We start from the raw sequence: 115,343 nt of genomic DNA on the forward strand, positions 1-115,343 counted from the left end.
AGACTATTTATATAGCGAGGAAGGAACGATGTTCGCAGCCAGAGGAAAAGAAGGCGTTAACTGGAGAAAAGGTGAACCAGCGGATATTGACTTAACCGGCAAACAAGCGAAATATGCGATGATTCCAGCTGATCCAAAGGAAGAAGAGAAGGAGGAAGCAGAAAAAACGTATTACTCTTGGGGAGAAAGAGGCCCAAATATGTTAACGAGAGAATTGAGAGATTCGATTGCAGCGCCAGAAGATGAGTTCTCACCTGAAGGCTATGAAAGAAGACTTTTCAACGCAACTTTAAAATATGATGGATTTGAGCCGAAAGATACATTCATCGCTAAAGGAGCTTGGATTGATCCTACAGAGGCGGAAGAAGTCTCGCTCTTGCAGATTAATATCAATAAATATATTAATGAAAACACAGTACAATTTATTACAGGCGCAAAAGACATTGAAAAAGAATGGGAAAGTTACTTGAACGGTTTTGAAAAGCTGAATGTCAACCGTTATCTGGAAATCTATCAAAACACATATAATCAGTAATACCTTATAGAATCTATAATAGGGCTTATGGGACGTGTGTCTATTAAGCCCTATTCTTTTTGGATCATACCCCGATGCAGGAAAGTGATTTACATATTGATGAGGATCAGGTGATGTTACGATGAGGAATTGCGAATTGTTATATAGAAAACCGGCTAACACTTGGACGGAGGCTCTGCCGATAGGGAATGGAAGAATGGGTGCAATGCATTTCGGTGGCGTTGAAACCGAACAATTCCAGTTGAATGAAGACACATTGTGGTCCGGTCCGCCGCGTAAAAATAAGTCATATGATGATAGAGAATCGTTAAAAAAAGTAAGACATTTAATCGATGAAGAGAAATACGGCGAAGCTATAAGCGAAACGAAAAATATGTTTGGTCCTTATACACAAGCATATATGCCGTTCGGAAATTTGAAGCTGCAATTTCTGCATGGGAATGTAACCAGACACTATGAAAGAAAGTTAAATATCGAGCAGGCCATATCTAAGGTGAACTATGCAGTCGGTAAAGTAGATTTCACGAGAGAAGCATTTATGTCACACCCACATCAAGTATTAGTGATTAAGTTAGCAAGTTCAGTTAGAGGAATGTTAAACGTAGCTATAACCTTGGATAGTCCGTTGAAATACAATGCTGTTCATTCTACTGAGCATAATTTAATTATTCAAGGGGTTTGTCCTGAATATTGTGCTCCGAATTATTACGAAGGAGACAACTCGCTTCCCATTATTTATGGACAATTTGGCGAAACAGACGCTATTCATTTTGAAGGAAGAGTGGGCGTAGATCAGAAGGACGGACAAATCGAATCAGAGAACGGAAGACTCGTCATAACCAATGCGACTGAAACGATCATCTATTTATCGATGGCTACTTCTTACAATGGTTATGACCAATTACCGGGTAAGAACTTCGATGACCTGTCTCAAAAAAATGAAGCGATATTAACCGGTGCTATGGGTATATCTTACGAAGAGCTGAGAAGAGCGCATATACTGGATTACCAAAACCTATATCGCCGGGTTGACTTCCAATTAGATAAAGAACAATCGGAAGAAGAGGTTGATACGGATAAAAGGATACGATTATCTGGTCCGAAAGATCTTGGAATGATTGAACTTCTATTTCAGTATGGGCGATATTTGTTGATCGCATCATCTCGAGAGGGTTCACAACCTGCTAATTTGCAAGGAATATGGAATGATTTAACGCGCGCGCCTTGGTCATCCAACTATACATTAAACATAAATACGGAAATGAACTACTGGCCTGCAGAAGTGACGAATTTGGCTGAATGTCATCGTCCTCTGTTACAAGCTATCCGTGAGCTCTCTGTAACCGGCAAGGAAATGGTGAGTGAAAGGTATGGATTGAAGGGGTGGACGGCCCATCATAATACAGATATTTGGAGGCATGCTCATCCTGTCGGCGGTGATAGACATGGTGATCCGAGTTGGGCTTTTTGGCCAATGTCAGGGCCTTGGTTAACTCGTCATTTATGGGAGCATTTCACCTATTCACAGGACAAGGCGTATTTGGCGGAAGTGTTCCCTATTCTAGCAGGTGCTGCGGAGTTTTGTTTAGATTGGTTAATAGAGGATGAGAACGGCTACCTCATTACATCGCCTTCCACATCGCCAGAGCATCGTTTTATTGCAGAGAATGGAGAGGTGGGCTCCGTTACAAAAGCGTCAACGATGGATTTGCAAATCATATGGGATTTGTTCTCAAACTGTGTTGCGGCTGGAGCTGTGCTCGGTATCGACAATGAGTTTATTAACCAAGTGAAAGCAGCAAAAGAACGCTTGCACCCGCTGCAAATCGGTAAGTATGGACAACTGCAAGAGTGGTTGATTGATTATGAAGATGGTGAGCCACATCACCGTCATGTATCCCATTTATATGGTCTTTATCCAGGGTGCCAGATTACAGATGGTCCAATCATAGAAGCTATTCGGCAATCACTAAATAGAAGAGGGGATGAAGGAACAGGTTGGAGCCTCGGCTGGAAAATTTGTCTTTGGTCCAGGCTAAAGGATGGCGAACGAGTACATTCGTTACTTCAACAGCTATTTAAGATTGTCGAAGAAACGGGTGAAGTTATGAAAGGCGGCGGACTGTACCCGAACCTGCTTGGCGCACATCCACCATTCCAGATTGATGGAAATTTTAGTTATACCGCTGGTGTGGTCGAGATGATTGTCCAATCGCATAAAGGATTTATCGAATTGTTACCGGCACTTCCTTCAAATTGGATCGCAGGTTCTCTTTCCGGTGTGCGTGTTCAAGGTGGGTTTGAAGTAAGTATAAAGTGGGATAGGATGCGGGTAACGGAAATGACGGTAAGCCATAAATCGAGTCAGCCCTTTGTCTATAAATCTTCAGAGCAGGTACTTCTTCGTGAAGAGGGAAAAGAGGATCGAAGAGTAGACCCAGTAGATGGATATGTTACGATTTCAATGAATTCAGACAAGCCGTATAAACTGTTGTTTTTATGATAAAGGGGTGGAGAAAATGAAACAAGTAAGAATTGGAATTTTAGGAGCAGGTGGAAGGAGCTCTATTATCCAATATTGGCATAAGCCAGGTGGCAATTCTGTTGTCGTGGCAGCTGCCGATATATCGCTGACAGCATTAGAACAATTTCAACAAAATGTGAATCAGGAAGCATTTGTGACAACTAATTACAAAGAGATGCTTGCAAGGGAAGACGTTGATGCCATCGCCATCTTCACTCCTGATTACATGCATGAAGAACACGCAATAGCAGCTTTACAAGCCGGCAAACATGTATATTGTGAAAAGCCGCTAGCTATCACAGTTGAAGCATGCGATCGCATTCTAGATGAATGGAAACGGTCAGGAAAGCATTTAATGATTGGATTTAATATGCGTTACATGGGCATGTACCAAACCATGAAGGAAATCATCAAATCAGGGGTAATTGGTGATATAAAAGCAGTCTGGGTAAGACACTTTGTTGGACTTGGCGGGTATTTCTATTATCATGATTGGCACGGTACAGCCCAAAATACAACTTCATTGCTATTACAAAAAGCTTCTCACGATTTCGATGTAATACATTGGTTGACAGATCGTTATACAACGAAAGTATCTGCTTTTGGCAGTCTTGATTATTACGGAGGCAATAAGCCAAATGACTTGCATTGTCCTGAATGCGATGTGAAAGATACTTGTCCGGATGTAAGTATGTCACGGCTGACGCAATGCGCATTTCGAGAAGAAATTGATGTGGAAGACAACAACATGGTTATTATGGAATTAGAGGGTGGAATCAAAGCATCATATATGCAGTGCCACTTTACCCCAGACTATTCCCGTAACTATACGTTTATCGGAACAAAGGGTCGAATTGAAAACGATGATGTAAATGATAAAATTCATGTGAAAACACGAAAATCCGGTTCATGGCAGGAAATGAGCGATATTACCTATGATATGAAACAGCTTCCTGGAACACATGGCGGGGCTGATCCGCGTATCTGTGAAGACTTCGTCAATCTGATTTTATATGATAAGCAACCGTTAACGACCCCATTTGCAGGACGAATGAGTGTAGCGGTCGGTTGTGCAGCAACAGAATCCATTCGTTCCGGCGGTAAGGTTGTAGCTGTTGATCAGGGAAAACATAAAGAAGCTGGTGCGAATTTATTCGATTTGAGGACAACGTAAGCGTATAAGCCTCAAACTCTTCCCATTTCATTCGGATCTCTTATCTGCCTATGAAAAAATCCTCCCTTGATTGAATACTGGGAGGATTTTTTTATGGGGATTTCGCAATTCGTATGTACGAAGAGTTTGGTAGAAAAATATCAACAATGACAAAAAAACACAATGTTTTGTTGGATTTTTGGACAATAACCTCAAATGAAAGCGATTCAACAAAAAGGACACAAGTAGAAGTCAATATAGCTTATTAATTTTAAATGCCTTTATTGTGATAATAGCATCAAGCAATAGTAACTAGCTATTCTAATCACAAACAAAGGGGAATGAAGATGAGAAAACTACTAACGAAGGGTATCATGCTAAGTGCTATCACTGTACTAGCTCTAACAGGTTGTTCTAGCAACAAGGGCGGAGAAGCTGCTCCAGGGGAAAGCTCTTCGCAGCCTGCAGGTGAGAAGCAGACCATTACATTTTATCATGGTTATTTCCAGGATGATTGGCAAGCCGCCGTTGAAATGAGAAAAATATATGATGATTTCGCTGAGCTTCACAAAGATGAGTTTACTTTCAAACCTGTTGCTTTGGATACTGGCGGAGAAGGCGTATACAACAAAGCAATTCAAGAAATAGCAAGAGGCGAGTTCCCTGATATCGTGGATGTAGGTGGTTGGAATATTATCCCTGTTGCATCTGAAGCTGGTGTAATTGTCGACTTGAAGCCTTATATTGATGCTGATCCAGTGTTCAAAGAAGGCGTAGGCATTAACTATGAGCAAAATAATATTGATGGAAAAATTTATTCCGTTCGCGAGCAATTGGAAACAATGGGCTTCTGGTATAACGAAGATTTATTTATTAAAGCTGGTGCAGTAACACCGGACAAATGGCAAACCTGGGATGATTTCAGCGCTGCGGTAGATAAGCTTGGCGCATCCAAAGATGTGAAAACGCCATTTTCTATGAATCAAGGCTGGCCGACTGACATTTTGTTCAATGCTCATTTGATCGGTACGCAAGAAGGACGTGACTTTGCTTCGCAGCTTCCAACTTCGTTCGATAATGCCGCATTCAAGAATACGACTGAATTTATTTCAAAGAATGCGCTCGGCAAGATCAAGACGCAATACTTTGGCGCGGCGGATTCAGAGTCCTATCGTGATGACTTCATGAACGGAGATTCCGCAATGTTATTCAACGGCGTATGGGAAGCAGGCAGCTTCCTAGAGTTGGAGAAAGTGAAGCCAGAGCATATTAAGCCGGCGGTGTTCCCTACTAATGAAGCTGGGAAGAAAGCGGCTCTAGTATCTGCATCGCCTGGTTATGTAATTAGTAATAAGCAAGGTGACGAGAAGATTCAAGCAAGCGTAGAGTTCGTTAAGTATATGATGAGTCCGGAAATTGCGGAGCGTATCTTCACAAAAGTGTTAGCTATGCCGGCTTATAGCGGTTTGGATTATGAAAAGTATATCAATGGCTCTGATGCTGGATTGAAAAAGCTTGCAGAAGCTAGCATGCTGGCAGCTAATGCAGATTATAAGACAAAGGCGCTTGGAGCGAACTGGAATCCGGATATCGCTGGTGCGCTAAGCGGCAAATATGCAGCAATGCATAATGGCAGCAAAGATGTCGAAGCAATTGTGAAAGAATTGAACGAAACTTTGCAATAGAGCTTAGAAGCAGTACACGACAATGAGGTTCTCTTGAAATGAACCTCATTGTTGTTTTGACAACAGGAAGGAGCGGAGAAGCTGATGCAAAGCTTAAGGAAAAAAGGATTTATAATTAGTTTTTTATTGCCGGCTATCGTGATGTTCCTGCTCATCTACGCGTATCCGCTGGCTAATATCTTTTTTACTTCTTTTAGCAAATGGGATTTTAAAAACTTGAACAGTCCTGAACTTCTAGGATGGACCCATCTGTTCGATAACTATATTAAGCTTTTTACTAATGATTATTTTTTTAACACGGCGTTGTTCAATTCACTTAAATGGGTCGCACTTGTTCTTCTTATACAGATTCCATTCTCATTGCTCGTAGCGCTTGTGCTCTCTCAAAAACCTCGAGGCTGGGTGCTGGCTCGTAATGCGTTTATTATTCCTAACATTATTTCGTCCGCTGCTATTGGATTGATATTCGTAAATTTATATGATCCTGCTCGCGGATTAGTAACCGAAGTGATTAGGAAGTTCAATCCCGATGTGAACTTGAATATTTTGGCCGATACTAGTGCTTCCTTTTGGGGTGTAACGTTTGCCTTTATTTTGTTTGGCGGCGTGAATAGTCTGCTGCTCATGACGCAGCGATTCTCTATCTCCAATGATATTTATGAAGCAGCCAAAATAGATGGAGCCAACGTTCTGCAATCAGAAATTCATATTACGCTTCCACTCCTTAGACCAATGATCGGTACGGTAGCGATATTAGCTACAAACTATAGCTTATTGTTATTCAATGAGATTGAGTTGATGACCAAAGGCGGTCCGGATAATTCGACGTACAGTTTAAGCTACTATATCTATCAAACCGCAATGGGTAGTACGAAATTGAACTTTGCCTTGGCTAATACCGCCGGTGTTATACAGTTCATTCTAGGAATTTTATTAGTCGTATTCATTTCTCGCATATTCCGAGCGAATGAAAGTTATTAACGCAGGAGGCAGACCACATGAATCAAATTCGTAAAGACAGTGTATGGCAAACAATACTTGCTGGTTTGCTTAAATATAGCTTGATCCTTATCGTCTTATTCATCTCCGTATATCCCGTACTTTGGGTGTTCATTTCCTCTTTCAAAGAAGTTCCAGGAGGGCTTGGCTTGCCGGAGGAATGGATTTTCAACGGCTATATTACGATATTTACGAAGCTAAACATAGCTTCTTACTTCTCGAACAGCATTATGGTATCGGTCTTGTCGACGATTGTGAGTGTTACCTTCGTATCCATGGCAGCCTATGTGTCCGCAAGAATTCAATTTAAGGGAAAAAACCTCATCACGCTTATGTTTGCTTCAACTTTGTTCATACCGCCCATTTCGATCAGCTTTCCTATTTATCGGTTAATTAACTTGATGGGACTGTATGACACGCGAACAGGTCTAGTGCTCATTTATTCAGGTCTTGGCATTGCGGTCACCTTTTTCGTTATTCGCAATTATTTCCTAACGATTCCTAAGGAGATGGAGGAGGTTGCCTTAATCGATGGCTGCAGCCAAGTCGTTACGTTCTTCCGGGTTATCCTGCCGCTGGCTAAGCCTGGAATTGCTACGGCTGCCGTTCTTTCACTTCTAAACAATTGGAATGAATTTTACTTCGCAGCTTTGTTGCTTGAGAGCAAGGATCACATGACGATTCCAGCATTGCTAGGTCAATTTAGAACAGCGTACGCTAGAGACTTTAACGGTATGTTCTCAGCAATTATCGTATCTGTTGTTCCAACGATATTGTTATTCAGTTTTACATCTAATCTATTTATCAAGAGCCTGACTGCCGGTGCGGTTAAAGGATAAGGAGTAAGGGATATGTCAAATTTATTCAAAAGAACAGAATGGTTTCGCCATGATCGTTTTGGAATGTTTATACACTGGGGGTTATACGCAATACCTGGACGCGGGGAATGGGTAATGAGTGAGGAACGAATCCCAGCGGATGTATATAAGGATTATTTCGAACAATTCAATCCGGTTGATTATGATCCTGTTGTTTGGGCGAAAGCGGCTAAAAAAGCAGGCATGAATTATGTCGTGTTGACTGCCAAGCATCATGACGGCTTCTGCCTATTCGACAGTGCGCTCACAGACTATAAATCGACAAACACCATTTGTAGGCGAGATCTGGTTCGTGAATTCGTGGACGCTGTGCGTGCGGAGGGCCTAAAGGTAGGCTTGTATTATTCTTTAATTGACTGGCAGCATCCGCATTATCCGAAGTATGACGATTTGATGCATCCAATGCGCGGGAATGAAGCCTATAAAGATGATGTGATCGATTTCGATCAATATTTAACGTATATGCATGGTCAAATTAAAGAGTTATGCACGAACTATGGGCAAATTGATATTCTTTGGTTCGATTATTCCTATGAGCATATGCGTGGCGAAACATGGCGCGCTAAGGAGCTTATGGAAATGGTACGTTCTCTGCAGCCGAATGTTATAGTTGATAATCGCTTGGAGGCGAGCGGTGAAGGCGGCGGCAGTATTATGACCGCTAATCCAACGGAATGGAGCGGAGACTTTGCAAGTCCGGAGCAGATTATTCCGCCAGAAGGCATCAAAAATGAGCTGGGTGTCCCGCTGCCTTGGGAATTATGCACGACTATGAATAACAACTGGGGCTATGCTCCCAACGATTTGAATTATAAGCCTTCCTCGATGTTGATTCGAAAGTTGGTCGAGTGCATAAGCAAGGGCGGCAATATGATACTTAATGTTGGGCCTGATGCTAGAGGAACGATTAATAATCAGTCGATGAAAATTTTGGAGGAAATCGGACAATGGATGAGCCTCAATTCGGAGAGTATTTACGGATGCGGCTATGCTGAGATTAATAAGCCGGAATGGGGTCGATATACACGCAACGGCAATAAAATTTATGCTCATGTGCTGGAAGCCCAGATTGGCCCACTCGCGCTCACTGGCATACCCGCGGATCAGGTGAAATCAATGTATCGACTGGCTGACGGTGTACAGGTACAGCGCGGGGAGAGCTGGATTACGAAAGCTTATGAAGGCATATTGTTTGCTTGCCTAGGTAGCATTCCCCATTTCACTTATCCTTTGCCTGATGCGGCGGATACGGTAATCGTGATTGAGCTGAAGGAGTAAGTTTGTTGATATGAAGGGAGGTGCGGAGATAACCTGTTTTCTCGTATTGAAAGTGTGACTTGCTATCCTTTTATCTTATTGTAGTTTCAGAACCAACAGAGTGGAAATTAGAAAGGTAGGGTGCATTCATGAAGAAAAGAAAAGGCATGTGGAATAAGTACTTTAGTTCTCTTCTAGCTTTATCGATGATAATAGGGCCAAATGCAGCATATGCGCAAGATCATGCTCAGGCCGATGTTTCCGTTATTACTGAAGCACAATTAACGAATGTTGCGTTGAAAGGTATTGCAAGCGTTAACAAAGGAGGGAGCACCGACCGACCAGCCAGCATGCTGAATGATGGTATCGTTGGTACAAATTCGAATGTTAACTATGCAGAAACAGGAAGGGATATGGCTCAGACCAAGGCAGATCCGTATTATGTGCAGATCGACTTGGGTAAGAGCTATGATTTGGAAAAACTGAATTTGTGGCGTTATTTTAATGATAACCGTTCGTATGAAGACACCATTATCTTCCTATCAAAGGATGCTAATTTCACAACTGAGGATATTGTGTACAATGCAGATGAAAGCGGTTTCTTCGGTTTTGGTGCAGGTACGGATAAAGCTTATGCCGAATCCTCTGCAGGTAAAGAAATCAGATTCTCTGCTCCGATTACAGGGCGATATATCCGCGTAATCAACAATGGACACGATACAGGAGGGAAAAAGGGAGGCCATTACGTTGAGTTGCAGGCTTGGGCAAATGCAGAAACAACAGAACCAACAACAAAGCTGCCATTCCCAAATGCAGAGAATCCTCTTGAATTAGGCGATATTTTCACAGCTAACGGTAAGCAAAAAGGGGAGACGCATCCCGATGTGCTTTATTTTAAAGACGGCTGGAATGGCTACAAATACTGGATGGCGACAACACCTAACCAATCTGGAAACTCACAGTTTGAGAATCCATCGTTGCTTGCTTCTAACGACAATGTGACGTGGGTAGCCCCGATAGGTGTAAGCAATCCTTTGACAGGTGTTAAGGAAGAACCGCGTCCATATCATAACTGTGATGCAGAGCTTGTCTACAATCCAGAGAACGACTCCTTATACTTCTACTATAACTGGGCAAAAGATGACCCTGGACATGGTGGCAATGGATTTGCGCCTTCAGAAATTAGATTGTTCATTATCTCCAAAGGAGATAACGGCACAAGTGTTGCAACTCCACAATACCAAACCGTAATTAAGACTACATATCGTTATGATGCTCTTTCTCCTTCGGTGGTCCGAGGTGAGAATGGCATCTGGAAGATGTGGTCCGTAAACACAGGAGATCGAGGCTATAATAATCAATCCAACCGTATCGACTACAGATTGTCCAAGGATGGTATTCATTGGAGCGAGCCTGTTTCACTGGCTGATACCTTTGATCAAGCTAATTACCAAATCTGGCATATGAACGTTCAGTACATTCCAGAGAAGAACGAATACTGGGCGATCTACCCTGCATACCCTGACGGCGGAAGTTCCGCGCAGACATACCTTTTCTTCGCTAAGTCAAACGATGGCAAGGTATGGACGACATATGATAAAAAGATTATGGACGTTGCGCAAGGCAAGTGGGACAGCAGCTTCATCTACCGATCAAGCCTGATTTATGATGCTGCAACAGATAAAGTTAGAGTATGGTATAGCGGTGGCACGAATGGTGTTCAAAATGGCTGGAGAACCGGGTATACAGAAAACACATTCGCAAACCTGAGTCTTTATCTCGGTCAAGGAAGCACACCAACTACCGCGCCTCCAAGTGATCCTATTATTCCTGACAAAGAACCAGATGCTGAGGCAACATGGCATGATGTTGACGCCCTAGGTAAAGATATTGTCTATGACGAAGGCTGGGGCAATCTGGATAGTGAAGGAATCGCAGTTTCTTCAGTAAAAGGTGCAAAAGCTACCTTAACATTCTATGGTACAGGTATTCGCTGGATCGGTCAGAAGGATGTAAACTTTGGTATCGGCGAAGTATGGATCGACGGTGTAAAGGCAGCAACTGTGGATACCTATGGACGCGGGGCCGATGCCAAATTTGGATATACACATTATGAGAATACCAATCTGAAGCCAGGCGTTCATACGATCAGTATCGTACCAACGGGAACTAAGAATCCAAGTTCATCATCCAATATTATCGACATCGATAAGCTTGTTGTAAAGTACAGCGATACAGCAGTAATTGGTATCAACGATTTCACACTAACTCCTGCTACGGCAGAAATGTACAAAGATGAGTCTATTCAAGTCATCGCAAACGTTCAGCCATATAATGCCAACAATAAATCCATTGCTTGGTCAAGTTCCAACGGCAGCGCAGTCAGTGTTTCGAGCACGGGATTAGTGAAAGCATTAACAACAGGAGAGGCTGTTATTACAGCTGCGTTAACGGGTACAGCTCTCACTCGCACCATTAAGGTGAAAGTGAAAGAATATCCTGCTGGTGTTCCGCTTCGTATGACCGTTAACGATGAGAATCCATTATTCCTGCATCATCTGTATCGTCAGGTTAACTCTAGTCTGCCTGGACCACTGCAAGGCGGAAAGAGTATTCAAGGATTCTGGGATAGCATCGAAAATGGAGATATCAACGGAAACCGAATTCGTGAGGATCTGGTTGATAATCAAGTCATCATCATTCATGCCTCCGGCAGCGTGAAAGGAACCGCAAGTACCTTGGCTTGGTACGAGGACCGATTTGCTGAAACCTTGAACAATACACCGAATGATACGAGCGATGATATTCCATTCTTTATCATGGTATCCAATTCTGGCACATCCGACGATGGAGAATATACGCCTCCTTCAATCGAGTGGACTAGAGAAATGTATGAGCAATATCCTAACATGCGAGGTGTTCTCTTCTCTGAGAATCACAACGCAACAGCAGGATGGCAAAGAACGGCGCGTTCCGAATATATGAAACTACAAGTTTTACTTGCAGCTGAACAAGGTGGCTATGTGGTTTATTCGGATATGAACGACAACAGTGATTATGTCGAAAGTGTTCTGGATCATGCAGGCTTGTTTAATACACTGAAAGAGTTTAAACAGAATTTTATCCTGCTCGCCAAAACAACAAGCGCATGGAGTAATGTAAGTTACAACTCCCATGAGAGCGTTGTTCAAGGCGCATGGATGGCAGATATTGCTGGCAACTGGGGCTCACTGATTGATTCTTGGATGTGGTTCATTGAAGGCTTCGGACCACTGCACGGCCATGATACCTTTGGTGTGATGGGCGGCGCAGAAGAGTGCAGAGGACCATTCACATTCCCAGAACTATTCGCGCCAATGCGGATGATCCAGCAGGCCAGAGTAGGAGCAACGGTATTTTCTTACGAGCATCCGGATCACATGACATCCATTGCAACGAACAATGGGGCGAACAATCAATTTACGCCAGCATTTACAGAGGCAATTGCGAAAGCGATGGAATATATGGAGGATTACGATATTCCAACGAAGGATGAAGTTATCGCGAAGACGAAGTTCGCTTACTCCGCGGAAAAGGGAACGCTCGATAGCCTTTCACGGACGGCTACAGGCAATCTCCTGAACCCACTGTATGGCGATAAGAACAATAATGGATACAACAATACGACGATGATGACGTACTTCACAGGCAGATACGGCACCATTCCATCATTACCAAAGCGTACGGGCGAAGATGTGAAATCCAAGTTCCAGTACGTTTATGATAAGGAGCAAGTTGTTAATATTCTCAAGAATCAAGCAGGTATCAAGGCCTTCTTTAATGAGCTGTACCCTGAGACCTATGAAGGAACCGCTTATGCGCATGAATTGAATAACACGTGGTTCCTATATAACCATAACTGGAATATTGACAGCAGAGTGGACGCAGAGCTTGATGCTACACAATTCGCAAAAGTAAGTTTGAGCAACAACAGTGTAACGGCGAATGTGGAATTTGCACCGTACACGTATGTCATGATTGACGACCAAAAGCAAGGTGAATTATCTTTCAATTTCAACAATTATTTGGTGGATAAGAATGATGTCTGGGATGGTTACATTCCTGGTAATGGTAGACCGGGAGATGGGTCAACTTGGCACTGGGATTCGGATAATGATCGTCAGTTCTATGATTATGTATTAGATCATTACATTCCGGATGCTGTAAGAAATGATGACAGATACAGAGCGGCGACGATTACGTTGAAGGGATTTTCTGAAGAGCCGACTTTGGAGATCAAGCAAGGTTTGACGAATAACGACGGTACGCATCAATATGAAGAGCCAGTTACCTCATGGGATGCTGAAACAGGAAGCTTCACGATTCAGATCCGTGCTAATGGCTGGGTGGATTTCGTTGTGAAGACGGACGATTCCGCTCCAGAGACTCTGGCAGGCGCATTCAACGGCGCTGATGAGGTACAGGCGGGTAAAGAATTTAGTCTTATTTATGGACTGGAAAATGTTACAGATGGTATCAATGCTAAAGATGTAACGTTTGAGTATGATCCAGCTCTTCTGGAATTGGTATCCTATCGTTCTCTGCATGAAAACTTTAAGATTGTGGAGGCAGTTGAAGCGCCTGGGAAACTACGCATCATTGCAGCCGGCTTAGGAAGTGAGGGCAGCATTTCCATAGATTGTGATGTCCTGCAACTCAATTTCAAGGCTAAATCGGTTACAGAGACAAACAGAACTTCGGTTCAAGCGAAAAATGGGGTTGTATCGAATGCTGATGGGGTAGAAACAACCATAGCGAATACCACTCTGGATATGGTCATTAAGAATACGACTCCGAATCCAGATGTAAATGGCGATGGCAAAATTTCCATTGGCGACTTGGCAATGATCGCGGCTGCATACGGAAAGGCATCGTCTGATCCAGATTGGACGAAGTATGCGATGCTCGATATCGTGAAGGATGGCAAAATCGACATTCAGGATCTATCAGCAGTAGCATCTAAGATATTGGTCGCTAATTAATGTAAGCTAATAGAAACATAGGGGGCACCTCATCCCATTGTAAAGTGATAGGGTATTTGATCACTGTCATGTTGATGAGGTGCCGCTCTATTATAATGGAGGATTTACAGATGAGGAGAAGGTCATTATTTAATCGCTTTTCATGTACATTGCTCGCTATAGTTGTCGTTGTATGCGGTACTGTTTCGAGTATAGGAACAGTTGGCGCCGAATCTGAGAGTCGGCTTATACGGTTCGAAGCAGAAGAGTCTGATAATAATGCAGAAATCCAGATGAACCGTAATGCATCGGGCGGGATAACGCTTGGGAATTTCGATCATGTGGTTGGCAGATATGTGGATTTCAATGAGCTTTATGTGCCAGCTGCAGGAAGCTATGATTTGAACATTGGATATTTTGCTCCATCGAACACCACATTCTCGCTTCAAGTTAATGGGGATGCGGCAGCGAAAAGCGCTAAAGGCAAGGGGAATTGGGATACACCAGGCACGGAAACCTATAAGGTAGAGTTGAAAGCAGGGGTAAACTCCATTAAGTTTGTGAGTGTAGCTGGAACGGTGATGGATGTCGATTATCTTGAAGCGGTTGGTGCAGCTGATGCTCCATTACAAGCAGGATGGACTGAGGCCCCGGACACCTCGAATCTTATTACCTATCAAGGACAATGGAGCACGGTAAACAAGAGCGCAAGTAGAGGGGGGGCAGCGAAACAGACAACTCAGGTTGGGGCGAGCGCTTCTTTTACATTTACAGGAACTGGTATGCAATGGATCGGTAAGAAAACTCCAAATTTCGGTTCGGCAAAGATCTATTTAGATGATCAACTAGTTGATATTCAAAATGTGAATGGCACAACCAAATTTCAACAAGATCTGTATACGCTTATCGGTCTTCCACTTGGTGAACATACCGTCAAGATTGAGAATGCAGGTGGTTCAGGCACGAGTGGAAATGGTATTGAAGTGGATTCTTTAGCATTCACAGCAGATACAACCCCAATTGAAGCAGATTCGCTTGTTGTTACACCAGTGAAGAGTAGAGTCAAGATTGGTGAGACTAAGCAATTGTCTGCGTCAGCTATGAGTGGTTCACAGCATGTTTATGGTGGAGATGTAACGTATAGTTCTAGTGATGTTCGTGTTGCAATAGTAGGTGAACACACGGGTTTGATAACTGCCGTTGCAAGCGGAACTGCGATCATTACAGCTTCTTACGGCAGTTTTACAACAACAGCGACAGTTATAGTTAGCGAGCCTCTGAGCGGTGGTAAGCGAATGGAGGTTGATAACGATCATCCTCTATTAATCATTCCTGTATACGGAAAGGAATATGATCCTGTTGAAAGCACTTTCCAATGGGAAGATACACTTCTGGGCAGATGGGATTCGATTCCGGATGATGTAAAGCCATACGCGGTTATGGAAATTCATGCAGGAAACATCGGCATGGGAAATGAAGCCGAGATGAAAGCCTTCTACACACAGCAGATGGAGATTGCGGAAGAGAATAACATTCCGGTTCTTTTGTTGACCATGACGGCTGGAAACAAGCCATACTATACAGGGGTAAGCAGTCTAACACCGGCATGGGCACAGTCGATGTACGATCAATATTCAAGTTTAGTAGGTTTAATGTCATCAGAAAACTACTGGATTTATGATGATAGTCTTGCAAGCTTGGCGGCAGATTACATTAAAGTATCCGATGATAATGGTGGTTACTTCGTATGGAGTGAACAAAATCAAGGCAATACCATTGAAAAAGCAATCAGCAATGCTAAATTTCGGAGAGCAATGGAAGATCACGGGGATAGCTTTATCTTTACCTTCAAGAACACCCCACAAAGCGGTGGGACTAGCGCTGAAACGATTAGTTATATGGCTGGATTATGGTTAACGGACCATGTCGCTCAATGGGGCGGTATCATTGATACGTGGACATGGTGGGAACGTAAAGATTGGAAGTTATTTGAGGAATCGAGATTACCGGGTCTTGGAAATGGCGGGGAAGAAGACCGTAGTGTAGCTACGTTCCCGGAAGCGTTATTATCGATTCAAATGATGAACATCTACCTGAATGGCGGGAATGTATACAACTTTGAGCATCCGGCATATACGACGGGTATTGAAGATAAGACTACGCCGGCATTCGATCATGCAATTATAGACTTTATGCGTTATGCAATTGAGCACCCGGCACCAACGAAGGAAGAGATACAGGCAAAAACCAAGATTGTGGTGCACGATAATATTAGCAACCTAGGCGGTAAAAAATTGTATGACGGATTGAATGTTGAAGATGCGGAAACCACGACATACTCAACAGGAAGATATGGAATTATTCCCGTTGTTCCTGCATTAATGTCCAGAACTTCTGTAACATCAGCATTTCCTGAAGCTGCAATATTAACAAGAACCTCACCAGAGATTTCATCACAGCAGCAGAAGATGGATTTCTTTAATAGTGTATATCCAGCAGATTATACGGGAACAGCTTTCGCACAGGCCATCGATGACACATGGTATTTGTACAACCATCTAGAGAATATTAATGTGAATCAAACGGCTAAATTTAAGCTTTCAGAAGCTGACACAACAGTTGACGCGCTGCTTGAGCCACATACCTATGTCATTCTGGATGATAATAAAGGTTCGGTTAACGTTAAGCTGAACAACTATCGGGTAGATAAAGACAACATCTGGGAGGGCTACACAGCATCCACAAAGCGCTGGAATACAGATGTGAACAACCTATTCCAGGATTGGATCAAGTCAGAGTACATGACCAATACTCGGGATAATGTGATGAGAACAACAACGCTGACATTCGATAATCTAACAGCAGCGCCAAAGATTGAAGCGCTAACGGGTCTTGCTGAGCAATATGAACAGCCAGAGGTTGCCTTTGATCAAGAGACTGGAGTTGCAACGATAACGATTTCTAGTAACGGATACATGAGCTTTAACATTGTGACTGAATCCCCAGAGCCTGGTCAAACTGGGAAATTGTCAGGTGTACTGCAGGGCGGCGAGGAAGTTCAACTCGGTGATGATCTAACCGTTGTTTACGGTTTGCAGCATGTGAAAGACCAGATCTCTGCCAAGGATGTTACGTTTACTTATGACGCAAGCAAGCTTGAGCTCGTTTCCTATGAGTCGATTAGACCGGAATTCAAAATCGTAGATACCATTGAAACTCCTGGTAAGCTTCGTATTATTGCCGTAGGCTTGGGTAGCGAATACAGCATTACTGCAGACGGTGATGTACTACGTCTTAAGTTCAAAGCGAAATCAGCTACGGATGAAGCTGGAACGAAGGTTCAGGCTGTCGATGGAGTCGCCGCGAATGGAAGCGGCATAGAGACAGAAGTCGCTGATGCTGCAATGAATATCATCATTAAGGTTTCAACTCCTGGAGATGTAAACGGAGACGGCAAAATTTCGATTGGTGACTTGGGTCTTGTCGCAGCAGCATACGGTAAGACAACATCTGATCCAGATTGGGCGAAATACGCTAAGTTTGACATCGTTAAAGATGGTAAGATTGATATTAGTGATCTTGCCACAGTAGCTTCCAAGATTGTAGCTGCTCCTTAAGGATGTAGCATGGATTGTATATTGCTATGAAAAAATCCTCCTCAGTATCCAATCTGAGGAGGATTTTTTGTATACGTCAAATTACGCACACTTTAAACTATCATTTCATTTTCATGATCTATTTCTTGTCCCAGCTGCAGTCTGTATTCACTCAAGGACATGCCAAAATGCTTTTTAAATCGCGTGTAAAAATAATTATTCCGCTCTAGTCCGACCTTTTCAATAATGGTTGTTAAAGGAAGCTGCGTATTTCGCATATATTCGTCCAGCTTTTGCATTCGCCAGTCGAAAATATACTGCGCAATAGACTGCCCATGTGCTGTTTTGAATATATGGCCGACATAGTTCGAAGATAGCCGTAGTTTTTCGGCGATAGAGCTTAGGCATAATTCTGTGTTGGAATATTCCTGATCGACAATTGCGACAATACGTTGTATCAGATGGTCATTACTATTGGAAGTATTCCTGAGAGCTTCCACCTTATTGCACAGCTTCTGTAAAAACGCATCTATCACGTTGTCCATATCTGTACTCACTTCTGCATTTTGTATCCCGCGAAAAAATCCCTGTAGAGTTAAATTCTGGCTATCCTTTACAGCAGGCATCTTGCTTAACACACTGGAGTAAATGCTGTAAATCAAATGAACAATGCAATACAAAATTTCGTCGTACGTGTATTGATATAGCATGGGTCTAATACTTTGATAGATTGCAGCAGCAGCTTCATAATTGCCCTCGAGCACTTTCTCAACGAGCTGCTCCTCTTTCTTGACGGGTATGTGGAAATTATCCGTGTTGATTTCATCCATCATGTAAGGAGTAATAATACAGCCATGTCCGTAGCGCATCTTCAACAGAATTGAGCCCTTCATATTATTATACATGCTGGGCAAATGCTCAATCCCCTGAAACATCGTGCTGTACGCCATAGATAAAGAAATACGGAGATACTTAAGTGTATTACTCTGTACCTCGCGTAAGTAACGCTCTATTTTCTCCTGCAGCACTTTATATTGGTTTACTGTGGAACAATCCATAATGACTACGAATTTATCGGGCTCACTGCTGAATATTTCGCACGCACCATAGTCCTCTGCCAGTTCTGTTGCAATATTCACAATAGCATAGCGTAGTGCCCATCGTTCCTTCTGGCTATTCACAGATACAAATTGGCTGTAATTATCGATTTTTATGAGACACATACACAGCTGACTGGTGGCGATATAATCCAGATTGATGTCATGCAGCTTCTCCTGCACTTGGTCTATCGAGTGTGTGGTACTATCGCTTAATAGTGCATTAAGAAAATCTTGTTTAACAGCATAACCTGCTTCATGGATTATTTTATCCAGCTGTTGATTTTTCTCCTTCATCGATTCGAATACAGACAAAATATATTGAAACTCTTCCATTCTCGAAACGACTACATCGTTTTTTTCATGAGCTTCGCCGTTAATAATTTTCGTAATCGTTTGAATCGGATGAGTTAATCTGCGAGCCAAGTAAAGACAAATGATTGCACAAATTATGAATACAACAACTACGATACCCAGAGACACAATTGATGCTTTAATGACATCCTTAAACGTTTCTTTTACAGGAGTAAGTCCCATAATGTACCAGTTGTTTGCGTTGCTTTTGCTGCTAGATACAAGATAGCTGATTCCCCCAATTTCTCGTATCTGATTATTGCTACTAATAAGTTCATTTGCTTGTTGGCTTAATCCGCGTACTTCACTCATATTATGCTCAAACTCCGGTGTGAGCGTCTTACTTAGAATAGAACCGTTTGAATCAACGACTAAAAAAGAGGATTTCGTTTCAGGGTCATTGCCGCTGATGGCTTGAATAGATTCTGTAAGCGCTTTTGTCCGAATGTTAACGACAATAGCGTTTTTCAAGCCTGATGAAGTCTCCCCCGGTTCAAATAAAATATAGGAGCATATACCGGCCGATTGCGTTTCTTCTTCTACAGATGTCACAATAGGTCGACCACGATACTCTGCTACAAAATTTTTATCGGTTAGCATCGCTACTATTGCCTGATCTGAAAAGGTTGAGGCTGATTGGCGTTCGCCGCTCCTTGAGGAATAAAGAAGATCTGCCCCCGCATTGTAAAGGTAAACGCTCTCAATATCTTTTAGTGTCAAAAAGTGCTTGTCTATAACCATGCTTGCCGAAATCGCCACGAGCTCATCATTTTTCTTCATATTAATAAATTGGATGATAGCTTTATCGCTGTACAGCGCATTTCCTAATTTTTTTGCAGTCTCATCGAGGTAGGTAATACTGAAATTGTAATGTTCAATCAGCTCATGATTGAAGCGGTTAATCATCGAGATACTCGTGCGTAAATAAGTAATGGTCAAGAAAACAGTAAGCAACACAGTAATGAGGATCGTAATAATCAGAAAGGAGAAGAAAGATTTGCGTAGAAAGCTCGTGCTATTTTTTTCTAATATTCTCGGTAGCTTCATAGTGACCCCCTAGTTGATGCGATTTCGACTTTTTTTGTTTATACAATTAACACAATAATAGCATAAGTATGCATGTATCATAACAACGATTAAAGACTCTTTGTAGATTTCATTATTTTTTAGAGAAAACTTCTATCGAAAAACAAAGAGAATGATGGTTTTTTTTGTTGAGGAAGCCCCCACCCTCGCTCTACACTAAAAGCACAGAAATACATTTCATGCAAGGAGAGGGGTGAACTAAATGAAACTAATTGCAAAACCAACTCATAATAGGACATTGCGCAGCGTACGTACACAATTTCCTTTCTATCTAATGATGGCACCCGGACTGCTATTTATTGCCGTCATGTGTTATATCCCAATGGGCGGTGTACTTATCGCCTTCAAAGATTACAACCCTCGTGACGGTATATTGGGAAGCCCATGGATGGATCCGCTGTTCAAAAACTTCGAATTTTTCTTTAAATCCGAAACAGCGAAAATTGTTACGTTCAATACACTTTTCTACAACATAATAGAAATGGTTACCGTTACTCTCGGTGCACTAATATTGGCTATTCTATTAAGCGAAGTGAAAAATAAAGTTATCTCAGCTACTTATAAAGGTTCGATATTGCTGCCAGTCTTCCTATCATGGATTGTAGTCCAGTATATTGTGTTCGGTATGCTCAGTGTAGACCGAGGCATTGTCAACAGTATGATTACGTCTAATGGCGGAGAAGCCGTTCAATGGTACAGTGAGGCTGCCTATTGGCGCTTTATCCTTCCCTTAGCCTATCTGTGGAAAAACATCGGCTACTATTCCATTTTGTATGTAGCAGCAATCGCAGGGATTAATACTGATTATTATGAAGCTGCCCAGTTGGATGGAGCTTCGAAGTGGCAACAAGTCAAATTCGTTACACTGCCGCTGCTGAAACCGATTATTATCGTCCTTACTCTGTTATGGGTAGGTAAGTTGTTCAATGGCGGATTAGGCGACTGGAATGGATTCTATACCCTTTCCAATGATTCAGGAGCACTATATGGTGCAACGGATGTTATCGACACCCTTGTATTCCGCTCTCTGAAAAAGCTGAACGACTACGGCATGTCGTCTGCAATTGGTCTGTATCAAGCAGTAGTTGGTTTCGTTCTTGTCCTGATTTCCAACTATATTATTAAAAAATCAGACCCCGACAGCGCCTTATTTTAATCGATCAGCGTAGAGAAAGGGAGGAAGTGCTATGGTAGTAAGAAATTTTCAAATATCAAAAGTCATAATTCATCTCATTTTCATTGTATCAGCTCTTGCCTGTATCCTTCCGCTGCTATTAGTTGTATCGATATCATTTACAAGTGAAGAGTCGCTTATGATTGACGGATATAATCTATGGCCCAAAGTGTTCGATACTGCTGCTTATCAATTTGTATTTAGCGGAGCTGGTTCGATTGCCAATGCGTACGCCGTCACTATCTTTGTAACTGTTGTCGGTACGCTGCTGCATTTGTTAGTTACTTCGATGCTGTCGTATTCGTTGACGCGCCCTGAAGTTACTTATCGCAATGCACTCACTTTATTCGTGTATATTCCAGTGCTGTTCAATGGCGGACTTGTTCCATCGTACATTTTAATTACACGATTTTTGCATCTTAAAAATACGATCTGGGTACTCATTATCGTATTCCTTGTGTCAGCAATTAACGTGCTGATTATGAAAAACTTTTTCAAATCGATTCCGAATTCCTTGTTCGAGTCTGCACGCATAGACGGATCAGGCGAAATTCGTACTTTTTTCAGTATTGCACTTCCGCTTTCTAAACCATCACTGGCGACGATCGGTCTGTTTACAGCGATTTCCTACTGGAATGACTGGATGACCGTTGCGTTGTTCATCGAATCGCCGAAGCTGCACACCTTGCAATATTTGCTGCAATCTTTAATGAACAACATCGGCTATTTACAAGCCAATGCAGCAGCCTCTAAATCTATCGAATCCGCTATTGGCATGCTTCCTAGTGAAGGAGCACGGATGGCTACGTGTGTACTTGCCATCGGTCCGATTATATTACTGTATCCTTTTCTACAAAAGTATTTTGAGAAAGGCTTAACAATAGGTGCTGTAAAAGAGTAATTTTACAGCACTCTAGTTGAGAATAAAAAAATTTTAGGGGGATATCAATGAAAAAGTTTCCTATGATGTTGATCAGTTTAACTGTGGTTCTCACGACGATCCTGTCTGGATGCTCGAAGGCTACACCAAACACGAACGGCGATCCTACGGCTGCACCAAGTGCTACTAATAATGAAGTCAAAGAAAAAGAGGAACTCGTAGAACTTAACTTCTACATGATGAATGGACCTGTCAATGAGTCTGACCGCATCATGAAAAAAGCAAACGAAATTATTGGTGAAAAAATTAATGCCAAATTGAATTTAGTTGCTGTAGATAGTAGTAGTTATGCAGATAAAATGAATCTGATGATCAATTCTGGCGACGACTGGGATCTTGCATTCACTGCATTCTGGGGTGGAATTAATTTCTTCGAAAACGCTAACAAAGGTGCATATGCAGACCTTACTGACCTTCTGCCTAAACTTGCGCCAGAAACGTATGCCCGTATCCCTCAAGGTCTATGGGATGGCGTGAAAGTAAACGATCGTATTTACGCATCTGTCAATTATCAGCAATGGGGCGTTGCCAAGCGTAACGGCTTTTACTTCCGCAAAGATATTGTGGAAGAATTAGGATTTGACTGGCAAGCTGTTAAAGGCAAGCCAACGATAGAAGCTCTCGAAATGGTAGGACCTTTCCTTGGCGAAGCGCGAGCTAAGCATCCTGATATGATCGGATTTGAAACCAGCTCTAATTTTAGCTTTTTTGCCAATGAGCCGCTTTACTGGGATATGGAGCCTGTAGGTGATTTGACAACACCAGGCTGGGTCAATCTTAATGATCCAAACAAAGTTGTCAACCAATTTGAAACTCCTGAGTTTGCCAAATACGCAGAAATTATGCGCGACTGGTACAATAAAGGCTATGTGCGTAAAGATGGTGCAACGGTTAAAGATACGACTCCTGATCGTAAAGCTGGCAAAATAATCTTTGCGGCAGGTTATGGCTGGCCTGACAGCATCGATCTTCCAGGTCAAGAGCTAGGTATGTCCATGAAAACATACCAAGATGCCCCTGCTGTAACGGTATCGACTACTCGCACATTGATTTCAGCTGGAGCTGGCTCCAATGCAGCAGTTGCTGTCAATTCAGGTTCAAAACACATTGAAAAAGCTGTACAGTTGATTGAGCTGCTAAACACTGACGATGAGCTATTCAAACTAATTACATTAGGTGAAAAAGACGTTGACTACAAATTCGACGAAGCTGGTAACTTTACTAATATTGAAGGCAAATACAATTTCAATTGGAATGACTGGCAAATTGGTCAATCGTACAGCCCAACGTTCAACCGTGCTGAATATAGCCAAAATGCAGCTGGTGAAAAGGGTAAAGAAGCTATGTCCATCGTTTATGAAAATGATAAAACAGCAGATGTTTCACCATTGTCAGGTTTTGTATTTGACCCGACTCCTGTAAAAACGCAAATCGCGAACGTTTCTTCTGTTACTACGGAGATGATTCCGGCTATCAGTTCTGGTTCGATTGACCCGACTACATCCGTGCCTAAGTTCCTTGAGCGTTTGAAAACTGCTGGCGTAGATGACATCATCAAAGAAAAACAAGCTCAATATGACGCTTGGAGAAACAAATAATCTCGAACTCTATTGTGAAATCCGGTGTATGTCTTAATAGCGTACACCGGATTTTTTACTTAATAATCAAGCCGGCGTTAATGGAAATACGAACAGAATATCTGTAAATGCTGATATAGGTCGCATCTAGCTATGACATACTTCTATGAAAAAAAATCTCAAAGGAGTTTATCGATCATGCAAACGAAACGAAGACTTTTATCCATTATTCTTACATTATGTTATTTGGTCGTAACACTAACGCCTACACCATATGCTGCTGCAGCGGAGGCAACAGGTATCCCAAAGGGAAATCTTGCCTATAACTCCAACGTAACGGGGTCCAAGTATGATTCAAGCGGCCAGAGCTCCGGTAATTGGTGGGGAGGTGCCCCATTTTCACTCAAAAACATAACAAGCGGCACATTGAATACAGATTTATGGGTTGCACCGGGCGCAAATGGTACTCCCGGAACTCCTGGTAATACGGCCTCCAGTTATCTTCTCATCGATTTAGGAACAGAAAAGACGATGAATGTTGTTAAAATTTGGAATTATTTTCGCAATCATTCTGCATCAGGATTAAGAACGTATCATAACCAGATTGTTCAGCTTTCGACAGACGGCAGCAACTGGGTCAACGTATTCAATCAGGATGTCAACAATGTCGCTCATCAGGATCCAAAGGACTCGAACAAGACATTTGCAAACGACACTCTTGTAAACGGAACCATTACCGGTGTTTCGGCCGGAAAAGACGCCGAATATCAGGAGGATACAACTGCTGGAGGTCATCAGATTGAGTTTGAACCGACAACTGCACGTTACATCAGATGGTGGGTTGGAGGTATGACCGGCGAAGTCTCCAACAATAACATTCCGCAGATGGTGCAGTTACAGGCGTACTACATGAACACCATCACCTATGATTATAATGACGGAATTAACCCTTCAACTACTGTAAAAGCGATCAACGATACTGTATTAACAAAGCCGAGCGACCCTGTTTCCCAAACATTGGGCCAAGTTTTCGACAAGTGGACAGTGAATGTTGCCGGCGGAACAGCTTGGGATTTCCAACAGCCGGTAACAGGTGACATGAAGCTTGTGGCTAATTGGAAATCCGTTCCAGTATATACCGTTAAATTTTCTTCCGGCGAGAATGCGGAACCAATAAATGTAGAGGTCACGAAAGGCGATACGGTGGCCCCTCCTGAAGGTCTGATAAGAGATGGTATGATTTTGGTAGGATGGGAGCTTAACGGCGTACCTTTTGATTTCTCCACTCCTATTACAAGTGATATCATTCTGACAGCGATATGGGTACCTGTGCCAAGTGCAGATGCTTCTGTAATTCCAGCAGGTTTGTTGAATATCGTGCTAAACAGCGCTGGTCAGATTACGAACCTTATCAACACTCTTGATGGTACCGACTATGCTACAACCAGTCCAGACGGCAAGACGTCTTATCTGATGTCCTTAATTGTAAACTATGCTCCGCATTATCCAACTGCGGTACATTATGCAAAAGGGAGCGGGAAATTAACCTTTGATTTTGCTTCTATAAAGGGCAAGGCAACCGTAAATGTTGAGGAAAAAGGCGGCTATACCACCTTTACACTGACAGATTTGAAATTACCGTCGGAATTGTCGGCGCAGGCAGTATTATGGGGTCCCATCAAGGTTGACATAAAATCAGGCGGTCAGGTTGCAGGTGTTGCTTACAACGACAATTTCGGACTCGGAATTCATAGCTTGAACAATAAGACCATCGGCGGTTGGCCGGTTGAGTATAACAATTTAAGCTACCCATCGGATCTTCCGAACGTTAACGGATACCCGCATCCTCTTAATACAAGAGGTTTTAATAATATCGCAGCTGCTTTCAACACATGGGGCAGTGCGTTGCAGGCATACACCTGGGATTATACGAAGCCAACCAAGCGTAAGATTCAGGAATGGAATGCCGCTTCACCTACGCGCACCATTCCCGCGCTTACTGGTGATTACGCGGGCGATGCGAGCATGATAGGCTCTTCTATTGCCTTGTACGGGACAAGAACTCCCAATATTTTAAACGTTTTATCCAACATAGAGGTAAATGAAGGCTTGCCGCACCCAACGATTAACGGTGAGTGGCAAAAGACCTCTCAGGAAACAGCACAGGATTTCCTAGTATTTACCGATAATATGTACAATAATATTGACAATGACTCCAAGATGGCCCTCGATTCAGGTATTAATTACATCTACGGGCAATACGGCGCGTCAGGTCCATGGATTACAGACGGTGGATACCAGTTTAACGGCAACTTCGGCGGTTCCGATGCGGCGGCAAAACAGATGGTAGACATCGCGGCAAGCTACGGCATTAAGGTGGGTGTTCATACTTTATCGAACGAGATTTCCCCTGGCGATCGGACATACATGAATCCACTTGCTAATGCCGGGCTTGCAAGTGCGGGCATTGCGAATCTGACAAGAGCGATGTCAGATACCGACACTACCGTATATATCGATAACGGTAAGGAATTCTCACCTGATTTTGTCAACGCAGCAGGCTCAAACAGTGTTCTTATCGACAATGAAATAATTGCTTTTAGCAGCTCTACTAAAGTGAGCGACAACGAATGGCAATTGGCAGGTGTTGTGCGCGGATATCGTGGAACTACGGTAAGCGCTCATGATGAAGGAACTTCTGCTAAGCTGCTTTTCTTCTATTATGACAGATATATCGCGGATCTAGAATTGAATAAGCAGATGACTGGCCGTATGGCAGATATATTTAATAACTTAGGTGTCCATGCAATGTCCTATGATGCACTTGAGGCAACCAAAATGACCACTTACGGTGCTCTTAATTTCGGCGCATTTCCTATCTCCGTTTATAATGGAATAAATGCAGCCAATAAAGACGGATTTATTACTGAAGCAAGTGATATGGGCTCAAATTTATGGAATGTAACATCAAGAATCAGCTGGGGAGAATCCGATACACCGGTTAATCTCATTAATAATTATTTGGAGTTCTACGGTCAGAATTTTTTCCCGAAAATGATTGGCTGGACATACACCCACGGAGGTCATGGAGCTTCCGACGAGCCTAACCTGCTTATGAACCTTGCTATGAAAGCGGGTTGGGATGCTGGAACCGGTTGGTATGTTACTGCAAACACATTTAAACAAAGACCTTACATGGCAAAGGAAATCAAGCTTTGGAACAATGCGATAAAACATGGGGCGTTTGTTGTAGGTGGTGAATTCACTTCTGAAGTGCAGGCTGATATGAGAAAAGCTTGGTCTAACGGGAAGGCGTGGAAGCTGACTGAGGTTGTAGCGGATCAGCAATGGACCTTGCAACAGGTTACCAAAGACAATAATTTCACACCTATCGGAAACGCAATAACCTTGAATGCAACAAACGATATTAATGTTGTGCAATCTGCAAACGGTGATATTGCTACAAGCACAAGTCTTAACTATTCAAGGGCGCACAGCGGAGACACTGTGACTATTTACCCTCAGGCATATTCAGGCTTTCAGCTTGACGAAGCTGCTTTGACGGTAATAGGAGCGGACAATATCGTATATCCGATCACGGCAAAGGGTGACGGTACTTACACATTCCAAATGCCGTCGCAAGAAGTTACGATTACGGCACAGTTTAACAAAGAAATACAGAACGGAAATCCTAAACTAACTGCTTCGGGAGCCGCCAGTGTCATTGTTGGTCAATCCTTTGATGTGACTTACGAATTGAGCGGAGTTACAGAAAGCGTGTACGCGCTGGACCAAACGATTCATTATGACCCGTCCCAACTAGAAATCCTTTCTGTGGATGCTCTGAAAAGTGGATTCTCGGTCATCGGACAAAAAGAGGATTCAGGCCAAATACGAATTCTTATGGCAAGCTCTGAGGTGGGGGGCGCGATAACGGACACGACAAATGTTTTGAAGCTGCGCTTCAAGGCTAAAGCTGTCGGACAAAATGTAACGAGCTCCGTTTTCTTGAGTGACGTAGCTGTCTCGGGTGCAAACGGGAACGAAATAACGGTCAACAATGGTGAAGCATACACGATTCAAATTATTGCCGCATCAGCAGCTGGCGACTTGAATAAAGATGGTAAATTCAGCATTGGTGATCTCGCTCTAATCGCAGCTATTTATGGAACGACTTCCACTGATTCGAACTGGAATCCGCAAGCGGATATGGATAATAATGGTAAAATAGACATTGTTGATCTTGCAGCTATTGCTAGATTGATACTAGGTTAACTCCAAATTGAGGGGAAGGTGTAATGCCTTCCTCTTTTTTTTGATCATGCTCAGTTTTGCTGGTTATATCAACATATAGGTGGAATTTAGAGAAAAGTTATTAAATAGTAGTCGATTAGTATTACTTTTTTGAGAAATGCAGTTTTTTTATTATTTTCAAAACGGAACAATCTATTTAAGCTGATATTAACTAATAATAGGTAAGGAGCAAGTAGGATATGAAAAAAATTACTGCAGCATTAATCGGAGCCGGACAAAGAGGGGCGGGGGCTTACGCACCCTATGCCCTGCAACACCCAGAGGACATTGAATTCGTTGCTGTTGCGGATGCCGATCCTGAGCGAAGGGAGCGATTCCAAACAGCTCACGGTGTAGTGGATGAGAATTGTTATTCCAGCTGGGAGGAACTGCTTGCAGGACCGAGACTAGCCGATGCGATTCTCATATGTACCCAGGATAAAATGCATTTTGAGCCTGCGCTGAAAGCATTGGAGAAAGGGTACCATGTGCTTATGGAAAAGCCTATGTCACCCGATCCGCAAGAATGTTTCATTATGGGGGAATATGCTAAGAAATATAATCGGGTGTTTTCGGTTTGTCATGTACTTAGATATACGGACTTTTTTGCGACGATCAAACAGATTATTACGGATGGAAAAATTGGCAAACTCGTTTCGATTCAACATACGGAAAACGTTGAACATCGTCACCAAGCTCATAGCTTTGTAAGAGGAAACTGGAGAGATTCAGAAGTTTCGAGTCCGATGATTTTGGCGAAGAGCTGTCATGACATGGATATATTGCAGTGGCTTGTTGATGCAGATTGTACTAAAGTTTCATCCTTCGGCTCATTAACTCATTTCCGCAAAGAAAGTGCGCCGGAAGGCGCGCCAAAGTACTGTTTGGACGGATGCCCCGTACAGGACAGCTGCCCTTATTATGCACCTAAAATGTATATTGAACGAGATGATTGGGTGGGGGAAGTGCTTCGTACTGTTGTTAGTAACGACACAAGTGACGAGGGGGTACTTCGAGAACTGAAGGAAGGACCTTATGGAAGATGCGTGTATCATTGCGATAACAACGTGGTCGATCATCAGGTAGTGAACATGGAATTCGCAAATGAAGTAACTGTTGCGTTCACCATGAGCGCCTTTACGTATGAAGGCGGGCGCTCGTTGAAGCTGATGGGCACTCATGGTCAGATCAGAGGCGATATGGAGAAGAATGTCATTGAAGTGACGAACTTCGTTACTAGGGAGACAGAGACAATCAATCTGGAAACGGATTTGGCGGGTCATGGCGGCGGCGACACAGGTATAATGAGAGATTTCGTGCGTCTTGTTCGCAGCGATGGGAAGGAAGAAGGGCTTACAGGTGCAGATGCCTCTGTAAAGAGTCATCTGATTGCTTTCGCCGCAGAAAAATCGCGTTTGGAGAGCCGAGTTATTTTGATGGCTGATTATATTAACGAATTAAAGAATAGTAAAGTTGAAGTATAGAAGAACTTAGATGCTAATAGAGATAATAACCAAACAGTGTTCAATAGACTGTTTGGTTATTATTTATTTATATGGTGTTAATCAATTTTTTATTTACTTGCTTTCCAGGCGTCGATTTGCTTCTGCATTTCAGCGACAATTTTGTCGGCGCCCGCATCTTTCATCTTGCTCAAAAACTCATTATATTTACTTTCATTGATAGCACCGAGCTCAATGCCTCTGTAGAATTCACCAAAAACGGCGGACAGCAGACTTGAGCACCGTTACGACTTTTTATCTTAGAGATTCTTTATTTTTTGTTACGCCATTTAAGTGAATTTTGGTGTTTTATTATTTTTTTGTTGTTTAGTTTTGTGAGGTTATCAGCCTATACTAAGGCAAACTGTGAGACAAGCCTAGCAAAAAGTTAGGTATGCTAGATCGACGTTTTTTTCTCGGAAAGTTTGTACTGCGTAAGCGATATACCGAAACGTTTTTTGAATAACGTATAGAAGTAGTTTGACTCTTCCAATCCGCATTGTTCTAAAATTTGCTTGGTTGTTAAGTTACTGTTATCGAGCAAATGCTTGAAATGAGTCATTCGAATATCGGTAATGTTCTCTGCTACGGATTTGCCGGTCGCTTCTTTAAACAACTTCCCCAAATAGACGCTCGACATTTGGAATTCATCCGCGATTACGCGCAAGTTCAGGTTTTTGTCGCGGTATTGATCTTCGATCAGCTTCATGATTCTTGTTTTGATCGAAGTATGTTTGTTTTGTTTATTCTGCTCAATGACTCGAATGATGTTAGAGAATAGGGATGAAAAGAAGTCATGGATTTCATCTAATGTTTCATATTGTTCGATATTTTTGAACAAGAGTTGAATTTCGTTCGATATTTGAAGATCGTGATTTTCCAAAATAACGTTAAAGTTCGTTCGCACCATAAAGATGAGCTGCATGATCGACGAAAGCAAGTGTTCATAGGTCGTTTCGAGAAGCATGCTAATAAAGTCTTCATAGGCCTCATTGCTTTTGTCGAGACTGCCCGATTTCAAGGAATCGATCAGTATCTTGGCTTTACTCTCGGGAAAGGTTACGGGCATATGGTTTTTCGACTCCCGGTACGAAGGGGTCAACAAACTTCCATGGCCTTCCAAGATGCGATACAAAGACAGCGCAAGCGTATCCGAGTACGCCTCGTTGAGCTGCAGATTCGAGTGAATAGGCAAACTCAGGGTAGCGGAGAAAGAGAGTTTTAAGTTATCTCGCACAGCGGCTTGCGACATTTCGATAAGCCGCTTGATGACGGCTTCCGTCATTTCCTCGTTTTCCGAAAGGTTGATTTCCAATAGAATCACAAGTTGGTCGTTCTCGAGATAGATTACTTCCGCTTTATATTCCTTTGAGACGATTTCATTGAGGATATTGGCAATCCCGAATTTCAACAGCCAACGGTCTTTTTCATTATATCGGTCGAGAAATTCGCGGTAATAGTCAATACGGATCAGAAGCAATCTTAGCGGTCCGACCAGATTGACGTGAATGCCGAACTCTTCTTGACTAAGCAGAAGCTCCTCTTGGCTCATATACCCATTGCCAAGCAGCATATCTTGCAGCCATTTGTTTTTTAGCGGACCGAGCTGCTCTCTTTGTTTATGTTCCCATTCATTGCTTTTGGAAATCATATCATGGAAAACGTTTTGCAAAAAATGAATTTCATTTGACGGTTGGTGCGAGGTCGAAAAATGTTCATGAACGGTTTTGACCAATTTGCCCATCGGCAAATATAGCGATCTAGACATGGCGAACGAAAAAAATAAACCGAGTCCGAGTATGCCAATGCAAATCCAGATGGTAGACGTTTTAATCTTTTCGGCCGCGCCTACGAAAGTCGAATAGGAAGTTAAACTCATGAACGTCCATTCGGGCTTGTCGGAAGACACGTAAGTCACTTGATAGTCGCGACCGTTCAAATGGGTTTTGAAGCTACCGGAGGCTTCACTTGCTGCAAACAACGTTTGGGCATACGGCTCTTGGAGGACGCTTTTAAGAAACATCGATTCCGAGGCATGGTTCATAATCGTACCGTAGGAATCTACCACGATAATTTCGTTTCCAGTGCTATCCGTTTCGTTATTTAAGGATGCAATTAAACTGCGTAGCACTCTTGCATCAATGTTGACTACAACTGCTACGCGGGCAGAATGAACCTGTTCCAGAGAATCAGGAAAAATATAGGTGTATACATTGGTGGATTCCAGACCATGGGTCGCTTGCGACATCGATATTTTTCTTGCTACAGGCATTTTGGAATCAGATATTTGGTTCACCGATTCCAGCAATGTGAAAATACCTTGATCGTAGAAGCTTTCTTTTGTATAAAAACTGCCCGTCTCCGTAGAAGTAATGCGATTCATTTCGAGATTGACCGTGTATACCGAGTGCACATAATCATTCGGAAGCGTGAGATTATCCAGGTTGTGCAGCGCTTCCCCCAGCCTAAACATATCGCTGTCCCAAGCGTGCAGAAGAACGGAGGTGCTCGGACTCATGATAACGGCGTTCATGAATTTGCTGACCGCTGTATTCAAGTAGTTCATACTGTAGCTTGTTTGCGATAAGATGGATGTGTTCATCCGATTCACATTATCAAGCGAAACGGCGAAGAAACTTTTATATAGAAGCACCGATAGCACGATGGTAAGGGAAGTAACGGTGATCGTCAAAGTCAGCAAAAGTTTAGAAAAAAAGCTTATTCTAGGAGATTTAAGGAAAAACGGCATCAAAGGGCTAACCTCCATAAATAGAATCGTAATACGTTAACCTCTTCTCTATTTCCCTTCACTTATCCTTCTTTACTATTTTAGTAAATGGGAATTTCGAATGTTTATGTAATATTTAGTTATGATTTTAATAGATTTTTTTTGTTATTATTTGTATTTTGGTTGAGGGGGTAAAGAGATCATGGGAACGGAGTTTTGGCGGCCAAAATTGACATTAACCATAATGCTCACAGTAACCTCATTGCTTTCGGGATGCGCTTATAGCAAACCTGCGGAGTTATCGGGAAATACAAATAGTGAAAACCCGAAGAAGCTTCCGTATGTGGAGCTCAATTATTACTTTCCCGCGCCTCCCCAAAAGGATTTGCAGGCAGTCAACGATGAGCTGAACAGGTTGATTAAGCCCCAAATCAATGCCACCGTGAAGTTAAATGCGATCGATCTGGGTAATTATGATAAAAAGATGAGCTCGATTATCGCTTCAAGAAAAACGTTCGATCTGGCGTTTACGTCGACATGGATTAATAACTATTTTCAAAATGCGGCCAAAGGAGCTTATATCGAGATTGACGAATTGCTTAACCGATATGGCGCCCGGACGAAGGCGGGGGTGCCGGCTAACATTTGGGACGCTGTTCAAATAGACGGCAGGCTTTACGGGGTCGTCAACTACCAAAACATGGCGACGAGCTATGGATTTGACGTGCAGAAAGTGATAGCGGACAAATATCGTTTCGATTGGAAAAACGCGAATACTCCAGATGACCTGGAGCCTCTGCTGGAAGCCGTGAAAAAAGGTGAGCCGGACAAATTTCCGCTTGAGTATTCAATGACTGCGGATATTTTTGTAGGGGCGGCGCCACTATACGGCTTCGACATTATCGGGGATCAGAAAATGCCCGGCTGGGTCCGACTGAACGATAAAAACTTAAATGTCGTGAATCAGTATGAGTCGACGGAATTCAAGGAGTTTATCGCCCGTTCTAGAAAGTGGTATGAAAGAGGGTATTTCCGTAAAGACGCTTCCACGACGAAAGAGATTGCGGCCGACAGGAAGGCAGCCAAATATGTAATCGCGATGCCGTCTTATCAGACGTTCGATTCGACGGAAGATTCTTCCGTGCTCGGAGGACTAAGATCGATTACAGGCGTCGATTGGTACAGGAAGCGTTTCACCAAGCCGATCATAACGACGGACCGCGCAGCGGCTGCGATTACGGCTATCTCGAACACATCCCCGAACCCGGAGCGGGCAATGATGTTTCTTGAGCTATTGAACAACGATCCGAAAGTTGCCAACTTATTGAATTTCGGGATCGAGGGCATTCATTATAAGAAAATAACTGATACGCGTATTGAACGTTTCAAAGATAGCGGATACAATCCGAATATTCCATGGGTGTTCGGGAACAATTTTATTTTATGGAAAACGGAAAACGATACGGACGATTCGACTGAGAAATGGGATCGATTGAATAAAACTTCTGATGTATCTCCGATCTTGGGTTTCACATTTAATCCAAAAGCCGTCAAATGGGAAATAGAGCAATGTCATATCGTGATTGATCAATATTTGTCCGCATTGACGACGGGGACGGCAGACCCGGACAAGATCTATCCCGAATTTATCAGCAATTTGAATACTGCCGGCGTCCAAAAGGTGATTTCAGAGAAACAGATACAACTGGACGAATGGCGTATCGCCAATGGAAAGTAATTCGAAAGGAAAAAAAACCTTCAATTCCACGCTTCGACAGGTGGTATCGAAGGTTTTTTTTGTCGTCGTTTTATTTATTATTCGCAAAAGTACATTTTTTGGTGAATCTGTTATTAGGAATTGGTAGTTTTATCGTTTTTTTGTAGTTTTTATTGGATGTTAGAGATCGTAAGATGGGCATGAGGCAACCATACTGCCAGATACAAAAAGTGCGATTGAAAAGGAGGAGAATGACATCGATATTGCCGACCATGCGGCGCAGTGAAACACATGGCGGGTGTGGAGTCTGTTTGTTATCAAGCTAATCGGAGGTGGGGATAAATTATGCCAATCATTTTTTTAGATTCACCTAACTTTTTGTCAGCTAGTTTGGTTCGATGCGATCGCTCAGCTGTGCACCGATTTATTCCGAATCCACACACAAGTATCTTTTTTCTTCAAGAAGGGCGCGGGGAGATCTATTACGACAACCAGAAGCTATCGATCTTGGAAGGAGATTTATTCGTCATTCATCCGCACTCGGAATATCGCTTGAAATCAACTGTGGGCAGCTGTCTTCAAGGAATTATCATCTCTATCAACAGGTTACATATTTCTGGGTTGCCGCAAGGGGTATTGCTTGAACCTCAAATGCTGCCAATATTAAGTATGGAGAGAGGGTTCGATCATTTTAATCGTTTGTTTTCGGATATTTATGAAGAAGCCAGTACTTCCGCCATTGGATCTGCGGAGATCATCGCGTCCATGCTTCGAACCTTACTCATTTTGTTCTACAGAATCACGGGGCATTGCAAGCGGACATCAACGATGTCTATCTCTCATGTTGTAAGAGATTACATCGATATGAATTATTCAAAAGATCTTTCATTAATTGAATTGGCGGGAATTGTATATGTTAGCCCCTATCATTTGGTTCACTTGTTCAAAGATGAAATCGGAACGTCCCCTATTCAATATATGATTAAGTGTAGAATCGATAAAGCAAAAAAACTTCTTATAGGGACCAATCTTACTGTAAAAGATATCTCTTTGAAGGTTGGTTATCCAAATGCCAACTACTTTAATCTTTTGTTTAAAAAAATAACGGGTGTATCGCCTGGAAGGTTTAGAAAGATGCCATCAGATCGTGAAAGACATGCCGAAATAGCAGTTTCCTCGCATAATTCGTATATCGCTCTTGATTAGTATATTCATTGAAATGAATACCACAAGAAACTATAACATTTTCCTCAATTTAGTTAATTGTTCAGACCAACTGTTTCCATTACATTAATTTTATGCGTTTTGCTTAGCCATACGTTGCACGAATTATGAAGGCGCTGTCAACGGAAAGAAACTGTTGTTTATATAGGATTCTTTTTGGAAGGGGGGATAGCGAAAAGTAGAATTGTACAATTTTGAAGTTAGGAAATGAGGTGGACGAGCAACACAACCTGTACTTAAACAAAGCATAATCGTTTTTTAACAGCTATATAGGAGGTTAATGAAAAAATGAGACAACGACGTTCGATTATATCATCATTTTTGTCTGTTGTTATATTTTTGTCAATGGTCCTGTTGCCAATTAGCTCTGTAATTGGTTCTGGAGAAGCATCCGCACACGAAGGTGAGCTTCACAAGAAGGTATTGGTGATTACGAAAACAACTGGTTTTCGACATGCGTCCATTGATCAGGGAGCTAAAGTGGCATTGCCAGAGATGGCGAAAAAATACGGTTTTGAAGTCGATTTCACGGAGAATGCCGCAGACATCAATGCCGCTAATCTAGCGAAATACGATGTTGTCTTTTTTGCAAGCACGACTGGTAATTTTAGAGATTGGGGTTTAACAGAGCAGCAAAAGCAAGATTTCATGGATTTTATTAAATCTGGAAAAGGTTATGTAGGCACACACTCCGCAACCGATACCGGATATGATTGGGCGGAATACGGCGACTTGACAGGGGCTTACTTCACTAACCATCCATGGACGCAAAAGGTAACCTTCAATGTGGAGGATGAAAACCATCCGGCGACATCCCATCTAGGTCCATCATGGGAAGCGCTTGAAGAAGTGTATTACTTTAATGAAAGTCCCCGTACCAAAGGGAAGCATGTTCTCTTAAGCTTGAATATGACTAGCAACGGTGTTACAGGCAGTCCGTTCGAGGATCATCCGAATGCTTGGTGCAGTCCTGTCAGCGAAGGAAGAATGTTCTATACAGCCTTGGGTCATCATACGGAAACTTGGTTTAATGAAGATTTCCAAAAACATCTTCTAGGTGGACTCCAGTATGCATGGGGTGAAGCAACCGATACGGATTGCGACGAACCATCACCGAGAGTGGGCTTGCAAAAGCTGTCCCTCACCAACACGATATCAAGTCCTGTTGGTTTGGATATCGCCAAAAATGGCACGGTCTTTGCTATCAGCTTGCTTGGCAAAGTCTATGAAGTATCACAGGATGGGGATACAAAAGAGATATTAAATATCCCAACCACCCTTGAAGGTGAACACGGATTAATGGGAATTGCCCTTGATCCTCAATTTGATGAGAATAATTACATGTATTTGTATTATACGGATCCTGTGAAAACAGCGAATAACAAACTGATTAACCATCTTTCACGGTTTACTTACCAAAACGGAAAGCTCGATGCAGCCTCAGAGCAGCTCTTATTGGAGGTTCCTTCGGATCCGGGTTGTTGCCATCAAGCCGGTTATGTCGCATTTGGTCCGGATGGAAAATTATATTTGACGTCTGGAGACAATGGTTTGCCAACAAGTGGCCCGCAATTAGGCGCTTTGCAGACATCCCAGAACTTAGATGATATGCGTGGGTCCATTCTGCGCATTAATAAGGACGGTTCCGCTCCGGGAGACAATCCATTCTATACGGACAACAATCAACGGGATGCTCGAGATTTCATTTATGCATACGGATTCCGAAACCCGTACCGTATTTCCTTCGAGACAAAGTCAAACGGTAAAATGATCATTTATGAAGGGGATGTTGGCCCAGATGGAACGTTTAACGGGGGAGTTAACGGAGACTTCGATGAATTCAATGCCGTAACCGCTCCTGGCCAAAATTTCGGTTGGCCATACGGAATTGGCAACATAGCTTACAGCAAAGAAACACACGGAAATAGCAACATCGACACTGCTTTATTTGCAGAAAAGTTTGCCCAAACCAAAAAGCCTATTGCATTCTATCCATATGCCAATAAAGCGCCTTGGGGAGGCGGAGGAAGATCGGCAATGGCAGGTCCGGTGTATAACTATACGGGGCCCAATGCGATTCCTGGCCTTCAAGGTAAGTTCTTGGCATACGATTTTGCCCGCCAATGGGTTAAAGCTGTTTCCACAGATGATAACGGAGAAATCACAAAAGTCGATGATTTCCTATCCGGATTGCTTCTCCCGATTGACATGAAGGTTGGCCCGGACGGTGCGCTTTATGTCGCCGAATTTGGAAGCTCTTGGAACGTTGATCCTAACGAATCCATTACAAAAATTTTCTATGGAAAAATGGAAAGAAAGCCGGTAGTCAAGGCTAAGGTAGATTCGACATCAGGACGCACGCCGCTAACTGTCCATTTCGATACAACAGGAACTGCGGATCCGGATGGCGATGTCATTACTTATGCGTGGAATTTCGGAGACGGACAAACATCAACGGAAGCAAACCCAACACATACGTATACGGCAAACGGGGTTTATAACGTCGTATTGACTGTAACAGACAGTACCGATAAATCTTCCGTTTGGAACACAAGCATTACGGTAGGCAATACCGTCCCTAAAGTGAAAATCACCTCACCTGAGAACGGACAATTCTATACTAACGGGCAAACTGTCACTTTATCCGTAGATGCATCTGACGAGGAAGATGGAGAGATCCCGTGTGGAGAAATTGAGTGGTCTGCGTTGCTGCTTCATGACAGTCATTACCATCCAATGTCTCCGAAAACCGGTTGTCAAGTTGAATTCACCTTGCTGGACGAAGGACACGGACCGGAAGCGAAAATCGGATGGGAAATCATCGCGGAAGTAACCGATAAGGGAGCGGAAGGTTCAGCGCCGTTAAGCGCGAACGATTCCATTACGTTCAGGAATAAGCGCGTTCAAGCTGAAGACTTTGATGAACAGCAAGGAATCCAGCTTGAGGCCACATCCGATGTTTATGGCGGTGATGCCGTCGCATATATCGATGCTAATGACTGGATCCTATTCAAAAATATTAACATGAAAGACATCAAAAAGATGTACTTCCGATCGGCATCCAACAATGCCCAAATGAATATCGATGTGCGCTTGGACAGCCCGACTGGCGAGAAAGTAGCGACAGCTACAGGAACAACCACCAACGGATGGCAAAAATGGACAACACTTACCGCCCATATCAACCGAACAACATCAACCACAGCCGAAAGCAGTGACTTTCATGATGTTTACCTTGTTTTCCCGACGGGTGCTTTAAACGTAAATTGGATCCAGTTTGCGTTTGCTGGAGATGCATTCCCTTCAGAAGCATGCAGCACAACCTGTGTTGAGCCGCCGAACCTTAGCGGCGCAATTAATAGATCCGGTTGGACCGCAACGGCTAGTGATTCAGCAGCGACAGAACAGACATCCAAAGCGTTTGATGGCAATATTGCGACCCGTTGGACAACTGGAAAGGTTGCAAAGCCGGATATGTGGTACCAGCTCGACATGGGTAAAGTGCAAAAAATTAATCGTATCTATGCCGATCACGGGACTAGTACCGATTTCTTCCGCGGCTATGATTTGCTTGTTTCTACGGACGGACAAACGTGGACTAAAGTAGCAAGCAAAGATACAAACTGGAGCGGCGGATCTCAAATGGACGAAAGCTTTGAGCCCGTTGATGCGCGCTATGTTAAAATCGTGAATAAGGGAGCAAGCTCTAGTTGGTATATTTCCATTCATGAATTGTATGTATTCGATGCGGCGAGCGCTAAGACGCTTAATAGCATAACAGTGCCAGCACCGATAACGGGAGTAGCCAACGGAACAGCAAAGACGGCAGCAGACCTTGGCTTGCCTTCCAGTGTAGAATTGGTTACCGATACTGGAAAAGTGAATGCCGATGTAACATGGAATGTTGGAGCTTCAAGCTATGACCCAGCTCTAAAGACTGCACAAAACTTCACTGTCAATGGAACTGTAACTTTGCCGGCAGGGGTGGCAAATCCGAACAACGTGGCATTGACAACGAGCATCAGCGTAACTGTACTTGCTGCATCGCGCCCGGCATTGTCCGTTCAGATCGAAGCAGAAAGCTTTGATTCCAAGTCAGGCAGCATTACCATCGAGAATAACACCCAGGATACAGGCGGCGGACAGCATATGGGATTTATTAAAGACGGAAATTATTTAGTATTTAAAAATCTTGATTTTGCCAGTGGTGCTTCGGAATTTAATGCAAGAGTATCTGCAGATCAATCTGCAGGCGGTACGATCGAAGTCAGGCTGGACAGCCCGACAGGTACAGTAGCGGGAACGCTTACTGTCAGTGATACGGGTGGATGGTTGAATTTTAAGACGCTAACTACCCCAATTACACCTGTTACTGGTATTCATGACGTATACCTTGTGTTTAAGACTTCAAGAAACTATGTAGCTAACTTAAATTGGTTTAAGTTCGATGTGAGCAGCAAACCTCAATCTACTTTGACAGGTTCACAGCAGGTGAGCTCTGGACAAACATTCGATATAACGATGGGGTTAAGCAACGTTACGCAAAGTGAACACCAGGTAATGTACGCTCAAGATTTGACGCTTCACTATGATCCGGCGAAATTGCAGTTCGAATCGGTTGCATCGCTGAAGGACGGATTCCAAGTTATCGATAAAAGGGAGTCTGTGCCGGGACAAATTCGGATTGTGGCTGCAAGTGTGAAAACGGATCAAGGGGTACTTGGCGTACCTACACAAGGTGATTTGCTCTCATTCAAATTTAAAGCTAAATCTGCAGCTCAGTCGGCCAATACGACAGTTTCCATAGACCAGGTCGCTATTGCCAACGGACAGGGGATAGAACTGACCGTTGATGGATCTTCTCACGAGATTAAAATCAGTATAGCGGTAGATAAATCGCAATTGAATGCGTTGATCGCAAGCGCTCAGGCTAAGCACAATGCAGCAGTGGAAGGAAATGAGGACGGCTTGTATGTGGTTGGATCTAAAGCGCAATTGCAGTCGGCAATCGATGCGGCTCATGCGACAGCAAACGATCCAAGTGCCACTCAGCAGCAGGTAGATGATGCTAAAGCTGCATTGGATGCGGCAATTCAAGTGTTCGAATCCATGATAATTACCGCAGATATTAATGGAAAAAGCGGTATCACGATCGGAGACTTGGGTATTGTTGCAGGGGCATACGGTAAACAACCAGGTGAGGCTGGCTGGAATGCGAAAGCGGATGTTAATAAAGACGGTAAGGTTGACGTAATAGACCTTGCAATCGTAGCTAGAGCGATCTTGAAATAACACTAAGCCGCACTTTAGCGATAGTTAGAGCAGATCGGTAACGAAATGGGGGGGGAGATCTATTATTCTCCCCCTTATCTTTTGGAATGAGAAATTTTCTAATTCGCTAATCATTTGGACATGAACAAAGGAATAGGTGAGGCAGCATGAAAAAAAATTATTGGCTGGTGTGCGGCAGTGTGTTGCTTATTCTCATTTTATTGGGGATAAGGAATTATTGGTACGATAGAACAACAACTGCGATTGACGAATCGCAGGTTGGTCTTAATGAGATGAAAGGAACGGTAGAAGAGGTTAGCACCCGGCTAATGGACACTATCAACTCTGATGTGCAAAGTTTTATCTACTTGTATGAACCGAATTGCAAATTATGCAAGAAGATGGAGCCGATCATAAATGCGTCGGCAGAGAGAAATGGAATTACGCTTCAGCGATTGAATCTCCATAAAAACAAGGATGTTCGAGGCCTAAAAAATGAAAAGGGAATTCCTCTAATAAACTTTTATAAGGAACTTCCTGCAGTCGCATACTATAAAAATGGTTGGCTGATTGCTTGGACTGAGGGTGACCAATCGGAAAAAATATACGATGAATACTTTGAGCATTTTCGCTTTGGTGACGAAGACGAGCACGAATAATGAACATGAATAATAGGTAACAAGAGCAGGGACAGTTCTGCAGTCATTTTCACGGCTGCGGGGCTGTTCTTTATTTTATTCATTTATTTCTAATAATCACAAGAATCTATAACTTGTCCTCAATTTAGTTAATTGTTCGAGCCAACCTATTCATTTACGATTGGACTATACCTTATTAAATCATCAGGAAGCAGGTAGAGAGATGCTGCTGGAAATGAAGGGGATAACGAAGAGCTTTTTCAAAGTGAATGCGCTTAATCAAGTGCAACTACAACTCGATAAGGGAGAGGTCATTGCAGTAGTAGGGGAGAACGGCGCCGGCAAATCTACTTTGATGAAAATACTTGCCGGCATTTATCAGCCGGATGAAGGCGAAATCTATTTGCGCGGAAAGCCGGTGACGATCACCTCGCCTAACGATTCAAAACGGCTTGGAATTTCCATTATTCATCAAGAATTGAATCTCATCCCTCAGATGAGCGTGGCGGAAAATATATTTCTTGGACGAGAGCCAAGGAAAGGCGGCGTCTTTTCCGATTTTGGATCGATGGTGCGCGAAACGAAGGTTTTATTGGAAAGGTTTGATTTGCAACTAGACCCGCATGCGCTTATAAGCAGCCTGAGCATAGGTGAACAGCAGATCGTGGAGATTGCCAAAGCGATGTCAATGAATGCGGAAATACTGATCATGGATGAACCGACCGCTGTTCTTGAGGAGAACGAAGCGCAAAAGCTGTTTGAGCTGATTCGTCAGTTTAAAAGCAAAGGGGTGGCCATCATCTATATTTCCCATCGTTTAAACGAGCTGAAACAATTTTGTGACGCGATCACCGTGCTGCGCGATGGGCAATTCGTGACCAGACTTCCAATGGAGGGGTTATCAGAGAGCGAAATCGCAAATTTAATGGTAGGCCGTGAGCTAAGTGATCTTTACCCGGACAAAAGAAATCGATTTGGCGATGAGATCTTAAGGGTCGAGCAGCTTACACGAAAACCGCATTTTGAAAATATCAGCTTCTCGGTGAGGAGAGGCGAAATTGTTGGCTTCGCTGGATTAATCGGTGCCGGTCGCACAGAGCTCGTAAGAACCATATTTGGCGATTGGCGGCCGGATGACGGCTCCGTTTATTGGAAAGGCAAGAAAGCAGCCTTTAAGAGTCCGTTAGATGCGGTGCAAGCAGGTATCGGGTTCGCTACCGAAGATCGGAAACGGACAGGACTTTTTCTGGAGCTGGGGGTGATGCAGAATGTATCGGTAACCTGCTCGGATAAAGTAAGTAGATGGAGCTTTATCCGTCGAAAACAGGAAAAGAAATTAGTAGAGCAAAAGGTAAATGAACTAAACGTCAAAGTGAATAAGCTAACAAGACCTGTCAAAAATTTAAGTGGCGGAAATCAACAAAAGGTAGTTTTGGCGAAGTGGATAGCTTCTGACAGCGAGTTGTTTATTCTGGATGAACCGACCCGGGGAATTGATGTGGGAGCCAGAAAGGAAATCTACGAGATGATTTCCAAATTGGCAGATGATGGGAAGGCTGTGATCGTCATATCATCGGAGCTGCCAGAAATTTTGGGATTATGTAACCGCATTCTTGTTGTGCACCACGGCAAAATTAAAGGAGAACTCGATCATACCGTGGCTAATGAACAAAATGTTATGGCATTAGCTACAGGACTTTAATGAAATAAAATGAGAAGGAGTATAATGCATGCCAACTGCAGCAACAGTCAAAAAAGAAGTAAAGCAAGATCAAAGCTGGATTAAATATGTATGGGATCAATACAGCGTGTTATTCGCACTTATTGTGTTAGTTGTTGTTGCTTCCATATTAAGCGAACACTTCTTGAGCGTTGCCAACATTACGAATATATTGAGACAGGTTTCCATTATCGGGATCTTATCACTAGGCATGACGTTTGTGATCATACTGGGAGGGATTGACTTATCGGTTGGTTCCATCTTAGCTTTATCCGGCACCGTCGTCATGACTGCTCAGGTGAATTTCGGTTCCTCCATTATCGTGTCGATTTTACTGGGGTTATTGTGCGGCCTATTCATCGGTCTAATTAACGGTTTGATGGTGACATACGGAAAAATAACGGCATTCATTGCTACTTTGGCCATGATGACGATCGCAAGATCTTTAGCTCTTTATTATGCAGACGCAGGCGCCATTTCGGGTATGAATTCCACTTATGCCAAGATCGGGAACAGCTATGTATTAGGCATTCCGATTCCCGTTATCATTTTTGCAGCGATGGTCATTCTAGCTTACATCGTGCTTGAGAAAACGGTGCTGGGAAGACATATTTATGCTGTTGGAGGCAATTCGCAAGCAGCGCGTCTATCCGCCATTTCGGTATTCCGAGTCACTATCATATCGTATATGATTTGTGGATTTACAGCAGCTATCGGTTCGATTATTGAAACTTCCCGTCTTAACTCCATTTCTACTTCAACCTCAGGAAATATGTATGAATTGGATGCCATTGCAGCTGTTATTATTGGCGGCGCCAGCTTGGCCGGAGGAAAAGGTCGCATTCTTGGCACCTTGTTTGGCGTTCTTATATTGGGAGTTTTAAGTAATATTATGAATTTGTTAAATATTTCGCCGTACTTGCAGGGAGTAGTTAAAGGCTTAATTATTGTTGCGGCTGTCTTACTTCAAAAGAGAGACTAACAACAAAATATTATATTAATTGGAGGGTCAATCGATGTTGAAAAAATTATGGGTAATGCCAGTGGCTTTAATGCTTGTTTGCGGAACTTTGATTTCAGGTTGTACGGTGGAGAACGCCGGCAAGCCAGCAGTTGCAAACAATACAGAGAATAAGAATGAGAATTCAACTACGGATACGGAAGCAGCAAAGGGTTCTTATACGATCGGGATATCCCTTCCTTCTGCGGATCACGGATGGATGGGCGCATTGGTCGCTAACGCCAAAGCGGAAGCGGAAAAGCACAAAAATGTGAAATACCTCATGTACACAGCGAAAGATCCGGCAAAGCAAACTTCCGATATCGAGGATTTGATCACCAAAGAAGTCGACGCTATTGTCATGCTGCCGATGGAATCGGCTGCTTTAACTCCGGCAGCTGAAAAAGTAGGCAAAGCAGGAATCCCGCTTATCGTCGTGGACCGTGCCGTCAATACGGAAAACTATCGTACTTATGTTGGTGGAGACAATTACGGCATAGGTTATGGAGATGCCAAATATTTAGTAGAGGAATTGAAGGAGAAGAATGGTAAGCCTGCGGGTAAAGTCATCGAGATTTCTGGTGTGCCGTCTACTGTTACCGATCTCAGATCAAAAGGATTCCGCGACTATATTAAAGATTATCCGGAAATTGAAATTGTGGCCACTCAGCCTGGTGATTTCACAAGAGAAAAGGCGCTGAAAGCAACAGAGAACATTTTGCAAGCGAATAAACAAGTGGATGCCGTCTATTCGCAAGATGACGACATGACAGTAGGGATTGTCCAAGCGATTCGCGATGCGAAACGTGATAAAGAAATGTTTATCGTTAGTTCCGGCGGAATGAAAGAAGTTTATCAAATGATGAAAGAGAAGCAATCCCCCGAGGTTATCGTATCTCTGACCTACTCGCCTACAATGGGAGGAACTGCCGTTAACTTGGCAGTAAAAATTATGGAGAACAAAGGTCTGGAAGGATTCTGGGAACAATCAGTGCCGCATCACATCGTACTGGAAGCAACTCCGGTTACTCCGGAAAACGTAGATCAATTCATTAAAGAGAATGCCAACTATTGATTCGTTGAAAGTAGATTTGAATTTGAATAATCTGGTTTGTTATTAGGAGGTTCATATGCGATACGCGATCAGCAGTAATGCTTATACTCGCTACTCTTTGATTGAAGCTATTGACAGCATTCATAATTGCGGGTATTCGGCATTGGAGATTCTCGCCGACTTTCCTCATATTAGTCCTCTAGATATTCCTTATCATGAGGTGAAACAGGTAACGCGCAAGTTGGAACAAAGGGGAATGTCAGTAAGCAATATAAATGCCAATACTGCGGTTTGTGTATATCCAATGGCTCAGAACTGCGGAGAGACCATATTTGAACCTTCTTTATGCAATCAAAAAGAAGAAGTGCGTCTTCAAAGAATTCAGTATACCGAAAGATGTATAGACCTTGCCGTGGAATGGGGGGCCTCTTGCGTCAGTATTACATCCGGCAAGAGTCTAGCTGGGAATCATCCGGATCAGGCATATGTTTTGTTGGTTGATTCATTGTCCCGAATTTTGGAATATGCAGAAAAAAGAAATATACGGATCGGCATTGAATACGAACCGGGATTATTAATTGAAAATGCAAATGAAGCCATGCGGGTCATTGAAGCATTCGATTGCGACCTGCTCGGCGTAAATTTGGATATTGGACACGCAGAAGTTGCTGGCGAGCCGCTCGCAGGAACAATAAAACGATTTGGCAACAGGATTACTAATATTCATCTTGAAGATATTCGCGGACGCAAACATTATCATTTAATTCCAGGGGAAGGCGACATTAATTTTGAGGAAGTTTTGGATGCGCTTCAATCGATTCAATATGATCGCTTTATAACGTTTGAAATTTATTCGTACTTCCAGGATCCCGACACGGCGGCAAGACAAGCACTTGCTTACATGCAAAATTATAATATTACATGCTAAGGGGAGATAAAGAATATGCAAATCATTGATCCACATGTCCATATGTATTCGAGAACGGTAGATGATTATGAAAGAATGTCAATAAGCGGTATTGAAATGGTCGTTGAACCTGCATTCTGGCTTGGCAGCGAACGGACATCGGTTCATACGTACTATGATTATTTCAACCATATCTTGAACTTTGAACCAACAAGAGCCAAAAAGTATGATATTGAGCACTATTCATGTATCGCCGCGAATCCTAAAGAAGCAAACAATTTGGAACTTGCCCTTCAAGTCGTTGAAGGAATGGAGCCATTCCTAGAACACCCGAGATGTCTGGCGATCGGCGAAATCGGATTTGATAAAATTACGGATGCGGAAGAAATAGTGATGCGCCGGCAGATTGAGCTGGCTAAGAAAAAAGATATGCTTGTTATGGTTCATATCCCGCATGTTAATAAACGGGAAGGTACGATAAGAACGATTGCAATACTGGAAGAAATCGGAATTCGACCTGATAAGGTATTGCTGGATCATAATATTGAAGAAACCGTTGACCTTGCTTTGGAATACGGCGCCTGGGCTGGTATGACCGTATACCCGGGAAAAATTACACCTGAGAGAGCGATTGCTATTATGCAGCAATATGGAACGGATCGGATGATGATTAATAGTGCGTGTGATTGGGGACCGGCTGATCCGCTCTCTGTTCCTCGCACTTGCAAAAAAATGAAAGAAGCCGGATTTTCACAAGAAGAAATTCAAAAAGTCGTTTGGGACAATCCATATCAATTCTATAAAATGTCTGGAAAATTACAGATTCAGAATCATAGGTTCGAAACAGTAGGAGGAATCTAGATGAAACTGGGTTTCAGCGCAAATGCGTATAAAAGATTCGATTTACGGACAGCAATCGATACCTTGAAAGAAATTGGTTTTGAAGGAATCGAAATATTATGTGACATCCCGCACGCCTATCCACCCGATCTAACCCAATCCCGAAGACAAGAAATCAAATCAAAAGTCGAACAAAACGGCATGGAAATATGCAACTTGAACGCATTCATGTTATATGCTCTTGGGGATTGCTGGCGCCCTTCCTATATTGAACGGGAAGCAAGCGAGAGACGGAAAAGGATCAACCACACCTTAAGCTGCATTGATTTGGCTGCAGAGTGGGGGGTCCCTCATCTCTCCATTGAACCAGGAGGACCGCTTGACGGAGCGAAGGAAGATTGGGCATTGGATATATTCGAGGAAGCGATCCATGAAATTGCCGAACACGCAGAAAAAAAAGACGTAATTGTTATGATTGAACCTGAACCGGAGCTATTGATCGAGACGTCCACGCAATTTCTAAAGTTTATGGAACGTATCTCATCACCCCATATCGCTCTTAATTTTGATATCGGTCATTTCTACTGTGCAGGGGAAGATCCTGTACAATTGGTTCGCCAATTGGCGCCATATACAAAGCACTATCACTTAGAAGATATTTCGACTTCAAGAATACATCATCATCTCGTTCCTGGCGAAGGGGGGATTGACATAAGAGGCGTACTCTCCGAAATTGCAAAAACAAATTATGAGGGTTTTGTTACGATCGAACTTTATCCTTATGAAGAAGATCCGATACCTGCGACAAAAAAAGCATATGAGTATGTCTCATCAATCCTCCAAGAGCTGGACGATGCAAAAACAGTAATTAAGGGTTCATGATGAAAGCTTATTTACAACTTCTTCGTGTTCCCAATTTAGTAACATCCGCAGGCGATGTGTTGGCTGGGGCGTTCATTGCCGCAAGCCTTGCTTCAGGATTCTACGATAGGATGTGGCTGTTGCTGCTTTCTTCCATCCTGTTATATGCGGGAGGCGTTGCTCTAAATGACGTAATGGACGCCTCTATTGATCAAATGGAACGACCTGAACGGCCTATACCATCCGGGAAAATTAGCAAGGGCGTTGCGGTCTTTTTGACTTGTTTGTTATTTTCAGGAGGTATAATCCTTTCGTACGCTTTCAGTCCATTAAGTTTTTATGTGGCTCTGACCTTAGTTTTGTTCATTGTTATTTATAATACATGGGCCAAAAAGTACGGCATTCCGGGCGCAATGGTAATGGCAATATGCCGAGCGCTTAATTTATGTCTAGGATTTTCATTTTTGCCTGAATATTTTTGGGATTTTGCGTTATTGGGGTTATTTCCTTTCTTCCATATTATCGGTGTAACGGCATTGAGCCGCGGGGAAAATTACGGGTACGCAAGGAAGACTATTGTATGTATTGCGCTGATTCCACTCGGCATTGCTGTAGGTTTGTTCAGTTTATCGATGATAAAAGATTCTGTATGGCCAACACAGCTGCTTTTTATTGCACTTTATTGTTTTTTTGAAGTGTTCGCTTTATATCCTGCCATTCGAGATCCTAAACCTTCATTTATTAAGCGTGGAGTGAAATATGGCATCTTGTCACTGCTGATTTTAAATGCAGCGCTCGTTTCTATATTCGATGGCGGTCTTCATGCATTAATTGTAGCTTCTCTAATTATCGTATCATGGTTGTTGTCGCGATCCATATCCATGACCTAGTGAAATCAGAAAGGTAGGAGAACATCTATGATCAAGAAGGCAAAGCACGTAGTTGTGCTCGATTTGGTTGGCTTAACGCAAGCTCACCTGGCAGAAAAAGAATTAACACCAAACCTAAACTCCATTGTTGCAAGAGGTAGTGTATCTAACCTAAGACCTGTTTTTCCTGCAGTTACAGGATCGATGCAAGCGACATTAACGACAGGCGTTGAACCAGTTCGCCACGGGATTGTAGGCAACGGTCGCTTTGACCGCAAGTCAAGAGAGGTTTTGATGTGGGAACAGACGATTGCTCCGCTAGAGGCAGAACGCATATGGGAAACGTTAAAACGGCTTGATCCTGATTCGACAACTGCCGTTTTATTCATGCAGCATATAAAGTATGACAGCGCAGACTTTATCGTTACCCCGTCGCCCATGCATCTGGAACAAGGAATGGAAGAGTGGTATTTCTCCAATCCTCCAGGGTTATACGAAGAAATCGCAGAGAAGCAGGGGCCTTTCAAACTGCATTCCTTTTGGGGGCCGTTGGCAGGTGTAGCTTCGAGCGAGTGGATCTCGAAGGCTGCCCTCCATATTTTTGAAAACCATAAACCAACATTAACATACGCCTATTTGCCAAATATGGATTACCAAGCTCAGCGGTTTGGCCCTGACAGCAAAGAGCAACGACAAGCGGTTAAGGAGATTGATCAGATCGTCGGACAGTTTGTAGATTCGCTTGAGGAAATGGGAGAATTGGATGATACGGCAGTGCTTATTCTTTCTGAATATGCGCTTCATCCCGTGGAGACACCCATTTATTTAAACCGTGTTCTTAGGGAGCAAGGTTGGCTAAAAGTAATTGAACTTAACGGAAAAGAGTATTTGGATACTTATCATAGCCAGGCATTTGCCGTAGTAGATCATCAAATAGCTCATATTTATATTAATGATCTTGCGATTATCGATGATGTTAACCGAGTGTTACAAGCAACAGACGGGGTTGACCAAGTGCTTGGCGATTCCGGTAAAGAGGAATGGAGCTTAGGCCATCCAAATGCAGGTAAACTCGTAGCCATTGCCGAGCGAAATGCATGGTTTACCTATTACTGGTGGAATGACCCGGAAGCAGCTCCGCCGTATGCGACAACCGTTGATATCCATCGCAAGCCCGGATACGATCCGGTAGAGCTGTTCATGGATTTTAAAACGAAGTCAATTCCTTTAACGCCTGAACGCATTCGGGGCTCACATGGCGTTCTTCCTGTAACAGACGAAGATTTAGTAAGTCTTATTGCTATAGGTCCGTCTCATGATATCATCAATCAATCGCGCGTATGGCAGGCAAAAGATATTCCTTCAATTATCTTTAATCTATTAGGCCATGATTCATAGGGAGGACAAAGCTATGAATGAAATGAATCGATTGCCATTTAAGCTGGGAATAACCTTATCCTCCAAGAGGCTGGATGTTATTTTTTCCAAGCCAGAATTGCGTCAAAGCGAATTTGAATTGTTCCGCAAACATGTCGATTGGTTAAAAGAAATGAATGGCAAATACGTTATCGTCCGTGAAGTGGGGGGCTCCATTCATTGGGATCCGACTCGTTCAAATAGAGAGAAAGAGGTTACCCGGCTAACGGAAGAACAATGGGGCTATTTGGCAGAGAGTTTGCATCTTGCAGGCGAAATTTGTAAAGAGAACAATATGCTGCTTGTTTATCAGCATCATGTCGGTACGGTTGTGGAGAAAGCAAAAGAAATCGGGAAATTAATGGAAGTGACGGATCCGAAGTTAGTACATTTACTGCTGGACACCGGACATGTGTATTATTGCGGAGGCGATCCGCTTGCGCTGTTAAATCACCATTATGAACGTATTCGATATATACAACTGACAGATATCAGACAGTCCGTCTTGAATGATGTAAGAGAAAAATCTGTTGACTACGTTGCTTCTGTTAAACAAAGGGTATTTGCGTTACCGGGAGACGGTTGGATTAAGTTTAAGCCTATTCTCAAAAAAATAATCGATCGAAGGTTTGATGGATGGGTAATGATTGGGTCGGAGTCGGATTCGACTGTAGCTGATCCATTCGTTTACATCGATAAATCTAAACAATATATCGAGGGAATCGTGTCTAGTATCGAAGGTATGGGTGATATAGATTGGAGGGGTAATCATTTACCAGAGACAGATACAATTCGGTACACATCATTATAATTTTATTATAGGCGAGGGAATTCTGGGTCAAGTCGAGAATTGGCTCACTCCTCTCGAGATTGATAATTATATTATTATATGCGATAGTGGCATTCCAGAGTCAATTGCTGCCATAACGGTAAATGCATTTGAAAAAGCGGGAACGACTCATCTGCTTACCTTTCCTCGAGGAGAAAAAAATAAAACTCTTTCTACCGTTCAAGAGTTATGCAAAAAGGCGCTTGCTCTAGGGGCGGATCGACGTACGGCCATTGTAGCTCTTGGAGGCGGAGTTGCAGGTAATATTGCAGGAATGGTCGCCGGGCTGTTATTCCGTGGGTTACCTTTCATTCATATTCCAACAACGTTAATTGCTGCTTCGGATTCCGTATTATCGTTAAAACAAGGCGTGAATCTGGCTCTTGGAAAAAATGTTCTCGGCTTTTTTTACACTCCCAAATTTGTTTGTGTCGAACTCTTATTTCTGCTTCATTTACCTGCAAGAGAAATCCGTTCCGGACTTTGTGAACTAGTGAAAAATGTATTGGCGATTCTTCCTCATGAAATTGAGACGTATAAAAAAATGTTAAGAGCATCGTGTAAGTACAGTATGGATGAGCTCCAACAATTTATTGTGTTTTGCATTGAGGCAAAGATGACAGTCATGCGGGATGATCCATATGAGAAAAATGACGCGATTGTATTGGAGTATGGCCATACGATCGGACATGCGGTGGAATTGATTGGCAATGGAGAATTTACCCATGGAGAGTCTGTCGCTTTCGGTATGCTATGCGCTTCAACAATTTCCAAACAGTTGGGCCTCCTGACTCAGAATGAGGTGGATTTGCATCACGAGCTCTTGGAGCTAATCGGCGCTAACGCCTCTCCTCCAGTCTCATGGATTTCAGAAATTGTGCGATATACGCTGCACGATAACAAAAAGGGGTATCGTCAATCTGTTCCAGGCCAAACAGGCCTTGTACTATTAAACGGATTGGGAAATTTGAATAAACAAGCTGGTTCCTGCATTACATATGTGGATGAAGCGCTTGTTCGTGAATCGATTCGTTTTCAATTGGAATCGCCAAGAGTTGTCCATTAATACGAAACATGCAGATGGTTGGACTAGGTAATATACCTGTCTAGCATTCTGCTTTTTTTTTGGGAGGACATATATGATGGCTTCTTTTTTTAATGGGTTACGATTTAAATTCTTACTTACCTTTCTATTTGTGTCGTTTGTGCCTGGTGCACTCTTTTGCATAATTACTTATAGTGCCCTATCTGATAGAGCGATTGAAGAATCTATTTCCGAAGCACATCTGGTATTGAATCAGATTAATAATACGTTGGATACACATTTAAGTGAAATACAACGCGTTGCTCTTATTCCTAATTTTGATACGAATATTCAAGAGGGATTGCTTAATCCCAAAATTACGATTACGGATCATACGAAACCAAGTGATAGTCTCTATTCGACGATGAATTTATTTGCGCAATTTAATTCGTTGCCTTATATTTCGGGGGTTTCTATTTTTCATACAGATGGGACCTTATATTATTCGCAATATTACGCAAGTCGAAGTTCGCATCTTCTAAGCCCTTTGTTATTCGAACCTTGGTACAAGCAATTTTCCGAAAGTAGGGAATCTGCTAAATTCTTAACGAAACGAGAAGAATGGATTGATTTACATGCAGACAATACCGCGACTAATGGCTATTTCGACAATTGGTCCTTTTCATATGTTCAGAAGCTTTACTCGTATCCAGGGAGAGTTTTTAGTGGCACGCTTGTGATCGATATAACGAAAGATATGTTTGCACAAATCTTTGACGGAGTGAATCGCAGAATTCAGGCTCAGTTGGTTATTTATAATCCTGTTCAAAAATTGGTATTGTACCAAAACTCTAATCAAATCGCGATCAAAGAAGTACTTAGCTCATTCGAAGCAAACAAGAAAAAATGGGGAAATCAGACACAAACGCCTGCTTATCGAATCATTAATGGGAAAAAAATATTGATCTCTCAAGAAACTTCAGAGCGTTCCGGTTGGATTGTGATGTCGATGGTCTCGAAAGATGAAATTGTGAGGAAAGCAGATGTTATTTTGTATACGTTTACAATTGTTCTTGTGATATGTCTCCTACTGACCATCGGGTTATCGATCTCTTTTGCCAAGCGCCTGACGAATCCGATTCTACAATTGCAAAAATCGATGGAACGCGTGGAGGAAGGAGATTTGCAAGTTAGATACCAGGGAAACCGCAATGATGAAATCGGATATCTGGGAAAAAGTTTCAATAAAATGTTGGAACAATTAGACAAATATTTGTTTAAATATTTTACCCTAGAGGTGTTACGTTCACAGATCAATCCCCATTTTTTGTACAATTCATTAGGTACGATTGCAGCCATCGCTAAGGTGAGGGGAGTTTCGGAAATTCATATTATGGCGATTTCCTTGGCAAAGCTCTTTCGCTACAGTATTAACCAATCCGGACGCGTCATGGTGACCTTTGAAGAAGAGATGGATATTCTCAAGTCTTACATTGATGCCCAGCAAATTCGATTTGGATCTAACATCGTCATAGAGTGGGATGTGGAGGAGAGCATCAATCCCCGTAAGACCATTAAGTTGACCTTGCAACCCATATTGGAAAATGCATTTGCACATGGTATTGAACCCAAGGGCGGTGGTATCATTCGAATTCAAGGTAGAGAGCAGCAAGGGTGTATTCGATTCGAAATTCAAGATAACGGAATGGGGATCGAGGCATTTAATCTATTACAGATTCAAGAAAACCTGAGTTTACCGCTATTGCATCACGATTATTTGTTGCTTGAGAAAAAAGGTATTGGAATTTCCAATGTTCACAAGCGGATAGTACTCACCTTTGGACAGCCATATGGTGTTCAGGTTAGGAGTAAGTATAAGGAGGGTACAACAGTCCTCTTAGAATTACCCATTATAGAAGATTAAAGGGGTGGGGTCAGAATGTTCCGTGTATGTATTGTGGATGATGAAATGTGGTTGCGTAAGGGAATTATAGCTTCTCTATCATGGGAAAAGTATGGGTTTACCATCGGGGCGGAAGCCTCAAATGGTGTTGAAGCGTTAGAGCTAATAAAAGAGGATCCCTTTCACCTGCTGCTAGTGGATATTAGAATGCCTCATATGGATGGGCTAGAGCTAATGAAGCAACTTAATTTGCGTGGATGTGCGATTCCACTGGTGATCGTGGTGTCAGGCTATGATGATTTCCGTTATGCCCAACAGTGCATCAAATTAGGTGCCATCGACTATATTCTTAAGCCTGTGGAAACAAAGGATCTTCTTGAAGCGGTCTTGCACGTGAAGGATTCACTAATCATGTCTGGATATCACGAAGTAAAAGAGCCAGAAAGCTTTAGAATCCATCAAGAATTATCAGAGGTCGTTCAAGAAGCCAGAAAATTTATTATGGCTAACTTCGAACGGGAAATTTCGTTAACTATTGTGGCGGAGCAAGTGCAGATGAATCCTACCTATTTTAGTTCATTATTTCGGCAAGAGATGGGATATACATTCATTAATTACATCACGTTGCTGCGACTAGCCAAGGCCAAAGACTTGTTGAAAAATACGAAGGAATCCATCACTCATATTGCCAATCAAGCTGGTTATTTGGATAGTAAGCATTTCTATAAAGTTTTTAAAAAGTGGGAAAATAAAACGCCTTTAGAATATAGAGAGGGTAAAGATAACTGAAAAATAGCCACCAAAATATAAAATAATGAGAATATAAACTGAATCCCTCCCAAGTTATAGTTAATATATCAGTTGGAAGCGCTTTAAAGGGGGGTGAAAGGAAGTCACAAACAAATGATCAAAATAAAAGCTTGGCTCCTTATAGCTGCCTTCCTTGCCCTGCTGACTAACGGTTGTTCTAAGCAGCAAATACCTCTGTTAAAAACGAATGATGCGCTTCCTTCACCAACTGCACCGGTTGTTTCTCACAGTACGCTCAAAAGTAAAGATTACTATATTGAGATTTCAGCCTTGAACCGGTTGGATTACTTCAAAAATCACAAATTGGGTATGAGACTGGCGGGAGAAGCTTTAGATGTTATAACGGAATATGTGGGGCCGGAGGAATATGATCTGGATGCAATGAAAGTCGAATTTCACAAAGCAATTGATCGCAAGCCTGCAGGCATTGTGGTCATCGGTTTCGACAGCAGCTTGGACCCATTGGTGAATGAGGCGGTACAAGTAGGCATTCCTGTTGTCACAGTAGACTCGGATTTACCTAGCTCCAAACGGATGGCATTTATCGGAACTGGCAATCATCAAGCTGGATACGAAGGTGCATTAAAATTAGCGGAATTAATCGGTGGGGTTGGTCGAATAGCCCTCATGAGTTTACCGGGACAACCTAATTTGGATGAGCGCGTTCAAGGATATAAGGATGCGCTGCGAATGTTTCCGAAGATTGATCTTGTTGCGGTGATTGATACCAAATCTGATTCTGAGGTAGGAGCTAATGAATTAAAGAAAGTGTTAAAACAATACCCAGATCTTACCGGCATCGCTTGTGTAGAGGCATCGGGAGGCTCAGCGGCAATAAAAGTAATGAATGAAACCGGTAAAAAGGGGCAAATCAAAATCGTCGCGATGGATAGTGATAAAGAAGTAATCAGTGGAATTGAAAGCGATATCATATCAGCTACAGTTGTGCAGCAAACCGCTTTAATGTCGTTTTATGCAGTTCAAATTTTGTATAACTACAATCATGGTCCACTTCTAGCCAATATGGAGAACTCCCAGCAGAGTTTGGGGACACCGATGATGATTGATACCGGTGTATTAATTTTAGATAAGAAAAATTATAACAAAATACTACAAAATAAATAAAGTGGGAGCTGCTCGGATGAAAAAAGCGATTTTGATGTTAATGATGGTTATGATGATAGCTTTGGTAGGATGTAGTAATGGCAGTGATACACCAAATACAACGACAAAAGCAACAGGCGATACAGGCACTAAAGCAGCGGGTGGATCTGACCAATTATATGTCGAAGTATCTGCTTTAGGTAATTTGGATTATTTCTATGATCATAAAATGGGTTTGGAGCAGGTGGGCAAGGAGTTAGGTGTTAAGACGGAATACGTAGGTCCAGCCGAATATGATATGAACGCCATGATAGCTGCCTTTGAGCAAGCGATTGCGAAAAAGCCTGCTGGGATTGTTGTTGTTGGTTTTGAGGATTCATTGACCCCGATCATAGAAAAAGCCGTGGAAGCGGGAATCCCTGTCATAACAGCCGATGCCGATTTGCCTAAATCCAAACGTGTAGCTTTCGTTGGTACAGGGAATATTCAAGCAGGAATTAAAGGCGGAGATGAGTTAGCTAAGCTAATAGGAGAAAAAGGTAAAGTGGCAATTATGACCAAACCGGGACAATCGAACTTGGAAGAACGCGTAGCGGGTTACAAACAAGCGTTAGCCAAATACCCGAATGTTGAAATTGTTCAAGTCGTTGATACTCAATCAGATACCAACGTTGCGGCGCAAGGAGCTGCAGCTTTATTGCAAAAGTATCCGGATCTAGCAGGTATTGCATGTGTGGAAGCGGCCGGTGGAACTGGTGCAGCTACAGCGGTTAAAGAAGCGAATAAAGTTGGAAAAGTAAAGATTGTAGCGATGGATCGTGGGAACGATGTCGTGCAATCGATTAAGGACGGAGTCATCTCCGCTTCCGTAGCCCAACAAACGGCATTAATGCCTTATTATGCGGTGAAAGTGCTGTATGGTCTTAAGAACAATTCGATTCCAATTACAAGCAATAATGGCGAGGCAGGAGTATCAGGTTCACCAAATATGATTGATACAGGTGTTGTTATTGTGAATAAGGATAATGCGGATTATTTCCTTCGTGAATAGCATCGTGGCTGTTTGCAAGCTATAAAAAATCGTTTATAAAATGGTCTCCAATTGGAGGCCATTTATTAAAGGAAGGAATGAGGGAAGGCATGGGACCTATCTTACAAATTAAAGGAATTTCCAAACGATTTCCCGGTGTAAAAGCGCTGGATGAAATGAGTTTTGATCTTCACCCTGGAGAGGTTCATGCAATTGTAGGCGAGAACGGTGCGGGCAAATCCACCTTAATGAATATATTGGGGGGCATCATACAACCCGATGAAGGCGAAATTCTTTTTAACGGGAAAAGCACTCACTTAAAGGATGCATACACGGCCTCTTCATTAGGGATAAGCGTTGTCTTTCAAGAGCTAAGTTTAGTTCCTAATCTAAGTGTTGCGGAAAACATATTTGCCAACAGACAGCCCGTAAATCTGTTTAACTTTATCAAAAGCCGTGAATTGCATGAAAAGACGCAATCCCTTCTATCCCTGTTTGGTGACCATGAGATTAAGTCTAGCACACTCGTTAAGTTTCTTTCAGTCGCTAAACAACAGGTAGTCGAGATTTTAAAGGCCGTTTCTTTTATGCCGAAGGTATTGATTTTAGATGAACCGACTTCTTCTCTCACACACGCTGAAATTGAAAAATTGTTCCAGACCATTCATAGATTAAAAAAACTTGGCACTGCAATCATTTATATCTCACATCATATGAGTGAAATTTTCGAAATTGCCGATAGAGTGACTGTCTTAAGGGATGGAAAATATGTTACCACGGAAACTATTGATCAATTAACAGAGGATAAAATTGTGCGTTTGATGGTAGGACGTGAGCTCCATAACATGTATGGGGAAAGATTAGAATGGTCACCCATAGGGCCAGAAATATTCAGTGTGAAAAAGTTCGGGTGCAGAGGAAAATTTCATGACATTTCGTTTTCCTTACGAAAAGGAGAAATCCTTGGTTTTGCAGGATTAGTGGGAGCAGGAAGAACAGAGGTTGGGCGAGCTATTCTAGGTGCAGAGACGGCAGAATTCGGAGATATTTATTTAAATGGTAAGAAGATTTTCATACATTCACCGAAAGATGCTATCGAGCATGGGATCGGCTATTTAACTGAGAATCGCAAAGAGCAGGGTCTCTTTCTGGATATGTCCTTAAAAGACAACATGATATCGCCAAGTCTAAGGAAATTTACCGATAATGGATGGGGATTTATTAATGAGAAAAAAGCGAGATCAGAAGCACACAATTATTGCGAGCAATTTAAAGTGGCAACACCCAACATTGGGCAAAAAATTGGTAGGCTGTCCGGCGGCAATCAGCAAAAGGTGCTTTTATCTATGTGGGTAGGTATTGAGCCCAAAGTATTAATCATTGATGAACCTACGCGAGGCGTAGATGTAGGGGCAAAGAGTGAAATTTATGCACATTTACGGAATTTAGCCAATAAAGGCGTTGGCATTATTGTCATTTCATCGGATTTGCCAGAAGTGATGGGGCTAAGCGACCGGATCCTGGTCATGAGACAAGGAGAGGTTGTTAAAGAATTGGATAAAGAACAATTTAGTGAAGAACAAATCATTTCCTATGCGACAGGAATTGCTATCTAAGGAGCGGATTACGCTATGGCTTTTATTAAACGAATGCTTTATGTTCGCGAGTTTATGATTTTATGTATTGTCTTACTACTAGGCCTATGTTTAACCTTCGCCTCCCCGTTTTTTCTGACTACACAGAATTTGTTAGCTGTTTTGCTAGGGTTATCCGTCGAAGCTATCATTGCTGCAGGAATGACGATATTGTTGGTCTCCGGAGGATTTGACCTCTCGGTTGGTTCTATTTTAGCATTCGCTGGTGCCACAACAGCGTTAGCTTTGAAATATGGTCTTCCAGTTCCCATTGCGATTGTTATTGGCATCATTGGCGGAGGGCTTATAGGACTCTTTAACGGATATATTATCGCAAAACTGCAAATCAACCCATTCATTACAACCTTAGGAACCATGTCGGTTGTAAGAGGATTAGTACTAATCGTAACGGGCGGCAAAAATATTTCCGGATTAGACCACTCCTTTACAATACTAGGACAAGGGAAAATATTCGGCGTACAGTCGTTAATTATTGTGATGTTAGTGATCATTATCATTGGAGATATTTGGTTGCGGAAATCACGGGTGCTCAGACAAACCTACTATATAGGTGCAAATGAAAAATCTGCTATTTTATCAGGGATAAACGTAAAAAAAGTAAAGCTTTGGATTTACGTCTTAAGTGCGCTGCTTGCATCGATTGCTGGCATTCTCATGACATCACGACTTGGATCCGCCTCTGTAACCGCGGGAACCGGTCTCGAATTTCGAGTCATTACGGCTGTTATTATTGGTGGTGCAAGTTTAAAGGGGGGAGAAGGTACCGTTATAGGCGCATTTCTTGGCACGCTATTGATGGCTTTAATCACAAACGGACTTAATTTACTTGGGGTCGATGTGTATTGGCAGTCTTTTGTTATCGGTTCGACACTTTTAGTAGCGGTAATGCTGGATCAGTATACCATGTCTAGGAAGTCAAAAGTTTTGACGGAAGCTTAGATAATAGAAGCTCGGAATCTTTGATTCCGAGCGTCTTAAAATCTGGTAAAGGGGGTGGCTTGGTTTGTAAAATAGGTCTGAAAAGATGGTTAAGATGAATCAAAGGAGGAAAAGACAGTGAATTCATGGAAAAGGAATCCGAATCGTAGTCATCGTTATGGTGGCAGTAAAATCCGAAAAACCTTTATTCTATCTATTTTGTTATGTTTAGTTACTCCTTTTTTCAGCTTTTATCCAATGGCTAACCAAAAAGCCTCAGCTAGTGGTTCAGGTCAGATTATTGTTGGAGCCAATGCTCCGAGTTTAGAACAATATGCGGCTAAAGAGCTGCAAAGGTACCTTTATGAAAGAACAGGAACCCTGATCCCTATTCATAACGATACAGCCGCAGTTGATCAGCCTACTTTCGTCGTTGGACAGAAAACAACAAATACGAAAATGAACGATTTAGTTACTGCGGAATTGCTTACAGTAAGCGGAACTGACCCCGGACCACAGGGGTATGTGTTGAAAAATGTTACATATAATTCGCAATCGGTTATCGCTATTGCGGGTAGTGATGCAGAAGGCTCCATGTATGGAGTATATGGACTTCTTGAGGATTATTATGGAATCGGATTTTACTTAGGCGGGGATGTCATTCCGGATGACCGGATTCCTTTGTCCATGGTTACTGTGGATGAGAAAAAGGCACCGCGTCAAACAATAAGAGGCGTGCTTCCTTGGACTAACTTCCCACAATCGGCTACCGTTTACAATTTTGAGGATTTTAAATCCGTGATCGACCAAATGGCCAAAATGCGGATGAACTTATTAAACATTCATAACTATAACGGTGAACTTAATCATAACGAAATGTTTCAAAATTTTACGAAAGATAATTTCACATCCAGAGTTTTTTTTCCTACCTCGAAAACCGGACACAATTGGGCAATGCCAGGCTGGGATCTGAATGAATATCGTTTTAAAGCGGGTGATTTGTTCGATGATTCGGTAGCTGGGTCAGAAGCGACCACACATAATGTAACCCTTGGAAATATGGATGTATTTAAGAAGGGCTCTTCCTTATTTCAACGTGTATTAGAATACGCTCATTCCAGAGGGGTCAAGATCGCACTGGGACTGGATATTGATCTTATCCCATCTATCTATGGAGCTCAGGCAACAGACACAAGTATCGTTAAAGCCAAAACCGATCAGATTATCAATGATTATCCGAACCTGGATTACCTGATCGCATATCGTTCTGAAAACGCGTCTGATGCCTATATAAAGATGGTTTGGCGGAAAGTTTTCGATCAAATGTATAATCAAATCAAAACAGAAGCGCCTCAAATTCGCATAGGGGTGTCCGGTTGGGGATTAAACAGCGATTTTGTAAATCCACTACCTCAAGATGTAATTGTAGCGCCTATATCTGCTTACTCGGCTTCGTTTGAAAGCGGCAGCAATTATCCTACCCGTGAATACTGGGGAACTCCTTGGGTGGAAAGGGATGTTGATTCTTCGGTATATTATTATCCATATAACATGCATCTTTCGGACACGATCAATGCTTATTCGTCCCGGGCATCAAATATGAAAGGGTTTCAGACGCTTACTTGGCGTATAACTGATGCTGTTGATCCGAAAATTTCTTATATTGCCAAAGCTCCTTGGGATACGCAAAACAAATATATAAACTCGCAAACGGTATACGATGAATATGCAGCTAAAAATTATGGGGCAAGTACAGTAAGTACCCTTGGTCCCATCTTGAATCAAAATGAACCCTTTGCAACGAATGAAAGCGAATGTTGCAATAGAAATACGAAATTTAGCGGAAAGGACCGATCAGTAGATATTCAAAAAGCCAATAGTCAATTGGCACTTATTGATTCTGCGATTAGTACGGCAAATGCAGGAGAAAAAGCGCGGTTGAAACTATTTAGAGCCCGCATTGACTCTGTGGCAGCTTGGGACGAATTGGATCAAAATTTCCCTTCCTATTCTTGGGAAAATCTGCCGGGCGATTTCGAGCGGTGGACAAAAGACTTTATAGATAAAGTCGTCGACATTTCATCGTTAGGTAATATCGTCAGCTCTCAAAATCGTATGGTGCAACAGAGATACGTAGTTTTGGAAAATAATCTAAGAAATCAGCAAAGTGTGAAGTCACCCTCCAATGTGGTTGTAAGAGGTACTTTAGATGGTGCAGTGATGACTTGGAATAACGAAGAGCCGGGCGTTTCCGGATATAACGTTTATCGAAATAATGTGAAAATTAATGCGAGCCTGATTCCAAGCGGAACAACAAAGTATACGGATTCCTATAACGGGAACGCCAGCTATCGTATCAGCGCTGTAAATACGATCAATCAAGAAAGCCCGAAGTCCATTCCCATGACGGTTTCTGCAGGTAATGGGGACACTAATGAGCCGCGCGTAGTAGTGATATCACCACCAAGCTCTCAGCTGAATGGTCAATCAGCAGACATTTTAGCGAGAGTGATTGACGATCGAGATTTCAACTCCGTAACGGCAACTTTATACTATCGTGCGTTAGGATCGGCCACCTGGATTTCCGTACCGATGGAACGAAGAACAAAAGCTATTTTTAATGGTAGAATACCTGGCAGCGCAGTAACGGATTCGGGGCTGGAGTATTACATTGCCGCATCGGACGGCACCAATACAGGCTATTATCCAGCGTCCGCGCCAACAATCACAGCTTCGATTGTAGGAGAACAAAATTCTTCGGTTGCTCCTGGAGCCCCAAGGTCTCTTGGTTTGAAAGACAAAACCTTATCTTGGGGAGCTGCAAGCGGAAATGTTATTTGGTATAAACTATATCGCAGTGAAACGTCCAATTTTGTGCCTAGCAGAGCGAGTTACGTTACCTATGTGCATAAGGATACAACAAGTTTTCTGGACAATGATCTGGACTTTGCGGGTAAGCGTTTAAATGGAATGTACTACTATAGAGTTACTGCGATAAATATGTTAGGGAAAGAAAGCAGCCCTTCTTCACAAGTTGCTATTTCGTATACAGGCAATTTCAATCCATATGCGCAAAACGAGGCGATGGATTATGACGCGAATTCTGGAACTCAGCTTGCTTTTTGTCCTGAGAATAGATGCGTTGGTTTTATTAATAATGGAAATTGGCTGGAATACAAAGGGGTGGATTTTGGAGAAGCAGGCGCAGCCAGTTTACAGGTAAGGGTTTCTTCCGGCGGTAGCGGAGGAAATATCGAAGTCCGATTGGGCTCTCCAACAGGTACGTTAGCAGGGACGTGTACAGTTACAAATACGGGGAACTGGGATCTGTTTGTAAATCAAACATGCGGAATTACCGGTGCACAAGGCATCCAAGATCTGTATTTGAAATTTACCGGTCCTTCGGGCTATCTCTTTAATTTATCGTATTTCAAATTTACCTCCCAACCCCCGGCTGTAACGCCTCAGACTACATTGACTGGCTTACAGCAAGTGGTCCCTGATCAAGCATTCAATCTGACGATGGGATTGACCGGCGTAACAGAAAGTGTATACCAGCAAATGTATGCCCAAGATTTGACTCTGCATTATAATCCAGTAAATGTGCAATTCGATGCGGTTACATCGCTGAAAGATGGATTCCAAGTCATTGAACAAAAGGAGACAGCGCCGGGTCAAATTCGGATTATTGCTGCCAGCGTGGAAGCGAACCAGGGGGTACTTGCCGAAGGCGATTTGTTGAATTTCAAATTTAAGGCTAAATCTGCAACGGAGGCAACGACAATTAGTGTCGACCAAGTTGTGATTGCCAACGGACAGGGGAATGAGTTGCAGATCAACGGAGCTTCCCATGAAATCCAAATTAGCATATCTGTGGATAAATCACTCTTGAATGCTGCGATCTCTAGCGCTCAAGCTAAGCACAATGCAGCAGTGGAAGGAAATGAGGATGGCTTATATGCTGCCGGATCTAAAGCGCAATTGCAGTCTGCTGTTGATGCGGCCAGCGCGATTGCAAACGATCCGAATGCTTCTCAGCAGCAGGTGGATAGTACGAAATCCGCATTAGAAGCGGCAGTTCAAGCATTTGATAACAAGAAGATTAGTGCAGATGTTAATGGACAAAGCGGCGTCACGATCGGAGACTTGGCTATTGTTGCAGGGGCATACGGCAAAGAACAAGGCCAAGAGGGCTGGAATGCGAAAGCCGATGTCAACCATGATGGAAAAGTAGATATTGAAGATCTTGCAATCGTAGCTAAAGCGATCTTGCAATAAAGTAATTTCAAACAATAGTTGTCCATAAATAAGATTCAAGAGGGGATTATTCTAGATAAGCGAAGTGTTCGCTTTATCGGAAGAATAATCCCCTTTCGCTGCGAACAGGCAGACTTCCCTTAGAGGGTATTTTCGCCTTCCTTTATTTTTCAGAGAAATGTTTTAAAATCATAGTCAACCCACGCCTTAATTCAATAAAATTGTTGTTATTCAAAGTCGCGTTAACTCTTCGATCGTGTTAGGGTGAAAGCGGGAAGGGACGAAGCCGGCAACGGGGAGACTGCGCTCGAAATGCTGCAGGATAAGTCGGTCGACCTGATGTTCGTCGATTTGACGATGCCCGATAAACGTTGAATTCCGCCAAGACTTCAATAAATAACAAAGGGGTAATACCATGACCACCATCAAAAGAGTGCATGTCATTTTTAAAACACATCTGGATATCGGTTTTACCGATTTGGCGGGCGACGTCTACGACAAGTACATGAATAGCTTTATTCCGCAAGCGTTGACGCTATCGGAACGGTTGGCGAAAGATGACGGAAAATCGAAATTTATATGGACGACCGGGTCCTGGTTGATCCGGGAATACTTGACGAAGGCAACGGAAGAGCAGCGCAAACGAATGGAGCTGGCGATCGAACAGGGTCATATCGTTTGGCACGGAATTCCATTTACGACGCATACAGAACTCATGGACGAAAAGCTGTTCGAGTTCGGCCTGTCGCTTTCCCGAAGATTGGACCGACAATTCGGCAAAACGACGATCGCGGCGAAAATGACAGACGTACCCGGACACACGATCGGCATGGTGCCTATTATGGCGAGAAACGGAATTCAGTATTTGCATTTGGGCGTCAATCCGGCTTGCAAGCCTCCGAGCGTTCCGAAGGTGTTCATCTGGCGCGCGGCCGACGGTTCGGAGATCGTCGTCAATTACGCGGCAGATTACGGCGAATCGCTCCAGGTGGAAGGGCTCGAGGACGCGCTTTATTTCGCACATACCGGAGATAATCTAGGTCCTCCTTCCATCGAAGAAATTGAGCGAATGTACGAGCGTTTGCGAGATACGTATCCGGAAGCGGAGATCTTCGCCTCAACACTCGACGCCTTTGCTGAGAAGCTGCTTGCCTGCAGGCCATTGTTACCTATTATTTCGGAAGAAATCGGGGACTCGTGGATTCATGGAGTCGCTTCCGATCCGAAGAAAGTCGCGCATTATCGGGAGTTGCTCCGATTACGGGATAAGTGGGTCGATTCCGGGCTGCTGGATACCGATAGCGAAGCTTATGAAAGGTTTTGCAGCCGTCTGATGTTGATTCCGGAGCACACTTGGGGATTGGACGAAAAAAGCTATTTGGCGGATTACGCGAATTACGGTGCGGAGGAATTCGCTGCGGCTAGAGCGATGGATGAAGTCGAGAATCTTCCCGTGAAAAATAAATACGATAATTTGTATGCCTACTACAAAAAGCGCAGCTACCGTTTGCTCGAAAGCTCCTGGGAAGAACAACGCTCTTATCTCGATCAAGCTCTCTCGGTGCTAATTCCGGAGATGCAGAATGAGGCACGGCAATCGTTCGAAAAGATGCAGCCGGAAAACACATACGGTGAGGAAAGCGCCGAAACTCTGGAGGCGAACAGGAGCTACGAGCTTGGGAAATTCCGCGTAAGCTTCGCAACAGACGGCTCGATCCGGCAATTGGATGACCACAACGGAAAGTCGTGGGCAAAAGATGAACAACGGCTAGGCTTATTTCAGTATGAGACGTTCGGTAAAGAAAATTACGATCGTTTCTACAAGGAATATGCCAAAGACCTTGAGACTCATTATACGTGGGCGGAGCCCGATCTCGGCAAGCCGGGTTTGGAATATACGAAGCCGACTCCCGAGCATAAACGGTACACGCCGGTCTTAAGAAGCCTGCGGTTGGAGAGGCAAGTGAACTGCGCCATCGTCCGCGCCAACTTGGAAATGCCTTCCGACGCTTGCCGGTATTTTGGAGCGCCCAAAAAACTAATGATTACCTATCTTTTCAAATCCGAAGAGCCGATCATCGATATCGAGCTGCATTGGAAGGACAAACCGGCTTGCCGCTTGCCGGAAGCCGCGTGGTTCTCGCTCGTTCCTGTCGTCGACAATCCTAACCGTTGGATGATGGACAAACTGGGCGAGCGGATTTCGCCTTTGTCCGTTGTGAAGGACGGAAACCGGAACATGCATGCCATAAATAACGGCATTTACTATGAAGGCGCAGACGGAAAGTTGACCATCGAGACGCTTGACGCCCCCGTCGTTTGTCCGGGCGAAGCGCGGCTGCTGCAATTCGACAACACGTTCGCGCCGCTTGCCGGAGGGTTTCATTTCAATTTGCACAACAACGTTTGGGGAACGAATTTCCGCATGTGGTTCGAGGAAGATATGAAATTCAGGTTCAGATTAACTTTTGGTTCCTATCGAAATTAGATTCTATTTGATATATAGTGGAGTTCAGTTTAGCAATAAAATAAAAGCTAATTCTCATTCAACTCGAATGGAATTAGCTTTTATTTGACTAGTGGCCTCATCATTTAGATGGGGCTTTTTGGTTTGCACGGAAATCTCCCGGCGTGGTGCCGGTCGCCTTTTTAAAAACCCGGATCAGTTGGGGGGCGTTTGAATATCCTACTGCTTCAGCGATATGAGCTATATTCAGGTCTGTGTTTTGAAGCAAGTGCTTCGCTTTCTCAACTCGATAATTCGTAACATACTGGATAAACGTGGTTCCTACGCGATTTTTAAACAACTCACTGAGATACGATGTACTAATACCACATTCGTCTGCAATCATTTGCAAAGACAGGTCATGCGCATATCTGTTCTCAATGATCTGAAACATCTTGCCTTCAATATCATCTTTCTGTCTTTTATTCATCTTCTCGATCAATTGCGGCAAGGAATTAGCAAAAATCTGAGACATCCAATCCGAAATCTCGTTCATGTTGTTCAAGCGCATAAATTCATCGTATAACTTCCTGCTATCCATCATGTCACCTTCATTACCGAATATTCGAATGGCAGAAACAAGAAGCTGCAAGTAGAATGTTTTCATTTGGCTAAAAGGGATATTTTGCGCTTGCAGCTCTTCCTGAAATTGACACAAAGCCTCTCTAGCTCCTTGCTTGTCTCCCGAACGTATCTGCCTGAAAAGCCGATCTTCCCAAATAGTTGGATAATGAGAAATAGCGGCTTCTTCGCGAATAGTCCCACCCGGTAAAATCACTTCATTGCCATCGCCAAGCCAGTGCCGTTGCAGAGTTAGCGCCGCTAAATGATAGGTATCTGACAACTCTTGGAGGGAAGATGCTTTCCTTCCGACTGATAACGTAATAGAGTGCTTCAATATTTTTAGAATCGTTTGCCGTAGCGTTTCGGCCGCATCTTGTAAATTCCGTTCTGTAAAGCTTTCAGGTAAATTTAGGATTGCAACGGCTTGTCTCGGAATAAGGACAGTCTCGATAGGCATAATTTCGCTTAGCAGTTCTTGAGCGATATTGGCGGCTGCGAATAAGAAAAGTGGTTCTTCCCATTCCTTAAACTGATCTTCGGGTTTAACAGTATCCATCTCGACGATAAATACTGAATAATGAGGATGAGTGAAAGAACTCGGCAATTGTGGCTGATGTTCCGCCTCCCCATCCACTTTACCTTCGATTTTCCCTAGTAAGAGGGAGTGTAAATAGTTGTTGCGCATTACCGCGTTTTGTTCGAGATGCTTTTGCTTGTAATCGTGGTGTTCTACCATTAATTTCACAATTCGTTGTTCAATCTGATCGATCTTCAGATCGAAGGAATGGCTTGGCGTTGATTCTTCAGAGCTGCTATCGTCATTGCTTCGATTTAAGAGCTTCACAATACGGCGTACCCCATTCTGAAATCTTTGAAAGCTGAGATAGGAGGTGATTAACGCAAGCAAAGAAAAAACGATGGTGGTAATAATAATGATGTTTTTCAAGGATTGGACGCTTTTAATTGGAGTGTCGGCTGGAACCAGCAAGGCATGTGTCCAATTATTTTTATCCGAGCGACTGAAGGTAACGAACGAATCTGGGTTGTGAATTCGAAAAGTTGATGACGATTTGTCATTGTTATTCCATAAAGATGTTATATTCTCTATATTTTCATCGTCAAGATCCCTATAGGTATCTGTTGCTGTAATTAGTTGGTTATTTTCATTGAAGATCATTAAAACTTCATCTGAGTCAAATGGGAAGTTACTAAGAAGCTGGTGTAAATAGGACTCTTTAATATTTATAATTAATACCGCTTTCATTTCATTATTAAAGTAAGGAAGGAGACGGACGTACGAAATGGTCTTTCCGGGCGGACTGTCTGTGAATTTGACTATAGGACGTGGGGCAATCCAAAAGCTTTTTTTTCCGGTCGCCGCAGCTTCCTCGACTTCGTCCATCCAGTTGGCATCAGGCAATAAAGAACTGTTGAAGGAAGCTACTCCGCCTTGATAAATAACCGTATCTTGGGCTACATGATATAAATAGACGGAATCTACGGATTTCAATAAAAAAGCAAACATGGATAGATCATTGATTACAGTGACTGTCAAGGGAAGAGAACCGATCGAAGGGCTGGCTCCTATATTAAGCAGCTCCGTTACATTCGATTGCAAGGAAAACTGGTTAGAGAACTCCTCGATTTGATTGGTTAGCAGATCCATCTGGTCCTTCATCTGAATGATGGAATGCAGGGAGGAACGCTCCACTTCCTTCTCTACGATCCGGGTGCCTGTCCAATACAGTATGGTCCCGAAGAACAGAATAGGAATCAAGGATAGCAACAAAATAATCGCAAGCCACTGCCGACCGGCCCATTGCTTCCAATGTAATAATTGCGATAGACTCATGTATCTTCCTCTTTCGATTTATGTGAAATTCTTGATATTTACATTAATACTAATTGCTGCTCTGCATAGTGTCAACGCTTACATCTAAAGGAAAGCCTTATAATGGTGGGCTCCGAAAAATTGATAGTCGTATTAAAATTTGTAGAGAGCATTTTGTCCTCATTTTTGTTGCTAGATAAGTATATTTCTTCTCAAGTCAAGCAAACCGAATTATTGGTAATTGCAATAAAATGAGATTTGACGCTACATTTAATCCAGATTTAATCCAGATTGAAAAAATTTTGTACAAGCGGAACGGATATTATTACCTGCTTACGGCAGAAGGCGGTACGGGGTTGAATCAAGCGGAACCATCCAACTAATCGTTAGCGGCTGGGCAGGGGCTGCGGATACAGCCGCCTGCGTGCTGCCTTGAGGCGATGCGGCTGGTGTCGGCTGACTTTCCACAGCCTGCTATGCCTAAAGTTACGCGAAGCCCGTGTCTGCTTTTGATGATTTCGTGAAGCAGTGGAATGCACAAAGCGGCGAGCAATTGGAGAAAGAAGCGAACGACTTGTATGCATCATTGAAAAAATAAGGTTAACAACATCAAAGAGAACGCAAAGGGAATTGATAGATATTATCGGTTCCCTTTGCTTTTTGCAAACAATTAAAGCGTTTAAATTTTTCTGACGAATGTAGAGAGGAGTTGATGCGATGCATCTTGGGAACTTGCATCTTGGTCAGTCTACTACTAACTAATTTGGGAGGAACAAGGATGATTGAAAAAAACAATAAGTATGTAAAAAAAGCGTTCGCGTGTTTGTGCTGTCTAAGCTTGATTGTGTCGGCGGCTGCGGCTATGCCGGCTCCTGCCGCTCACGCGGCGAGCCAGGCCACTTACTACGTAGACTCTGTGAACGGTCTGGATACGAACGACGGTACGTCAACTTCTAGCGCATTCCGATCGATCGAGCATGCCCGAGACGTTGTGCGGACAATCAACAGCAGCATGACCGACGATATTGAAGTGCAGCTGAGGGGCGGTACCTACACGCTAACGAACACTTTGAACTTCACTGATGCGGACTCCGGAACCAATGGCCATAACATCATTTACAAGGCCTATAATGACGAAAAGCCGATCATCAGCGGCGGCAAGTCGATTACCGGTTGGAGTTTGTATGATGCAAGTAAAAATATTTACAGCGCGAATGCAGGCGATATTGAGACTCGGCAGCTGTTTGTCAACGGCAATAGGGCGATACGAGCAAAAAGCACGGGTACGCCTTCGCCGCTGACCTTTGTGAAAGCAACGGGCTACACAGCGTCGGGATCTGTTTATGCCAACAGTCCGATTCCAATGCAAAACTGGGGTAATCTGAGGGACATTGAGTTTGTGTACAAGAATGAATGGACAGCGCCGAGAGTCGGCATCAGCAGTATTTCAAATGATGGGACGACAACGACAATTACGATGAAGCAGCCTGCCTGGGGATGGGCAATTAATAAAGGTCTTACATCGGTAGGCGGCAGTTACAACACCAATGGACTCCCGTGGTTTGTTGAGAACGCTTACGAGTTGCTGGATGTCGAAGGCGAATGGTATATGAACCGCGCTACGGACACAATCTACTATAAGCCAAGAAGCGGAGAAAATTTATCGACAGCAACCGTAATCGCACCTATATTGGAAGAATTGGTACGCGTACAGGGTAGCGATCTAGATCATAAAGCGCACAATTTGCAGTTCAAAGGCATTACGTTCAGCTACACAACTGATGTAGAAGCGAATAGCGACAAGGGACACGTGGACTCACAGAATGACATTATTTTAGACACAGACGGTGAGTATGATGCCAATGGCAAACTTATAAGCTTTGCTAAAATTATAAGCGCAGCTGTTAACTTGAAATATGCGAATGCAATTCAATTCGAGCGTGATGTTTTCGAACATCTCGGCAATACCGGGCTAAACATGTATGCAGGATCCCAGGATAGTCTGGTTATTGGTTCGAGATTTTCCGACATTTCGGGTAATGGGATAGAAATCGGGGATTACAAAGATTGGAATATAGAGGGCTCGGAAAACTACGGTAATAGTACCGATAGTCGTGTCATGCTGCGAAATAATGATGTGATTAATAATTACTTTACAAATATCGGAGCGGAGTATTACTCTTCAACTGCCATAGCAGCCACCTTCCCGCAGGATATGGATGTATTGCATAATGAGATTGCGAACGTTCCTTATTCGGGCATTCACATCGGCTATGGACACAATCTATTACCTTCAAACATCCATAAAAATACAAACATCCAATATAACTATGTCCATGATGTAACGTCGGTATTGAGTGACGGTGGAGCAATTTATGTTCTGGGGTATACTGATGGCGATTCATCGAATATAAGCACGATTGCCAACAACTATGTGCAGAACCAATATAAACAAACTGGTGCTTTATATACGGACAATTTTAGCGATTGGTGGAATGTCACGAATAACGTTGTTATTAATGCTCCTAGATATTTTATGAGTAATGTAGCTAAACATGTTACGGTTACTAACACGTACACGAATACAGCTAGTATCACAACTAACGGTGGTGGTGTTTCCGTTTCCGGTACGACAGTCGTCACGAATGGAAATTGGCCGCAGGAAGCGTTAGACATAATGAAAGGTGCAGGTTTGGAAGCTCAATATCAGGATATTAAACCTGCTGTCATTCCGATAACGACGAAGCTATACGAGAATTTCGATGGGATGACCTTTGGTAATACGCCTGACGGCTGGGCGGTTAATAATGCTGGCGGAGATGGAACGGTTACAGTCGAAGGGGCACCTTACAAGACGGACAAGAACATGCAACTTACGAAAACGGGTGCAACGTCTAGCGAGAATCTTGTAGCAAGCCACGGCATTACACCGTTATATGCAGGTACAGCGGAGGTCAAGGCAAAGGTTGACCAGTCAAATGCCGTTGTACTGCCGATCGCATTAAAATCAGGTACGACAAACTCAGTAGAGATCGCGTTTAACAGCAACGGACAAATCTCCTACAAAAATTCAAGCGGGACATGGACCGATATACAAGCCTATGTGCCAGAAACTTGGTATAACTTCAAGATTGAGTTCGATGCGGTAACGGGCACGTATAATTTGTACATTGATTCCGTGCAAATGCTGTCCAACATAGCCTTCGGATCGGTTAATGGCCCTATTGACTCGGTTGCGCATCAGATTAATGCAGCGTCTACAGGAATGGTCAGTATCGATGATGTTAACATCTACGAAGGATATACGGCAAGGCAGATTGTCTCTCTGAATAAAAGGATAATGGGCTATAGCAGTCAGCTGACACATGAGTGGAAAGCGGCCAACATCAATGATGGCGTAGTTGGCGGAGTCAACTCCGCAGAAAGAGGCTGGGCATCGATTAGAGGCTCGGGTACGCGTAATGAGTGGGTGACTATCGATCTTGGTCAGTTATATACAGTATCTTCATTTGTGTTTCAGAGTGAAGAAAGCGCTAATAATCGAAACGTGAAAGATTATATTCTGTACGGTAGCGCGACAGGTGAGTTTGCCGGAGAAGAGTTTGTCATCTCATTGGGAACACTGCCTGGATTGGCTTCGCGACAGACCTATACTGTCGATTTTACACCTGCGGATACTCAATATATTAAGTTTAAAGCAACATCGAGCTATTCCGATTACGTCATCGTCGGTGAATTAAGTGTGTACGGCTTGCCTGCCGCGCCTGCTAACACAATTACGGCAACTGCTGGAAGCAACGGTACGATTAGTCCGAGCGGTAGCGTTGCTGTAGCGGATGGAGCAGATGCTACTTTCACGATTACACCTGACACCGATTATATGATCGACACGGTAACCGTGGATGGTGCAGTTGTAACGGTAACCGATAATACGTATACGTTTATAAACGTTACGAGTGATCATTCGATTAATGCGACATTCAAACCAAATGGACAGTCTCAGGTTACTTTAAGTGGCCCGCAACAAGTAATCCCTGGTCAAACATTTGATCTAGCCATGGGCTTGAGCAGTGTTACACAAAGTGTATACCAGCATATGTATGCGCAAGATGTGACGCTTCATTTTGACCCGGAACGATATGAGTTTGTTTCGGTTACATCGCTCAAAGACGGATTTGAAGTCATTGACCAAAAAGAGGATGTAGCGGGACAAGTTCGAATTCTTGCCGCTAGCGTAGCTGCAGCGCAAGACGTACTTGCCCAAGGCGATGTATTGTCATTCAAGTTTACAGCTAAAGCTGCAGCCGATACAGTGAATACGACAATCTCTGTGAGTGATGTGTTCATTGCTAACAAAGATGGGGATGAGCTTGCGGTTGGTGGAGCTTCAACTGAGGTTCGAATCAATATCCCAGTGGATAAATCGCTATTGAATGTAATGATCGAGAACGCTCAGGCTAAGTATAATGCTGCCGTAGAAGGAAATAGTGACGGATTGTATGCGGCTGGATCCAAAGCTGTATTACAAGCGGCTATTGATGCGGCCAATTCGACAGCAAACGATCCGAATGCGACGCAGGAGCAAGTGAATCATGCAATAGCTGCATTAGAAGCGGCAATTCAAGTGTTTGAAAGCATGAAAATAACTGCAGATGTGAATGGTGGAGGAGTCCGTATTGGTGACTTGGCTATTGTAGCAGCAGCATATGGCACACAACCAGGTCAAGCGGGCTGGAATGTGAAAGCGGATGTCAATAAAGACGGTAAGGTTGATATAGAGGATCTGGCTATCGTAGCTAAAGCGATCTTGCAATAAACTAAATCAAAAGCAGGAATAAGGGGAGTGTTACGATTACTCCCCTTCTTTTTAAAAGAGAGTATATATTTTACTTTATACAAATGCTTATCATTCTCCATAAACGCTGCAGTCCAGCTAGGACGGCATAGCCTATATTCCGTTATTGCAGATGCAAAGGAACACCACATGGGTTCATGGTTTCCTTTGCATCTTTGTAGACCAGAGATCATAGGAATTAGGTGCGTTGGTTAAGAAGATACGTTTAATCGTTGGATTCAAGGCTTGGGAGCTCAGCTCTCAAGCCTTTTATTTATCCTTAAGAAAAAATGAGATGAATGAAAAATGATGATCATACGCCTTGATGTAAGGTCTAAATTCAGCAACGGCGCGGGTTTGCGATAAATATATATTCGTGGAAAATGAACGATTGTCTGCAAATTCCAAGCATGTTACCTTCGAATCAGGTTTTGATGATTTCGTGAAACAATGAACGATCAAAGCGGCGCACAATTGGCAAAAGAAGCAAATGACATGTACGTGAGCTTTAAAAAGTTAGCGAGCAAAGGGTATTAGGAGATGTCAGCCGAGTCCTTTGCATTATTACTAGGGATAAGTAGGACTTGTATGTTGACGATATACGGCCGTTGCCTTTTTGACAATGTGAATGTGTTTGCGAATTAATATTAATCTCGCATCCGAGCAGTCTCCTTCAAGATTATCTGGAAATTGACCCAACTAATCCCATTTTAGCTTTTCCTTTTGATTCTTTGCGAACGAATCAAAAAGGCAGGGCATGGCGACTATGTGGCAACGAATAATTGATAATCGTTCTGCAATGCACCAGAGTGCCTGTATCTCACCTTTTTATGCTGCGTATGCAGCTCTAACGAATTATTGGCAATTGCTATGCAATGGCGGTAAACGGTACATTGTAACAAACAATCATGAAACCGGGAACGATTATCCCGGGGAGAAAAAATCATTTATATCTGAGGTGGATGCTATGTCATTTGAAATTGTTCCAAAATGGGAAGAGATGTTGAGTCAATGCGACTTATTTTGGACTCAATTGCCAAAGTCGTGGGGAGAAGGAGCTCTTACAGGAAACGGCCTGCTCGGTGCTAATATCTATTCGCGGTCGGATATGGGGATTTCCTGGCATATCGGGCGAACGGATGTATATCAAAAGGTCGAAGATCGAGGGGCGGACGGTAAGCATCGCTTGCCCATCGGCAGACTCGATCTGAAGACCAAAGGGAAAATCACTGACTGTTCAATGAGACTGAATCTCTATGATGCAGAGGTCACCTGTAAGCTTACGACGGAGTGCGGTGGAATTGAATGGAGAACCTTTACGCACGCGGAGCAGATGGTTCAAGTGATTGAATGGAGTGCCAGCGAAGAGGAGCAGGAACTACAGTGGGAGTGGGTGTCCGACGAAGCCGTTAATCCTCGCTTCCTCTTCCATTCAACGCCTGAAGGGGGTTACTACCCTTGTCCTGAACCCGTTATTAATCCGCCTGTACATTATGAAGGAAGACAGAGTGGCATTGATGTATGGTTTCAAGCTCTTGCCGAAGGGGGCGGGTATGCCACAGGCATCCGAAATGTGAGTAAAATTGGGGCAGGAACCGTATTTTTGAGCGTTGAGCTATCGGATTCGAAAGACACGGCAATTATGGGAACTATCGATGCTATTCAAGCTTCGGAGAAGCAAGGTATGCAGCTATTGCTGGAATCGCATCAAGATTGGTGGCACCGTTATTATCCAGCAAGCTATCTTGAAGTACCTGATGAACGCATGAACGCTTTTTATTGGATGCAAATATATAAATTAGCTTCGGCTACGCGCGCTGATAGGCCCGCCCTTGATCTAATGGGCCCGTGGATGGACGTGACACCCTGGCCGGCTATTTGGTGGAATTTGAATATTCAGTTGAGCTATTCGCCAATTTATGCAGCTAATCGGTTGGAGCTAGGCGAATCTCTATGCCGATTACTGGATAATGCCCAGGAGGCATTGATCAATAACGTGCCGGCTTCCTACCGGCATGACTCCGCTGCAATCGGCCGTGTTAGCAGCTATGACTGTGTTAGTCCTGTAACAGACGAGCACGGAAATTTACTTTGGACTGTTTTTTATTACTGGGAGCAATACCGATATTCGATGGACGACGAGATGCTTAGTGAGCGCGTATATCCGTTGCTTAGACGGTCAGTGCAATACTACATACATCTGCTAATCGAAGGAGACGATGGACGATACCATCTGCCGGTCTCGGTGTCGCCAGAGTATGCCAAAACAGCAGCAAATACGAATTATGATTTATCCCTGCTTCGCTGGGGGTGCGAGACGCTGCTGGCTTCCTGTTCAAGACTTGACATCAAAGATGAAGGGATAGAACGATGGCGCGATGTGTTGAACCGTCTTGTCGACTACCCCGTTGACGAGACAGGGTATATGATCGGTACGGATGTTCCCCTACTTGAATCGCATCGGCATTACTCCCATTTGATGATGATTTATCCGCTTAGTTTGGTTCATTATGAGCAGGAAGAGAGTAGGTCGTTAATCGAGCATTCCCTGGAATATTGGTTGAGTCTTCCGGAGTTATTCGCTGGCTTTTCGTGGACGGGAGCGGCTTCGCTATATGCGGCAATAGGCAACGGTAATCGGAGCTTGCACTACCTTCGACAGTTATTAGATCGTGAATTACAGTTTAATACGCTATATAAGGAGAAGGGGCCTTGCATAGAGACGCCACTGTCAGGAGCGGCTTCCTTGCAGGAGATGCTTCTACAGAGCTGGGGAGACACGATTCGCGTCTTTCCTGCTGTGCCGGAAGAGTGGCCTGATGCGGTTTTCCATAAAATGCGTGCTGAAGGTGCATTTCTTGTCAGTGCAGTACGTGAGCAAGGTACTACACGCTTCATTCGCATTCGCAGTCTGGCTGGAGAACCATGTAAACTGCTTACAGATATGAAGCTGCCATTGAAAGCTGCTCTCCTTGTTGAAAATGCCAACATAGAGCCGAAAAATGAACGAATCATTAGCCTTCTAGCAACAGAAGGAATCTATACACGGATAGAACTGGATATCAAGAAAGGGGAAGAAATCGTCATTTATTCCGATTATTCTATCCACTTTAATCAGTAGGAGGTAATTTCGTATATGGTGACACATCTGGAACGTTTTGAATGGTGTGAACATTGGTGGGAACAAGCTGATAACCATGATCTGAAGAGAGTTTTATTAATAGGAGATTCGATTACAAAGGGCTATCGGTCTTATGTTAATGAGCTTCTCCAAAACCAAGCATATGTTGACATGGTGGCCACTTCAAAAGCAATGGATAATCCGTCTCTACTGAAAGAGATTGACTATATGATCCAGCATCGGGAAGACTTTCATTACGACGTTATCCATATTAACAATGGCTTGCATGGCTGGCATTTATCAGCTAGCCAATATGAAGATCATTTTAACAAATTGATTCGTCATGTCCTCGAGATCGCGCAATCCTCTAAATTCATTATTGCGAATTCGACCCCAATGACGGAAGCTGGAAATCCAACAGTAATTGAACCGCAATTAAATGGGCAGGTTCAGGAAAGAAATAGGGTTGTTAAGCGAATTGCCGAACAATATAACCTTTCTATGAATGATTTATATACACCGATGTATGGAAGAAGCGAATACCGGGTGGCAGACGGGTATCATTACAACGAGGAAGGGAAGAAGGCTCAGGCTGAGATTGTAGCAATAGCAATCAAAGATTGTTTATCGTAATAGTAATAGAATCACGTGTGGAGTTAAGTTAAACCGAGATTCAACGAAATAACACAAAATCGGATAAGGAGCAGGTGTTTTATGAGAGATCATCAATCAAAGTACGAATCGGAATGGCCCAACCTGGAGGAGGTCATCGTTGTCTGCAAGACACACTTTGACATTGGCTATACGCACCGTGTCAGCGAGTTCATCGACTACATCCGCACCACCATGATTGACAAGGCAATGGACATCATGGACCAAGGGGAGAATCTGCCGCCAGAGCAACAATTTGCTTGGACCAGCCCCGGCTGGATCATGTCAAAGGCACTTGACGATTGGAAGGGTCAGACGCCAGAGCGCCGTAAACGCCTCGATGACTATGTGAAGTCCGGCCGCTTTAAGGTTCATGCGTTGCCATTCACGCTCGAGTCTGATGCTTGCGAACCGGAAGAAATGGCCCGCGGATTAAACTTTGCATCCAACCTCTGCCGCAAGTACGGCATGCCTTTGCCTCTTTCCGGTAAAATGACCGACGTCCCCTCTCACGGAGGAGCATTGGCAACGGTGCTGTCGAACAGTGGAGTCCAGTTTTTGCACATTGGCTGTAACTGGCCGAGCGGTTATGTCACCACGCCGGGACTCTTCTGGTGGGAAGGCCCTGACGGTTCACGGATCCTGACCTTTTACTCCAGCACCTATGGCACTGCCATTGGGCTAAATTGGCCTGAAAAGTGGGGGAGCGGCGAGCCATACATTGGACATAATTTTATCCCGCCCAAAGATTGGCCGTATAAAATCTGGCCAGCGATTCTTGTCACATTGGATAACTCTGGACCCCCGGCTGCTGAAGAATTGAGTATGCTTTTCGAGGAAGCTCAGAATAGATTGCCTGGTGTTAAAATTCGTATGGGCACGATGGACGATTTCGCAGCTGCTATCCTCGCCGACAAGCCGGAACTGCCGGTAATTAGGGGGGAAATGCCTGACACCTGGATACACGGGATCATGTGCGACCCAAGAGGTATCAAGACTTCCCGTAACGTACATCCTCAGCTTGCTTCCGCCGAGGCGCTGAACACCCAACTCGGCATATGGGGCGTAATGCAACCATCAGTGGTCAATGAGGTTGAACGCGCTTATGAAAATATCCTGCTCTACGGAGAGCATACCTGGGGCATGTCGAAGAACATCAAGCAATACGGGGATGATTTTAAGAATGCCGACCCTGAGCTTATGGCCACTCTTGAGGCTTCATGGGAGGATAAAACGGATTACATACGCACCGCCGCCGATATTGCCAGTACCATTTCCAACGCGAACCTCAAAGCACTTGCCGAACATGTAAACGCCGAACAAGGCGACATCATCGTATACAATCCATTACCTTGGTCTCGTTCAGGGATGGTTGTGGTCGAGTCGAAAAGTGAAATTGTTTCATTGATCGATAAATGTGACGGGGAAGAGATTTTTGGCAAATGGAGTGACAGTCAGTTTGTCTTCTATTCCAAAGATGTACCAGCGTGTGGATACAAGACCTACTCACCCATAGGTAACTCAAAATGCGAACCTATATCAAGCCAATCTGGAAATTGTCTTGAAAATGAGTTTTTCAAGATTATTCTAGACCCATATACCGGCTCCATAGCCTCCCTTATAGACAAGCGCACAGGACGCGAGTGGGTGGACTCATCCGCTGCACATAAACTCGGAGAATACTTGAATGAACGTTTTACCTTCGAACAGACGCTAGACTACACGATGAAATACCAGATGGATCGTGCGGAAGACTGGCCGCATTTCGGTATGCACAAAGTTGGTATGATATCTGAAAAACAAGTACCGTACCGTGCAGCCACATGCGCCAAAGGTATCGTTCATATAAGGCAGAATTCTGCTACCATCGAGTGCCCTGCTGACCCAGCCAACCACATGCCGGCAACGATGCTGAAGATCACTCTGGATCAACACCAGCCATATATAGACCTTGAGTTGACGATCCAGAACAAAGAGAAGGATAACTGGCCCGAGGCAGACTGGCTCTGTCTTCCGTTTAAATTAGCTGCGCCGCAGTTCCGTGTGCACCGCCAGCTCGGTGTCATGAATCCCGCAACAGACATTCTTCCGGGTGCTAATCGAGACTTATTTTCTGTTGGCCACGGTGTGACGATCACTGACGCCGATGGCGCTGGCATCGCTGTTTGCCCGCTCGACCATCCATTGATAAGCCTTGATCGTCCCGGTTGCTGGAAGTTTTCTAGAGATGCTGAGGAGTTCACTCCAAAAGAACCTGTCGTGTATCTCAATCTCTATAACAATCAGTGGAACACGAATTTCCGTTACTGGTACCCCGGCACTTGGAGCTCGCGTGTTCGACTTTGGACCTTCAACACCGAGACGTCCACTGACGCTGTCATAGCCACACCTGCGCTTGAAGCTCGCAGTCCACTCCTTGTGACTTCAGCCACAGGCGTGGGCAAGACTCTGCCTGCAAAACAATCCGGTATCAGTGTCTCCCGTAAGGGAGTTCTTGTGACTGCATTCGGACCTAACCCTAATGGAGAGGGCACAATTCTACGCGTATGGGAACAAGCTGGTGCCTCCGGTACACTCACCATCAGCCTGCCGGCTGGTGCGAAGTTCACAACCGCGATGCCGGCCGACCTTCGAGGAGAACAAGTCGGCGAAATAATGGAAATTAGGGACAACCAGCTGACGGTTGACCTTACTGGATACGCACCTGCAAGCTTTTTTCTCAAATAATAAAAGACGGTTTTTTAATAAGTCTGACTACGAATGCGTTTCCGGTATTGATTTGGCGATTCGTTGAGATGCCTGGAAAATTGCCTCGAAAAATAATGAACAGAAGAAAAGCCGAGTTTCTCAGCGATATGTGTAACCGAAAGGTTCGTCTCGCGAAGCTCGGTTTTTGCTTGTTTAAGTCGACAATTCATGTGGTACTGGTGGGGGCTGTCACCGGTTTCTTTACGGAACAGTTCGTAAAGATACGCTTCACTTATCTTAAAGTTAGTCGCCCAAACAGCTGGCTGAAAATCCTCCGTTAGATTGGCTGGCATCCATTCAAGTATCTTACGTATCCGAAGATCGTTTGGTTCAAAGGGATGAGCCATGAAATGTACAAATCCAACTAGAAATGTCTCGAACATTGAGCGCAGCCGGATGGCAGCCGTTAAGTCTTCGGAATCAAAATTGCGAATAACAGATAAATAGGCTTCAAGCCACTCAACTTGCGCAGGCACTTTTGTTTTCAAATTAGGCGGCCAGGGGATGAGGGGCTGAGCATCTGATATAATTTCGACCCGTGCTGCACTCATTTCGGGATCGTATGCATCAAGCTGGGACTCGTTGAGACGTTTGTCGCCTTTTTGTTTTGGCGATGTGATCCAGAGTAGATCGACGTAAACAGAAGCGTGCACCATCGGTTCTTCGCTGTCTGCGGCGTAACTATGAACAAGACCCGGCTCAATATAGAACAGGTCGTGCTGCTCCGCTCGGTGGTTCGTTTCGCCAATCCTAACGGTCCCCTTGCCGCTCTTGATATATGTAAACGTATGTGCATAGGGAAGTCGTGGACCGACTTTCTCTTTGGAACGAAAGGGATACACGCCAGCACCTAGGATGCGTGATCTGATGTCTTGAAAAGATACCTTGTGAGTTCGACCAGACATTTGTATATATCTCCTTGGAAATTCGTTATCTTGTCCTCGAATCGTGCAAAAAGTATAGCATATACCAAAGCCAGATTCACCTATTTTTTGTAAGATGATGGAGACACTAACTCTTAAATCGGAGGTTTAGACAATGAATGACTTTAAGTTTCATCTGAAGCAAGCGAAAGGGTTTGTAAGGTTGATGGGGGAACAGATGGTTGCCCCTGAACATATTGAATTGAAAAAGCAATGGAACGAAGACAGCTGCGCTTCAATGCTGATCAACCATGGAGGGGCAAGCTATAACATTAAAGAAATTGTACTGTTTCAGAGAGATTTGCCTTTCGATAGCAGTACTCCCTTATATGGTGAAGGCTACAGCAAGCTCTCGCAATACGTCGGTACGCTAGAAAGCTTTAATACCATTACGGGGTATAGTGATCGCGATCATTACAAAATTCCTCAAGCTGAAGGCTTCAACACCGTTTATAATCTTGCCTTACTCTCGCCAAAGAATGCCGACAACATCCTTATGGCCTTTACATCTTGCAATCGTTTTAACGGAGAGATCCGTTTTGGACAAGGAACTGTGGAAATTGTACTTGTAACAGATGGATTGCGACTGGAGGCTGGGGAAACCTGGGTTCTAGAACATTTCGCAATTTTCCAGGGGCCGGATCATAATACACTCTTCGAACAAGCAGCTGAGGCTATTCGCATTCATCATCTTCTTTTAGAAGTAGAGGAAACGCCAACAGGCTGGTGCTCCTGGTATTGGTATGGCCCCGGAGTGAAAGAGGAAGATATTGTTACTAATATGGATACGATGGCTGCGGAGTATCCAGAGCTCAAATATGTTCTAATTGATGATGGCTATCAAGCCCATATGGGGGATTGGTTAACTGCTGGTCCAGCTTTTAAAGATATGAAAGCACTTTGTCATTCGATCTTAGACAGGGGGCTTGAGCCAGCCATTTGGGTAGCTCCCTTTATCGCTGAGAAAGAATCCGATTTATTCAAAAATCATCCGAATTGGTTTATTAAAGACACCAATGGTAGTCCACTTCCTTCTGATACTGTGTCTTTTGGCGGCTGGCGAAATGGTCCTTGGTACATGTTGGATGGAACTCATCCAGAAGCGCAGCAATATCTAACACACGTATTTAAGACGATGAGGGAAGAGTGGGGCAGTAAATTTTTTAAATTGGATGCGAATATGTGGGGCGCTTTGCATGGCGGTTTATATTATAAGCCAAATACAACAAGGGTGGAGGCTTATCGTGAAGGGATGAAGGCCATACTAGCAGGGGCAGGAGCCGATAGCTTTATTCTTGGTTGCAATGCTCCTATGTGGCCATCTCTTGGAGTGGTTCATGGCATGAGAATCTCAGATGATACGGCATACACATGGAGTAAATTTAAAAAGAATTCTAAAGAGTGCTTTTGGCGTAATTGGCAGCATAATCAATTGTGGGTCAATGATCCGGATTGCGTTTTGTTAGAAAATAGTGCAAATAATCAAGTCGGACCCGACGGAATTAGTATAATTCGAGAAAGTCAGTTTACGGCGGATGAATTTCTGTTTCATGCAACCCATATTTATTGCTCTGGTGGAATGGTTCTGTCAGGAGACGACTTACAATTACAATCAAATAAAACAAAAGCCATTCTTCGGAAACTGATTATTCCAACGAATGTACCTGCAAAATTTGATGATAGAAGCTTCAAAGTCGGTAGAATCAATTTAGGCACTAAGCAATTGATTGCATTGTTTAACTACGAAGAAACAGCTGAAACCATGGAAGTAACATTGCCACAGCCCTGTTTCGTTTATGATTTCTGGACAGATGAGGAATTTGGTTATCATACTGAGAAAATAACGGTAGAAATTCGTACACATCATGCCAGACTCTTGGTTTGTGAAATCTAGAAAGAATAATGGTGGCAGGGGTAGCAATATGCGATAAGTTCATACATTGGCAAAAGCGGATAGGAGTCGTATGACTTCTATCCGCTTTTTTGCGCCACGCTTTTCTTTTTCGGTGAACTAATGGATTGGTATATGATGACTGTTAGTTATGGCAGGCAGGAAATTATAAAATATTACAATGAGGTCTGACACTTACTTCTTGTTGAATTTATCTATAAATCTTCTTGGTGTTATTTCCATAATCTTGGAAAAGACTCTCGTAAAATAATGAACGTTTGTAAGTGGCTGGTGAATATGGTGTTCGATCATCGGAGAGGAAAGAACGAGGGACGTTATACCGGTGCTTTTGTAGGAATGTGCTGCCAAGATCTCTCAGGTAAAAATGGTTACGCGGATTTCATTTTTTTTGAATATGTGAAAAATCATTGATCGTTTTATGACCGAAAAATTGATAATTGCTTCGCAATCGCATGGAGGGCTTAGAGCTCTCCTGCTTTTTTTTACCATGTTGAAGACGAAATATTGCTAATTGTAATCCAATCGCATGCGGGGCTAAATTTAAACCAGATGCAGCATGAAGAAATAAAAATAGGATTGGAGCGGGGAAACCTGAACATGAACATCCTAACAGAACAGGTTTGGCGGGAAATGTGGGAGCAGTAAGGGGAGGTACCTCGCGAATGCTATATGGAAATCAGGAGTACAGCATTGTTTGAAGGAGACACGAAGCTGGCAGAGCTTGTAGTCGACCCTCATAAAATAGAAAGCGGTGAAGCGTAATGCATACAACAATTGAACTTAACAAAATGGAAACGCACGCACTTATTGAGAAAGTAATTGGGCAGCTCAAGCATTTACAAGGCGGCGCTGTAGAAGAAACGTGCCCGATCGGCATTATTTCCATGGAGAACTGGGAGTGGCCGCAGGGTGTAGGTTTATTCTCACTCTACTTATATTATCGCAAGACAACCAGACAAGATATCAAGCAGTATTTAATCGACTGGTTTGATCGCAGAATTGCCGAAGGCCTTCCTTCCAAAAATGTCAATACGATGTGCCCGATGCTGACACTAAGCTTCCTCGCCGAGGAAACAGGGCGTGAAGACTACATGGCGCTCTGCCGTGAATGGGCTGAATATGCGGTGAAGGAAATGCCAAGAACGGAAGAAGGCGGCATACAGCACGTTGTCTCAGGTCAGTTGAATGAAGGCGAAGTCTGGGACGATACGCTATACATGACCGTGCTGTTCGTTTGCCGCATGGGGCTGCTGCTGAATGAGCAATCTTTTATCGACGAAAGTGTGTATCAATTCCTGATGCATCTCAAATATTTGACCGACCGCCGCACAGGACTGCTGTTCCACGGTTGGACTTTTAACGGCCGTCATCACTTTGCCGAAGCTCTGTGGGCGCGCGGTAATTCCTGGTACACGGCAGGGCTTGTTGATTATTTGGAAATGGTTGAGCTTCCGAAGCCAGTGGAGCGTCTGCTTCTCTCCGCATTGGAGCAGCAAGCGGCGAAGCTTGCCGAATTGCAGGCTGCCGACGGCATGTGGTACACGCTTCTCGACGATCCGAACTCCTATACGGAAACATCGGCCACGGCTGCTTTTGCCTACGGCATCTTGAAGGCGGTCAGAAAGGGCTACCTGTCTGAGTCCTACAGAGAAGTCGGCTCCAAAGCGTATGCCGCTGTCGTATCTCAAATTGATGCTGAAGGCGTCGTGAACGGCGTTTCCTACGGCACGGGGATGGGGCGCACGCTGCAAGCGTATCGTGATATTCCAATTTGCCCGATGCCTTACGGCCAATCCATGACTCTGCTTATGTTAATCGAAGGTTTGGAGCATTAAAGCAGATAATAATCCCGCGCTTACGTCTGTTAATTGATAGAGGAAGGTGTATACATGGAAAAGGCATATTATGACTTACAAGGACAAAAGGAGAGAGCGGACCAGATTCTAGGTCTGCTCGTCCGCTATCATTTGCAAGATTTCAATTCGGAAGGCGAGTATACAGGACCTGACACGGTTTTCGCTATTCGGGAGCGACTGTGGTTTGGGTATACGTTCCTGGCTGAAGGCTCAGAGCACGCTCGCGCGACGGGGAATACCATTATTGAAACTAGCAACTATCATCACTGTCACTTTGCGCCAAAGATTGCGATACAAATTATGATGAAATATGGCGATCGATTGACCGCGGGAGCTAGACAGAGGCTGATCATTTACCTGGAGGAGTCAATCGACGAATGCGCCATAGAAGAAATGGACTTTGTCGGCGTCAATGACAATTTCCCTTGCATGAGCACCTACGCTGCGCTGCTCGGCGGCAAGCTTCTATCGCGACCTGATATTTACGCTATCGGTGTGAAGCGCTTGCATCAATTGAAGAGTATGCTGATGCGCAGAGGCTTCGTCAGTGAGTACAACAGTCCTACCTATACGGGAATTCAAATCGAAACATTGGCTAGTTTGGCCGAGCATCTGGAGGATGCGGAACTGAGACAGATTGCACTGCAATGCGAGGAGCGACTGTGGGCCGATCAATTGGCGCGTTTGCATTTCCCTACTTCGCAAGTTGCCGGACCGTATACACGCGCTTACACCATTGATTCGGTGGGACATCGGGTGCATGCTGAGATCTACGCCGTACTTGGCGACCTGCTGACCGTCAATCCGTTCAATACGATATTTGCTTCTCGGGATGCAGAATCAGGATATCAGCTTCACCTTCATATGACGTTTGAACACATGGCGGTAGCCGCTATGATGTGTACGACCTACCATTGCCCGGAAGAGCTTGTTCAGCATGCGCTGAGCAAGAGCTATCCTTATGAAGTAACAGGCACGTCCGAATTTTCTTCTTCATCGGACGACCATGCCTTGCCATCTGATCACGATCCCGTCTTGTCGGCGGACTTGGTTGAGTATCCCGCAGGCGTCGGCTCGAATACGACTTATATGACAGAGGATTATGCGTTGGGCACAGCGACGCATGAGTTTCATAACGGAGATCATACGAATTCCTTTCAACTTCTGTTGCGTCGCGATCCTTCAAAGGAAACTTCTCTTCGCAATGCTCGGGCTGTGTACTCCAAGTACATTGTGAACGAGAAGAAGCCTGGGCAGACGAACGAGTATGAGCGGATGTCGACATCTGCAGGGGATTATCACATGTGGGATGAAGGGCGGAAGTTGGCTTTCCAGCACAAGCAGACAGCTATGGTGCTTTATAAGCCGAAGCGGTTTGGCCGATTGCAGGTGACGAGCCTGAAGTTGACTGTCCTTATGCCATGCCCATACAGCGAGCCTGACGAAATCTGGCTTGGCGATCGGAAGCTGGAAGAGTTGACGGGAGAAAGTCTGGAGCCTTGTCCAGTCTATGTCAAAGACGGCGCCTTATACATGGCGTTTCATCCGCTGCTGCTTACCAATCATGGCAGACAGGCGGCTGTCCGCGTAGAACGAGTGAATGGTTATCTGGCGTTGTCCTTCTACAACTACGAAGGAGAGGCCCGGGATTTTGATCCGAAAACATTCGTGTTAACGGGCAACGGCTTCGTCGTTCAAGTTTCCAGCGAAGACGAGTCAGGGGGCTTTGAAGCGTTTCGTGAGAAGGCGGGTCAAGCGCAGATTGAAGACAAAAACTCGTCAAGCCCACATTCTCGCCGTACAGTGCTGAGACGTACAACGTTCCAGTCGGAATGTGTAACACTCGCTTGTGAATACAGCCCGATCAGCGAGGGAATCCGCTATATGGAGGTGAACGGGCGGGCGCTAGCGAATGAGAAGCTTGCCATTACCGGGTATGATGTGAGCCGACTGCCGTTTATGTAAATGAACATCTATGTCAAACGTTATGAAAGCGTTTCGAAAAAATGATAATCGAATTGAAATGATGACCAAACGGTCAGGAATTCATTGCAAAAGTCCATTTCATACCTATACGAATTAATGGTAATTGCTTTGAAATGGATACAGACGTTAAAGTGATGGCAGATCAAACAAACGAAAGGAGGGAGGGAACGATATGAGCGAACTGCTGAAATCTTACAAAACACACAGAGCATTGATCTTCATGTTCCTTCCGGGGTTTCTGGTATTTCTTTTATTTCGATACGTGCCAATTTACGGATTACTGCTCGCTTTCAAAGATTACAAAATTCTGGAAGGCATTTGGGCAAGTCCGTGGGCTGGTTTGGATCATTATAAACAGTTGATTAACGGCCCGGGTTTTGTTTCAGCTCTAAGGAATACCGCAGTCATTGCGATTCTAAAGTATGTATTCGTGTTCCCAGCACCGATTGTACTAGCCTTGTTATTAAATGAGGTACGCAAATCGTGGTTCAGACGAACGATCCAGACAGTGACGTATTTACCGCATTTTTTCTCATGGGTCATTCTCGCAAGTTTGCTCTTTACATTTCTAAGTGCAGACGGGGCGATGAATGAAATCGTAAAGATGCTCGGCTTCGAACCTATTAACTGGGTTTCCGATCCGCACAAATTTTACGGTATCGTCGTTCTCTCGGATATTTGGGCAACTGTAGGTTGGAGCTCGATTATCTATTTCGCGGCATTGGCAGGAATTGACCCCACTTTGTATGAAGCTGCGATTGTCGATGGAGCCAGTCGATGGCATAAAGTAAGACATATTACGATACCTTCGCTGATTCCAACCATCATTACCATGCTGCTGCTTAGCATCGGAAACTTTCTGAATGTAGGCTTTGATCAAATTTATAATTTGACCACAGCGCCGACAATGGAAGTTGCGGACATTCTCGATACCTACGTGCTGCGTAAGCTTGTGGCGATGGATTATGAGCTAGGAACAGCTGCGGGATTTTTCACAGCGATAGTCGGTTTCATATTAGTACTTACGGCTAATCGATTAGTTAAACTCTATGATAAAGATCAAGGTCTATGGTAGGAGGTATGCATATGATTCGCAGAACAGCCGGAGAGAAGCTATTTGATGTTGTCAATACGTGCTTCTTATTGTTGCTCGCACTTAGCACGATATACCCGTTAATGAACGTATTGACGTATTCCTTAAGCTCGCCGCATACAGCGAACTTACCGGGATTACATTTTTTCCCGACAGAGCTTAACTTTGAACCGATTAAGAAAATACTTAGCAATCCGGATGTGTACCGAGCGTACGGGAATACGATCTTGAGAACGGTATTCGGTTCAATCATACTCGTATTACTTACGGCAATGATGGCTTATCCCTTATCGATTCGCACATTTCCGCATCGCAAATTCTTCTCCGTATTACTGGTCATAAGTCTAATGTTTAACGGCGGGTTAATTCCGACCTATCTCTTGGTTAAAAACTTAGGTTTGATCAATTCGATATGGGCGCTAATTTTGCCTCCAGCCGTGGGTGGTTTTAACGTCATGGTCATGCGCAACTTTATGCAATCGATTCATTCAGAGCTGCTTGAATCAGCGAAGATTGATGGTGCAAGTGAGTTTACTATTTTCTCACGAATTGTATTGCCATTATCCACACCTGTAATTGCTGTTATTGGATTATGGGCCGCAGTGTTCCATTGGAACGCTTGGTTCGATGCCATGATCTATACAACAGGACCTAAGTATGAGGTGGTTCAGATGTTTCTTCGCAGAACGGTGCTGAACGACTCTAATACATCACTTCTGATTGACCCTGCAAGAGAGGTTCAATTATACACATCTGTCACATTAAAATCAGCAACGATTATCGTTGTTACACTTCCAATCTTGCTCGTCTATCCATTCCTGCAGCGATACTTTGTTAAAGGTATCATGCTTGGTTCCGTCAAAGGCTAAATGGAGAAAGCAAATTCAAGTTACTTCGGTTATGAGAATTTCCTTAATTCAAAGGAATCCTTCATAATAATAGAAATGCAAATACACTGAGGAGGTCATTGAATGAAAAAAGTATTTGTAAAGACAGTAACAGTATGTGTTAGCGCTTTATTCTTATCCTCACTAGTCCTAACGGGCTGTGGAAAGTCGGCCGACACACCAGCCGCTTCGACTCAAGCAAGCAATCAGCCAACTGCATCAGCAACACCTGATCAGCCGCTAACGATTAGTTGGATGGTTCCGCAATTGACAGAGGAAAACTCTTACGGTCAGAAGTATCTGGAAGAGAAGTTCAACATTAAAATTAAACCATATATGATTTCTTCGGCTGATTATGCCCAGAAGCAGCAGGTTACACTCGGTGGCGGCGATATTCCAGACGTCATGATGGTGCTCGACCCAGTGGGCTTACAGAAGTACGCTTCTCAAGGTTTGCTGGCAGAAGTACCAGTAGACACAATTGCGGAAATGATGCCAAAGTATAAGGCAGCGCTTGATAAAGATGCACCGCAAGGCTGGTTCTATTCGCTAGCTGACGGTAAAAATTACGGTATCACGACATTCTATCCAAGTGGACGCTTTAATGCGAAAGCAGAGTGGCGAACAGATTTACTGGAAAAAGCGGGCATTGATAAAATTCCGACAACGATTGATGAAATGACAATTGCGTTCGAAGCGCTGAAGAAAATCGACGTCTATGGTATCTCCGCCGGGACGTCAGGTAGTCACTGGTTTGCCTTGTTCAAGCAAGTTTTCGGAGCTTACGGCGTAAACCCTCCGCAATGGATGCTGAAGGATGGCAAGGTCGTGAACAGCATTGTTCAGCCGGAGGTTAAAGCGGCTTTAACGACGTTGGCAGATTGGTATGAGAAGGGTTACGTGGATCCAGACTTTGTAACGGGCAAAGATTACAGAGAGAAATTTATTGCAGGCAAGCTTGCTTACTATGACTACGGTCCAGGGAACGATACGGACGAAAGCATCGCAACCTCTGGGATCAGTTTGGCGAAGAAAATAAATCCAGACGCGAAAATTGAGATTGCGCCGCTGCCTATAGGACCAGGAGGCCAAGGTGACTGGGCGTGGGGAGCTGCCGGCAATATCATTGCTTTCGGTAAACAGCTTGAGAAGCAACCAGAGAAAATGAAGAAGATTATGGAGATTCTTGAAACGGTCAACATGAGCGATCAAGGCTTCATGGATTTGGCACTGGGTAAACAAGGTACTGACTGGGATTACATTGACGCTGCTAAGAAGCAAGAAGGCGGAGCCAAGTTGCTGGCGCCTAACGATAACCTAGATAAGCGCTTTGGTATGGGGCTTGGTGACGGCGCTTCCTTTAATCCGTTCACTCGTCAATTCGCTGCCGAAGTTTCGGACAAATGGGCTGTTGCAAATCTTCAATTGGCAGAGGCATTCAACATGCCTAAAGTTGACTTGTTCGGTAAACCAGACGTATTGCCTTCTTCAGGAAAATATTGGAATGATCTAATGAATTTGAAAATTGAAACGTTCGCTTCGATCGTTTCCGGCGCGAAGCCCGTGTCTGCTTTTGATGATTTCGTGAAGCAGTGGAATGCACAAGGCGGCGAGCAATTGGAGAAAGAAGCAAATGAGCTGTATGCACAATTGAAGAAATAAGGTTAACAACATCAAAGAGAACGCAAAGGGAATTGATAGATATTATCGGTTCCCTTTGCTTTTTGCAAACAATTAAAGCGTTTAAATTTTTCTGACGAATGTAGAGGGGAGTTGAGCGATTCAGCTTAGGGACTTGCATCTTGGTCAGTCTACTACTAACTAATTTGGGAGGAACAAGCATGATTGAAAAAAATAATAATTATGTAAAAAAAGCGCTCGCGTGTTTGTGCAGTCTAAGCTTGATTGTATGGGCGGCTGCGGCTATGCCGGCTCCTGCCGCTCACGCGGCGAGCCAAGCAACTTACTTTGTCGACCCTGTGAACGGTCTGGATACGAACGACGGTACGTCAACTTCTAGCGCATTCCGATCGATCGAGCATGCCAGAGACGTTGTGCGGACAATCAACAGCAGCATGACTGACGATATTGAAGTGCAGCTGAGAGGCGGCACATACACGCTAACGAACACCTTGAACTTCACCGATGCGGACTCCGGAACCAATGGTCATAACATCATTTACAAAGCCTATAATGGCGAAAAGCCGGTCATCAGCGGCGGCAAGTCGATTACCAGCTGGACGTTGTATGATGCAAGTAAAAATATTTACAGCGCAAATGCAGGCGATATTGAGACGCGGCAGCTGTTTGTCAACGGCAAACGAGCTACGCGAGCGAAAAGCACTGGAATTCCATCGCCACTTACTTTCGTGAAATCGACCGGTTACACGGCAACGGGTTCTGTTTATGCCAATAGCTCGATTCCGATGGATCAATGGGGCAATCCGAGCGACATTGAGTTTGTCTACAAGAGTGGATGGACAGCTCCAAGAATCGGCGTCAGCAGCATTACGAATAATGGAACGACAACGACAATTGCCTTTAAGCAGCCCGGATGGACATCTGTGACCAATAAAGGCCCCAACACTTCCGTAGACGGAGGGCAAAATCCCAGTGCTCTTCCCTGGTATGTCGAAAACGCTTACGAGCTTCTGGATACCGAAGGCGAATGGTATATGAACCGCGCTACGGACACAATCTACTATAAGCCAAGATCTGGAGAAAATTTGTCGATAGCATCCGTGGTCGCACCTGTATTGGAAGAATTGGTACGCGTACAGGGAAGTGATCTGGATCATAAAGCAAGCAACATCCAATTCTATGGGATTACCTTTTCCTATGCAACCGAATTAAGGGCAAGCAGTAATCTAGGACATCCTGATGTACAGAACAATGTAAGGCAAGATTTTGATGGTCAGGTAAGAATCGACAGCATCATCAAAGCGGCCGTCAATTTAAAATACGCTCAATCGATCAAGTTCGAACGAGATATTTTCGAGCATCTTGGCGGTACCGGGCTAAACATGTATACAGGATCCCAGGACAGTCCAGTTATTGGTTCGAAATTCTCCGACATTTCGGGTAACGGGATACAAATTGGGGATTACACAGGGATTTATATAGTGGGCACGGAAAACTACTTTAATAGTACTGATAGTCGTGTCATGCTGCGAAATAATGATGTGACGAATTGTTACTTTACAAATATCGGAGCGGAGTATTTCTCTTCAACTGCCATAGGTGCCAGCTTACCGCAGGATATGGATATTTTGCATAATGAGATTGCGAACGTTCCTTATTCGGGCATGCACATTGGCTGGCATTCCGACGGGACCATAAAGTCATCCATCCATAAAAATACAAACATCCAATATAACTATGTCCATGATTTAATGTCGGTATTGCGCGATGGTGGAGGGATTTATACTATTGGGTATACTGGCGGCGATTCATCGAATCTAGGCACGATTGCCAACAACTATGTGCAAAACCAATATAACGAATATGGTGCTTTATATCCGGACAATTTTAGCAGTTGGTGGAATCTCACGAATAACGTTGTTAATAATGCACCTAGACTTTTTACGAGTAATTCAGATACTCATATTACGCTTACTAACACGTACACGACTACATCTATTATCTCAGCTAACGGTGGTGGTGTTACCGTTTCCGGTACGACAGTCGTCACGAATGGAAATTGGCCAGCTGCAGCGCAAACGATCATGAATAATGCTGGATTAGAGAGCACTTACGCGGATATTAAGCCCCCTGTCCCGCCTTCTGCTCAACCTGTAGCAACACAGATGCTTTTCCAGAACTTTAATGGGGAGACAACGGGAAGCAGTCCGGCTGGCTGGACAACGGATCAGAATGGAGGCACAATTCAGGTGGCAGATATACCAACTGCAACCAATAAAGGTTTCCAATTCAATAAGACCGTTGCCAGTATCAATTCCATGAGCGCTGCTAGAACCTTCACTCCTGTAACATCAGGCAGTGTTGATATAAAAGCAAGAGCAGATCAAACGAATGCAAATAGTACCATCGCTTTACTGTCTGATGAAGTAAATACGGCCGTCGTTGCCGTTCGATTTAATAGCAATGGGAAGATAGGATTTATGAATAATAACAGCTGGCAAGATACCGATGTTTCTTACACGGCAGGCACATGGTATAAAATTAGAGTTGTATTTAATTCTGATACAGATACGTTCGATTTTTATATTGATGACATTTTGAAATTAAAAGACGAGCCTTTTATTGCTGCTGGTGGAAAAATAGTTAAGCTTAGCAGCGGTATCGATAAGGATGACATTGGAACGATGTATGTGGATGATTTGGATGTTTTCTCCTATCCGATTGCCCCATCACAGTTATCTTTCCAGAACTTCGATACGGAAACAACCGGAAGCGCTCCGGCGAATTGGACCCTAGCCCTGAATGGAGGAACCATTCAAATAGCCGAAGTACCAAGCTCGTCAGATAAGAGTATGAAATTAAATAGGACGGCTACAAGTGGCTCAACAATGAGCGCAACTAGAATTTTTGATCCGATAGAATCTGGTAGTTTTGAACTGAAAGTTCGAGCAGAAAAAACCAATGCATTTGCCTATATTGCTGTTTTGAGTGATGCCAAAAATGCAACCGCCGCATTTATAGGGTTTAAAAGTGACGGTAAAATCGGCTACAATCCTAATGGCACTTGGGTTGACTTTCCTGTTCCTGTGTCTTATACAGCTGGGACATGGTACACAGTCAAAATTATTTTTAATACCATTACAGATAAGTATGATGTGTACATTGACGGTATTAAAGTATTAGATCAGAAGCCCTCATTTAACGCTGGGGGGACGGACGGTATTGTCAAAATAGCTTCTGCGGTTTATGGCGGGAATTCTGATACCCTTTATGTTGATAATGTGAATGTCTTATCGTATCAGGACAAGGCACCACCTGTTTACACGATCACATCAAGTGCTGGAAGCAACGGTACGATTAGTCAGAGTGGCAGTGTTCCTATAACATCCGGATCAGATGCTACCTTCATGATCACACCGAACACAGGATATATGATTGATACGGTGACCGTAGATGGTGCAATTGCAACGGTATCCAGCAATTTCTACACATTTACAAACGTTACGAGCAATCATACGATTAGTGTGACATTCAGACCAATTGGACAGCCTCAAGCTACTTTAACTGGCAAACAGCAGGTAGCCCCAAGTCAAACTTTTGATGTAACGATGGGCTTGAGCAGTGTTACACAAAGTGTATACCAGCACATGTATGCGCAAGATGTGACGCTTCATTATGATCCGGAACTTTTGAAGTTTGAATCAGTTACATCGCTCAAAGACGGGTTTCAAATTATTGACAAGAAAGAGGAAGTACCGGGACAAATCCGAATTGTTGCAGCTAGCGTAGCTGCAGCGCAAGGCGTACTTGCCCAAGGTGATGTATTGTCATTCAAGTTTACAGCTAAAGCTGCAGCCGATACAGTGAATACGACAATCTCTGTGAGTGATGTGTTCATTGCTAACAAAGATGGGGATGAGCTTGCGGTTGGTGGAGCTTCAACTGAGGTTCAAATTAATATCCCAGTGGATAAGTCGCAGTTGAATGCAAAGATCGCGAGCGCTCAGGCTGCGTATGAGGCTGCAGTGGAAGGAAATAGTGACGGATTGTATGCGGCTGGATCCAAAGCTGTATTACAAGCGGCTATCGATGCAGCAGCTACGACAGCAAACGACTCGAATGCGACGCAGGAGCAAGTGGACACTGCGAGAGCAACATTAGCATCAGCCATTGAAGCGTTTGAAAACATGAAAATAAACGCAGATGTGAATGGTGGAGGAGTCCGTATTGGTGACTTGGCTATTGTAGCTGCAGCATATGGCACACAACCAGGTCAAGCGGGCTGGAATGTGAAAGCAGATGTCAATAAAGACGGTAAGGTTGATATAGAGGATCTGGCTATTGTAGCCAAGGCGATCTTACAATAAAATAAATCAGAAGCAAGAGAGCGGAAGCGGTAATCTTGATACGTGCAGATGGTTGGACTAGGTAATGTGCCTGTCTAGCCATCTGTTTTTTTGTGTTGTTAATATGTGTCTATTTGTCTTCTAATTAGCTTTTTATTGAAATGATAAAGAAGATTTATGAAGAAATTGTAGTTTTTTATAGTTTTCATTGTTTCTTATTCTAGTATGAAAGTTTATAATCATTCCTACATGAATTTTAGAGGAGACATCTAAAGAAACATTTCAATACCTAATACGATTGAAGGAGCTTTATAAAAATTCGTTTTGAAAGGATTTGCATATGTTTAAATCCAGAACCATTCAATCAAAACTGTTCTTTAGCTTCTCTTTATTAATCATTGGTGTTGTAATCGCATTTGTTCTAGTTTTTTATATTTACATATCAAAAATATTAGAAGCGAAAGCTTCCGAATCTTTATATCAAATCACAAGCCATATTTCAGCTGAATTTGATTCACAACTTAAAATGATGAACTCCTCTTCAGAAAAAATTTTATTTTCGAAGTCGCTTAACCACCTTTTCTTTTCCGATATGTTCCAATTAACCAAATCCACCATAGACCAACAACGCCAATTCAATGATATCTTGTTCTCAATCATGGGTTATGACAAAAATGTCTCACGAATCAATATGTTCCGAATGTCCGGCGAATTTGCCAGCATTGGTGATAATTCTGTATTCTCGATCATTTCGCCCGACAAAATTGCTAATGTCCAATGGGTAAAAAATACATTTGATAAAAAAGGAAATAAACTGATATCACTTCCGCATAACGATGATTGGGGTTTGAAGCAACGTGCGGTCATTTCTTTAAGCAGAGCGTTTGCCCCAACCTGGGGTTCAAAAGAAACAAGTATACTTGAAATTCAACAAGACTATCGACTTTTTACGAATATTATTGAGAATGCTTTGGTCAAACCGGATTCAAAAATAAGTAAAGAAATCAAAGTCTATGTTTTGAATCAGGATGCACAATTAGTTTATCCCTCCGAGAAAAATCAATCTGCTGAACTATACTGGAAATACATAAATAACTCTGCGAATAATAATGCTACTTTTTCAGTTCTAAATACAAATACCAATAGTGAGGATATGTTGGCTTACAACTATTCTTCTTTTTCAGGGTGGACAGTGATAGCTGTCGAGTCCAAGAATTCAATGCTTAAACCGGTAATGGCCTTTAGGAATGTTATGCTCATTGCTGGCTTCTTTACAATATTAATTACATTACTTATTTCTTATTATGTATCCAGGACTTTGACTAACCCGATAAAAAAAATGCATAGATCGATAAGGAGCCTAGATTTATCTTCCCTTTCACCCAAATTTTCTTCGACGATTGCAAGTAATCTTAATGAAATCGAGCAATTAAACTATTCTTTTCAAGAAATGCGTTTGAGGCTGCAAGAATCTTTGCAAGAGGCTATATCTTCACGTGCTCACGAACTTGAGGCCCGAATGTTCGCATTACAAGCGCAAATGAATCCTCATTTCCTTTACAACACCATTACTAATGTTAGTGTTATGGCGGAAGAAAATGGCCAACAGTCAATCGTTGAGGTATGTGAAAGTCTTTCCGTAATGCTGCGTTACATATCTTCCGAACATGCCACTCCCGTGAGGTTAAAGGATGAGATCGAGCATACCTTGAATTATTTGAAGCTTATGAAATTAAGGTTTGAAGATCAACTTATGTTTCATATCGAAGTGTCTGAAAAACTGCTGGATCTCGCATTCCCAAAATTAATCCTTCAGCCTTTAGTCGAAAATAGCATGAAATATGGCATTAATGTAGATCCTCCTTGGATCATTACCGTTTCAGGCACATGTTACCTGGACAAATGGGAACTTAAGATTCGTGACAACGGTCAAGGTTTCAAGGAGAGTGAGATCGCTTATTTCATGGAGCAATTCGAGAATACAGATCCATTAGAGAGAATACCCGCATTAAAAATTAACGGTATGGGATTATTGAACATTTATATCAGGTTAAGACTTTTATTCGGAAATAAATTGATATTTCAGCTAGGCAATCATCCCGAGGGTGGGGCCGTTGTTTCGATTAGCATTAACTACGAGGGGGATGTAAATTGCTGAAGACATCTAAGTATCGTGTTGTTGTTGTTGAGGATGAACCGAAGATTCGTAGAAACATCGTACAAAAAATTGTTGATTCCAATCTCCATTTCGAAGTAGTAGGTACAGCCTCCAACGGGGTAGAAGCGATTGCCTTAATTAAATCTGTTCAGACCGACGTTGTGTTCACGGATATCAGAATGCCCAAAATGGATGGGTTGGAGTTGATTAAACAAATAAAAAACGAATTTCCAGAAATTCATATAGTCATACTGAGCGGTCATTCTGAATTTGAATATGCAAAAACAGCCATGAAAATGGGTGTTCGGGATTACTTGCTTAAACCATTGAATTTAAATTCATTAATTGAAACTTTAAGTAATATTACAATTAGCTTGGATATGAACAATTCAAACTTAGTAAGAAATATTTTGACCTCAGATATTTATGGTTATCCTGCAATCTCGGAGTCGCTGGCTCCTGAGGATGAGAATTTTTTACTCTTTCTAATTTGTATCGGTAACTTATGCCCTCATATAACTTCCTTGCAGCTAAGTACGATCTTCCAAGACCATTGGATGGAATTTTCATTAAATGATATTCTCAAAAACTCTTTACATGAGCATGAAGAGTGGTGGATCATCGATGAAAAAACACCAAACCATAAATTCCTATTAATTGCAGCAAATCATAGACAGCCTGACGATATTATGAATATTGCAGATGATATTAAACAGAAAATTTTATATCATAATCCTTCATTTGCAATAAATATATGTCATAACGGATGCCTCATTAAACGCAGAGACATTTGGGAGAAAGCTCAGGCTCTTCGATTCACATTGGATTGCGAATTAGTTTTAGGAATATCTAATGTCTTTACTCTGAAAAATGAGAAGCAAGCAAAAAAAGCGCCAATCTTAATTGATCAATTGTTTCGCAACAAAATGGTTTCGTTTATACAATCCGGGGAAAAACCACTCCTGAAAAAAGAAATTTTTCACTTGCTTAGAAGCTGGGATCAATTGAAATACCCGCAAAGATTATTAGAAACAGCAACAAATCAATTAATCAGAAACTTACACATGCATACGGAAACATTATCTGAAGAAGAAATTTATCGACTCGAATATGGTTTATACGAAAAGCTTGCGATTGCACCAGACTTTCCTAGCATCTTCGAGGATATCTGGGAAATTATTGATCGTATGATCAGCATTAAGAAAGATGAGGAATCGGATACTAAAAAAATAATTGATCAAATAGCTGATTATATTCGATTGAACTTTACTGAATTCATTAATATTGAGGATACAGCACAAAAATTTCATTTTACACCTGCATACCTTTCAAAATCATTTAAAAAATTTTATGGGGAAACTCCTTTGAAATACTTAATCAAATTACGCATAGAAGAAGCCAAGCGATTGCTGCAAGAAAACCCTCAGTATGATATCGGAAAAATTGGAGAAATTGTCGGTTATTCAGACCAACATTATTTCAGCAGAATATTTAAAAATTCAACAGGAAAAAGTCCCTCAGAGTACAGGGAGCATGATCGGTAAATAGGCGTCAGGAATCACCAAGACAAAAATGTCCACGTACAAAAGTCTGATTCATCCATGTATCTGATCAGAATGTTGATTTATGATAATTACAAGGTCGGCCACCCAAATAAACAGAACATAAAAAGGAGGAGTCGGATCACATGAAGCAAGCAAACAAATTAAAAGTATTAAGCAGTATGTTTACAACTATCGCGTTGGTAGCTGTACTGGCAGGATGCGGGTCTACGGGCTCAAATACAATAACGACTTCGAAGTCTACTGAAAATACGACAGCAGAGGCGACGGCAGCTCCTAAAAAAGGTGTAACTATCAAGATTGCGTCTTCTGCCAACTGGACGAAAGACATTGACAAACAACTTGCCGAGCAGTTCAAAGCTGAAACAGGAAATACGATTGAGTTCTCTATTTCACCAGATGATCAGTATTCCAATGTTTTGAAGGCCAAATTTGCTACAGGAGAAGGTCCAGATGTATACCTTACTCAAAGTGGAGTCGGTATGAAAGAATTTTTGCCAGACAAACATGCGCTTGATCTCTCCAACGAGCCATGGGTGTCTAGGTACACAGATTGGGCCAAGGCGGGAACGACTTATGATGGTAAAGTGATTGCTTTAAATACATGGTCGGTAGATGGATGGGGATTACTTTATAATAAGTCCTTGTTTGACCAAGCAGGGCTTCAAGTTCCAACGACTTATGAACAATTTTTGAAGGTTTGCGAGGCGCTTGCATCCCAAGGGATCACACCGATCTACGAGCCGGGAAAAGCAGAGTGGCATCAAGAGGTTTGGCTGAATGCATTCAGCGCAATGATCGCCAAAAAGAACTCGGGAATATATGACCAGTTTAATAATAATACAGCGAAATTCGCAGACCAAAAGGATCTTGAGACCGGTCTTGCGCAAATGAAAGAAATCGCTGACAAAGGATATTTAGGTAAAGATTTCTTGTCACAAACTTGGGAAAATTCAGTAGATGCAATGGGATCTGGTAAATATGCTATGATGCTAACCTACTCTACGTTCCAGAACGAAGTTTTAGCCAAATTCCCTGAAAGTAACGCAGATCTATGGGAGATGTTTCCTATCCCTTTGGCTGACAATAAAGCTTGGGCCATGTCTGCTGGCGGAATTGTTCGTTCCATTAATAAAGACTCTAAAGTCATTGATGCGGCGAAAGAATATTTTGATTTCTTAGCAAAGAAGGAAAATCTTGAGGTTTATTATGCAGGAAGACCTGATTTAGGTCCTATTTCTTTCACAGATGTCGAGGGTAAGACAACTAGAGCTTACGCGTCTGTTATCACAAACTCGCCAGAAGGGACTGCATTGGATTTTGAAGGCGGCGTTCAATTCTGGAATCAATCGGTTATTGGAAAAAATGTTCAAGACTTGTATTTAGGCGGAAAAACACCAAAGCAAGTTCTAGAAGCTATAGATGCTGATCGTGCAAAAATGTTTAAATAATTAATCGAAGGGAGCTTGACGATTGCTTAATATATCGATCAAGCTTCCTTCATTTATAAGTCAATTTGAAAGACTGGGTGACTAGATCATGCACATAAAAAAATTGTATAGTCGTACATTTATCATTCCTGCCATTTTTTTATATACCTTATTCTTTATAGTTCCTGTAGCAGCGGGTATGTATTATTCCCTCACCGACTGGTCTACTATTAAAACGGCCGTTACTTTTATCGGGATGGATAATTATAAAGAAGTATTTTCATCGACAGGCCCATATTTAAATAGCATTATTCATACCTTTTCATTTACCTTTTTCACAGTTATTTTTAAAGTGTTATTCGGTCTTTTTCTAGCTATTTTGCTGAATGAAGGATTGAAGTCGAGGAACTTATTACGCACCGTTTTTTTTATGCCATATACGCTGGCGCCCTTAATTATCGGTATCGTATTTGTTTCCATATTAGCACCTCAAGGCCCGTTGAATTCAATACTGGAGTTTGTGGGGTTAGGTCAATTTACCCGCAGTTGGCTCACTGACAAGAGCGTTGTATTGGCATCGACAATGGGAGTTGAAGTGTGGAGAATGGTTGGATGGAATATGGTCATTATTTTGGCCGGGCTGCTTACGATCTCTAAGTCTTATTATGAAGCCGCTTCACTCGATGGAGCCGGTAAGTGGCAGCAATTTATTAAGATTACAATTCCGTTTCTAATGCCTGCGTTAACGATCGCAACGATTTTAAATACGATCCATGGTCTTAGAGTATTTGAAATTATATATGCATTAACCAATGGCGGTCCAGGAGACTTGACCGAGGTTATCAATACACAAATATTTAATGAGTTTTCTGTCGGCCGTTACGGAATGTCGAATGCGCTTGGCGTCATTGCATTTTTGATTACTCTAGTTATTGCTTTTGTGATGAAGAAGCTAGTTACAGATAAGGAGGAGGATTCTGAGTGAGTAGAAACTCTATTTATCTAGTAACCAAAGAGCTCTTTACCTGGATATTAAGTTTATCTATACTCCTACCGGTATACCTCATTGTTATTAATTCCTTAAAAACATCCAACGAAGCGAATTCGATGAATTTTAATCTTCCAAATTCGTTTCAATGGTCTAATTATATGGAAGCCATACAAAAGGGCAACTTGCTGCAGTCATTTTTCAATAGCTTATTAATGTCATTTGTATCGGCAGCTATAAGTATTTTAGTTACAGCAATGGCGGCTTTTGTTATATCCAGAAACAAAGATAAATGGAACAAATTAATATATAACTATTTTTTTATAGGACTGGTTGCCCCGTTGAACTATATCTCAACAATAAAAGTTCTTCAGATGGTTCATCTGCAAAATAGTTTTACTGGCATCATACTAATATTCGCCACACTAGGAATTCCGTTTGCTATGTTCCTGTTTTATGGATTTATCGGCAGTGTGCCCAAAGAGCTTGATGAGGCTGCGATTATTGACGGCTGCGGATTGGGGAAACTATTCTTCCATGTTGTATTTCCACTTTTAAAACCTGTAACGATTACAGGCTTTATATTGAATTTTCTCGGTGCATGGAATGATTTCGTTACACCATTGTATCTTTTGAACAGTCAAGAAAAATTAGGAATGATCAATTCTATTTATAATTATTTTGGGGTTCACTTTAATGAATGGAATATGATTTTTACAATTATTGTTTTAACAGTAATGCCTGTTCTGATTCTATATATACTTGGTCAGAAATTTATTATATCCGGTATGACTTCAGGCTCAGTAAAAGGGTAAGATGGAGGGATTTATTTGATACGACACGATGCTTCAAGAAATATTTGGGTTCTTGAGGGGAAGCACATTTCCTACGCATTAGGATTAAGTAATCACGGTACAATTAATCATATTTACTTCGGAGAGAAACTCCCGCTTCTTTCAGACTATCCTAAGGCGGACAAGATCTCGGAGTACCCCTATACCTATGGCAGCGAACTAAGCGAAGAAGAGTATTTGGGATGGGGGAAAGCCAAATATACGGAGCCAAGCTTAAAAGTGATATTTCATGATCACGTGAGAGATCTCAATCTGAGATTTGTAGATTTTGAAATATCGGAGGAGACACTTCTGTTGGTACTTAAAGATACACACTATCCTCTGGAGGTTAAGCTTTATTATCATGTCGTCGTAGATTGTGATCTGATCGAAAGGCGCTGCGAGATTGTAAATCATGGCGAGACGAGTGTCACATTAGAGCAAGCATTGACCGGCTCTATTTATTTACCAAGGGAAGGAGAGTATAGACTAACGTATCTGACAGGCAGATGGCCCGCGGAAACGCAATTGAAGAGAGTGAATTTGCCAGACACCAAGCTAGTGCTTGAGAGTAGAAGAGGTACAACTAGCCATTATGCCAATCCCTTCTTTATGCTGGATCACGAAGGAAAAGCAGATGAAACTCACGGTGAGGTTTACTTTGGGGCTCTAGCCTTCAGCGGGAACTGGAAGATAGTGATCGAGAAAGATAAGTTTAACATGGTGAAAATTAGCGCGGGGGTAAATGACTTCGATTTTTCATGGAGTCTCAGGCCTAAAGAGAGTTTCTATACACCGAATTATGTTGTTGGTTATGTAAACCAAGGGTTTGGTGAGGCCAGCCGAAATCTTCACAACTACCAGCGCAGGCATGTGCTGCCTGAAGAGAATAGAAGTAAGCTGCGGAAAGTGCTTTACAATTCGTGGGAGGCCACGAGCTTCGATGTAAATGAAGAGCAACAGGTTAAGCTAGCAGAAATCGCGTCACAATTAGGCGTAGAGCTGTTTGTTATGGATGACGGTTGGTTTGGCGCTCGCAACTCGGATCAAGCAGGGCTTGGAGACTGGGTTGTCAACCCGGATAAGTTTCCGAATGGACTCCATGGCTTGATTCGCAAAGTGAATGCTCTTGGGATGGAGTTTGGACTTTGGGTCGAACCGGAAATGGTGAATCCCGACAGCAATCTGTATCGAAGCCATCCGGACTGGGTCTACCATTTTAACACGAGAGAGCGGACTCTGGTAAGAAATCAACTCATCTTAAATCTGGCTAGAGATGATGTGAGACAGTATATCTATGATTGTGTCGACAGACTTCTTTCTGACCATCCGATTACTTTCATCAAATGGGATATGAATCGAAACTTCAGTGAGCCAGGGTTTCCTTATGCAGCGCCGGAAGAACAAAAGGAAATCTGGGTTCGCCATGCTTTAGGCCTTTACGAAATTGTAGAAAAACTGAAGCATAAGCATCCTAAGGTTATCTTCCAAGCATGTTCCGGTGGAGGAGGACGCGTGGATATGGGAATCCTGAAATATTTTGACCAAGTGTGGCCAAGCGATAACACGGATGCATTTGACCGCTTGCGTATTCAAGAAGGTTTCTCCTACGCCTACTGCGCCAAAATTATGGAATCATGGGTTACAGATGAAGTGAACTGGGTAAACGGCAGAAAGCTGTCACTGGCGTACCGCTTTCATTGCGCCATGATGGGTAACCTGGGAATCGGAGATAACCTTCTGAACTGGGATGAGGATGAGCGTGAAGAAGCAAAAGAACTGATCCAACTATACAAGGAAATAAGATCGGTCATTCAACACGGACAACAATATAGACTTCTTTCAGTCAGGGAAAGTATTTTGTCATCGGTGATGTATGTAAGCGATAACCAAGATGAAGCGGTCGTGTTTGTATTTCTGCACTCGAATAACTTTGGTAACGAGCTTTCACGAATTCGTTTACAGGGTCTGGATGAGCAATCCGTGTATCAGGTTGAAGGAATGGAGCAGCCCCTTAGCGGTATGGCTTTAATGAAAATGGGCATTCAGGCAGACCTCAAAGGGGATTTTCAAAGTATGATCAAACGAATCCGTAAAGTTGAAATGAAGTAACACTGCCCTCGAAATGAAATTTTAAGTCCGGAATGACTAACTTCCAGATTTTTTTAAGAAGACATTATGCAAGCGCTTTATTACTGCATAAAAGGGGGGAGCCGTATCGCTTCATTGTTAATGAAGCCGCCAAAACTTATTAAATTATAATTGTAGGGAGGTTTTTTTCAGATGTTCAAAAAAACAAGCAAGCCGGTTTCGATCGCACTTTCATTGGTTCTTGGATTCTCCTTGTGTGCTGGTCTGAGTACAGTTAAACCTGTGGTCGCGCATGCCCAGGTAGAGCCAAGTCAATCCTCGATGCTGAATGTTGATTATGAAAGTATTGTTTCACAAGCCGACATGTTCTTTGACAAACAAGTGGCGGGTAGCACCCTTGGAATGCCGATCGGTAACGGCCGCACCGGAGGCTTGATATGGACAGAACCTACGAAATTAAAAACGCAAGTAAATCGTGTGGATGTATTCGGACATGGCGGCGCTTCATCTGCAACAAGCTTACATGGTGACTACTTTGGCGCTGTAGGCAATGTAAGCGTTGATTTCGGAGGTACCGTTTTCCCGTCGAATAACGTGTCGCAGTATCTATCGATGTATAATGCGACAGAAAGTATTCAAGGCAGCGGTCTGAGCGCGAATGTACTGGCATGGAGCGATCAGGATGTGATCGCCATTCAGGTAAACGATACCCGGGACGTTCCTGAAGCGATTAACATCGATCTGGGGATGACACGCTCCGGCCCATTGGAAACGAAAAATGGCTATTCGGCGACTTCAGCACTCAGCCAAAACGACGGGAAAATCATTTTAACACAAAAATATGAAGAGAAAGCAGATACGGGCATTACAATTAATGATTTTTATAACATGTCTGCGGCTGTTATCGACGTGTCGGGCAGGACAGCAACCGCCATCCAACTGGATACGAAAACAATGAGATTATCAATTCCGGCAGGCACCGGCAGCTTCACCATCTATATTGGCAGCGCCGCAAGCATGAATAAAGCGGATAATGTTGCTGCAATAGCCACTACGGCAGTCGATACTGCCAAGAGCACTGGCTACGACGGTATTTATAATTCCCACACAGCTTGGTGGCACGATTTTTGGTCCAAGTCATTTGTTTCCTTCCCGGCGGTGCAAGGGCAGGGATATACCAAAGATTACGGCGCTCATTTTGTCAATTTTTATTACCTGATGGGATCGTGCTTTAGAGGGGAATATCCTGCAAAATTTAACGGTTTATTGTTTAATACGGCGAACGGTACTGGTTTGTGGGGGTCGGAATACTGGTGGTTTAACGATGGCAGAGGCTATTACCCATTGGAAACAGGAAACCATCCAGAATTGTTTGATCCGTTTCTAAAAATGACTTCCAGAAATCTTAATAAATATGCTCAGGCAGCCGAGCAGCAATGGGGAAGTCAGGGCATCTATATCCCCGAGACTTCGCCCTTCGACGGTCCGGAGGTATTGCCGGACAACATTGCATCATCTCTGCGAAACAGTTTGTTGAACGGCCTGAGTCTTACGCAAGAGGTTAAAGACTTTAGTAGCAAAAGAATTGCCGGAGCAGATTCACGATGGACGATTGACGGTACTGGCGGCCAATGGATCGCGGGATGGCATTCTCACCTGCTTTACGATGCGTCCGATATAGCAAATAGGTATTGGGATCGGTATTCGTATACGCAAGATATCGAATATTTGAGGAATACCGCTTATCCGGTCATCAAGGGAGCGGCCGAGTTTTACCGTACATTCCCCAACCTGAAGAAAGGAACCGATGGTAAATATCATATCTACAAGACAGGTTTTGCGGAAACCATTTGGTCAGCAGATGATATTTTAAACGATTTGAATTACATTAGAGGGCTTCTTCCGACGGCTGTGAAAGCAGCGCAATTACTTGATGTTGATTCGGATTTGATCCCTTTATGGCAAGAAATTGTCGCGAATTTGGCGCCGAACCCGCTTAGCAGCGATGCCGATGCTCTTCTGCCAAGACCGAGGCCCGACGGCAAACCAACATATGCGCTGGGTAGAAAACCTTCTGCTTTTGTACTACAAAATGACCCGTCGATTTGGGATGAATATCAAGTGGAGCTGCTTGCCTTTGACCAAGTTAACCTTGAATCCAAAGCTAACGGCCTCAACCTGACAGCCTGGGATTTAAACATGAACACCTTGGAAACCCAGCTATTTTATAAAAAGCTACAGAGTGGAGAGTTTGCGGGCCGAGATAACAAGAACTGGTCGAGATTTATGACCGATGCAGCTCGAATGGGCCGCAGTGATATCGTGAAATTGGCATTGCCTAACAATCTGATTCAATGGGAGACGTTTTTTGCAAAAAATACGAACCGGCTTCCTATTACAAATGGTGGATCGCAATCGATGTCCGTTCAGGAAGACGGTGCATACGTAGACGGCATCCAAAGTGCGCTGCTTCAGTCATTAGCCAAAGGACCGGGGGAGAATTCCGTCATCTATGCGTTCGGCGCATGGCCTAAGGATATCGATGCTGCATTCAAGCTTCAGGCTAAAAAAGGTTTTACCGTTACAGCATCGCAACAATCGCAGAACATCGAATTTATTGAGCTCTATTCTGGTCTTGGTCAGACTGCGGACGTGAACAACCCTTGGGGAGAGGGGCAAAGCGTAGATCTGTATCGAAACGGCGTTAAAGCCGAAACGATCACGGGAAGATTACTCAGTTTCCCAACTTCCATTGGAGAAAATGTGGTCCTGGTCAAAACAGGAACAAACCCTGACCAGTATAAGCGAACAATTTCTTATGTGAAGCCGCTATTTTTGAAAGCCGACAAAACAAAAATAGTAGTGGGAGAATCGATACCATTATCCTTTATCACAGCAGCTGATGTGTCCGGCAATACGATTTCTTACTCCAGCAGCGACGCTACAGTAGCAACAGTTGATAGCAGCGGCCTTGTGACCGGCAAGTCATGGGGAACAGCAGTAATCACCGCGAAAGTGATGTCAGGTCAAACCGTTGTGTCATCCGGACAACTAAGCTTGACTGTCACGGCTAAGCAGATCCCTCAGTCTCAAATGACGGCGACAGCGACAAGCGAGGAAACGGCTGGCGAAAATAATGCCGCATCCATGGCGATTGATGGAAAACAAGAAACTATCTGGCATACAAAGCATAATAAATCCGACGTTCTCCCTCAATCGATTACCTTAAACCTTGGAGGGACTTACCCGATCGATAAGGTTTCGTATTTACCAAGGCCAACAGGCAACAACGGAAATATTACAGGCTATAACGTTTACGTAAGTACAGATGGAGTGACCTTTACTAAAGTTGCAAGCGGAACTTGGGCAAACGATAATACGGAGAAAGTTGCAACTTTTGTTCCGACAGAAACATCATATATCAAGCTCGAAGCAACAGCGGGCGTTAATGGCTGGGCAGCGGCTGCGGAGATTAATGTCTTTGAAGTTGATAACAACAGCAAAGTCATTACCAGCATCACAGCACCTACAGCCATTACAGGATTGGCAAATGGCACGGCAAAAACTGCGGAAGCTCTTGGATTGCCTGCAACCGTAGAATTGGTAACAGATCTAGGAGAAGTGAATGCCAATGTGGCATGGGATGTAGATGCTTCGAACTATGATCCGGCCCAAAAGCGCGAACAGACATTCACTGTGAATGGGAATGTTACCCTGCCGTTGGGAGTTATCAATCCTAGTAGTGTTGAGTTGTCAACAAGCATTAGTGTAACGGTAGCTCCTTTCTTTACAGTTCAGCAGGTTAACGATACTGATCCTGCAATATCCTATACCGGATCGTTTTCTTACTCTCAAAACAGAGGTAAGGGCGATTATTTGAACGATGTGCACCAGACACAAGCCAATGGAGACTACTTCCAATACACCTTTACCGGAACTGGTGTAGAATATATCGGCGTAAAGAACGGAGATATCGGGAATCAGGAAATCTATATCGACGACAAGCTTATACAAACAGTTAACGGAACCGCTCCGAGCTATACAGCGCAGGCGGTGATTTACAGCAACAAAACACTTGCGAGTGGAACGCATACGATCAAAGTTGTGAAGAGATCCGGGTACTGGATGGTATTAGATGCATTCAAGGTATACCAAGACGAGACGCCATCAATGCCTCAAGCTACATTGACTGGATTACAACATGTGAACACTGGTGAAACGTTCGATCTTAAGATGGGGTTGAACGGCGTTACGAAAAGCGAACACCAGCAAGTGTATGCTCAAGATTTGACTCTACATTATAATCCAGCGAATGTGCAATTCAATTCGGTTACATCGCTGAAAGATGGATTCCAGGTCATTGAACAAAAGGAAATAGCGGCGGGTCAAATTCGGATTATTGCTGCCAGCGTGGAAGCGAACCAAGGCGTACTTGCCAAAGGCGATTTGTTAACATTCAAATTTACAGCCAAATCTACAACTGGGGCAACGTCAATTAATGTAGACCAAGTTGTGATTGCAAACAGTCTGGGGAATGAGTTGCAGATCAACGGAGCTTCCCATGAAATCCAAATTAGTATAGCTGTGGATAAATCACTCTTGAATGCTGCGATCTCAAGCGCTCAAGCTAAGCACAATGCTGCGGTGGAAGGTAATGAGGACGGCCTGTATGCGGTTGGATCCAAAGCGCAATTGCAGTCTGCTATTGATGCGGCCAGCGCGATTGCAAACGATTCGAATGCTTCTCAGCAGCAGGTGGATAGTGCGAAATCTGCATTAGAAGCGGCAGTTCAAGCATTTGATAACAAGAAGATTAACGCCGATGTTAATGGACAAAGCGGCGTCACGATTGGAGACTTGGCATTTGTTGCAGCGGCTTACGGTAAGCAAGAAGGTCAGCCAGGCTGGAATGTGAAAGCCGATATCAACCATGATGGAAAAGTAGATATTGAAGATCTTGCTATCGTAGCTGTAGCGATCCTGCAATAAGGCAATTTAACAGAATAGGAATGAATCGGGAGGGGAGAGCTGTGCTCTCCTTTCATCGATTAAGCCGAGTACAGTAAGGAAGAATATTACGCGCACCGAATTTGCAGTGATCATTTCACGTGTATTCAATATCGTGTAAGCGTTTTATCGAAACTTGAAAGGGGGGATGTACGCCATTGCTAGTCGAAGATTGATTAAATAAACGGTTAGAGGAGAGGGTAAAATGCAGTTTACTAGGTTAAAGAAATCAATGGTAATGTGCCTATTCGTTTTAATGTTAATCGTACAACCGATTGGAGCTTTGGCAAAAAGCATACCTGTGAACACAGATGATGCTTCCGTTGCCTCCAAAGATTTGATTTTTGATTTTAATATGGATGAGTTAAAGAAAGGCACAGGTAATAACGCTGGGAAAAATGTGATTATAAACGCAGTGGATAATTCGGAATATGTTATTTATGGCACACCAAAATTGGGTAGTTCCGGAATTTTTGATAAATCCATTGAATTCGATGGAACAAATACTTACGTCAATTTAGGAAGACCCAATGTACATGATGAATATACCTATGAAGCATGGGTATACCTTAAGCCAGAAGGTGGAAACAGCCTGAATAAGATTTTTGGGCGAGATCGAACAACGGTATCATCTGATATGTTTTATTTTACCGTAAGGAATAATGGAAATATTGAGTACACATTATCGGATCATAGTGGTAAAAGTTATGGATTAGAAAGTGGATCTGGAAATAGAATGCAATTTGACACATGGAATCATGTTGCAGTAACAGGGGATAAAGAGAAAGTTAAAATGTTCCTAAATGGCAAAAAGATTAATGAAAAGTCTATTGCATCCAATTCCTTTGATTTAGATACAAATCCATTAGATCTATTGCTAGGTAGCGGGTATAATTCAAGCGGTACTGGATTGTTTAATGGACATTCATTCAAGGGACAAATGGATGCTGTTAAGGTATATAACTATGCACGTACTGAACAGCAGGTGAATGATGGGGTAGAAGATATGTTAAACAATATACCACCTGAGATTCAAAGTATCACACCCAATGAAAGCGACCTGATCGATGCTGATGGTGAAATTCAGGTAACTTTTAATATGGATATCGTATTAGGTGATACTGAAGTTTCTCTTGTTGATGAGAACAAGGCAGCAGTTGAAGTTGAAGTAACCATTCAAGATAGAAGAAATGAGTTTGAAGGTAATGAGTCATTGGTCATTAAGCCAAAACAGCCACTTAGTGTAGGAAGTATGTATACAATTAATTTACCTGCAGGAGTTGTGAAAACCGTGGGAAAAGGTATTCCTAATAAAGCTGCAGCTAGTTATAACTTTGTTGTGAAAGAAAAGTTAGAAGGACATGCAGGAGAAGGAGATCTTTCTTATTGGGTTGAAACAAAGATTACAACACCTTCATCCATAAAAGAGCAAGATGGTAAAATTGTTCTGTCCAACGGCCTTGTGCAAAGAGAATTTGACATTGCACAAAATTTTCTTACAACAGAATATAAAAATCTTTACACCGGTGTTAGTCTGCTAGCCAAAAATCAATTACAGTCAGATATTCAAGTTAGGCTAAATGACAAATACTCTGATACAGGAGAAGGAGCAACTCTTTATGGTGTAGGAGGCACTAACGGTGAGAATATTCCTACCTTTAATTATCAATCACATAGAATAGAGGATAGCACGGAAGAGATTTTTCATTGGGAATGGAATGATATTATATCCGATCCTACGATGAAGGATGCTCCTTGGCCAGCAAAAGGCAAAGCTTTAATCGTAAACTACGTTGCAGGCCAAGATATTCCCGAGAAATATAAAGGTGTACAATTTGAGGTGCGTTATGAAATTTACGATGGTATACCTGCAATTTCCAAATATATTAAGGTTACGAATAAGGGGGAACAGGATGTAATCGTTCAGAACCTTAAAAATGAAGTTTTACCCGTTTCGGTATCTAAGAAAGATGCTCTTTATATAGAGTCAAGTAACAATGCGGGAAATATTAATCATGATAGAAATAATGGCAGACATGTAGCTTCTCAATGGGAAGATAAAGGAAATGGTTATGGTTTATTAATGAACCAATATGCTGTTAGTCCTATAGATAATCAGAGTACAAATTTAGATGCTCTAGGTATAAGTGCTAAACAATTTGGACCAGCGTATAGGTTAGCTAAAGATGAAACCTTTGTTGGATATAGGGTATATGAATTATTTCATAGTTCGTCTTATTACGAGTGGCAACAATTGGAAGTTAAGAAGATGTATAGATTACTATTTCCTCAAACAACAGATAGCCCGCTTATCTATCATTTAATTGCGTCAGATTCACCATCTGTGAAAAGAGGAATTGATCAAGCGAAGGAAGCCGGCTTTAATATGGTTCTGCTCTCATTTGGCTCAGGTGCAAACGTCGAGGACATATCGCCTGCGAATATTGCTAGATATAAAGAACTTTGTGATTATGCACATGAAAGAGACATTCTATTAGGAGCATATGTCATGCAGGCTGCTCGGAGCGGTGGACCTGACGGAACTTATAATGGTGTATGGGGTGGAATGAGAGATATGACATCAAAATCTGCAACAGACACCCTAAAAAACACATTATTTTTTATAGAACAAACAGGTCTGGATGCTTTAGAGATTGATGGGACATATCCGGGGGCAATTAGTCCCTTGAAAACCGCTGGTCACGAAGGATTACAGGATTCTGTAACGAAACAATTTGATGCTGCAATTTTAAATTTCTTCAAAGAATTGAGAAAGAATAACGTATATATTAATGCTCCAGATTGGATGTTTCCAGCTGGTGCAAATAAGGCTGTTATGGGATATAAAGAAGCCGGGTTTGGTGCACCAAGAAAACAACAGTTTATTTATGGACGAGAAATTAACTATTTTGGTAGCTTTGGCAAGATACCTAGTATGGGATGGACGTTAGTTCCGTTTTCGTCATATAACGGCGGGGATGCTTCTGTATTTTGGCCATATGATGAACGAATCAATGATTATGATTATATTATAGGTTTAAATATGTTGTATGGCACTTCGGGATCGTACAGAGGTGCAAATGGTCTATATCAAAATGAACCTTCCAAAAAAGTTATAGGAACATGGGGAGAGTTTTTCAATAAGTATAGGGGGATCGTGAATGGTGATGTCATTCACATTATGCCGCCTCAATATAACGAGCTTGATAAATCAAAAGCAAAAGATATTGACGGTTTTATTCATACATCTCCTGATGCAGATCAGAATGGTATGTTTGTTTTCTTCAATCAAACAGGGGAAAAAGTAACGAGAACGGTGAAAATCCCAGTATTTTATACTGGTTTGACTGATATGAAAGCACCGCCAGTACCAGTTCCTGGTTCACACTATCATGATAAACACAACGCAAGAGAAACCGGAGATCTATACCCGCCTGAAATACCGGTGATTAACAAACCTGAAGGTACACCTACAGATACAAAGGTGATTGTAAGTCAAGGGGATATGAACGGTCGGGAATATACAGTGGATAGTAATGGGGACATTGAGGTTGAGATTACTTTGGAAGATGGTACTTATGGATGGTATACGATTTACTCCAAAGATAATAATTTATCTCAAAACTTAGTTATACCTGCGCCTAAAAATATGTATGTCGTTCAATCATCCTCGAATCAGGTTAAATTAGCATGGGACCAGCTGCAATTAGGCGGCAAAGAAGTTAAAGAGTATTATTTGTATAGAAATAATCAGTTTATTGGAAAGACATTTACAAATAGCTTTATTGATAAAGCTGTTGTTGCCAACACAGCTTATAACTATGAAGTTGTAGCCGTTCACAACACGGTAACGGGCAAAAAAAGCAACTCAGTAATGGCCGTGACAGAGGAGGATCTAACTCCGCCTACCATTGTTTCAGTAAGAGCATTAGACGGTGAAAGAGTTCAAGTTAAATTTAGCGAAGGCTTGGAAGAAACAGCGGCAAAAAACAAAGCTAACTATAGTATAGCTGGAGCAAATATATCAAGTGTTTCACTGGGAACTACCACTGATACAGTTGTTCTTACGCTGAGTGATAGAGTTAAGGCATTTGTATCGCTCGAATTGACCGTTAACAATGTTAAGGATGCTTCAGCCAAAGGCAATGTTATTCTTCCAAACAGTATGTATAGTTTCGAATATGGATATCAAAACCAATACAACTTTGAAGAAGTTGATGAAGCTATCACTAAGGATAAGTACAATTTAACCGATGGTACAATTTCGGGAACGCCAGCTCTAGGAAAGGGTATAAATGGGGATGCATTATTATTTGATGGAATTCAAAATTATGTAGATATCGGGCGACCGATTAATGAGCTGAATAACTATTCAGTAGAGCTTTGGATTAAGCCCGATACTAGTGCTGAAACCTATACGCTGGTTGGTCAGCAGAGAGAGGCTTACGATGGATGGAAATGGAGATTGTATGTAGAAAATGGCGTTTTAAAATTTATTGCCAATAATGGAAAGGGCGCATATCCGGGTAATGACGGCAAGGATGAAGTTGTGATTGAGCTGTCAAGTGGAGATAACAAAATTAATAAAAACAACTGGAATCAGACTGTAATTGTTAGAGAAGCAGATACCTACAAGCTGTTTTTAAATGGAACAGAGGTAGCCAGTGAAACAAAAACAGGCATAGATCAAGAACAAAACATGTATACAATGTGGCTTGGTGCGTTTAGAAATATGGCTGGTGGTGAACCAACAAGTCAGTTTAAAGGACTAATGGATATCGTTACGGTATATAATACGTCTCTCACAGTAGATAAAGTTAAAGAGCTTTATGAAGCTATGAATGTTACTGAAGCGAAAACGGTTATAACTGGAGCAGGAAAAGTAAATTCTGGCCAAACTTTTGATCTTAAGATGGGGCTGGCCAGCGTTACGGAAAGCGCATACCAGCAAGTGTATGCTCAAGATCTGACTCTACGCTATGATCCGTCGAGCTTGCAGTTCAATTCTGTTACTTCATTGAAAGATGGATTCAAGATCATTGAACAAAAGGAGACAGCGCCGGGGCAGATTCGGATTATTGCTGCCAGCGCGGGAGCAAACCAAGGAGTACTTGCCAATGACGAATTGTTGACTTTCAAATTTACAGCCAAATCTGCAACTGGGGCAACGACTATTAGTGTCGACCATGTTGTGATTGCAAACAGTCTAGGGAATGAGTTGCAGATTAAAGGGGCTTCCCATGAAATCCAAATTAGCATACCTGTGGATAAATCACTCTTGAATGCTCTAATCACGAGCGCTCAGGCAAAGCACAATGCTGCAGTGGAAGGTAATGAGGATGGCCTGTATGTGATTGGATCCAAAGCGCAATTGCAGTCAGCTATTGATGCGGCCAGCGTAATTGCAAACGATTCGAATGCTTCTCAGGAGCAGGTGGATAGTGCGAAATCCGCATTGGAAGCGGCAGTTCAAGCATTTGACAGCAAGAAGATTACGGCAGATGTCAATGGACAAAGCGGCGTCACGATTGGAGACTTGGCATTTGTTGCAGCGGCTTACGGCAAACAACAAGGTCAAGATGGCTGGAATGAGAAAGCGGATATCAATAAAGACGGTAAGATTAGTATTGAAGATCTTGCCATCGTAGCCAAAGCGATTTTGCAATAAAGCAATTTCAAACAATATTAATGATCGGGGGAGGGGGAGCTATGCTCTCCCTTTATCGATTTATAAGGAATACAGGTACGGAAAGTGTAGACATGGTCAATTTTGTCGAATCCACTAAGTTGAGAGTGATTTTTTAGTGAATTTTGTAGTTTTTTATGAATCTCAACAGCAAATATTAGAGTGTTTCAAGCTTTTTTGTGTATTAATCATCTCATAGTTCTACTAATGTGTAATTGAAATCTACTGCAATTGATATCTTTCATTATTAGCGAGAAGAAAAGGGAGGGGACATACGCACGATTTCGGTTTGGAAGACCCTAACAAATAGGCAGAAGTTATGAAAAAATCTCCAAGAAATTGACAGACGAGGTGGAATGGTACTTATGTTGAAAAAAATCAAAAAAACGACATCCCTTGCATTGGCTACTGCAGTAATCTTTACATCATTTTCGTTTGGCTTTGTCAACACGAACGTATACGCACAGCAAACGGCTGGGAAAGCTCCGTTTATGAACTCGTGGCTGGTCTCCGGTCCATTCGATTCGCCCGTAGCGGATCAAATCTATGCATGTGAAACGGGAGAAATCGTTAATTTAGCGCCGCAGGCATCGGAAATTACGGCATCATCAGCTCTTCCAACGAATCCTGTCACCCATTTGGTTGACGGAAGCACCAAAAAACAGTGGGTTACGGAAAATGACTCTAGTCCGTGGGTGAATTTGAAGTGGAGCAAACCTATTGCAATTAATGAAGTTAAATTAGCGCAATGGGGCGACTCGCGTCACGTCAACAATTGGTATCATCTTACTTTCACTCTTGAAGATGGAAGCAAAGTAGAATCCGGAAAGATTGACAGCACGTCTCCAAGCTCGTCGGAACCGACCATATATGTCATGCAGACTGCATTAAAAAATGTAGTTGAAATGAAGGTTGAAGTCGACAAAGGACGTACGCCTTATCCTTCGGTAACGGGTATATCGGAAATAGAGGTCTATAACAAGGCTAAGGATGAATCCGGCACGGGCACTAATGTAATCGCTCCCAAAGTCGGAGATCCGTTAAGCTCATCGAATGAAAGTCATAAGTGGGAATATTTCGACGATCGTATTTATAACCGAAATTATGATGATTATCAAGATTTATACGGTTACTTTACGGTCAAAAAAGGTGTCGATACGAGAAACAAATATGTATATGCCAACACCTACGTGTACAGTCCCGTACAACAACAAGCTTATTTTAATGTAGGTGCAAGCGGTTCGTATCGGCTCTATGTAAATGA

General features: G+C 43.0%; 63 protein-coding genes (2 of these 63 cut by a window edge). 57 read left to right on the top strand and 6 right to left on the bottom strand.

Annotation, left to right across the window (positions count from 1 at the left end; all coding sequences use genetic code 11):
- The 9 genes from AC0YN6_RS06185 to AC0YN6_RS06225 all read left to right on the top strand — a co-directional run.
- On the top strand, positions 1–535 hold the final stretch of the coding sequence (locus AC0YN6_RS06185) for an extracellular solute-binding protein (protein ID WP_475745765.1). 1,121 nt of this gene lie to the left of the window's left edge; the window shows 535 of its 1,656 coding nt (coding positions 1,122–1,656); its start codon lies off the left edge, out of view; its stop codon occupies positions 533–535.
- Between the two features lie 136 nt (positions 536–671).
- Positions 672–3,038 carry a glycoside hydrolase family 95 protein gene (locus AC0YN6_RS06190; RefSeq protein ID WP_475745766.1) on the top strand — a complete coding sequence of 789 codons (2,367 nt, stop codon included), beginning with the start codon at positions 672–674 and terminating at the stop codon, positions 3,036–3,038.
- A gap of 16 nt (positions 3,039–3,054) precedes the next feature.
- Complete coding sequence (locus AC0YN6_RS06195) at positions 3,055–4,233, top strand: Gfo/Idh/MocA family protein (protein WP_475745767.1); 1,179 nt, start codon at positions 3,055–3,057, stop codon at positions 4,231–4,233.
- Positions 4,234–4,559: 326 nt separating this feature from the next.
- A complete protein-coding gene (locus AC0YN6_RS06200) occupies positions 4,560–5,897 on the top strand; it encodes an ABC transporter substrate-binding protein (RefSeq protein ID WP_475745768.1) in 1,338 nt (445 codons plus the stop codon).
- Between the two features lie 84 nt (positions 5,898–5,981).
- Positions 5,982–6,878 carry a carbohydrate ABC transporter permease gene (locus AC0YN6_RS06205; protein WP_475745769.1) on the top strand — a complete coding sequence of 299 codons (897 nt, stop codon included), beginning with the start codon at positions 5,982–5,984 and terminating at the stop codon, positions 6,876–6,878.
- A gap of 17 nt (positions 6,879–6,895) precedes the next feature.
- Entirely contained in the window at positions 6,896–7,735 is an 840-nt protein-coding gene (locus AC0YN6_RS06210; RefSeq protein ID WP_475745770.1) for a carbohydrate ABC transporter permease, read from the top strand.
- 12 nt (positions 7,736–7,747) lie between these two features.
- The gene (locus AC0YN6_RS06215) at positions 7,748–9,052 is read left to right on the top strand and encodes an alpha-L-fucosidase (RefSeq protein ID WP_475745771.1); all 1,305 of its coding nucleotides are present in this window, start codon (positions 7,748–7,750) and stop codon (positions 9,050–9,052) included.
- A gap of 128 nt (positions 9,053–9,180) precedes the next feature.
- Complete coding sequence (locus tag AC0YN6_RS06220) at positions 9,181–14,052, top strand: glycosyl hydrolase family 98 C-terminal domain-containing protein (protein ID WP_475745772.1); 4,872 nt, start codon at positions 9,181–9,183, stop codon at positions 14,050–14,052.
- Between the two features lie 110 nt (positions 14,053–14,162).
- Positions 14,163–17,648 carry a glycoside hydrolase family 98 domain-containing protein gene (locus AC0YN6_RS06225; protein ID WP_475745773.1) on the top strand — a complete coding sequence of 1,162 codons (3,486 nt, stop codon included), beginning with the start codon at positions 14,163–14,165 and terminating at the stop codon, positions 17,646–17,648.
- A gap of 92 nt (positions 17,649–17,740) precedes the next feature.
- Here the strand turns inward: AC0YN6_RS06225 and AC0YN6_RS06230 are convergent, their stop codons facing one another.
- Positions 17,741–20,125 carry an AraC family transcriptional regulator gene (locus AC0YN6_RS06230; RefSeq protein ID WP_475745774.1) on the bottom strand — a complete coding sequence of 795 codons (2,385 nt, stop codon included), beginning with the start codon at positions 20,123–20,125 and terminating at the stop codon, positions 17,741–17,743.
- 241 nt (positions 20,126–20,366) lie between these two features.
- On the opposite strand from AC0YN6_RS06230, the gene AC0YN6_RS06235 reads away from it, so the two are divergent.
- From AC0YN6_RS06235 to AC0YN6_RS06255, 5 genes are all read left to right on the top strand, one after another.
- Complete coding sequence (locus tag AC0YN6_RS06235; RefSeq protein ID WP_475745775.1) at positions 20,367–21,320, top strand: ABC transporter permease; 954 nt, start codon at positions 20,367–20,369, stop codon at positions 21,318–21,320.
- A gap of 31 nt (positions 21,321–21,351) precedes the next feature.
- Positions 21,352–22,239: a carbohydrate ABC transporter permease gene (locus tag AC0YN6_RS06240; protein WP_475745776.1), complete on the top strand. Its 888-nt coding sequence runs from the start codon at positions 21,352–21,354 to the stop codon at positions 22,237–22,239.
- A 47-nt stretch (positions 22,240–22,286) separates the two neighbouring features.
- Positions 22,287–23,876 (top strand): DUF3502 domain-containing protein, encoded by a 1,590-nt coding sequence (locus tag AC0YN6_RS06245; RefSeq protein WP_475745777.1) that lies wholly within the window; start codon positions 22,287–22,289, stop codon positions 23,874–23,876.
- Positions 23,877–24,053: 177 nt separating this feature from the next.
- Positions 24,054–28,130, top strand: coding sequence for an InlB B-repeat-containing protein (locus AC0YN6_RS06250; protein ID WP_475745778.1), 4,077 nt, complete (start codon positions 24,054–24,056; stop codon positions 28,128–28,130).
- 218 nt (positions 28,131–28,348) lie between these two features.
- A complete protein-coding gene (locus tag AC0YN6_RS06255; protein WP_475745779.1) occupies positions 28,349–29,632 on the top strand; it encodes a Gfo/Idh/MocA family protein in 1,284 nt (427 codons plus the stop codon).
- An 89-nt stretch (positions 29,633–29,721) separates the two neighbouring features.
- Here AC0YN6_RS06255 and AC0YN6_RS06260 read toward each other — a convergent pair whose 3' ends face one another.
- Positions 29,722–29,883 (bottom strand): DUF3502 domain-containing protein, encoded by a 162-nt coding sequence (locus AC0YN6_RS06260; RefSeq protein WP_475746282.1) that lies wholly within the window; start codon positions 29,881–29,883, stop codon positions 29,722–29,724.
- 164 nt (positions 29,884–30,047) lie between these two features.
- Entirely contained in the window at positions 30,048–32,399 is a 2,352-nt protein-coding gene (locus AC0YN6_RS06265; RefSeq protein WP_475746283.1) for a helix-turn-helix domain-containing protein, read from the bottom strand.
- Between the two features lie 181 nt (positions 32,400–32,580).
- Here AC0YN6_RS06265 and AC0YN6_RS06270 point away from each other — a divergent pair, with 181 nt between their 5' ends.
- The 22 genes from AC0YN6_RS06270 to AC0YN6_RS06375 all read left to right on the top strand — a co-directional run bounded on the left by AC0YN6_RS06270 (position 32,581) and on the right by AC0YN6_RS06375 (position 65,913).
- Positions 32,581–34,116, top strand: coding sequence for an ABC transporter substrate-binding protein (locus tag AC0YN6_RS06270; RefSeq protein WP_475745780.1), 1,536 nt, complete (start codon positions 32,581–32,583; stop codon positions 34,114–34,116).
- 324 nt (positions 34,117–34,440) lie between these two features.
- Positions 34,441–35,301 carry a helix-turn-helix transcriptional regulator gene (locus AC0YN6_RS06275; RefSeq protein ID WP_475745781.1) on the top strand — a complete coding sequence of 287 codons (861 nt, stop codon included), beginning with the start codon at positions 34,441–34,443 and terminating at the stop codon, positions 35,299–35,301.
- Positions 35,302–35,607: 306 nt separating this feature from the next.
- Positions 35,608–40,611 carry a ThuA domain-containing protein gene (locus AC0YN6_RS06280; protein WP_475745782.1) on the top strand — a complete coding sequence of 1,668 codons (5,004 nt, stop codon included), beginning with the start codon at positions 35,608–35,610 and terminating at the stop codon, positions 40,609–40,611.
- Positions 40,612–40,757: 146 nt separating this feature from the next.
- The gene (locus AC0YN6_RS06285) at positions 40,758–41,249 is read left to right on the top strand and encodes a thioredoxin domain-containing protein (RefSeq protein ID WP_475745783.1); all 492 of its coding nucleotides are present in this window, start codon (positions 40,758–40,760) and stop codon (positions 41,247–41,249) included.
- Positions 41,250–41,451: 202 nt separating this feature from the next.
- Positions 41,452–42,930: a sugar ABC transporter ATP-binding protein gene (locus AC0YN6_RS06290; protein WP_475745784.1), complete on the top strand. Its 1,479-nt coding sequence runs from the start codon at positions 41,452–41,454 to the stop codon at positions 42,928–42,930.
- Positions 42,931–42,958: 28 nt separating this feature from the next.
- Entirely contained in the window at positions 42,959–43,930 is a 972-nt protein-coding gene (locus AC0YN6_RS06295; RefSeq protein WP_475745785.1) for an ABC transporter permease, read from the top strand.
- Positions 43,931–43,964: 34 nt separating this feature from the next.
- Positions 43,965–45,023 (top strand): substrate-binding domain-containing protein, encoded by a 1,059-nt coding sequence (locus AC0YN6_RS06300; RefSeq protein WP_475745786.1) that lies wholly within the window; start codon positions 43,965–43,967, stop codon positions 45,021–45,023.
- A 55-nt stretch (positions 45,024–45,078) separates the two neighbouring features.
- Positions 45,079–45,930 carry a sugar phosphate isomerase/epimerase family protein gene (locus tag AC0YN6_RS06305; protein ID WP_475745787.1) on the top strand — a complete coding sequence of 284 codons (852 nt, stop codon included), beginning with the start codon at positions 45,079–45,081 and terminating at the stop codon, positions 45,928–45,930.
- Positions 45,931–45,945: 15 nt separating this feature from the next.
- Positions 45,946–46,770, top strand: a complete 825-nt coding sequence (locus tag AC0YN6_RS06310) for a TatD family hydrolase (RefSeq protein ID WP_475745788.1) — start codon at positions 45,946–45,948, stop codon at positions 46,768–46,770.
- The gene (locus AC0YN6_RS06315; RefSeq protein WP_475745789.1) at positions 46,771–47,631 is read left to right on the top strand and encodes a sugar phosphate isomerase/epimerase family protein; all 861 of its coding nucleotides are present in this window, start codon (positions 46,771–46,773) and stop codon (positions 47,629–47,631) included.
- Positions 47,628–48,500: a UbiA-like protein EboC gene (gene eboC / locus AC0YN6_RS06320; RefSeq protein WP_475745790.1), complete on the top strand. Its 873-nt coding sequence runs from the start codon at positions 47,628–47,630 to the stop codon at positions 48,498–48,500. Before AC0YN6_RS06315 ends, eboC begins: the two co-directional genes overlap by 4 nt.
- Positions 48,501–48,527: 27 nt before the next feature.
- A complete protein-coding gene (locus AC0YN6_RS06325) occupies positions 48,528–49,877 on the top strand; it encodes an alkaline phosphatase family protein (protein ID WP_475745791.1) in 1,350 nt (449 codons plus the stop codon).
- A 13-nt stretch (positions 49,878–49,890) separates the two neighbouring features.
- Complete coding sequence (locus tag AC0YN6_RS06330; protein WP_475745792.1) at positions 49,891–50,706, top strand: sugar phosphate isomerase/epimerase family protein; 816 nt, start codon at positions 49,891–49,893, stop codon at positions 50,704–50,706.
- A gap of 7 nt (positions 50,707–50,713) precedes the next feature.
- Positions 50,714–51,790, top strand: coding sequence for an iron-containing alcohol dehydrogenase (locus tag AC0YN6_RS06335; protein WP_475746284.1), 1,077 nt, complete (start codon positions 50,714–50,716; stop codon positions 51,788–51,790).
- 73 nt (positions 51,791–51,863) lie between these two features.
- Positions 51,864–53,672 carry a cache domain-containing sensor histidine kinase gene (locus tag AC0YN6_RS06340; protein WP_475745793.1) on the top strand — a complete coding sequence of 603 codons (1,809 nt, stop codon included), beginning with the start codon at positions 51,864–51,866 and terminating at the stop codon, positions 53,670–53,672.
- Between the two features lie 15 nt (positions 53,673–53,687).
- Entirely contained in the window at positions 53,688–54,440 is a 753-nt protein-coding gene (locus AC0YN6_RS06345; RefSeq protein ID WP_475745794.1) for a response regulator transcription factor, read from the top strand.
- A gap of 114 nt (positions 54,441–54,554) precedes the next feature.
- Positions 54,555–55,586 carry a substrate-binding domain-containing protein gene (locus tag AC0YN6_RS06350; protein WP_475745795.1) on the top strand — a complete coding sequence of 344 codons (1,032 nt, stop codon included), beginning with the start codon at positions 54,555–54,557 and terminating at the stop codon, positions 55,584–55,586.
- Positions 55,587–55,602: 16 nt separating this feature from the next.
- Positions 55,603–56,616: a substrate-binding domain-containing protein gene (locus tag AC0YN6_RS06355; protein WP_475745796.1), complete on the top strand. Its 1,014-nt coding sequence runs from the start codon at positions 55,603–55,605 to the stop codon at positions 56,614–56,616.
- 89 nt (positions 56,617–56,705) lie between these two features.
- Positions 56,706–58,211 carry a sugar ABC transporter ATP-binding protein gene (locus AC0YN6_RS06360; RefSeq protein ID WP_475745797.1) on the top strand — a complete coding sequence of 502 codons (1,506 nt, stop codon included), beginning with the start codon at positions 56,706–56,708 and terminating at the stop codon, positions 58,209–58,211.
- Positions 58,212–58,226: 15 nt separating this feature from the next.
- On the top strand, positions 58,227–59,189 hold the full coding sequence (locus tag AC0YN6_RS06365; RefSeq protein ID WP_475745798.1) for an ABC transporter permease: 963 nt from the start codon (positions 58,227–58,229) through the stop codon (positions 59,187–59,189).
- Between the two features lie 117 nt (positions 59,190–59,306).
- Entirely contained in the window at positions 59,307–63,446 is a 4,140-nt protein-coding gene (locus AC0YN6_RS06370; protein WP_475745799.1) for a carbohydrate-binding protein, read from the top strand.
- Between the two features lie 394 nt (positions 63,447–63,840).
- The gene (locus AC0YN6_RS06375; protein WP_475745800.1) at positions 63,841–65,913 is read left to right on the top strand and encodes a DUF5054 domain-containing protein; all 2,073 of its coding nucleotides are present in this window, start codon (positions 63,841–63,843) and stop codon (positions 65,911–65,913) included.
- A 100-nt stretch (positions 65,914–66,013) separates the two neighbouring features.
- Here the strand turns inward: AC0YN6_RS06375 and AC0YN6_RS06380 are convergent, their stop codons facing one another.
- Entirely contained in the window at positions 66,014–68,347 is a 2,334-nt protein-coding gene (locus tag AC0YN6_RS06380; RefSeq protein WP_475745801.1) for an AraC family transcriptional regulator, read from the bottom strand.
- A gap of 312 nt (positions 68,348–68,659) precedes the next feature.
- Positions 68,660–68,794: a hypothetical protein gene (locus tag AC0YN6_RS06385; protein ID WP_475745802.1), complete on the bottom strand. Its 135-nt coding sequence runs from the start codon at positions 68,792–68,794 to the stop codon at positions 68,660–68,662.
- A 310-nt stretch (positions 68,795–69,104) separates the two neighbouring features.
- On the opposite strand from AC0YN6_RS06385, the gene AC0YN6_RS06390 reads away from it, so the two are divergent.
- The 4 genes from AC0YN6_RS06390 to AC0YN6_RS06405 all read left to right on the top strand — a co-directional run bounded on the left by AC0YN6_RS06390 (position 69,105) and on the right by AC0YN6_RS06405 (position 79,659).
- Complete coding sequence (locus AC0YN6_RS06390) at positions 69,105–73,142, top strand: discoidin domain-containing protein (protein WP_475745803.1); 4,038 nt, start codon at positions 69,105–69,107, stop codon at positions 73,140–73,142.
- 784 nt (positions 73,143–73,926) lie between these two features.
- The gene (locus tag AC0YN6_RS06395; RefSeq protein ID WP_475745804.1) at positions 73,927–76,281 is read left to right on the top strand and encodes a glycosyl hydrolase family 95 catalytic domain-containing protein; all 2,355 of its coding nucleotides are present in this window, start codon (positions 73,927–73,929) and stop codon (positions 76,279–76,281) included.
- Between the two features lie 15 nt (positions 76,282–76,296).
- Complete coding sequence (locus AC0YN6_RS06400; RefSeq protein WP_475745805.1) at positions 76,297–76,914, top strand: SGNH/GDSL hydrolase family protein; 618 nt, start codon at positions 76,297–76,299, stop codon at positions 76,912–76,914.
- An 81-nt stretch (positions 76,915–76,995) separates the two neighbouring features.
- Complete coding sequence (locus AC0YN6_RS06405; RefSeq protein ID WP_475745806.1) at positions 76,996–79,659, top strand: glycoside hydrolase family 38 N-terminal domain-containing protein; 2,664 nt, start codon at positions 76,996–76,998, stop codon at positions 79,657–79,659.
- Between the two features lie 14 nt (positions 79,660–79,673).
- Here the strand turns inward: AC0YN6_RS06405 and AC0YN6_RS06410 are convergent, their stop codons facing one another.
- On the bottom strand, positions 79,674–80,585 hold the full coding sequence (locus AC0YN6_RS06410) for an AraC family transcriptional regulator (protein ID WP_475745807.1): 912 nt from the start codon (positions 80,583–80,585) through the stop codon (positions 79,674–79,676).
- 133 nt (positions 80,586–80,718) lie between these two features.
- Here AC0YN6_RS06410 and AC0YN6_RS06415 point away from each other — a divergent pair, with 133 nt between their 5' ends.
- The 17 genes from AC0YN6_RS06415 to AC0YN6_RS06495 all read left to right on the top strand — a co-directional run.
- On the top strand, positions 80,719–82,497 hold the full coding sequence (locus AC0YN6_RS06415; RefSeq protein ID WP_475745808.1) for a glycoside hydrolase family 36 protein: 1,779 nt from the start codon (positions 80,719–80,721) through the stop codon (positions 82,495–82,497).
- A 210-nt stretch (positions 82,498–82,707) separates the two neighbouring features.
- The gene (locus AC0YN6_RS06420) at positions 82,708–82,926 is read left to right on the top strand and encodes a beta-xylosidase family glycoside hydrolase (RefSeq protein WP_475746285.1); all 219 of its coding nucleotides are present in this window, start codon (positions 82,708–82,710) and stop codon (positions 82,924–82,926) included.
- 350 nt (positions 82,927–83,276) lie between these two features.
- Complete coding sequence (gene bglB, locus AC0YN6_RS06425) at positions 83,277–84,350, top strand: beta-galactosidase BglB (protein WP_475745809.1); 1,074 nt, start codon at positions 83,277–83,279, stop codon at positions 84,348–84,350.
- Between the two features lie 54 nt (positions 84,351–84,404).
- A complete protein-coding gene (locus tag AC0YN6_RS06430) occupies positions 84,405–86,336 on the top strand; it encodes a hypothetical protein (RefSeq protein ID WP_475745810.1) in 1,932 nt (643 codons plus the stop codon).
- Positions 86,337–86,529: 193 nt separating this feature from the next.
- Complete coding sequence (locus AC0YN6_RS06435; RefSeq protein ID WP_475745811.1) at positions 86,530–87,432, top strand: ABC transporter permease; 903 nt, start codon at positions 86,530–86,532, stop codon at positions 87,430–87,432.
- A gap of 11 nt (positions 87,433–87,443) precedes the next feature.
- Positions 87,444–88,319 (top strand): carbohydrate ABC transporter permease, encoded by an 876-nt coding sequence (locus AC0YN6_RS06440; protein WP_475745812.1) that lies wholly within the window; start codon positions 87,444–87,446, stop codon positions 88,317–88,319.
- Positions 88,320–88,421: 102 nt separating this feature from the next.
- Complete coding sequence (locus AC0YN6_RS06445; protein WP_475745814.1) at positions 88,422–89,999, top strand: extracellular solute-binding protein; 1,578 nt, start codon at positions 88,422–88,424, stop codon at positions 89,997–89,999.
- A 179-nt stretch (positions 90,000–90,178) separates the two neighbouring features.
- Entirely contained in the window at positions 90,179–94,345 is a 4,167-nt protein-coding gene (locus tag AC0YN6_RS06450; protein WP_475745815.1) for a dockerin type I domain-containing protein, read from the top strand.
- A gap of 319 nt (positions 94,346–94,664) precedes the next feature.
- Entirely contained in the window at positions 94,665–96,482 is a 1,818-nt protein-coding gene (locus AC0YN6_RS06455; RefSeq protein ID WP_475745817.1) for a sensor histidine kinase, read from the top strand.
- Positions 96,476–98,026, top strand: a complete 1,551-nt coding sequence (locus AC0YN6_RS06460; protein WP_475745818.1) for a response regulator — start codon at positions 96,476–96,478, stop codon at positions 98,024–98,026. The genes AC0YN6_RS06455 and AC0YN6_RS06460 overlap by 7 nt, the downstream gene beginning before the upstream one ends.
- Positions 98,027–98,169: 143 nt before the next feature.
- Positions 98,170–99,495, top strand: coding sequence for an ABC transporter substrate-binding protein (locus AC0YN6_RS06465; protein WP_475745819.1), 1,326 nt, complete (start codon positions 98,170–98,172; stop codon positions 99,493–99,495).
- Between the two features lie 88 nt (positions 99,496–99,583).
- On the top strand, positions 99,584–100,459 hold the full coding sequence (locus tag AC0YN6_RS06470) for a carbohydrate ABC transporter permease (RefSeq protein ID WP_475745820.1): 876 nt from the start codon (positions 99,584–99,586) through the stop codon (positions 100,457–100,459).
- The gene (locus tag AC0YN6_RS06475) at positions 100,456–101,277 is read left to right on the top strand and encodes a carbohydrate ABC transporter permease (RefSeq protein ID WP_475745821.1); all 822 of its coding nucleotides are present in this window, start codon (positions 100,456–100,458) and stop codon (positions 101,275–101,277) included. Before AC0YN6_RS06470 ends, AC0YN6_RS06475 begins: the two co-directional genes overlap by 4 nt.
- A gap of 15 nt (positions 101,278–101,292) precedes the next feature.
- Positions 101,293–103,407: an alpha-galactosidase gene (locus tag AC0YN6_RS06480; protein ID WP_475745822.1), complete on the top strand. Its 2,115-nt coding sequence runs from the start codon at positions 101,293–101,295 to the stop codon at positions 103,405–103,407.
- A gap of 171 nt (positions 103,408–103,578) precedes the next feature.
- On the top strand, positions 103,579–108,375 hold the full coding sequence (locus AC0YN6_RS06485) for a discoidin domain-containing protein (RefSeq protein ID WP_475745823.1): 4,797 nt from the start codon (positions 103,579–103,581) through the stop codon (positions 108,373–108,375).
- Positions 108,376–108,598: 223 nt separating this feature from the next.
- Positions 108,599–114,061, top strand: a complete 5,463-nt coding sequence (locus AC0YN6_RS06490) for a LamG-like jellyroll fold domain-containing protein (protein WP_475745824.1) — start codon at positions 108,599–108,601, stop codon at positions 114,059–114,061.
- Positions 114,062–114,444: 383 nt separating this feature from the next.
- Positions 114,445–115,343: the 5' end (the start) of a discoidin domain-containing protein gene (locus tag AC0YN6_RS06495; protein WP_475745825.1), read on the top strand. Its footprint extends 5,077 nt past the window's final position; the window shows 899 of its 5,976 coding nt (coding positions 1–899); the start codon lies at positions 114,445–114,447; the stop codon falls past the right edge of the window.

This window comes from Paenibacillus sp. J22P15 (genome assembly GCF_056269345.1).

Excerpts from the sequence above, each read along its gene's own strand:
- AC0YN6_RS06355 (WP_475745796.1), top strand. The coding sequence starts at position 55,603 with ATGAAAAAAGCGATTTTGATGTTAATGATGGTTATGATGATAGCTTTG.
- AC0YN6_RS06230 (WP_475745774.1), bottom strand. The coding sequence starts at position 20,125 with ATGAAGCTACCGAGAATATTAGAAAAAAATAGCACGAGCTTTCTACGC.
- AC0YN6_RS06225 (WP_475745773.1), top strand. The coding sequence starts at position 14,163 with ATGAGGAGAAGGTCATTATTTAATCGCTTTTCATGTACATTGCTCGCT.
- AC0YN6_RS06455 (WP_475745817.1), top strand. The coding sequence starts at position 94,665 with ATGTTTAAATCCAGAACCATTCAATCAAAACTGTTCTTTAGCTTCTCT.
- bglB (WP_475745809.1), top strand. The coding sequence starts at position 83,277 with ATGCATACAACAATTGAACTTAACAAAATGGAAACGCACGCACTTATT.
- AC0YN6_RS06445 (WP_475745814.1), top strand. The coding sequence starts at position 88,422 with ATGAAAAAAGTATTTGTAAAGACAGTAACAGTATGTGTTAGCGCTTTA.
- AC0YN6_RS06350 (WP_475745795.1), top strand. The coding sequence starts at position 54,555 with ATGATCAAAATAAAAGCTTGGCTCCTTATAGCTGCCTTCCTTGCCCTG.
- AC0YN6_RS06275 (WP_475745781.1), top strand. The coding sequence starts at position 34,441 with ATGCCAATCATTTTTTTAGATTCACCTAACTTTTTGTCAGCTAGTTTG.
- AC0YN6_RS06300 (WP_475745786.1), top strand. The coding sequence starts at position 43,965 with ATGTTGAAAAAATTATGGGTAATGCCAGTGGCTTTAATGCTTGTTTGC.
- AC0YN6_RS06470 (WP_475745820.1), top strand. The coding sequence starts at position 99,584 with ATGCACATAAAAAAATTGTATAGTCGTACATTTATCATTCCTGCCATT.
- AC0YN6_RS06305 (WP_475745787.1), top strand. The coding sequence starts at position 45,079 with ATGCGATACGCGATCAGCAGTAATGCTTATACTCGCTACTCTTTGATT.
- AC0YN6_RS06325 (WP_475745791.1), top strand. The coding sequence starts at position 48,528 with ATGATCAAGAAGGCAAAGCACGTAGTTGTGCTCGATTTGGTTGGCTTA.
- AC0YN6_RS06465 (WP_475745819.1), top strand. The coding sequence starts at position 98,170 with ATGAAGCAAGCAAACAAATTAAAAGTATTAAGCAGTATGTTTACAACT.
- AC0YN6_RS06405 (WP_475745806.1), top strand. The coding sequence starts at position 76,996 with ATGAGAGATCATCAATCAAAGTACGAATCGGAATGGCCCAACCTGGAG.
- AC0YN6_RS06220 (WP_475745772.1), top strand. The coding sequence starts at position 9,181 with ATGAAGAAAAGAAAAGGCATGTGGAATAAGTACTTTAGTTCTCTTCTA.
- AC0YN6_RS06410 (WP_475745807.1), bottom strand. The coding sequence starts at position 80,585 with ATGTCTGGTCGAACTCACAAGGTATCTTTTCAAGACATCAGATCACGC.
- AC0YN6_RS06200 (WP_475745768.1), top strand. The coding sequence starts at position 4,560 with ATGAGAAAACTACTAACGAAGGGTATCATGCTAAGTGCTATCACTGTA.
- AC0YN6_RS06490 (WP_475745824.1), top strand. The coding sequence starts at position 108,599 with ATGCAGTTTACTAGGTTAAAGAAATCAATGGTAATGTGCCTATTCGTT.
- AC0YN6_RS06450 (WP_475745815.1), top strand. The coding sequence starts at position 90,179 with ATGATTGAAAAAAATAATAATTATGTAAAAAAAGCGCTCGCGTGTTTG.
- AC0YN6_RS06195 (WP_475745767.1), top strand. The coding sequence starts at position 3,055 with ATGAAACAAGTAAGAATTGGAATTTTAGGAGCAGGTGGAAGGAGCTCT.
- AC0YN6_RS06345 (WP_475745794.1), top strand. The coding sequence starts at position 53,688 with ATGTTCCGTGTATGTATTGTGGATGATGAAATGTGGTTGCGTAAGGGA.
- AC0YN6_RS06375 (WP_475745800.1), top strand. The coding sequence starts at position 63,841 with ATGACCACCATCAAAAGAGTGCATGTCATTTTTAAAACACATCTGGAT.
- AC0YN6_RS06390 (WP_475745803.1), top strand. The coding sequence starts at position 69,105 with ATGATTGAAAAAAACAATAAGTATGTAAAAAAAGCGTTCGCGTGTTTG.
- AC0YN6_RS06295 (WP_475745785.1), top strand. The coding sequence starts at position 42,959 with ATGCCAACTGCAGCAACAGTCAAAAAAGAAGTAAAGCAAGATCAAAGC.
- AC0YN6_RS06265 (WP_475746283.1), bottom strand. The coding sequence starts at position 32,399 with ATGCCGTTTTTCCTTAAATCTCCTAGAATAAGCTTTTTTTCTAAACTT.
- AC0YN6_RS06400 (WP_475745805.1), top strand. The coding sequence starts at position 76,297 with ATGGTGACACATCTGGAACGTTTTGAATGGTGTGAACATTGGTGGGAA.
- AC0YN6_RS06365 (WP_475745798.1), top strand. The coding sequence starts at position 58,227 with ATGGCTTTTATTAAACGAATGCTTTATGTTCGCGAGTTTATGATTTTA.
- AC0YN6_RS06255 (WP_475745779.1), top strand. The coding sequence starts at position 28,349 with ATGAAAAAAATTACTGCAGCATTAATCGGAGCCGGACAAAGAGGGGCG.
- AC0YN6_RS06270 (WP_475745780.1), top strand. The coding sequence starts at position 32,581 with ATGGGAACGGAGTTTTGGCGGCCAAAATTGACATTAACCATAATGCTC.
- AC0YN6_RS06280 (WP_475745782.1), top strand. The coding sequence starts at position 35,608 with ATGAGACAACGACGTTCGATTATATCATCATTTTTGTCTGTTGTTATA.
- AC0YN6_RS06435 (WP_475745811.1), top strand. The coding sequence starts at position 86,530 with ATGAGCGAACTGCTGAAATCTTACAAAACACACAGAGCATTGATCTTC.
- AC0YN6_RS06285 (WP_475745783.1), top strand. The coding sequence starts at position 40,758 with ATGAAAAAAAATTATTGGCTGGTGTGCGGCAGTGTGTTGCTTATTCTC.
- AC0YN6_RS06330 (WP_475745792.1), top strand. The coding sequence starts at position 49,891 with ATGAATGAAATGAATCGATTGCCATTTAAGCTGGGAATAACCTTATCC.
- AC0YN6_RS06310 (WP_475745788.1), top strand. The coding sequence starts at position 45,946 with ATGCAAATCATTGATCCACATGTCCATATGTATTCGAGAACGGTAGAT.
- AC0YN6_RS06430 (WP_475745810.1), top strand. The coding sequence starts at position 84,405 with ATGGAAAAGGCATATTATGACTTACAAGGACAAAAGGAGAGAGCGGAC.
- AC0YN6_RS06380 (WP_475745801.1), bottom strand. The coding sequence starts at position 68,347 with ATGAGTCTATCGCAATTATTACATTGGAAGCAATGGGCCGGTCGGCAG.
- AC0YN6_RS06485 (WP_475745823.1), top strand. The coding sequence starts at position 103,579 with ATGTTCAAAAAAACAAGCAAGCCGGTTTCGATCGCACTTTCATTGGTT.
- AC0YN6_RS06210 (WP_475745770.1), top strand. The coding sequence starts at position 6,896 with ATGAATCAAATTCGTAAAGACAGTGTATGGCAAACAATACTTGCTGGT.
- AC0YN6_RS06250 (WP_475745778.1), top strand. The coding sequence starts at position 24,054 with ATGCAAACGAAACGAAGACTTTTATCCATTATTCTTACATTATGTTAT.
- AC0YN6_RS06340 (WP_475745793.1), top strand. The coding sequence starts at position 51,864 with ATGATGGCTTCTTTTTTTAATGGGTTACGATTTAAATTCTTACTTACC.
- AC0YN6_RS06315 (WP_475745789.1), top strand. The coding sequence starts at position 46,771 with ATGAAACTGGGTTTCAGCGCAAATGCGTATAAAAGATTCGATTTACGG.
- eboC (WP_475745790.1), top strand. The coding sequence starts at position 47,628 with ATGATGAAAGCTTATTTACAACTTCTTCGTGTTCCCAATTTAGTAACA.
- AC0YN6_RS06360 (WP_475745797.1), top strand. The coding sequence starts at position 56,706 with ATGGGACCTATCTTACAAATTAAAGGAATTTCCAAACGATTTCCCGGT.
- AC0YN6_RS06415 (WP_475745808.1), top strand. The coding sequence starts at position 80,719 with ATGAATGACTTTAAGTTTCATCTGAAGCAAGCGAAAGGGTTTGTAAGG.
- AC0YN6_RS06395 (WP_475745804.1), top strand. The coding sequence starts at position 73,927 with ATGTGGCAACGAATAATTGATAATCGTTCTGCAATGCACCAGAGTGCC.
- AC0YN6_RS06205 (WP_475745769.1), top strand. The coding sequence starts at position 5,982 with ATGCAAAGCTTAAGGAAAAAAGGATTTATAATTAGTTTTTTATTGCCG.
- AC0YN6_RS06245 (WP_475745777.1), top strand. The coding sequence starts at position 22,287 with ATGAAAAAGTTTCCTATGATGTTGATCAGTTTAACTGTGGTTCTCACG.
- AC0YN6_RS06240 (WP_475745776.1), top strand. The coding sequence starts at position 21,352 with ATGGTAGTAAGAAATTTTCAAATATCAAAAGTCATAATTCATCTCATT.
- AC0YN6_RS06290 (WP_475745784.1), top strand. The coding sequence starts at position 41,452 with ATGCTGCTGGAAATGAAGGGGATAACGAAGAGCTTTTTCAAAGTGAAT.
- AC0YN6_RS06440 (WP_475745812.1), top strand. The coding sequence starts at position 87,444 with ATGATTCGCAGAACAGCCGGAGAGAAGCTATTTGATGTTGTCAATACG.
- AC0YN6_RS06215 (WP_475745771.1), top strand. The coding sequence starts at position 7,748 with ATGTCAAATTTATTCAAAAGAACAGAATGGTTTCGCCATGATCGTTTT.
- AC0YN6_RS06235 (WP_475745775.1), top strand. The coding sequence starts at position 20,367 with ATGAAACTAATTGCAAAACCAACTCATAATAGGACATTGCGCAGCGTA.